Genomic DNA, 115,098 nt, shown 5'->3' with positions numbered 1-115,098 from the left:
CGTCAGCCCCTCAGGGTGCATCAGAACGCCAGGCCTGACGTCGGCGCGGTTGATCAGCCGGGCGTAATCCATCGGCGTCCCATGGGCCAGACGTTGCTGGGCATGACGCAGTGCGCCCGCCAGTGCCCGCTGGCCTGAGTGGTTTAACCTGGCCAGGCCATAGGCCGTCAGGCGCACCAACGATGGCACCGCCTCCAGTGGGTTGAGCAACTCATTGATAAAGGTGGCGCTGAGTCTGGTCAGTTGCAGCAGTTTCAAGTAGGCCGGTGCGGGCTTGATCAGGCGGCCCCAGCCGCTGGTAATGAAGCCTTTGGTCGGCATGATCAGGCCAAGCATGTCGAAGAAACAGCCCAGTGTGCCATCGAGCACGCGTTTGATTTCCCCGGAGGCGAGGTCATGGCCGCAGGTCCAGAAGGGTATGAAGCCCAGCAGCGCCTCTAACAACTGCTCGCTGTTTTTTTTTCGCTCTTCAAGGGTGGTCAAGCCTTTGGCCTGGGCCACCCAGGTATCGATATCGATGAAAAAGTGGTGATTGACGATGGTGCTCGCCAATGTGAGGTTTCTTGGCGAGTCGAACACCAGCGGACTAGCAATGGCCGGGAGCCCCTCGAAATGCCAGAGTTGATCCACGATAACGGTGCAATACCTTCCAGGTGTGGGTGGGCTGCCTTTGAAGTAGGCATCCTCATCAATGGCCAGGCGACTGCCCTCATGCAAATACGCGATCGGTCGTGTGCTGTGGGGGGAGCCGGTGGTGACTTTGAGCGGGCGGCCTCCTAGTTCCAGGATGGCGGGAAGGCGGGTGTTTTGTTGCACTTGATTGAGCAGGGGAAACAGTTCGTAGTCATGGACGGTGTTGACTGCCGTACTACGCAGGATGAAGCCGAACCGGCCGGTACGGGCCATTTTCTCTCCGGGCCCTTCCTCGATCTGCGGCTTGCTGGCTGCTTGCCTCACCACGAGCAGTTGTACCGCCCCCTCGTGCAAGCGCTTGCGGTCGGCCAGTGGTAACTGCGACAGCAGGTAACTGATCGCTCGGATAAACGCCTCCTTGAGTCTTTGCGTGTAAGCACCAGCGGCCTCGCTGAACAGCGCGTTGACATCGCGCAACTGGCCAAAGTTTTTTTTCAGCAGGGCGAGGTCGAGTTCGGGGTCGGTTGAGCGCCATTTATCGTCAATGGGTTGCAGGTGGCCGCCCATATGCAGATCCGCCAACGACTGAAGCTTTACGCCCGTGGTCGGTCTGTAGGAGGGGAGCCGAAAGGGGCCTTGTCCTTCTTGCAGGCATTTTTTCTTCAGCCAGCGGTGGTTGGGGAAGACGCGTTTAAGGTCCCTCAAGGCCAGGCTGCGGCGCGTGATGAGCCTGCTGCGCAAGGTTTCGGCTGCGTCGTGCAAAGTCTTTATACGGGCCTTCAGGCGCTCTTTGATGGCGTCGAGTTCATCGGTTCGATAGGTCTGTGCAGGTCGCAGTTCGCCGTGGACGATTGCCCAGTCGATCAGAGTGGCGGTGGCGTAATGCTCGCGCCACAAGCGTTCCTGGTCCGTCGCCGGCTCCTGGATGGCAAGCGCGATGATGTCGCTGAACGCCAGCTGTCGTGTTGACCCGCAGGCGAGCTCTTCTGCCAGCATCACGCCTTGTTTGAACAGCATCCAGGCGTGGGAAGTCATGAAGTACAGCGAATCAGGGATGCCTTGCACCAAAACCTCCGGTGCGACACCCGCCAGCAACAGGTGTGCGGCCAACCCCGTGGTTTGAGGAGTAGCAACACCGGCCGCAATCAGGTGCAGCTCAAGTGAGCGGCGCAGGTCTGCATAACGATGCCCATGGTAATCGCTGTGGTTCAGGTTCAGGCCGGCGAGGGTGTATCGCGATTGTGCGGCCTGCGGGTCGAGACTGAGGATCAGCGCGGCAAGGACCAATGCGTCTCGACTGGTGTTGTTGGTCGTTTCACCGGGGGCGTGTCCAAACCAGCCCACGGCGCCGAGCAATGAGTCGGCCAGCTTCTGCGCACGGGGAGCGGCAAGCAGTTGTTGCAGTTGTTCATCCGGTGGCCCGGGCGGCAGACCGGCGGCCAGCAGGTTGAACAAACCGGAGCTGGGTTGTGGGACAAACGTGGCGCTGATATGGATCACCTTGGCGCGTTGTTCGGTTGAAAGGGTCAGCGCACCCGGTAGTGGCATACCCAAGGCTTCCCAGTAATTGCCCTGCTGGGGGCTAGCGAGCCGGGTGGTTTCGAGGCGTTGTCGATACTGGCGCAAGGCGACGTCGGAATGCGCCAGATCACTCACGGGCGGCACCGGCACCGGTTCGCTACGCTGCAGTTGTTCCATCAGCTCCCAGGCCGCCTCGCGATTATCCGGCAACGGCAGGTCGTGCAAGCTGAGCAACTGGGCGAGGCTGAATTGGCCGTCCTGATGGACGAACAGGTTCATGGCCGCAGCGCAGGCTTGCAAGCGTTCAAGGCGATCGCCCAGCGGCAGCTGCGACAGTTGTTCATGGCTGATGTCTACCCGTTGACCCCAGGGGCCGGCGCCTCTGATCGAGTGTTGCTGGTGGTCAAATTCGTACAGGCCTTGGGTCAGTGCATCGGGGCGAGTCAAGGCGAGAAACTGCGGATGCTCAGTGATCTCCCCGAGTAACGTTGCGGCGGTCTGCATGGTCACGGCCCAGAACGAGCCGCCAGCCAGCGGGAAACGGCAGCGGTACACACTCAACAGGTTGAATGTGTGTTCGTTCAGGTCGTCTTCGATGATCTGTGCATGCAGTGCATTGGCTGCCGCGTGCAGATCCTGATTCAGTCGCTCGAACGCGTCCGCGAGCGCAGGTTCGGTCCTACCCAGTGCGTCAATCAGCACGCCGCGTTGGGCAAGCGTAGTCGGTTGGGGGTAGCCGTGGAACCGCAGCACCTGACGGGCGCTCAGTGACAGGTTTGCGGCAGGGTAGGCCAGGCCGATGGCATCCGGGTCGATGATCAGGGCGATGGCCCGAATGGGCGGCGCGAGCTGCTGCCAGCCGCTGGCGTCCTCATAGGTGAAGGTGGCACCGTTGGCATACAGAGTGCCGTTGCGCACGTTCACTTCCATCGGGTTGAAACGCCGCTGCCCGGCCCAGGCCACGAAAGAGGGGTGGCCGAGGGCTTGGCGATAGAGCACAAGCCAGCAGCCGAGTGCACAGTGGGTCGGCACCGGGAGTGAGTCTGCGGCAGCGTAGGGTTCGGTCTTGAGGTGTGCAATTAGGGTGTCCAGCATTTGCCGATCGCCGTCCTGACGCTGGGATGGAGTCGGCTGCTCATGCCGGGTGGTCAATTCAGTCATCCATGAAGTCTCGTTGAAGGTAATGACAGAGCGTGCCGGTTGCGGGCGCAGTCTTCACCGGGACCTTTCGCCTTTTTCCATGGTTTGTATCGCTATGGCGTGAAAGCCTTGAGATAGAGCCCCTCGCAGTGACCATTGGGCGATGGTAGGGGCATGACGATGCACCCTGGCTGTGCAATACTCGCCGCCGTTTCGCCCCGTGGCCTTTCACGCGGGATCAGCTAATGCCCCTCCATAAACCGGCTTTTTCCCGCGAGGTACCGCTGAAATTGGCGTGTTTTATAGTGAAAGGCCCTGTGTCGAGGTTTTTATACTGCACGGCCCGCTGATCTTGCCCGGCAAGAAGGGTCCGTCCATGAGGCGGCCCCGGTTTCGACAAGGGCACAGGCTTACCGGCCTGCACCCCGCAAACTCGACGGACAATCCAATAACAAAATGAGGTTGTACCTTTATGCCAGTCGGCAACCCACTGCCCCATGGCGAGACCGCTCAAGGCGGCCCGCTCAAACGCGAACTCGGTGAACGGCATATTCGCCTGATGGCCCTTGGCGCCTGTATCGGTGTCGGCCTGTTCCTTGGTTCGGCCAAGGCCATTGAAATGGCCGGCCCGGCGATCATGCTTTCGTACATCATTGGCGGCCTGGCGATCCTGGTGATCATGCGCGCCCTCGGCGAAATGGCGGTGCACAACCCTGTCGCCGGCTCGTTCAGTCGTTACGCCCAAGACTATCTCGGTCCCTTGGCGGGCTTTCTCACCGGCTGGAACTATTGGTTCCTGTGGCTGGTGACCTGCGTGGCGGAAATCACCGCCGTGGCCGTGTACATGGGCGTCTGGTTTCCCGACACCCCACGCTGGATCTGGGCCCTGGCGGCGTTGATCAGCATGGGCACGATCAACCTGATCGCGGTCAAGGCGTTCGGTGAGTTCGAGTTCTGGTTCGCGCTGATCAAGATCGTCACCATCATTGCCATGGTCATCGGCGGCGTCGGCATCATCGCGTTTGGTTTTGGCAATGACGGCGTGGCGCTGGGCATTTCCAACCTGTGGGCCCACGGCGGCTTTATGCCCAATGGCATCACGGGAGTGTTGATGTCCTTGCAGATGGTGATGTTCGCCTACCTGGGCGTGGAGATGATCGGCCTGACCGCTGGTGAAGCGAAGAACCCGCAGAAGACCATTCCCAGTGCCATCGGCTCGGTGTTCTGGCGCATCCTGCTGTTCTACGTGGGGGCGTTGTTTGTGATCCTGTCGATCTACCCATGGAATGAAATCGGCACCCAGGGCAGCCCATTCGTGATGACCTTCGAGCGTCTGGGTGTCAAGACCGCTGCGGGCATCATCAACTTCGTGGTGATCACCGCCGCGCTGTCGTCCTGCAACGGCGGCATCTTCAGCACCGGGCGTATGCTCTACAGCCTGGCGCAGAACGGCCAGGCACCTGCCACCTTCGGCACCACGTCGAGCAACGGCGTACCGCGCAAGGCGTTGCTGTTGTCGATCTTCGTACTGTTGCTGGGTGTGCTGCTCAATTACATGGTCCCGGAAAAAGTCTTTGTGTGGGTCACTTCCATTGCCACGTTCGGCGCGATCTGGACCTGGCTGATGATCCTGCTGGCCCAGCTCAAGTTCCGCAAAAGCCTGAGCCCGGCCGAGGCGGCCGGCCTCAAGTACCGCATGTGGTTGTACCCGGTCAGTTCCTACCTGGCGCTGGCGTTCCTGGTGATGGTGGTGGGGCTGATGGCGTACTTTCCCGATACCCGTGTGGCACTGTATGTGGGCCCGGTGTTCCTGATGGTGTTGACCGTGCTGTTCTACGTGTTCAGGTTGCAGCCAAAGACCGTCGCTCAAGGGACGGTGCGTTCCGCGTCCTGATGTGTGTCTTGTGACAAAAAGCCCCACCCCGCTCTACCGCGGGGTGGGGCTTCTGACCGCCGTATTTTCTGCACGATCCTCTATTTGCGGTGAGGCGCCTGCCGCCCCTGGGGCCTGATATCGCGAGCACTGTGGCTGTGTATAACGCGGGGCATCCGGTTACGCGCGTATCGCTTTGCCCTTATCTATCTATCTATCCCTCCAACGATAATTCATTCCCTAGGCTGGCTGCTTCGACAGCAACCTTTGAAGAGTGACTTCATGCCTGAAATAAACCCCCTGCTACTGCCCTACGACTTGCCACCATTCTCTGCCATCAGAGCAGAACACTTGGTTCCCGCCATTGAGCAAATCATCGCTGATAGCCGCAACACCACCGCCACGATCATTGCCAGCCAGTCGTTATTCCCCACGTGGGACGACCTGGTGCAAGCAGTGGAAGAGCTGGAGGCACGCCTGGACGGCTTTCTCAAAATCATTGAGTTGCTTGACTCCGTTCCCCAGGGGCCGACATGGAAGCTGGCATCACATCGCAGTTATGAGCTTGCAAGGCAGTACTGCGCCGAGCTGGCCGCGAACAATGATCTGTACCAGCTTCACCGACAACTTGCCGATAGCCCGCCCGCAGCCCTTTTCAATCAACAGCGCCACAGTGCATTGCATAAAATACTGCGCAAGTACCAGTTGGCGGGTCTTGATCTTTCGCCTGAGAATCAACGACGGCTCAAAACGTTGAACCTGCAAATCGAGGAGTTCAGCCAAGAGTTCCTGCGGCGTGTGAAAGACTCCGGCGACGCATGGCGTAAGCACATTCAAGATAAGGCGATGCTCAGTGGGTTGCCTGGCGCGACCCTGGCACGCATGGAGGCCGCGGCTCGGGACGCAGGCCTGGATGGCTGGTTATTAACCCTTTCCGAGCAGTCCTTTCAGGAGGTGATGAGCTACGCCGACCATCGAGCCTTGCGCCAGGAAATGATGGTGGCTTACTACAGCCGTGCCGTGGGCACCGGTCCCGACGACATTGCCACCGACAATGAACCGGTTCTGACAGTGTTGCTCGACAGCCGTCACCAGAAAGCACAATTGCTCGGCTATGCCAACTTCGCCGAACTGGCGTTGGTGGAGCAAATGGCGCAGACGACCGATGAGGTCACTGCATTTCTTTATCAGCAGATTGATCGGGCACGCACGACATTTGCCCATGAGGCACAACAACTGCAACGCTATGCCGCGCAACGTGGGGTCGATGCGCTCGAACCCTGGGATTACAACTATTATGCGGAAAAGATTCGCCAGGACGTGGCGGGTGTCTCCCAAGACGCCGTGCGCAAATACTTCCCGTTGGAAACGGTGCTGCAACGCTTGTGCGCGTTCACCAAAACGCTGTTCGGCGTTGAGCTGATTGAACAAACCACCGTCGATACCTGGCACCCGGATGTGCGGGTATTTGAACTCAGGGAGTACGCCGAGCCCATTGGGTATTTGTTCATTGACCCTTATCGTCGCCTGGCGGGCGGCGAGATTGGCGCCGCCTCAGGTTTGCGCGATCACCGGATGACCGCCGAGGGGCGTCCACAACGGCCTATAGCCGTGCTGCGCAGCCAGTTGCCGCGACCGACAGCGACCCAGCCTTGCTTGCTGGATCACTTGCAATTGAGGGTCTTATTGCATGAATTCGGCCACTGCCTGCAGCACCTGTTGACCGCCGCCCCCTACCGGGCGATTTCCGGTATGGGCCAATTAGGCCATGATACGACGGAGTTTTTCGGCCAGGTGCTGGAGCAATTCTGCTTTACTGCGTCGTTCCTGGTCTGGCTATCCGGCGATTTCCAGACAGGAGATCCCTTGCCTGACGATATGGCCACTCAAATGAGCCGATTTGCTCACACCCAGACCAGTCAGGAAACCGCCAGTATTTTGCTCACGGGTCTCGTCGACTTTGAGCTGCACCGTACCTACGGCGACGGGCGTACACCTCATGAGGTTTTCACCCATGCCAACAGTGAAATCGGGCATTTGCAGTGGCCTGATGGCATCCGCCCGATCAACAGTTTCGAACAACCGATGGGTAGCTATGGGGCCAAGATGTATTCCTACAAGTGGTCTGGTGTCTTGGCCCGCCAGGCTTTTGAACGGTTTGAGCGTGATGGCCTGTTCAACCCGGAGACCGGGAAAGCCTTCCGGGACGCGTTCATTACTGAGGGCGATACCGGTACGCTGTCGAGCGCACTTGCGCTTTTTCGGGGGGACGGCGTGGGATGTGTCGGGCATTCCACCGGGGCATGAAGCGCTGGTGCATATGTAGCCCCTCGGCTGAAACTTGAAACGCCAGAGTGATCTTCAGCAGCCAATCCGGCACGGAGAGCACTCGATGAGCACTGACACCCCACCGTATTTTTTCAGCGAAACCCAAACAGATCGCACGCAGCTAAGCGAGCGCCAACGCTCACGCAACTTTACCCTCAAGGACCTTGACTGGTTCGACTCGGTCTATCTGGCCACCGATGCTTTGCGGCGGGCGCACAAAGCGCCGATGCACGTCCAAACCCTGCAACTGAATGTGCTTGGTCAACCGGCTATTGAATTGGCGGGTGCATTCGTCATGAGCCCCGCCCCAGAAGGCGGGGTTGTTCTCTATACACCCGCTCGTGGTCTGGAAAAGCTGGAAAGCCATGAAATCCTCAAGACGCAACTGAAGTCGTGGCTCAAAGACTCGTCGCAGCGCCAAGCGTTGCTTGATTACCTTTCCATCTCCCAGCAAGTCACCCTGACGCCTACTGCAACCCTGACGATTACCGCACATACCGTGGCTGGCGCTGTCTTCGAAGCACAACATGCGACCCTCTCCAATAACCTGCTCGAAAATGCTCGTTTGATGCGCGAGGAGCTGCTCAAGCTGCCCAGTTTCACTTCTCTGCTGGATGAATACATTTCCTCCAAGTTGGCGCAGTCTTTTACGGGGGGCGATCAGCGCCAAATCCAAGTGCAGAGTTATGTCATCGACGCATCCAGCGAATCAGGCAATTCTGATTCGCCAACGTCCCGACACACGACCACCCGCTCCTTGAGCGAAACTGTCCTCAGGTATTTTGTCGCCAATGGCTGGCCTGTGGGTGAAACCCGGCGCTACCACAACCCCCAGCAGCCTACTCAGGAAGCTGATGATCAGTTGCGTTGGGACGTATCAGTCCAGGGATTGGCCCAGGGCTTGAAAGCATATATGAAGCAACAGCCCAAGACATTTTGGACGCTGCCGGCCGCCGCTGGGTTCTCACGGCTACAACTTTTTACCAACGCCATGGCCAATGCCTTTTTCACGGTGGCGCTGGAGCAACAACAGCAAACTACGATTACGGTTGAGCAGCGTCTGCAACTACAGGCCTTGCCGCTCAAGGCTGCGCTGCCTGCGACAACGCTTGCTCCTGCGATCGATGTTGAAAAGGCACTGCTGAGTGAGCCCGAACAGACCCCCGCCGAGCTGGCAGGCACACTTATCATCAGCAGTAACAAAAGCGACAATGGCTCGCCCTGGCTGCTCTATACCCCCCTCCAGGGCCTGCGATCGTTTACCGATCTGAGCGCCCTGAAAACCCACCTTCTCGATAGTCTCAACCCCCGGCAGCATGCCGATGCCTGGAGAAAGCATCTGTCCAGGCCGGAACGCTATAACGAAGTCGACCTGCTGGCCTGCGAAGTCACCAAAGGCCCCATCACCGGGGTTATTTTCCAACGCATCATGGAGGGCATCATTGAAAAACAAGGTCGCAACCTTGAATACGCCCTCGATCAGTATCGCCTGAGCCAGGGCACGATGGACCTCGATGCCCTGGTTGATCATGTGCTGGATGTACGTGGAATGATTGATCCAACATTACTGACCTTCGAACCCATGGGGCGTTGGAGTACCCAGTTGACAGAGACCTGGACGGCGACGGTGACTGAACCCAGGATTCCACCAACGCTTGCTGCAATGCGCACAACGGTGCATTTACTCGAAAACGTCACTGCCGAAATCGAACAACACCTATCGTTTCGCCCCTCGCTGGAGCGTTCCGTTATCACCTATCTCAATACCAAACTGTACGCTATCAAGCAGCAAGAGTTGCAGGCCGCGTGCCTCTCGGTACGCCAATACAGCAACCCTTCAAATGGCACTGACAAACCTCAACTGCTCTCATCGAGCAGTATGGTCGACTATTTTCTGGCGCGCTTATGTGGCGAAGTGGGTCCACTCATCGATCCGCTTAACACTCACGTCTATTCAACCCCTCCTGGCAAACCCGCCACCAAGGTCTCAGGTATGGACGCCGCTACGTTCAATACGCTGATCAACAGTGCAGTCGGTGGGTTTAAACAGTACCTGCGTAGAACCCACAGCGTGTCCCCCAACATGCAGCCCTTGCTGAGAAAGGCAATGGAGATGGGCTTGAAAGGGGAAGTGCAAGTCAGGCTTTGGAACAACGCTTTATTGCCCCTCGACTACGAAGTGCTTTTGACCGTGTTAGGTATTTACGCCAGAGACTTACGCCCTGGCGTCAATGGGTTCCGCCCTGATGCGTTCTCTTTGCAGGTCGTACCGACTGGGCAGAATACCCCGCTGGTACTCAATAACTGTTTCGTGCTGACCGAGCGCGGCGGGCTTGATCTTCGATATTCGGGCCGCACGCTGCTGTGGACGCCCGCGTTGGGCCTGGAAAGCTTCTGCTCATTGAATGACTTCAAAGCAGAGATGGATCGACGCCTGGCAATCCCGAACGAGCGACAGGCTTTCCTGGCGAACCTGGCGCCACCGGACTGGGAGGCACAACCGAGCTATGCATTCAGTTCCCTTGAACTGATCGAAGACAACCTCGTTGAGCACTTGCAACGAACCTACGCTCAACAAAAAGACCGTGAACTGGCGCAAATCCTGTCCATGCAGCTATCGGTCGATCAGTTGCGTAAGCTCTGGCAGGTTCAAGCCACACAAAGCCTGGCGCCCACCAACGTGCAGCGTGCCAAGGACATGGTCCAGGCCATGATCCAGCAACAGGGTTTGCAATGGTTGGGCAAAGCCCATGCTGTGGATCAACAGCTGTACGTCGAATTGCTGGAGCAGTATCGAAACAACGTCACCGACCATCAGGATTACCTGCACGGGGTCGACTCACTGGCTCAGTTCACGCTCAAAAAACTCAGCACGTTACTCAAGGACCTTGACGTTCAGGACAGCGTCACACCTGATGAAGTCGAAGTCGGGCTACCGGCGCAGGGCAGTACACCTGCCCGCAACCAGTCGCTGCTGGACTATGCCTTGAGTCATCAGTCGTACTGGAAGGATGAGGTGCCCCTCTTCGCCAGCACCGGTACAACGCCGTTGCCATCCACCCTGGATGCGCAGACGCTGAAAACGCGGATACAGGCGTTGAACATCAACGCGGCTTACCAAACGTACATCAAGTCCTTCCTGGGCCCTGCCAGCCCGGACTTTGAGCAACGCTATACGCGATTCGCCAAGCAACTGCCGTGGCAATTGATGCAATACGCTCACGGCATGAGGTTGCAAGACCAGCTTTCACCGACGGCCTTCGGGCTCATTCAACAGATCATGGATATGCCCGATGCGATCGCTCGTGCGACAGTAGTGAATGCCAACGCCATGATCCGCCCTCTGGAACTGCTGGTGGATGACGGGAAGAAAACCATCAAGATTCCCGGGGCTTATTTGATCGGCTCCGCCTCCGGTGACGAGGGGTCTCAAATCCTTTATGCCCCCTATAGTCCAGGCTACACCCTCAAAGAATATACCGTTGAGGCCGCACTCCGTGCTGAGTTGACAGCCGCCGGCGCCTTACAGCGTTGGGTTCGGCTGGGGGTCTCGACCGTTGACCAAGCGGCACTGACGAGCGCACTGGAGCAACCCCTGGCCAGCACCACCCTGCAGCTGGCAAGCAACCCCATCAACACGCCGCTGTTCAAACAGCTGTTCACCGACAATGTCGAGCTGCTGACAACGCTGCTGGGCTGCCAAAAAGCCGCTGATGCAGGCACTGCCTGGGATACGGCCAAGGCCGTGTTCTCTGAGGGCGTGCAGGCGGCCACTGTATTTTTTGCCGGCAAACTGGCCTACCCCCTGGTGGTCTGGCAGAGCTATAAACTGTTCAAGGCTTCTGCCGAGGAGCTGCAAAGCCACCAATGGCATGAGGCACTGGGTCATTTCATCGGTGGTGTCGCCGCGCTGGCCGATTTGAGCGATTCCATGCCTCCCGTATCAGAGGGCGGCATGCCCCCGGCACCCGAGCCGATCCCGCCGCTTTCCACACCTGCGACCTCTGTGGTGTCCTGGCCCGCGCTGGACATTACCGCTGCTTCCCGCACCCGGCTCCAGCGTTTCGAAGTCCTTGAGCCGAGCTTGGCCAGCCTGATCAAAGACACCTCACTCAACCTTTACCGATCGACCTCCAACCATTACTACGCGGCGGTGGCAGGGAAGGTGTTCGAAGTCATCAAGCATGGCCAGGGTTGGCGCATCATCGGTGATGGCGAAGTCGGTCCTGAGGTACAGCGCAACCCTCGACAACAGCGGATGCTCAGTAGCGCTGGCCCAGTGCTGACGGGGCGACGGACAATTGCGCGATTGCTTAATCGCTTCTACTCCGAGCCATTTGCGCGCTCGAGTATGAATGTATTGGCCAGCGGGATGCGCGAGATACGAGCGCTTTACGCTCGGGAATCCTGGCTTATCATCGATGCACTTGCCTTGGCGACGTTTTATGCAAAGAACGCCCAGGAAAATTTGCGCCTGATCACACAAACTCCCCTTGCTGCCCCTGAGCTGGTCAAACAGATCAAAACGTTTTTCGGCTTGCAGACGCTCGAGGTCGAACACCTTGAAAAAATTCAGGAGATCGTCGATACGGTCTGCACTGCGTTGATGGAGCCCTCACTGACCTCCTCGGACTCAACGCGATTTGTCATTGGCCGATCGCGGTTGCCGGCTCCTCAGGGTGGACACACGTTGATGGCCTTTACGATTGTCCCCGACCCCCTTCAACTGGTGTACTTGACCGAGACGTTTTTCAACCCGGGTCTGAAATACAGTCATTTGTTGACCAAGCCGTTCTATGTCAGCGCTCACGCCCGTGCGACCACCCTCATTCACGAAGTCACTCATCATGTCTGTGCGACGTTGGACTTGGCTTACGTGCATTCAGGCCATCCGTTTGATGACCTGATTGATCCGCAAACCCCTGAGGGCAGTAACACAAAAGCAGCCCTGGAAAAGCGCCATATTTCAAGACTGTCGCTCAATACTCCGACCCATGAGTTGTTCCAGGTTGTCGATGTTGCAACCGGCCTCAAATCAGACCCTACCCAGGGCACGTCAACACAGCATGTGCTTGACAGGCTGCTCAGCGTCACAGGCACCCAGACCCTCGTCGATGCCCGGCGAGTTTTCCGTACCGATCCGCTTAAACGCATCCTTACGGTGCTTAACAACGCCGACTCCGTCGCCTACCTGATTGCACAATTGGGGCGTCGAAAAGAGAAACCTGTTGGCTTATGACTACAACGTCAGATCATCGCCCGGGCCGTTTGCTCCTGCGCAGCGAGGCGGGCATTAACTATTTGGCTTGTCTCGCTTCAAGGGGCGTGGCGTCTGGTTGAGGTGTTTGTTGAACTCCATCCAGGCCGCGAGGGCTGACATCAGCACCACACCGAGCAAGGCGGTGAGTAGTTGCATGAACACGGCGTCATCCGCCTGGGCATTGAGCATGTCCGCCAGTGGCGCCAGCACCACGCCCAGGCAGAACACTTCCAGGGAATAACGGCCCATCTGGCAAATCCGTTCAGCCAGACGGTTTTGCGTCCATTGCGGGTTTGGTAACAGCTTGGCGGTGACATAGGCCAGCGCCAGAAAGTGCACGAGACGCACCGGTGACAGGTTGGTCTTGCTGATGGGGTACAGCAGGTTGCTGAGCGTGGTGGGCATCACCGCATCATGGATTTCAGGCCAGAGCCACGACAGCGTGATCACGCCGGCTACCACCACATACAGCGCCGCCGCGACGAACAGCGGCTGGCGCTGTAAGGGGCGTGTCTCGGGCGCGCTGGGCCGCTGGCTGTAAATCGCCGCGGCGCCCCCCAGCACAAACAGCAATTGCCAGGTAACAGGGTTGAAATACCACACGCCATCGGCAATGGCGCGCAGGTTCCAGCCCATCCACGGCGCCATCAGGTATACCACCAGCGAGACACTCACCACGGCCCAGGGCGCGCGCACCATCAGCGGCAGCACCACGGACAAACCAGCCAGCAAGACGATGTACAACGGCAACGGATCCATCAGGTTGGGCTTGAAGCGCAACAGCAGTTCGTCGGTCAGTGCCTGTTGCGGGTGGGTGACGAAGTGCGTCAGGCCCATCTCCGCCACCAGGTCGCGGGTTTCTACATGGTTGTTGGCGAAGAACACGATACCCATCAGCATGGCCAGCAGGAAAATATGCACCACATACAACACCCAGGTGCGGCGCAGGATTTTCAGGCAGGCCATCCAATAACCTTCTCGCTGCATGACCTTGCCGTAGGCCAGCACCGAGGCGAACCCGGCGAGAAACACGAAGACCTCCGCCGCGTCGCTGAAGCCGAAGTTGCGCAGAGTGATCAGGCCAAGAGGGTTGTGGGGGACGTGATCCCAGAAAATGAAGATCAACGCCAGGCCCCGAAAAAAATCGATGCGCGGGTCGCGTCCGTTCAGCATGGCAGCGGGCTCTTGAACAAGTAGTTGAATGACGATAGGTGAGCGCGCGCGTTGTCGTACGCGGCACGTCGAGCGGGCGCAGGTTGGCGGTATTTGTAAGCAATTGCAAAGGTTGGATATTACTGAATGTCTCTAGACATCAATGATCACCAGAATGCCCCGGCTGCCGGTGAGCACACCGTGGGCAGTGCCGGCCTCCACGAGGTACATCTGGCCGGCGTCCACCCTGATGACTTGATCACCGATGCACAGGTGCAAGTACCCACTGATCACCAACAACCCTTCGTTGTAGTCGTGGGTTTCTTCCTCGTACGCCTGCTCATCCATGCGCAATACTTTGATCCGCGCCGGGCCAACCTGACCCAAGCGTGTGGATTTCCAACTGTCGGGCAATTGCGCGGCGATTGCAGCGAAGTCCAGTAACGGCATGTGAATCTCCTTGTTTCAACGATGCCGTCGGTGGTCCGGTTCAGCAGGCGGTAGGTCTTGTCAGAAAGCATCCATCAACAAGACCCGGCACGGCTTGGCTTGAAGCTCATTGATCTGCGGCACCAACCGTTTGAAGTGCTCGGTCTGGCAGTGCGCATCCAGCGCCGCCTGATCAGGCCATTGTTCGATAAAGATAAAATGCCCTGGGTCTTTTTGATCGACAAACAGATCGTAGGCAACGCACAGCGGTTCCTGGCGGGTTTTTTCCACCAGTTCGGCGTACCACGGGCGCACGGTTTCCAGGTGCTCTGGCTTGATAAAGTCTTCAGCGATGACTTTCAACATGGTAAGCGTCCGTCAGGCAGCAGCGGTTTCATGGGGCTCAAAACTGTCTGCTCGCGCCATCTGCCACATGCGCGAATAGAACTCGCCGTTCACGTCTCCCGTGAGCAATTCGCCGGGCTTCAAGAACACATGCAGCTGCGAGAACAGTTTGATCTCTGTTGCCGACATGCGTCGCACCAAGTGCTTGGCCGACAACTGCGACGGATGATCCAGGCCCGCGGCGGCAAGCATTTCGGCCAGGGCGTGCAGCGTGTTGCGGTGGAAGTTGAACACACGCTGGGCCTTGTCCGGCACGACCAAGGCACGTTGGCGCAGTGGGTCTTGCGTGGCCACGCCGGTCGGGCATTTGTTGGTGTGGCATGACTGGGACTGGATGCAGCCAATGGCGAACATGAAGCCACGTGCCGAGTTGGCCCAGTCGGCGCCGATGGCCAGGACGCTGGCGATATCGAACGCACTGACAATCTTGCCGCTGGCGCCGAGTTTGATTTTGTCGCGCAGGTTCAGGCCCACCAGGGTGTTGTGCACAAACAGCAAACCCTCACGCAGCGGCACGCCGATATGGTCGGTGAACTCCACGGGGGCTGCGCCGGTGCCACCTTCCTTGCCATCGACCACGATAAAGTCGGGGAGGATGCCGGTTTCGAGCATGGCTTTGGCGATGCCCATGAATTCCCACGGGTGGCCCAGACAGAACTTGAAACCCACGGGTTTGCCGCCGGACAGTTCACGCAATTGGGCGATGAAGTGCATCAGTTCTATGGGCGTGGAAAACGCACTGTGGCGTGACGGCGAGATGCAGTCTTCGCCCATCATGATGCCGCGGGTGTCGGCGATTTCCTGGGTGACCTTGTGCTTGGGCAGGATCCCGCCATGGCCGGGCTTGGCACCCTGGCTCATCTTGATTTCAATCATGCGCACCTGCGGGTTTTGCGCCTGCGTGGCGAAGCGCTCCGGGTCGAAACGGCCGTCGCTGGTGCGGCAGCCGAAGTAGCCGCTGCCCAGTTCCCAGGTCAGGTCGCCACCGTTTTCACGGTGGTAGGGGCTGATGCTGCCTTCACCGGTGTCGTGGGCAAAGTTGCCGAGCTTGGCGCCTTGGTTGAGCGCGCGAATCGCGTTGGCGCTCAACGAGCCGAAGCTCATGGCCGAGATGTTGAACACCGACGCCGAGTACGGTTGTGTGCACTGCGGGCCGCCGACCATCACGCGAAATGCGCTGGGGTCGCTCAACGGTGCCGGGCGCATGGAGTGGCCGATAAATTCGAAGCCCGACTGGTATACATCGATCAAGGTGCCGAAGGGCTTGTCTGCGGTTTCGTTCTTGGCGCGCGAATACACCAGCGAACGCTGGGCCCGAGAGAAGGGCAGGGCGTCGCTGTCGGATTCGAGCAGGTATTGGCGGATTTCCGGGCGGATGCCTTCCACCAGGTAACGGATATTGCCCAGGATCGGGTAGTTGCGGCGCACCGCGTGGGGGCTTTGCAGCAGGTCGAAAATGCCGATCAGGCTGAGGATGCCGGTGACCAGAGTAATGGGCCACAACCATTCGTGTTCGATAAAGGGCAGGCTGGCGAGGGTGAAAATGACGCACACAGCAAAGAAGGCGTAGCGGCTTAACAAGGACAGGCTCATACGGTTTCCTTGGGTTCGGACTCTTCAGGTCGATCACCCATTCTGCACCTCTGGATTAAGCACGGACAAGGATTGATCGCTCAGTCGCGTATTTGTGCGTCTATGCATCAGTCCAGACAAAAAAAGCTATCAGCCTCATAGAGGAACTTATGACTGCCCAATCACCATTCATCGAATGTAAGACTAAGGACGCTGTTACTCAGAAGGAATGTATAACCACAGAGCAAGAGACTTACCTATGTCTATATCGATATCGGCATCGAACAATACTCATCATGCCTCGATTTATATCCCGATCATTCCCAACTGGGATAAGAGCCAATTAACCGGCTCCCAACGAGAGCAAGTCGCCCAAGAACATCAACGAATGGAAGGTATCGAGAAACCTGAGCGGAATGTGAGTCGCAAGCCGGAAATCTCCACTGGCCGTCCTCCGGGTGATACCCGCACTGCGGACGAAATCATCAACGACAATCCGATCCTCAAAAACCTCGGCCATCAAAAAGATATTAATCGTCCATTGGCTTACAAACTTCTGGGTGATTGGACGAGTAACAATAAAGACCCTGAGTCACGAGCGGATGCCGCATTCAACGCTGCGCGGGTGCTTAACTATATCGATACGTCTTTATCGACTACAGGCGAACACCGAGGCAAAGCCCATGACAATGGCGACCTTGAAGGCATCACCCGTAGCGGTGATGCGCGGCACGGCACGCCGGCAGGCATGTGGAAGGACTTTACCGAGCAAGGTTATTCAGCCCTACGGCACCATCACCGCTTGGACAGTACCAACGACCGCCATGTCACCCAGGGCGGCGCCAACAAAGATAACCTGCAGCATGTTTCCGGTAAGATCGGCAAGAGAACCTGGTTTATCCCGGGGCTGAGCAATATTCTCCTGGGCATCAGCGACTCAAATGCGGGGTTGGCGGAGGCTGTGAAGGGGGCCAAGAAGGGGTTCGATAAAACTCGGGCTGATGGTTTTGACCAGGCACTTTTCAGTGCTGCGAGGGGGAATTTGGTGGGGGTCGTTCAAGGCTATGTCAACGCAGTGAAGCACAACGAAGCCACGCCTGATTTGGTTAAGTCAAAACTCGGGGCGACCGGCAGTTGAGTCGGATTGGTTTGAACCGATGAGCTCAATCATGGATTAGCTCGATTTCCTGGAAAGGGACCTCCAGGAAACGGCTAGAACTTTTCCTGCTGGTATTATTGCAATCGGTTCTCGTTTGCAGGTGTTTTTAGTGTTACTGTATAACATGTCTAATGCACCCAAACGCCCCGGAGGCCTTATGAAAGCTGGTATCCACCCCGACTACCGCACCGTACTGTTCCACGACACCGCCGCCGACGTGTACTTCCTCATCGGCTCCACTGCCGACAGCGACCGCACCCACACACACAGCGACGGCAACACCTATCCCTATATCCCGTTGGATGTTTCAAGTGCTTCGCACCCGGTCTACACCGGCCAACAGCGCAAGACCCAAGCCGAAGGCCGCATTGCCGGCTTCAACAAGCGCTTTGCCTCGTTTGGGTCGACCCCGAAAGCCGACGCGTGAGGATGATTCGGCGGCGTGCCCTACGCCGCCTTCTGGCGAATCGGCAACACCACGCGAAATGTCGTGCCCCTGCCCAGTTCGCTGCTGACGGAGATATCCCCGCCGTGTTTCTTGATGATGCCGTAGGACAGTGACAATCCCAGTCCAGTCCCTTCGCCCACAGGCTTGGTGGTAAAGAACGGGTCGAAAATCTTCTGTAAGCTTTCAGGGGCAATTCCGCAGCCGTTATCGGCCACTTCCAGCCAGATATTCTCGCCTTCCACGCCGTTGCTGATGGTAATGGTGCCACGCTGGGGTCCCATGGCCTGGGCCGCATTGATCACCAGGTTCATCACTACCTGATTGAGCTGCGAGGCCAGGCATTCGATGTCCGGCAGGGGCGTGTAGTGCTTGACCACGTCGGCCTTGTACTTGAGTTCGCTGGCGACGATGTTCAGGGTCGAATCGATGCCTTGCTGCAGGTCAGCCAATTGCCAGGTCTGGTCGTTATCCACGCGTGAGAAGTTCTTCAGGTCTTTGACGATCTGCACGACACGGCCAATCCCTTCCTTGGATTCGCGGATCAGGATCGGTATGTCTTCCTTGAGGAAATCCAGTTCCAGGTCGGTGCGCAAAACCTTTAGCTGATCCCGCTGTTCTGGCGCCGCGAGGTGTTCCTCGCTGCGTTGATAGGCGTCGAGCATCTGTTGCAGCTGCGTGAAGTAGCTGTCGAGCGTGCTGAGGTTGGAGGAAATAAACCCCACCGGGTTGTTGATTTCATGGGCGACGCCGGCGGCGAGCTGCCCAAGGGAGGCGAGCTTTTCCGACTGCACCAGTTGGCTTTCCAGATGCTTGCGCTCGTTGATTTCCAATTGCAGCGCCTGGGTGCGTTCTTCAACCAGTTGTTCCAGCAGAGATGTTTGCAGCGACGCACGCCGGGCCATGTCCCATTTATTAGCCAGGGTATTGGCCATCTGTTGCACTTCAATATTGTCGAACGGTTTTTTCAGGATCAGCAAACGGTCATGGGCCTGCAGGCGCAACAGCAGGTCTTCCCAGGAGTAATCCGAGTACGCGGTGCATACCACCACTTGCAACTCGGGTGCGACCTGCCATAACGCCTCGATCGTCTTCGCGCCGTCCCAGCCTTGGGGCATGCGCATGTCAACGAACGCCAGTGCATAAGGACGCTGCTGCGCCATGGCGCTGGTGAGCAAGCCCAGGCCCTCTTCGCCGCCATAGGCCGAATGCAGTTCGAACGCCTGGGCCTGGGGCTTGGCCGCGTCACCAAACAGTGCCGACTCCATGTCATCCAGCGCCTGGTTGGGCGCAGTATCCGGCATCAGGATCTTGCGAAAATCCTCATGAATGGACGGTGTGTCATCGATCAGCAGGACGCGCCGGTTGGGAGGTTGGTTCATGAGCTGCTTCCGGCAAGGGTCAGGGGAATGGTCAAGGTGAATACCGCGCCGAGGCCCGGCCCGTCGCTGTGAGCACTGAGCTGGCCGTGCATTTGCACCGCGGCCAGGGCGCAGCTGTGCAGGCCGAAGCCATGGCCTTCTTTGCGCGTGGTAAAACCATGGGTGAAGATCCGTGTCATGTTCTCGGGTGGTATGCCTTCGCCATCGTCCTTCACACTGATCTTCAAGGTATCTTCACCCTGGGCCTCGACCTTCAGCGTGATTTGCCGTGGCCTCTCGGAAAGGTTGGACATGGCGTACTTGGCGTTGCTGATCAGGTTGACCATGATCAGCAGCAGGCGATGCTTGTCGCCGAGGATCTGCGGTACCTGTGCGTATTCCTTGACCACAGTGACGTGGTGACGGCTCAGCGCGCCGGCGTTCATGCGCAGGGCATCGTCCATCAAGGCGCCGATATTGATCGGCTCCAGCAATGTGGCGGCGCCGGCATAGGATTGCTGGGTCGAGACGATGTCCTTGATGTGATCGATGCTTTTGCTCAGTTGCGCCAGCTCATCGCTCATGCCCTGTTGCTCCACGGCGATTGCTTCCACCAGTTGGTTGAGGTAGCCGGGCAGCAATTTGCCCTTTGCATCTTCGGTGAGAAAGGTGCCCAGGTCGCCCTGGTGTGCGTTGATCAATTGCATCGCTTTGCCCAGGCCCAGCGCTTTGCTGCCGCGCAGTTTACGGCTGACCAGCTCGGCAGAAATATTCACGCTGTTGAGCACGTTGCCGACGTTGTGCAGCACGTTGGTGGCGATCTCTGCCATGCCTGCCTGGCGGGCGCTGTCCAGCAGTTCGCTCTGGGCATCCTTGAGTTGTTGGGTGCGCCGTTCCACCCGTTGCTCCAGGGTTTCGTTGGCCGATTGCAAGGCGCGATTGACGCGGTTGATCTCGGCGAAACTGCGCAGCAGACGCACCGCCAGGTAGAGCAACAGCACCACCAGCAGCGTCGAGAAGATCAGCAGGTAGCGATGATATTGATGGTCAACGAGGTCCGCGGTCTGCTGGTCCTGATTGAGGTGGGTGGTCAGGTCATCGAGGCGCTCGGCCACCGGCACGGCGGCAATGCGTTCGAGGAGGCTGTTGACCAGCGGCTGCTCGCGCAGGATCAGCGAAATATGGTTGCTGAGGATCTCCACCGGCGCCTGGAACTCACTGGGCAGGCTCTGTTTGTTGATCGCCAGTTTGCCCAGGCCCACCAGGATATCGGCGGCGCGTTCATCGCTGGTGACCTGGGCAAACTCCAGGCTGCTGAGCAGCAGGTCGTAAGTGTCGGTGGCCACGCCTTGCACTTGCAGCCGGCCTTGATCGTCAATCTGGTTGAATTGGGCTTGAATGTCGTCTTCGGCGGTCGGCAAAAACGCCAGCGAGTTGCGCAATACGGCGTTGTGGGACTTGAACTGATCCACCAGCCGGGCTTTTTCCTGGATAGCGGCCACATACGCTGCCTGGCTGGCTTGCCAACTCGGCAGGTCGGCAGGGTTGTGGTAGGTGTCGCGGCCTTGTAGTTCAGACCAGATACGGGTCATGTCCGAGAGGGGCGTGACCAGCGGATCGTAGTTGTGGGTAATCGCGATCCGGGCCTTGAGCACTTCACTGTCCCATTGGGCATTGAGTTGCTGAAGCTGGCGGATCAGGTCCCGGGACTGGGTATAAGTGGCTGTTTGGTCGCGGGAAGATTTGAGGTACAAAAACACCAGTGTAGAGGCCAATAACAAGGCTATCAGGCCCAGCAGCATCTGGCTGGCACGACGGCGCGAAAAACGTCTCATAGCGGCTTGCCCGCCCATTCGCCGGTCAAGGTTCTGAGAAACTGGATAATCAGCTCCTTGTCTTCCTGAGAAGGATTGCGCCCCAACTGATACTTGAACATCACGTCAACCGCCTCTTCAAGCGTCTTGGCCGAGGCGTCGTGGAAGTAAGGTGCGGTGACGGCCACATTGCGCAGGCTGGGCACCTTGAACACGTGGCGGTCCTCTTCATCGCCGGTCAGCAGGTAGCGGCCCAGGTCCGATTCGACCGGGTTGCCTCGTGCCTTGAAGTAATCGTCCATCACGCCGAATTTCTGCAACATATTGCCGCCGATATTCACGCCCTGATGGCAGGCAATACAGCCGTACTCCTTGAAACGCTGGTAGCCGTATTTTTCCTTGATCGTCAGTATCTCGGTGTTGCCCAGCAGGTACTGGTCGAAGCGCGAGTTGGGCGTCAGCAGCGTGCGCTCGTAACTCGCCAGCGCATCCTGCACGTTGGCGGCACTGACGCCATCGGCATACACCTGCGCGAAGGCGCGCTGGTAATCAGGGTGGGCGGACAGGTTGTATTCCACAGCTTTCCAGTCGCTGCCCATTTCCACCGGGCTGATGACCGCGTGCTCGATCTGCGCTTGAAGGGTGTCGACCCGGCCATTCCAGAACTGCTTGAAGTTCAGGCTGGCGTTGAACACGGTGGGCGTATTGAGTGGCACCGGCTTGCCATCCAGGCCAAGGGAGAAAGGTTTGTTGTCGGCGCCGCCGGTTTCCAGGTGATGGCAGCTGGCGCAGGACAAGCTGTTATTGGCCGATAAGCGTGGCTCATTGAACAGCCGACGGCCCAGCTCAACCTTGGCCGGATCCTGTAGGGGAACACTCGGCAACGGCTTTAGGGCTTCGTCCAGCGGTGCGGCCGCGAGTACTGCGCCGGTGCACAGGCCCAACGCGAGCACAAGGCTGAATCGGGTAGTTGAAACGTTGCTCAAGCGAGCACTCCTTGCAGGCCTAGGGCTATGGATGGGGCATCAGTGTCGCGCAACCCACTTGCAGCAACTGCACGAAATCCTTGGGGGGCAACGCCTTGCTGAAGAGAAAACCCTGGCCCTCTTCACACTTGTGGGCCTTGAGGAAATTGAGTTGCTCGACGGTTTCCACGCCTTCGGCAATGATGTTCAGCTCCAGGCTCTTGCCCATGCCGATGATAGCGCTGATCAGTTGTTCGTCCTGGTTATTTACGCTGAGGCCGCGCACGAAGGACTGGTCTATTTTCAGCACATCGATGGGAAAGCGCCGCAGGTAGCTCAGACTCGAATAGCCGGTGCCGAAATCGTCCAGCGCCAGACGCACGCCTATGGCCTTGATTCTGCGCAGGGTATCTACGGTCTCGTCGACATTCTGCATCAGCACGCTTTCGGTGATTTCCAGCTCCAGCTGGGCGGGCGGCAGGCCGGTTTGCTTGAGGATGGCGGCCAGGTTGTCGACGAAGTCCCGTTGGCGAAAGTCGATCGCCGAGATGTTCACCGACATGCGCAGCGGCGCCAGGCCCAGATCCCGCCAGGCTTGGGCTTGCTCGCAGGCCTGGCGCAACACCCACTGGGTCAGGCGCACGATCAGCCCGCTGTCTTCGGCCACCGGAATGAACTGCGCCGGGCTGATCCAGCCTGACTGCGGTTCAAACCAGCGGGTCAACGCCTCGGCGCCGACGATCCGCCCGGACGCCAGATCCAGCTTGGGTTGGTAATGCAGGACGAACTCATGGCGTTCCAGGGCCTGGCGCATCGCGCTCTCCAGGTTTTGCTGGTGCTGGGCGCGGCGGTTCATGTCTTCGGTGTAAAAGCTGAAGTCGTTGGGGCCACGTTCCTTGCTGGTGCGCATGGCGGTTTCGGCGTGCTTGATCAGTTGCACCGCATTGGTACTGTCATTGGGGTAAATGCTGATACCCAGGCTTGCGGTGACGTTCAGGTCGTGCCCCGCAATATGACGCGTTGCGCTGACGGCGCTGAGCAGTTTTTGCGCAATGTGTTGGGTTTGCTGAGGGTGTTGGATATCGTTGAGCAGGATCACGAACTCATCGGCGCCGTAGCGAAACGTTGAATCCGAAGCGCGTACCGTCGCCACCAGGCTGCGACTGACGTGCTGCAGCACTTCATCGCCCACCGGATAGCCGAGGGCGTTGTTGATGCGTTTGAAGCGGTCCAGCCCGATAAACATCACCGCCAGTTGCGAGTCATGCCGCCGGCCCAGGGCGATGGCCTGGGTCAGCCGGTCGCCGAGTAACGTGCTGTTGGGCAACTCGGTGAGGGCATCGTATTGCAACAGGTGCGAGACCTTGAGTAGTTCCTGCACGCGTTCTTCAATGATGCGTTCCAGGCCGAGCACCTTGTGGGCCACGTCCTGGGCCAGTTGCCATTTCCAGGTCAGTGCGCTGGCCATCTGGCGGATTTCCAAGGGGTCGAAAGGTTTTTTCAGGATCAGCAACTGATCGCTGTATTTCAGTCGCGCTTCGATGGCCTCAAAGGAATAGTCGGAGTAGGCGGTGCACAGGGCGATTTGCAGGTTGGGGTCGACGTTCCATAGCTGTTCGATGGTTTGCAGCCCGTCCCAGCCGGGCGGCATGCGCATGTCGATAAACACCATGGCGTAGGGGGCGTTGTCCGCCAGCGCCTTGTTCACCAGCGCCAGCGCTTCCTGACCCTGGTAGGCGGAATCCAGCTCGAACGCTTGGCGCAACGGTGCAGTGGTGCCGAACAGGGTCGACTCCAGGGTATCGAGGGAGGGCTTGCCGTCTTCATCGGCGCAGAGGATCTTGCGAAAGTCCTGATGGATCGAGGCGGTGTCATCGACGATGAGGATGCGACGGTTGGCACGTTCACCTTGGGTGTTCATGGCGCGTCTGGCCTAGGCAAAAGACTTGATGGCATAGCGATTCCTTCCCTGGCTGGACTGCGTAGCTCGGTGCCCACTGGCAGTGACAGCATAGTCGAGCTCCTTGATATCGACGGCCACTTGGCGTCAAATCAACAGCGCTGTGCGCCGGGAGCCGGTACGGGCACGTCCCCCCTCGTCAATCTAGCTTAACTTCGTTCAATTTGAAGGCAGAGTCACCATGGATGAACAACTCGCTACGAAGTCTGCCGTTTTGCTGGTTGACGATGAGGAATCGATCCTCAATAGCCTGCGCCGCTTGCTGCGCGGCCAGCCTTACGAGGTGTTATTGGCCACCAGCGGCACCCAGGCGCTGGAGATCATGGCCAGTCGGCCCGTGGATTTGGTGATGAGCGATGCGCGTATGCCCGGTATGGACGGGGCCACGCTTCTGGCGCAGGTTCACCGCCTGTATCCCGCCACCGGCCGCATCCTGCTCACCGGTTACGCAGACCATGACACCATCATCAAGGCAATCAATGACGGGCAGATCCACCGTTACATCAGCAAGCCCTGGAATGACGCAGAGCTGATACTGGTGCTGCAGCAGTGCCTCGAACACCAGCGGCTCCAACAACTGACCCGCGAGCAGAACGAGCAGCTCAAAGCGCTCAACGCCACCCTGGAAAAACGCGTGACCGCGCGCACCGCCGAGTTGCAGCAGACCGCCGATATGCTCGACCTGGCCTATGACGAGCTCAAGCGCAGCTACGTGACCGGCACTGAAGTGTTTTCGCTGTTGGCCAACCTGCGCTTGCCCAAGAACAAGCAGACCAACCGCGCGTTGATCGAGCTGATCCGCGTGTGCTGCGCCGCCCAGTCCCTGGACGAAGCCAGCACCCGCGACCTGACCATGGCCGCCGCGCTGTACAACATCGGCAAGCTGAGCTGGAGCGACAGCATGATGGTGTCGCCGGCGGACAAGCTGCACAGCACCGACCGCGCGCAGTATCGCGAGTACCCGACGCAAAGCGAATCACTGTTGATGACCCTGGAGCCGATGAAGGATGCAGCGCGGATCATTCGTCATCATCAGGAACGGTGGGACGGCTCGGGGTTTCCCGACCACCTCAAGGGCGAGGTCATTCCGGCGGGGGCGCGGTTGTTGAAGCTGGCGGTGGATTTCATCGAGCTGCAAAAGGGCTTGATCCTGGAGCGGCACCTGAACAGCGACGAAGCGCTGCTGTATATCCGCAAATACGCCGGGCGTTTGTATGACCCGACGCTGGTGGAAGACTTTGTGCTGGCCTGCGCGACTTTCCTCAGTGACGTGACCCTGGGCGACCCCACGGTCAAAGTCCTCACTACCCGCGAACTTGAAGCCGGGATGGTGCTTGCCCGCAACCTCAATGCCGACAACGGCATGTTGCTGCTCAACGCCGGCAAGGTGTTGAACCTGCCGCTGGTAGACAAGCTGATTGCCTTCGAAGCCATGGAGGGTGCCAAATACAGCATATTCATCAAACAACCGGACGAGACCTCGATTCCTTCATGAGCCATTCAACTATCCGCATCGCCGCCGCCGTCCTGATCGATAAAGACGGCCAAACCCTGCTGGTACGCAAGCGCGGCACCCGGGCCTTCATGCAGCCTGGCGGCAAGATCGACGCTGACGAAACCCCGCTCCAGGCGTTGGCTCGTGAGCTGCACGAAGAGCTGAACCTGCACATCAATCCGCAAGAAGCCGTGTACCTCGGCCAATTCTCGAGCCGGGCCGCAAACGAGCCGGGTTTTATGGTGCAGGCCGATATGTACCAGCTGCATATCGACGTGGCGGTCGAACCGGCGGCTGAAATAGAAGAAATATGCTGGATCGACCCCATGGGCGACGGTGGCCTGGAGTTGGCGCCGCTGACGCGTGAGTTCATCCTGCCGCATTATCGTGCTTCCTTGTTCAGCGCATGATGATTCGCCCGCTGCAGGCTAGCGATGCCCTGGCGTATCGGGCGTTGATGCTTGAGGCTTATGGCGCTTATCCCCAGGCGTTTACCTCCAGTGTTGCCGAGCGCGCCGCGATGCCCCTGAGCTGGTGGGAAAAACGCGTGAGCAGCGCGCTGGATCATCTGCTTGGCGCATTCGAGGGCGACCAATTGGCGGGTATCGTCGGTCTGGCGTTCGAACCGCGGGAGAAGGCGTGGCACAAGGCAACATTATTCGGCATGTATGTGAGTGCGGCTTATCAACAGCGAGGCTTGGGCCGGCAACTGGTAGAGGCCGCTCTGGAGGAGGCCCGTAGGCACCCGCGGCTGGAGCTGATCCAACTGACTGTCACTGCCGGGAATGAGGCAGCGTTTGCGCTGTACCAGCGTTGCGGCTTCATTCAGTACGGCTTGGAGCCGTTGGCGGTGCGGGTAGGTGAGGAGTATTTCGACAAGATCCACATGTGGCGTGAGTTAAAAGATCAGTGATATCCAATGTGGGAGGGGGCTTGCTCCCGATGGCGGCCTGAAAGCCGACGACGATCTAACTGATGCCACACGATTCAAATGTGGGAGGGGGCTTGCCCCCGATGGCGGCCTCAGGGTTGGTTGGGATGCTGAATCAGACCGAGTACATATCCGTTATTTGGGGCACGGCTGCTATTGGTTCCGCTTTTACAGCGGGTCACTTTCGAAAAGCGCGAAAGTAACCAAAGCGCTCTTGCCCCACCACTCGGCACCTCGCTTAGGCTCGGTGTGCCCTCACTCCGGCTTGAATCCGTGGGCCGCCGTCATGGGTCATCCTTGGCCCAGGACGGCTAACCCGGCGTCCTGCCGGGTTACCCACGGATTCAAGCCTGCGTTCGGCCAGCGTGGTTTGACGGGGCGCTTAAAATCAAAAGCAGATCAGGATCAAGAGCGGCTCGCTTCGCATCGTGGTTACCGTTGGCGGCTGCGAAGTCGCTTAACGCACTGCGCTGACCCCATCCAGGGTGGAAAACGACGTGTCCTTGGCCGTCAGCAAGAAGTCGCGCATGTACGGCGCATCCAGCATGTCCGCCCGAATGCCCGCGTACAGCGTGGCGAACAGACCTTTCTCGCCCAGGCGCTTGGCCTTCACATACCCGCGTGAGCTGTACTCATGCAGCGCCCAGTGGGGCATACCGCAGACGCCTCGGCCGCTGGCCACCAGTTGCATCATCATCACCGTCAGCTCCGAGGTGCGTACCAGGGCGGGTTCCACGTCGGCCGGTTCCAGGAAGCGGGTGAAGATGTCCAGGCGGTCTCTTTCCACCGGGTAGGTGATCAGGGTTTCCGTCAGCAGATCTTCCGGCACAATGTATGACTTGTTCGCCAGCGGGTGCTGGTTGGCCACGGCCAACATGGCTTCGTAGGTGAACAGCGGCACATAGGTGATACCCGGCAGCTCCAGCGGGTCGGAAGTCACCACCAGGTCCAGGTCGCCACGGGCCAGGGCCGGTAGGGGGGCGAAGGCAAAGCCGGAGGCCAGGTCGAGCTCGACCTCCGGCCACGCATCGCGGAACTGGTCGATAGTGGGCATCAGCCACTGGAAGCAGCTGTGGCATTCGATGGCCATGTGCAGGCGCCCGGCGGTGCCGCCTGCCAGCCGTGCGATGTCGCGTTCGGCGCCACGCAGCAAGGGCAGGGTGGCGTCCGCCAGTTGCAGCAGACGCAGTCCTGCGCTGGTGAAGCGCACAGGCTTGGTCTTGCGCGCGAACAGCGGCATGCCCAGGCGCTCTTCCAGTTCCTTGAACTGGTGGGACAAGGCGGACTGTGTCAGGTGCAGGCGCTCGGCTGCCTCTACCAGGCTGTCGGCTTCACGCAGGGCATGCAGTGTTTTTAGATGACGGATTTCCAGCACTGTCGCCTCCATGAATAGTATTTGCGCACAATAATAATTCATTGAAAGCTCTTCATGTTGGCCGCCCACCTATTGGGCTTACTTCAGCGCCTGGAAGTGCATTCTGGCGAAGGGCTTTTCGATAGACCCACGCCAGATTTTAGTGTCTGCAAATGCCAGTCCCTCTGCTGCGGCTTGCCATTTCATTCCCAGGTAGCGTTGTTCAAAGCGCTTTAAATGCGCCTTGGGGAAACTGTCGAACGAGGACTGCAGCGCGTCATAGTGAAAGTGCGCGTACCAGATCGGTTGGTCAGCCTTAGCCTGCCGGTTCGAGTCGTAGATCTCGTATTCCTGCAGGTAGTCGTCTTTGCCGTCAGGGCGTTTGTCCCTGAGCTTTTTACGCGCGCCGATTTTTCGAATCACCACTCGGCCTTTACCGGCCAGATAGTCCAGGTAGCCTTCAGTCGGCGTTGGGCTTTCCAGGCTGCGTTGGATCCGTAAGGCTTCGCCTGCCTGTTCAAGCGCAGTTGCACGAGTGCGTAATTGATCGACAATCGGGTTGCCCGCGTCCAGGCTTTGCACGTTGTTGGCGCGAATCCTGAGTTGTTTGGCTTCGGTGACCAGCCTGTGTTCGAGGTTGATCGGCTCCATGGTTTTGTACCCTCGCACCTGCTTTTCAAAAGCATCCACTGCGTCCAGGCGGGTACGGGCATCCGCAAGCGTGGCGCGGCGGTCGGTGGGCAGCGCAGGCGGGGCGGCGGCAGGTTGGCTCTGGGTCGGGTTCAAACGGTAGGTGTTGCTGTCGCCAACCCTATCCCATACCTCAGTGGGATTGCCGTCGGCGTCGCTGATGATGAATTGTCGCGGTGATTGTTGCCCGGCGGGTTTTTCGGTGCCTATCAATAGTTGCCCGTCCTCGGTTTCAAAGGCCTTCCGAGTAGCGTTTGGATTGGGCTCGGAGGCGGGTTTCTTGATGGCCCGTTCGGCTTTTCGAATCAAGCGGTCAAGGTCTTTTTGCATGAGTTGGAAAAAGTTCGGATCGAAATGATCTGGTGACCTCTCGTTCCAGGCACTCAGATCACGTGAGAATTCTTCATAGACCTTGATGCAGTTCTGCAATATTCGATTGCGTTCGACCCGGCTGATATTGGCTTCGGGTAGGGTCATGTGCGCGGTTAGAGCGCGGCTGACGTTGTGCCTGGCCTGATTCACCGCAGTTTCCTGGTAGATCCAGTCAATGCCCACGGTTTGCTGTCGGCGGGTGATGGGGTGCAACAGTTGGCCGCTGCGCATACTGGTAATGCGCAGGTCGGTAAATTTCTGCTTCCAATGAGCCAGGTTGGCCGCGACCTCAGTGCGCGCCGTTCTGGCGGTAATGCGTTTGCTCCAGGTGCCCATGTCCTTCATCGAGCGCTCTATCACGTTAAGATCATCAAGTATGTTCAGGCGGCATTGCCTCACTTCATTGAGCAGTGTTTGAGTGATGGGGGAGGCTGGAGACAGGTTATCCAGTTGCTGGGTGATCGCGATGGATCGGTCAAGTGACGCCACGGAACGGTTGCTGGCATGGTGAATCAGGTGATTGAGTCGGTCCGACACAATGTGGGCTGTTTTACTCAGTTCTGCTGCATAGTTGAAGTCGGGTAGGCGGACTTGCTGTTGCTGGGCCAGTTCGAGCGACGTATACATCTTCTTGGCGCTTTCGATGTCCCTGGCCAGGTCGACATCCAGGGCTTTGCTGTCTGTTGTTCTTTGAGTGGACGTGGTTGAGGGGGTTGGATAGTCGCTTGCGTATTTTCTTAACTTTGCGGTGCTGGCATCGACTTGGGTCTTAAGGTTGTTGTATTGGGTTGTCACATCGTTACCGAGCGTAGCGCGCTGCGTATTGACCTCCAGCGCGGGTGCCGGGAGTTGCCGATTGACCGCCGGTGGAACGCTGCCCGGCTGGGCTTCCCCACGCCCTCTGCGCCGGCTGCCACCGCCATAAACGGTGTTGCGACCACCATGCAGCGCTCCGTAAGTGTCCCATTGCAGGGCAGGGTCCAGTTCAACGACCACACTGTCGTACCTGTTTCTGGCAATCAGGCGCATTTCTCCGGTGCCGGCGTCGTACCTGACTCTGTAATAACGCCCTTCACTGAAGATGAAGTAATCGCCGGACACGTTATGGCGCAAGGTGTGGCGATAGGGCCCGGTCAACACCGGTTGCAGGCTGCCGCTTGCAAGGGGGTCGGGGTGTTCGAAGCCAGCGAAGCGCTGGCGAGTGGTGGTGCCCTGGCGGCGTTTCAAGGATCGCCAGAAGCTTGGGCTTGGTGCCTGTTTGCCTTGGCGTGCTGCGCTCAGTTGGCGGGCGGTGCTGGCGCGTGCGCTGGGCACCGCGGCCATGGCCAGGGCATCCATGGCCGCATACAACAGGCTTTCGAACACCGAGGCCAGCAGGTCGATGCCATCGCCGATATCACCGCGCCGGAACGCAGCAACCGCCTGATATAGGCTGATGCCAGCGTCTACCAGGGAGACGGCGGTGCCAACCACCGGGACAATACTGAGGGCAATTTTGATGCCGTTGAACACCCTGGCGCTTTGAAGATGGTACCTCTCATTGGCCAGATCATCGTTGGAGCGCGAGTCATTACGATGGGCTTCGAGCAGGCGGCCCCTATGGGCATTCAACTGATGGACAGCCAGCGAAGTGGTGGCCGGCCAAGCAAAGCCTGACTGGATCATCGCGTTTTGGTCTTTGTCGATGGCCTGGCCGATGCGGCTGATGTGTGCCCGTACGTCCCCCTTGATTGCACGGCCCGCGACATACTCCAACATGCTGTCGAGCCGGCACAGTTCAAACAGAGCAAGGCGCGCCTTTTCAAGGCTGGCATAACCGCGCAGGTAGCGTTGGTCGGGGGCGTCGGGTAGGTAGAGCACGATGCTCCCGCTGTTCTGTTCCTCAATGAATGTGATACCCGATAGTGTGATCGGGCTTTCCTGGTTTGTGTCCTTGCCGCCTATGCTCAGGTGGGCCGGCAACAGGCGGATGCGCTTGCCATCGACATCCCAGGCGCTCTGGGTATCGGCATCGATCGCTGTATTGAGGGTACTCAGTTCGTCGCTGTTGATATGGTTTTGCATGACCGCCAGCAGGCCTTGGGCCTTGAGCATCAGACGCAGGGGTTCGACCAGGCATTCGCGGCGGTACTGTTTTTGGAATGTAGACTCCTCCGGTGAACCATCGAAGGCCCTGATAATCCGCGTTTCATAGCGTTGCGCCAGATTGAGGTCCTTGACCATGGCCGCCAGATAGTGGCTGGTGACACCCGCCTTCAGGGTGTTGCCTTCGAGGGGATCATCGGCCGTCACTTCGACGCTCACGAACCCCAGGCGCAGACTTATATCAGCGCCGATGTTGAGTAAGGCCAGGGTGTCCAGGGTCATCTTGCTGCGTTTAGCGCTGGGGACATCGATCATTTTGATTGGCGAGCCCGGCGCGGCACCGGCAACGATATCGCGCTTTTGCGCCACCGAGTCGGGCAGCTCCAGCTCCAGGGTAAAACCTTTTTTAATGCCGAAATCCTTGCGCAAGCGTGCATCCAGCTGTTGGCTGACAAACACGTCACGTGCTGGCAGCGAGCGTCCAAACAAGGCCTGTGAACGGGTCAGCGCGGGGATATAGGCGCTCAGCAGTTTCTTTAGGGTTTCGTGTTTTTCTGTGGACGGTAGGCGCATCCACGGTTGCATGTCGTTGGCCAGCACCTGGGCATTGTATTGCTCGATGAGTTGCAGGTACGCGGCTTCGCGTGCCGCGTTATCCGGGATCAGCAAGCTCGGCAGCGTTTGTGCACGCAGTCTTTCCAACTCACCGGCTAGCGTTGCGGCGTCTTCCGGGGCGGACCAGGTTTGGCGCAGTCTCGCGGCTTTTTCTTCGAAGGCGGTTTGTTGACTGCTCAGGCTGTACTCGAAGGGATCTTGGGCCAATGGCTTGAACTGCAGGGCCAGTACCTCATCTTGGGGATGGATGGCGAACAAAGCTTCTTCCAGCGCCTGTCGGGAGGCGAAGCGTTGCAAGCCGCCGTCGTTACCGGGCCAGTAGACGAAATGCGTGCCGCTGCCGGTGGTTGGGGTTTGCGGGTCCTGGGGGGGAAGCAAGACCAGCGGCCCGTTGAGTTCGGTGTGTGTCGGCTGGAGATCGCCGGGCCGCTTGACCGACAACACCAACGTCATGACGTCAGGCTCAAGCGTATCCAGGGCACTGGTGATCTGTAGCAGTTCGGCTTCGGTGATCTGGTCCAGGGCCCGCTGAATGTTCGCCTCGATCCGCAGCCCCTGCAGGCGCGCCTGGTAGAGCGCGGAGTAGTGGGTGTTGAGTGCGGCGAAATCCAAGTGTCTACGGTTCAGCATGGCGCGTGCCGCGTCTTCAGCGGCGCGTTGCTGCACTTTCAGGTTGTCCAGTTGCTGTTTGAACGATTGCCAGGCTGGGCTCGTCGGCGTGTTGCTGCCGAACAGTTTTTCCAGGGCGCGGCGGTGCTGTCTTATCAGGACCTTGCGTTGGCTGGCGTGCATGCCGTTATGCAGCAGGCCGAACTGTGGCAGGTTACTGTCGACCTGTGCATCGACGGTCGTCCCCGGTTGGTCGGGCGCTTGCGCAAAGAGTGCCTGGGCCCGGCGCTGAACATCGCGTTGGTCAATATGCTGGCTGGCCTGGTAGGCATTGTGGATCTTGACGTGGGCCAACGGCTTGATCGCGTCCTGGTACTGCTGGTTGGCCAACTGCTTGAGCCAAAGGTTGAGGCCGGCTTCCAGCGGGTTGTTGTTGATCTTGTACTCGATACTGGCCAGGGGATCGATATTGCTGGCTGCGAACAATGTGGTTTGCCGGTCGAGCAACCAACGCTCCAGGTCCAGGCGCCGGCTAAAGGTATGCCAGGCAGGCGCCTGTGTCGGCAGGTACACCAGTTGGCTGACCGGTTGTTCTGTATCCAGGGTCAGGACCCAGGCGCCGGGCAGCGCGATGGCATTGGCCCCGGTGCGCTTGAGCAACAGCTGCTCGACGCAGAATTTTGGCGCGTCGGCCGTGGGCGCTACCGGGTTGATCAGCGAGAACAACGGTGTGAGCACTTCGGGATGGATCTTTTTTTCGGCCAGCAAGTGTTCACCACTGGCTTCGAAGTGGATCCGGTAGAGTTCGATCGCCCGGTTGAGGCAGGTCAGAGGCGTATTGGGGGCCCGCTCCGTGCGCCAATAGCGCAACCAGTTGTCCTCGATCGCTTGCTCCAGATCCAGGGTTTTAAGCTCATCGAGCAGTTGGGCAACGGTGTGTTGCGCCAGGGGCGGTTGCGCCGGCAGGTAAAGCAGGTTGCATTCCGGTATTTGCGTCGTGTCCAGGTTTGGGTGTTGTTGCAGGTAGAGGCAGGCATCGGTCAGGCTGATCAGGCTGCGGCCGCGTTGTTCGGTAGCGGGGAATTGCAGCATCACGCGCTCGCCGTCCAGTTGCAGATCGGTTTGGAGCAGGCGGTTGATCGAACTGCGAACCGTCGGAATGCCGGCCATCAGCGTGAGCATATCGCGGCGGCAGTCTTGCCAGCGTTGGGTGGCGTCGACCAACAGGTCTTCGTCAATGCTCGGTAGCGGCAGTGGAGACCAGACGCCGAAATCGGTGGGGCCTGTAGTGTGGGTCATGGTTTCAATCCTTGAAGTAGGGCGTTGGAGCGCACAGGCCGCTACGTTGCGGACTGTGCTGAAGTGAACAAGCTTTATTCGCTGGCGACCCAAAGGGGACGGTGCTCACGAAAAAAGAGAGCCTCATTAACGTTGAGCAAGAGGAAGGTTGTGGCCTACATAGTTAGAGGCCGATGACCGCTCGGCGTCATTCATCAAATTGTCACGCAACTGTGGCAGCGCGCTTGAAAAAACTTCATCAGACTCGCGCTCTACTGGGGTTCTGCGTTTCGGTGTTTTTCATGCGTGTGTTGCTTTTACTGGCCGCTCTGCTATTCGGCCTGCCGTCCTTTGCGGCTTCTCGATGTGATGTCAATGTCCCGACCCAAACCGTCGACCTGGAACAGGTGAGCATCGCCTACCAAAGTATCGGGCGGGCGTCGGACCCTGCCTTGCTGCTGGTGATGGGCCTGGGTGGGCAGTTGATCCATTGGCCGGATGAAGTGGTGGTCGCCCTGTGCGAGCAAGGGTTTCGGGTGATCCGTTACGACAACCGTGACGTCGGCCTGTCCACCTGGCGGCAAGCGCCGGCCAGTGCCAACCTGACCTTCGAGGTGCTGCGCTACAAGCTCGGTTTGCCGGTGGCTGCGCCGTATACATTGACCGACATGGCCGACGACGCGCTGGGCTTGATGGATGCGTTGCAGGTGCAGCAATTCCATGTCCTTGGCGCAAGCATGGGCGGCATGATCGCCCAGCACCTGGCGGCAATGGCGCCGCAGCGGGTGGAAAGCCTCACGTTGATCATGACCAGCTCCGGCGCCGAGGGCCTGCCCGCCCCGAACGCGGCGCTGGTGCAATTATTGTCACGGCGCAGCGCGCCCAATCGTGAGGTGGCCCTGGAGCAGCAAGCCGATTTGCTTGCGGCGCTGGGCAGCCCGAATGTGAAGGATGATCGTCAGGCGTTGCTGCATCAGGCGGCGCTGTCCTACGACCGTGCGTTCAACCCCGAGGGCGTCAAGCGCCAGATCATGGCGATCCTCGCCGAGCCCAGCCGCGTGCCGTTGCTCAACCAACTGCGCGTGCCGACCCTGGTGGTGCACGGCACGGCCGATCCGTTGTTGCCGGTGATGCACGGCGTGCACCTGGCCGCGCATATCCAGGGTAGCCAGTTGAAACTGATACCCGGCCTGGCCCACCGTTTCCAGGAAGCGTTCAAGGCGCCGTTGCTGGCGGCTGTGTTGCCCTACCTGCAGTCTCATCGTGAAGATACCGCGCACTGGGCGCAGATCGACTTGGGCGAGCCTTCGAAGGTGTTGTGAAGTTGGTGTATCGTGCAACCTTTGCGGCGCATTCAAGCCAGCGAGGTTGCCTACCATGAGTACTCCCCTGAAAATCGATTTCGTCAGCGACGTGTCCTGCCCCTGGTGCATCATCGGCCTGCGCGGCCTGACCGAAGCCCTCGACCAGCTTGGTGCCGAGGTGCAGGCCGAGATTCATTTCCAGCCGTTCGAGCTGAACCCGAACATGCCCGCCGAAGGTCAGAACATCGTCGAGCACATCACTGAAAAATACGGCTCCACCGCCGAAGAATCCCATGCCAACCGTGCGCGCATCCGCGACATGGGCGCAGCGTTGGGCTTCGCTTTTCGCACCGACGGCCAGAGCCGCATCTACAACACCTTCGATGCGCATCGCCTGTTGCATTGGGCCGGGTTGGAAGGCTTGCAGTACAACCTCAAGGAAGCACTCTTCAAGGCGTACTTCAGCGATGGCCAGGACCCGTCCGACCACGCGACCCTGGCGATCATTGCCGAAAGCGTCGGCCTGGATTTGAAGCGCGCCGCCGAAATTCTCGCCTCTGATGAATATGCCGCCGAAGTGCGCGAGCAGGAAAAACTGTGGATCACCCGCGGAGTGAACTCGGTGCCGACCATTGTGTTCAACGACCAGTACGCTGTCAGCGGCGGCCAGCCGGCTGAAGCCTTTGTGGGCGCGATTCGCCAGATCATTGCCGAAGCGCGATCCTGACGCCGCTCTAATGTGGGAGCTGGCTTGCCAGCTCCCACACTTGATACTCATTGTTTTCAAAAACGGCGCTCATCCAAACGCTGGCCCATCCCTTGCATTACCCCCCTAAAGCCCGGCCGGCCTGCGGTTGGGCGCTGCCATTAGGGGTGAAACACTACCTTGAACATACTTGACCTCGACCACAGCCTTACCGGCCAGGCACCCATTGCCCGACGGTTGGCCAACGGCCGGGCCACGCGTCTGGACCTGCTCGATCTGGGGCCGAAACTGCGCCTGTGGTCCACAGAAAAAACCTGGAAACGATTCACCGAACGCCTGGCCCAACGGCCTCGGCCCAGGGATGCGCGCCCGGAAATCCTGTTTGTCGGCTCCGGTGACTATCACCACCTTACGCCGGCCTTTTTGGCTGATTTGAAAGAGCCCGTCAGCCTGATCCACTTCGACAACCACCCCGACTGGGTACGCTTTGCGCCCAAGCGCCACTGTGGTTCTTGGGTCAACCGCGCACTGAAGATGCCGGCGATCAAGCGCATCGTCACCCTCGGCCCGTGCAGCGATGACCTGCATAACCCACAACTGCGTGGCGGCAACCTTGGCGCGCTCAAGCGCGGGCAATTGCAGCTGTTTCCCTGGCAGCACCCGCCGTCGAAGGTCTGGGGTCGGGTCGGTGATGGAGCGGGTCACCAGCAGCAGGAAAACCACCTGCACTGGCGCAACCTGGCAGAGCTCGATTGGGCGAAATTCCTCGACCAGATGATCGCCAGCCTGCCCACCGAAGCGATCTGGATCACCATCGACAAGGATGTGCTGGCCAGCGAAGACGCCGCCACCAATTGGGATCAGGGCGGTATGCGCCTGACCCATCTGCTCCAGGCCCTGCGGGCGTTGGCGGCGCACAAACGCATCATTGGCATCGACGTGTGCGGTGAGTTCGCCACGCCGGTGTTCAGCAACGCGTTCAAGCGCTGGGAAGCCAAGTCCGACCAGCCGCCGCCGCAGCGCTGGAGCGTGCAAGATTTGCAGCGCAATGCCGCGACCAATGAGGCCTTGATCAACCTGTTTGAGGAGCTGTTCCCGTGACCCTGACCGTGGTGTTGCTGCTGGCGTTTTCCATTGTTCTCGATGTGATTGGCCAGCTGTGTTTCAAACTGGGCGTGGACCGCTTACCGCAACTCGATGGCGGGTTCAGCCTGCGCGCATTCTGGGGCCAGGTGTTCAATGCACCGTTGCTCTGGGCCGGTGTGGGCGCCTATGTCATCGAGTTTTTCGTCTGGCTCGAAGCCCTGTCCCGTGCGCCATTGAGTCTGCTGTTTCCGTTGGCGGCTTTGGCCTATTGCCTGGTGGTTCTGGCGGGCAGGGTGGTGCTCAAGGAAAGGGTCAGCCCAAGGCGTTGGCTGGGTACGCTGGTGATTACCTTGGGTGTGATGTTGGTCGCGATTGCGGGGAGCCAGGCATGACGACGCAGACAGTCGATAGCGGTTGGTTACATGGGCGCCTGGGCACCCTGGTGCTGTGGGCGCTGCTGATTGCCACCGAAAGCGCCGGGCAATTGTTTACCAAGGTGGCCGGTGATCAATTGGGGCAGATGGATTTCACTTGGCAGTGGCTGGCCGACGTGGCGCGTAACCCGGGGATCCTGGCGGCGATTGCCAGTTACCTGGGGGCGTTTTTTGTGTGGATGCTGATCTTGCGGCGCAGCAGTTTGTCGCTGGCGTTTCCCCTGAGTTCACTGGTGTTTGTGGCGGTGCTGCTGGGGTCGTGGTTGGGGTTGGGTGAGCACATCAGCCTGTTGCATTGGGTGGGGGTGGGGGTGATTATCGGTGGTATCGCGCTTTTGGCTGAGGGCGAAGAGCACTGAAAACTGTGCTGCGAATCACAGGCAAAATGTGGGAGGGGCGGTGCGACGATGCGACTTGCCCCTCCCACATTTGGATGTGCTTACCTAAGGCAGAACTGCATCGGGTTCTAATCGAAGGTGTAGCTGATCGCCGTCTGCACCTGCCCCTGATTCACCTCGCCGGCCTGCTTGACGATGCTGCTTCGGGCCGCCGAGCCAACCAGATGCACCCAGCTTGCGCTGGTCAGCAGCGACCAGTGGGGCGCCAGGGGAAAGGCGAAGCTTTGGCTCAACGTCACGTTCTGGAAGCCGCCGCTGGCGTTGTAGGGCCGAAAGCCGGTGGCGGCGGCTTCGTTGTTGTCTACGCCAAAGAAGGTATTGGCCTGGCGTGCATCGGCAAAATGCGCCACCAGCCCACTGCTGCCGATAATCCCGCCGCCCAACGGGTAGCCCAGTTCGCCGCCGATCTTACCCAGGGTGCCGCTCTGGGAATGCCCGCCGCCCACGGCCTGGCCCAGTTGCGCGTAGACCCGCCAGAAGTTGGCCGGGGCGTACTGGATGAAACCGCCGACCTCAGCCATGTCCGACACATTGCGCAAGCCCTGCAACTCACCGTTGGAGGTACGCCCTGCCAGGTAATTGATATAGGGGCCGGCGGTGATGCCGTGGGTGTTCAGCGCGCTCCAGGTCAAGCCGTCGTCGGTGCTCAGGCTGACGTCGCCCCAATCCAGGTCCAGGTAGGGCACGGGCCGGGTTTCGTAGCGGCTGCCGGTGGGGTCATGGGGCTGATAGCTCAGGCCCGCGCCCACGTCGCCGCTGATGCCGTCTGCCCAGGCGGCACTGGAGCAGCCCCATAGGCCGAGCAAACCTGCGAATACGGCAGAAGTGATGTTGGTCATGGTGTACGTTCCTGAGGTGACAGGCGCGCATGAACGCGCAAACCCTCGCGCCTGCGCAAGCACTCATGTTGTTTGTAGCAAGCTACAAAAATTGTAGCTTGCAGCACGCCTATCACTGCGAATCTGCCGGCAAACCCCCAGCCCCACTGGGTTTTGACTAGTTGGCACACTCCCTGCTCTATCCCTGTTGCAAGCGCATACAGCGCGCTCTCTCAGGTACAGGTAGATGATCCACTGGCATATCGTGTGTGACTTCGATGGGACCATTACCCCCACGGATGTCATCGACAACGTCCTCCAACGCTTCGCCGGCCCCGAGTGGGAAACCATTGAACAGCAATGGCTGGACGGGCATATCGGTTCACGCGAATGCCTGAGCCGCCAACTGGCGCTGATCAAGGCCACCCCAAGCGAACTGCTGGCGTATTTCGACAGCGTCGAGATCGACCCGGACTTCCCGGATTTCGTTGATCACGTCATGGACCTGGGCGCCTCTATCGAGGTGGTCAGCGACGGCATCGAGCAGGGCATCGCGCGCATCCTGTCGCGCAATTACGTGACCTTGTTGCCGATCCTCGCCAACCGCCTGCGCCAGGTCGACCAGAACAGCTGGCGTATCGACTTCCCCTACGCCAGCGATGCTTGCCGCGCCGCTTCCGGCAACTGCAAGTGCAAATCCACCCCGCGCAACAAGCGCGTACTGGTGATCGGTGACGGCAAGTCCGACATGTGCGTGGCTTCCACCGCCGACTTCGTGTTCGCCAAGGGCAGCCTCGCCGAGTACTGCGTCGCCAACCAGATTCCTCACGCGCGCTTCGACACCTTTGCGCAAGTGACCGCACTGCTGGCCAAGCTGCCCCAAGGCATCGCCGCCAACGCCACCACCTTCAACACCTCTTCTGACACTCAGGAACTCTTCCATCATGTCTGATATCCGTATCGCTACCGCCGAAGACCAGATCCTTCTGGATAAAGAAGCCAAGTATTGCTCCTACGGCGACACCGTTCACTACATCGAGCCTCCGCGTATTTTCAGCCGTTGCGAAGGCTCCTACGTGTGGGACACCGAAGACCAGGCTTACCTCGACCTGCAAATGTGGTACTCGGCGGTCAACTTCGGCTACGCCAACCCGCGTCTGAACAATGCGCTGAAACAACAGATCGACACCCTGCCGCAAATTGCCAGCCAGTACCTGCACAAAGGCAAGATCGAGCTCTCGGAAATGATCGCGGTCGATGCCAAGAAGAAGTTCGGTCTCGACGGCCGCGTGCACTTCAACGTCGGCGGTTCGCAGTCCATCGAAGACTCGTTGAAGGTGGTACGCAACGCCAGCAACGGCAAAAGCCTGATGTTCGCCTTTGAAGGCGGCTACCACGGCCGCACCCTCGGCGCCTCGTCGATCACCTCCAGCTTCCGCTATCGTCGTCGCTACGGCCACTTTGGTGAACGCGCCAACTTCATCCCATTCCCTTACCACTTCCGTGGCCCGAAGGGCATGACCAAGGAAGAATATGGCAGCCATTGCGTGCAGCAGTTCGCCCGTTTGTTCGAGACCGAATACAACGGCGTCTGGGACCCCAAAACCAACCAGTGCGAATACGCAGCTTTCTATGTCGAGCCGATCCAGGGCACCGGCGGCTACGTGATCCCACCGATGAACTTCTACCGCGAGCTCAAGCACGTCCTGGACCAGCACGGCATCCTGATGGTGTCCGACGAAATCCAGATGGGTTTCTACCGCACCGGCAAGCTCTGGTCGATCGAGCACTTCGATGTGCAGCCGGACGTGATCGTGTTCGGCAAGGCCCTGACCAATGGCCTCAACCCATTGGGCGGTATCTGGGCCCGTGAAGAGTTGATCAACCCGAAGGTGTTCCCGCCAGGTTCGACTCACTCCACCTTCGCCTCCAACCCGTTGGGCACCGCCGTCGGCCTGGAAATGTTCAAGATGACCAACGAAGTCGATTACGGCGCGATGGTCATGGCCAAGGGCAAGTTCTTCCTGGAAGGCTTGCAGGACCTGCAAAAACGCTTCCCGATCATCGGCGATGTCGACGGCCTGGGCCTGGCGCTGCGCTGCGAAATCTGCGGCCCGGACGGCTTCACCCCAGACAAGGCGACCCTGGACTACATGGTCGAGGAAGGCATGAAAGGCGACATGGTGGTGGACGGCCAGAAGCTGGGTCTGATCCTCGACGTGGGCGGTTACTACAAGAACGTGATCACCCTGGCACCGTCCCTGGAAATCAGCTACCCGGAAATCGAATTGGGTCTCAAGCTGCTTGAGCAACTGCTGGTGCGAGCGACCAATCGGTGAATGCGCAAGGGATCGACCTCGGTGAAGGTACCGCCGGCTTCGTTCTCGGTGAAGGTCCGGTCGGGATCCTGTTGATCCACGGCCTGACCGGCACACCGACCGAGTTGCGCCAGGTCGCCAAGGGCCTGGCCAAGACAGGCAATTGCACGGTGTATGTGCCCACGTTGGCCGGGCACTGCGGCGATAACAGCGACTTGCAGGCTACCGGCTGGCGTGACTGGTACGAAGGCGTGCGCAAGACCTTCCTGCAGGTCAAGCAACGCCACGGGCAGGTGTTTGTCGGCGGCTTGTCCATGGGCGCGGTGATGTCCATGTATGTGGCCGCCGAACACCCAGGCCAGGTCGCCGGGCTGCTGATGTACTCCACCACCCTGAAGTACGACGGCTGGAGCATCAACAAGCTGGCGTTCCTCACGCCGTTGCTGATGAAGATTCCATTCGGCGTGCACGTTTGCAGCTTCGAAGAAAAGCCGCCCTACGGCATCAAGAATGAGCGCCTGCGGGCCATCGTCGAGCGACAGATGAAGGAAGGCGAAAGCAGCGAGGCCGGTTTGCTGACCATGGAAGGCATTACCGTGCGCGAATTGCACCGCATGAACGCGGTGGTCAAAAAGCGCATGCCCGACATCAAGGTGCCGGCGCTGGTGCTGCATTCGATCGAAGACGACATCACCAGCCGCTGGAACGCCGACTACGTGGAACGCCACCTCGGCGGCCCGGTGACCAAGATTTTGCTGGATAACTGCTACCACATGATCACCGTCGACCTGCAATACCGACGGGTAATCGAGCTGAGTGCCGAGTTTGTCGAGCAGCACACAGCCTTCAGGTCAACGCCGGTCAAGGTGGGAGCTGGCTTGCCGGCCATGGCATCACTGCGGTCTGCCTGACGCACCGAGGCCAGCTCTCACATTTGATCGGCGTTCGCCATAGAAATAAGGGCAATCTGTGATAACCACCCAAGCCTTCCCGACCATCCGGGCGATCCAGCGCGATGCCTGGAATGATTGTTTTCCCGGTGCCCTGGAGGATTGGGACTATTACCTGGCTGTAGAAAACGCCGCTATCGATGATTTTCAGTGGCGTTACCTGGCGGTCTACGAAGATGAAACGTTAGTGGCTGTGGCTGTTGCGTTCATTACCCATTATCGCCTCGACACCACGGTGTCGGGGGCGGGCAAGCGCGTGACCGAACGCCTGGCTCGCCTGTGGCCGCAGGCTTTGCAATTGGCGCTGTACGCCATTGGTTCGCCGGTGGCTGAGCGTTGTGATGCGGGGGTCGCCAGCCATGTGCCCGAGGCCCGCCGCGCGTTGTTGTTGCGCCAGTTACTGGCGGCTGCGCGTCGGGATGCCGACCACTTCGGTATTGGGTTGGTGGCGGTCAAGGACGCGCCGACCAACGACCCGCATTGGGCCGACAGTTGTCGTGCGGCCGGCTTTCAGACCATGCCGAGCTTGCCGACCGGGGTGTTGCCGTTGCCCTATGGGTCGGTGGATGCGTACCTGGGCTCGCTGGGCAAATCCACGCGCAAGGACCTGCGTCGCAAGCTACGGGCACCCGGGCCGCGCATCGAGTGGCGGCACAACGTCGATGATGTGCTGCCCCAGATCATGCGCCTGTACGAGGCCACGCTTGCGCGCGCAGATCTACAGTTCGAGCGCCTGCCTGCCGCTTACTTCACCGGCGTGCTTGAACACCTTCACGAACGGGCGGTCTGTGTTCTTTACTGGGTGGACGAACGCCTGGTGGCGTTCAACCTGATCCTGCTGGATGAGCAGCGGCTGGTGGATAAGTTCTTTTGCCACGACATCGAATTCAGCCGTGAGTACAACCTGTACTTTCGCAGTTGGCTGACCAATGTCGACTATTGTATTGAGCACAATATCCCGGTGTACGAGTGCGGCCAGGCCGGGTATGCCAGTAAACTGCGGCTGGGGTGCGAGTTCGAGGGCAACAGCCTGTTCTTTCGCCATCGCAACTGGCTGGTCAACGGCCTGCTCAAGCTTGTAAAACTGTTTATTCGACCGGATCGTTCCGACCCTGCCATGGCTGCTGCGATAAGCGAAACCTGATGATCACCAAGACCCGCCAGAAAGCCCGCCCCTTTGCCATTTCGCGTTGGAGCGTCCAGCGCAAGCTGGTGCTGGCGTTCTGGCTGGTCAGCGTTATTCCGACCATGATCGCCGCTGAGCTGGCCGCCACCACGCTGTCGCAGATTTTCGACAGCAACGTGCGTATCTGGCTGCAAGAATCGACCAAGATCGTCAAGGATGAGATCGGTGACATCCTTCATGACAACGCGCGCATGGCCAAGCTGTTCTTGCGCTATACCAGCCCACCGTCGTCCAAACAGGCGGCCAAGCATGACCGGCTGACCGCCGACATTGCCGATGCCACCGATATCGACGTGGTCGCGCTGATTCGCACCAGCGACCACAAAGTGGTGTTCAGCACAGCCGCCGATGACATCGTCAGGCAGATCAACCTGACCAGCAATGCCGTGCTGCAGACCGTGCAAGTCGCGGGGGTGAGCACGGGGCTGGTGGTGTCAACCTTCGAGACCAGCCGCGATGGCGTTGATTACCTGTTGTTGGTGGCGACCTACCTGGACAGCAGTTTCCTCACCAGCGTGGCCGATGTGCACTCCCTGGACCTGCGTTTGTACCTGGCCAACCCGGCGGGTTTTTCCGAGATATTTTCCACCCAGCGTTTCGAGAATCACCCTTCGCGCATCCCGAAGAACGTCGAGGCCGCGCTGCGCAGCACCAAGCAGCCCAGCGAGCAATTCACTAACCAGTACAGCGGTTTGTACTGGCCGATCTTCAATGATGCCGGCGAACTGCAAGGCGTTATATTCAGCGGCCTGTTGCGTCACACCAGCCTGGTAGGGCTGGTGAACCAGAGCAACCTGTTCGTGCTGATCTTCCTGCTCAGCTCGGCGCTGTCACTGGCGGCCGGGGTGCTGGTGTCGCAGCGCCTGACCAAACCGCTGCGCGACTTGTCCCAAGGTGTGAACGCGGTGATTTCCGGTAGTTACGCGCATCGCGTGGTGGTCAGTGGTGGTGATGAACTGGCGCAGTTGAGCAGCACCTTCAACCACATGACCGAGCGCCTCGGCGAACTGCACCACCTGGAAGCCCAACTGCGTCGGCGTGATCGGCTGCATGCCCTGGGTGAAGTCGCCATGGGCCTGGCCCATGAAATCCGCAACCCGCTGGGCATCATCAAGACCGCCACCCAATTGTTGCATCGGCGGGCCGACCTCGCGGAAACCGATAAGCGTCACCTGGAGTACGTCATCAGCGAGGTCAGCCGCATCAACGAGCTGATTACCGAGTTCCTCGATTTCGCCAAGCCCAATCCACCGATACGCGTGCTGCAGCCGGCACGTGCCCTGGTGGAAGAAATCCTCGGTTTCTGCGGCCCGGAGCTGAGCACTCACAATATTGATGCACAGATTGACGATCAGGCGCCCGACGCCACGATCTATGCCGATGCCAAGCAGCTCAAGCAGGCTTGCCTCAATCTGATACTCAACGCCATCGACGCGATGCCCGAAGGCGGGCGCCTGACCCTGGGCATCCGCAACGTGGGCGACAACACGGTGATCAGCATCGCCGATACGGGCCAGGGTATCCCGGCGGATATGGTCGAGCGTATCTTCACGCCGTTTGTCACCACCAAGGCATCGGGCACCGGACTGGGCCTGGCCAAAGTCTATTCGATCATGGAAAGTCACGACGGCAGCATCGAATGCGCCAGTGAGAAAGATGCCGGCGCCACCTTCAGCCTGTACATTCCGGCTAACGGTGAAGACGACGGCGAGGATGAGGACGGGCATGACGCATAACGTATTGGTGGTGGACGACGAGCCCAAGCTCTGTGATTTGCTGACCCAGGCCCTGAGCCAGAACGGTATCCAGGTGTTCAGCGCGGGCAACGGCCTGCATGCGCTCAAGGTGCTGGGCGAGGAGGACATCGACCTGGTGATCAGCGACTGGCGTATGCCGGGCATGGACGGGCCGGCATTGCTGGCCGAGATCAAGGTGCGCTATCCACAGGTGCCGGTGATTGTGATGACCGCCTACAGCACGGTAAAAAATGCCGTGCAGTCGATGCGCAACGGTGCCTATGACTACATCGCCAAGCCGTTCGATATCGACGAGCTGGACATCACCGTGGCCAAGGCCCTGCAATTTCGCGACATCATGCGCGATAACGCGCGGATGCGCGCCGAGCTGGATGAACATGCGCAGTTCGACAGCCTGGTGGGCGACAGCCCGGCGTTTCGCAAGGTGCTGCAAGCCGTGGATTCGGTGCGTGACAGCAGCGCAACCATCCTGCTGACCGGCGAAAGCGGCACCGGCAAGGAAATGGTCGCCCGCGCCATCCACAAGCATGGCAGCCGCGCCGACAAACCCTTTGTGGCTGTCAACTGCGCGGCGATTCCCGAAGGTTTGCTGGAAAGCGAGATGTTCGGCCATCGCAAAGGCGCCTTCACCGGCGCCGTGGCCGACCGGGTAGGGCGCTTCATGCAGGCCGACAAGGGCACGCTGTTCCTCGATGAAGTGGGGGACATGCCCCTGGCGTTGCAGGCCAAGATTTTGCGCGCCTTGCAAGAGCGGGTCATCGAGCCGGTGGGCGACCCACGCGAGCGCAAGGTGGATGTGCGGGTCATTGCCGCCACCAACAAGAACCTGCTGGACGCAGTGGCGAACAAAGAGTTTCGCGAAGACCTCTACTACCGCCTCAACGTCTTCCCGATTCCATTGCCGGCCCTGCGTGAGCGCGTGGAAGATATCGCGCCCCTGGCCCGGCATTTCGCCCAGACCTTGAGCGCCACCGCCGGTAAGCGTATTACCGGCTTCAGCCCCGAGGCATTGCAGGCGATGGCGGCGTATCACTGGCCGGGCAATATTCGCGAGCTGCAAAACTGCGTGGAGCGCGCGACCATCGTGGCAGCGTCGCCGGTGATCGAGGATATTGATTTGCCAGGGTATCTGTTTGCTTCAAAACCGAGCGAGGGCGATGTGACGGCGATCCTCAGCGACGGCCCGGGCGTGCCGCAGGATCTGGATGCGGCGCTGGCCGAGGTGGAGAAAGCCTACATTCTGGCGGCGTTGCAGGAGAGCAACGGGGTGCAGGCCGCGGCGGCGCAGCGGATCGGGATTTCCGAGCGCAGTTTCTGGTATCGACTGAAGAAACTGGGCATTCAGGTCGACAAAATAGTCCGCTGATGCTGCGTAGCTAAAAAATGTGGGAGGGGGCTTGCTCCCGATAACGGTGTGTCAGTCAGTACATATTTCCCTGATCCACCGCTATCGGGAGCAAGCCCCCTCCCACATTTCTTACCGAGTTGAGTCAGGAGTGGAGGCGAACCCAGATGCTGACAAGGATCGAGGCGGCCATCAACCAGGCCACGGCAGCCACTGCCAGTGATGCCTCCAGCCGCATCCGATCGACCATCACATACAAGGTCGCCAGGTACACGAAGTACGGAATGATCGACCACATCCCGAACACGATGGTGGTCTTCAAATCCTCCACCGAACGCCCTTTGCCGACGATGTAGTGGGCGATCAGCGCGAAGGTCGGAAACAGTGGCACCAAGCCTGCGATGTAATAGTTTTTGGTCTTGGCCAGTGCCGCCAGGATCAGCACCACCGCCGCGCCAAGTGCGGCCTTCAAGAACAGATCCATCAGTGGCTCAACCCGTATTTCTTGACCTTGTCGAACAGCGTTGTCTTGGCCATGCCCAATTCCTGGCTGGCCTGGGTCAGGTTGCCGCCGCTACGCTGCAGGGCGTCCACCAGCAGGTTGCGCTCAAAGGCTTCTACCGCTTCGGTAAAGGCCAGGCCATGGTTGCCGCTGCTGGCGCCGCTTTTCTTGAAGGCGGGCAGCCCCAGGGCAAAACGTTCGGCGACGTTGCGCAGTTCACGCACGTTGCCCGGCCAGTCGTGGCTCATCAGGCTCGACAAGGTCTGGTTGTCCAGCTCCGGCACCGCCCGGTCGAAGCGCAGCGACGATTGCTGCAGGAAGTGTTCGAACAGTTGCAGGATGTCTTCGCGCCGCTCGCGCAAAGGCGGCAGTTCCAGGGTGACCACGTTGAGGCGGTAGTACAGGTCGCTGCGGAACTGGTTGGCGCGGCTCAGTTCGTCGAGGTCGGACTTGGTGGCAGCGATTACCCGGCAATCCACTGCCACGCTCTGGTTCGAACCCAGGCGCTCCAGGGTGCGTTCCTGCAGCACCCGCAGCAGTTTGATCTGCAGGTTGATCGGCATACTTTCCACTTCATCGAGGAACAGCGTGCCTTGGTGGGCGTGTTCGATCTTGCCGATGCGGCGTTTGCCGGCGCCGGTGAAGGCATTGGCCTCGTGGCCGAAAATTTCGCTTTCGAACAGGTTTTCCGGCAGGCCCCCGCAGTTCAAGGCGACGAACTGATGGGAGTGGCGTCGGCTGAAATCATGCAGGCAACGGGCAACCAGCTCCTTGCCAGTGCCAGTCTCACCTTCGATCAGCACGTTGGCCGACGTGTCGGCGACGTTGGCGATCAGCTCGCGCAGGTTCTGCATCGCCGGCGAGCGGCCAATGATGCGGCCTTCCAGCGAATCACGCTCGGCCAACTGGCGGCGCAGTGACCAGACCTCTCGCGCCAGCCCACGCTGCTCCAGGGCGCGACGGGCAACGTCGACCAGGCGCTCGGGAGAGAAGGGTTTTTCCATGAAATCGTAGGCGCCGTTGCGCATGGCGCCGACGGCCATGGAAATATCGCCATGCCCGGTAATCAGGACCACCGGCAGGCTTTTATCCAACGCCTTGAGGCGGGTCAGCAGCTCCAGACCATCGATGCCCGGCAGGCGAATATCGCTGATGACGATGCCGGCAAAGTTTTCGCCGATACGTTTGAGCGCTTCTTCGGCGCTGCCCACGCCGACGCTGTGGATGTCTTCCAGCGCCAGGGCCTGTTGGCAACCGAGCAGCACGTGGGGATCATCTTCGACGATCAGCACGGTCAGGTCTTGAGGATCAGTATTCATGTCGACTCAACTTTTTTAGCGCCCGCCAGCGGCAGGTTAAGGACAAAGGCAGTACCACCACCGGCCGGGTGTTCCACGGCCAGGCTGCCACCGGTCGCGGCTGCGAGGCTCGCGGACAGGGTCAGGCCCAGGCCCAGGCCTTGTTCGCCGGGCTTGGTGGTGAAGAAGGGTTCGAACAAATGCTTGCGTGCCTCAGGGGCGATGCCGTGACCATTGTCGCGTACCAGCAGGCGGTATTTGCCCTCGGTACTCTGGCCCTCCAACCACAATTGCGGCGCCGGTTGCGTCTGCATCGCGTCCAGAGCATTACCGATCAGGTTGACCAGAATCTGTTCCAGGCGTGTCTGGTCGATCTGCAACTGGGCGGGTGCGAAGTCGCGGTGCAAGGTCAGTGGCAAACCGTCCAGGCGTGCGCCCAGCACCTGGAACGCAGCGTCCACGGCCTTGCCCAGGCTGGCTTCGCCCTGGTCATCGCCGCGCCGGGCGAACGAGCGCAGGCTGGCGGTGATACGGCCCATGCGGTCGATCAGTTCGTTGATGGTCTTGAGGTTGGTGCTGGCGGTGTCCAGGGCGCCGCGCTCAAGGAAGCGCACGGTATTGCCGGACAGGGTGCGCAGCGCGGCCAGCGGCTGGTTCAACTCGTGGGCGATGCTGGTGGACATCTGGCCGATGGCGGCGAGTTTGCCGGCCTGCACCAGTTCGTCCTGGGCGCGGCGCAGGGTCTCTTCGGCCTGGCGCCGTTCGCGGATCTGGCCCTTGAGCCGTTCGTTACTGGCGCGCAGGTCGGCGGTGCGTTCGGCGATCCGCCGCTCCAGTTGGCTGTTGGCTTCCTGCAGGGCTTCCCGAGCGGCGAGGCGGGTGGCGATGACCTTGCGTCGCTCGTTCCAGGCAATCAGCAGGAAGGCGACAAGGCCGAAGGCAACTGCCACCAGGATGCCCTGATTGATCGCGGCACGACGCAGATCATTGAGCGGGGTGAGCAGGGTGAAATTCCACGGCGTGTCGTTGAGCGGTCGGGTTTGCGCCAGGTAGCTGACGGCGTGCTGGTCGTTGACCACTTCCGAATTGGCCGGGAAGGTCAGTTTCTCGGTGCCTTCGTTCAGGCGCTCGCGGGCCAGGGGTTGCAGTTCATTGAGCGTCGCCCAGTAATATTGCAGGCTGTGGGCCAGGCGATCCTTGGTGTCATCGCTCAGCGGGCGTACAGCCTTGAGGCGGCGCGCCGGGTCACTGGACAGAATGATGATGCCGTTCTCGTCGCTCACGAACGCCTCGAGACGGGCGCGCTGCCAGCGTTCTTCGAGGGCTTCGAGGCGCACCTTGACCACGGCGACGCCGATGATCTTGCCGTGCTCTTCCAGGCCATGGGCCAGGTAATAGCCGGGTTCGCCGTTGGTGCTGCCGATACCGTAGAAACGGCCGGGCTGGCCGCGTACGGCATTCTGGAAATAGGCGCGAAAAGACAGGTCCTCACCCTGGTAACTGTCGGCATCGCGCCAGTTACTGGTGGCCAGCACGCGGCCGGTGGTGTCCATCACGTAGATGGCTCGGCTGCGACTGCGACGATTCAGGCCCTCAAGGTAGTCGTTGACCGTTTTGCGGGTTTCCTGGTTCGGCTCGGCCAGCAATTGCGACACGCTGGACTCCAGCTCCAGCAGGCTGGGCAGATAGGTGTATTTGCTCAGTTCACTTTCGACGGTGCGGGCGTGCAACTCCAACTGGCGTTCGCCGTTGTCGCTGAGGGTGCGGATGCCATAGTACTCGCTGACCCAAAAGCCGATATAACCCAGGCCGATCATCAGGGCGATGATCAACGGCGGAAGGAACAGTTGGCGTATCAGACGAGGCTTCACGGCAAGTGATGGCGGCGCGGCGCGATATTGATTGGGGTCGCATTTCATCACAGATGCCTTGGGTCAACCAGAGCTGCCAGCCTGTGCGATCCAGTGTGGGAGGGGGCTTGCCCCCGATAGCAGTGTGTCAGTCGATACATCTGTCACTGATCCACCGCTATCGGGGGCAAGCCCCCTCCCACATTGGCCATATTCCTACAGTGGGAGCTGTTTAGTACTTAGTGCTGCAGGATTTTCTCAAGGAAGTGCTGTGCGCGTTCGGAGCGTGCGCTGATGTCGCCGAAGAACTCTTCTTTCGGGCAGTCTTCGATGATCTTGCCGGCGTCCATGAAGATCACGCGGTCGGCCACTTTGCGGGCGAAGCCCATTTCGTGGGTCACGCACATCATGGTCATGCCTTCATGGGCCAGTTGCACCATCACGTCGAGCACTTCGTTGACCATTTCCGGGTCCAGCGCCGAGGTCGGTTCGTCGAACAGCATGACGATCGGGTCCATGGCCAGGGCGCGGGCAATCGCCACACGTTGCTGCTGGCCGCCGGAGAGCTGGCCAGGGTGCTTGTGGGCGTGTGCCGACAAGCCCACGCGGTCGAGCAGTTGCAGGCCCTTCTTGGTGGCTTCTTCCTTGCTGCGGCCCAGCACCTTGATCTGCGCGATGGTCAGGTTTTCAGTGATAGTCAGGTGCGGGAACAGCTCGAAGTGCTGGAACACCATGCCAACGCGTGAACGCAGTTTTGGCAGGTTGGTCTTCGGGTCGGCGATGGAGGTGCCATCGACCACAATGTCGCCCTTCTGGAACGGTTCCAGCGCGTTGACGCACTTGATCAGGGTGGACTTGCCCGAGCCGGAGGGCCCGCACACCACGATCACTTCGCCTTTTTTAACCTCGGTGCTGCAATCGGTCAGCACCTGGAAGTCGCCATACCACTTGTTGATGTTCTTGATAGAGATCATACGGCAAACCTTTTTTGCAGACGCTTGACCAGCAGCGAGGCGGAAAAGCTGATGATGAAGTAGACGACACCGGCAAAGATCAGGAACTCATTGGAGCGGCCGATGATGTCGCCGTTGGAGCGGGCGGAGTTGAGGAAGTCCACCAGGCCCACGGTGTAGACCAGGGAGGTGTCCTGGAACAGGATGATCGACTGTTGCAGCAGCAACGGCGTCATCTTGCGGAACGCCTGGGGCAGGATGATCAGGCGCATGGTCTGGCCGTAGGTCATGCCCATCGCTTGTGCCGCTGCCATCTGGCCCTTGGGGATCGACTGCACGCCGGCCCGCACGATTTCGCAGAAGTACGCAGCCTCGAACATCATGAATGCCACGACGCAGGAAGTGAACGCACCGATCGGCGTGTCTTCGCCGGTGATCCAGCGCAGTACGAACGGCACCGCCAGGTAGAACCAGGTGATCACCAGCAGCAGCGGGATCGAGCGGAAGTAGTTCACATAGGCGCCGGCCACACGCGACAGCAGTTTATTGGACGACAAGCGCATCAGGGCCAGGATGGTCCCGATGATGATGCCGCCGACCACGCCCATGACCATCAGCTTCAAGGTCATGACCATGCCGTTCCACAGGCCCGGGATGGCGGGGATGATGCCGCTGAAATCGAAGTCCATTATTTACCCCCCACGGAGATCAGGCCGGGCACTGCGACTTTCTTCTCCACTACGCGCATCAGCAGCATCAGGCTCATGTTCAGGGTGAAGTAGATCAGCGTGGCCAGGGTGAAGGCTTCAAACAGGTTGGCCGAAAACTCGGCGGTCTGTTTGGTTTGCGCCAGCAGTTCCATCAAGCCGATCAAGGACGCCACGGAGGAGTTCTTGAACACGTTGAGGAATTCGGAGGTAAGCGGTGGAATGATGATGCGATACGCCTGGGGCAGCAGCACGTTCCAGTAGATCTGCGGCAGCTTGAAGCCCATGGCGCGCGCGGCGGATTCCTGGCCACGTGGCAGCGCCTGGATGCCTGTACGTACTTGCTCACACACACGGGCGGCGGTGAACAGGCCCAGGCACACCACAACGCTCAGGTAGGCCGAGGTGGTCGGGTTCAGGTCTTGTTTGTACCAGTCCTGCAGGTTTTGCGGCAGCATGTCCGGTACCAGGAAGTACCAGATGAACAGCTGAACCAGCAGCGGCACGTTACGAAACAGTTCTACGTAGCAGGTCGCAATGCCCGACACGAGGCGGTTTGGCACCGTGCGCATGACCCCCAGAATGGAGCCCAGCAGCAAGGCGATAATCCATGCCACGATGGCGATGGCGATGGTCCAGCCCAGCCCGGAGATGTACCAGTCGAGATAAGTCTCGCTGCCCACGCCGGTGGACTTGAAGAACACGCCCCAGTCCCAGTTGTAATTCATTAGGGTCTCCCCTCGAGATCGATCGATGTACAAGCACCCGCTTGGGAAGATCCTTTTCCGCCCGACAATGAATGCCAGGCACACGCGATCGGCTCGAAAACCGCCAGGTCGAGTGTTCCAAGTTGAAGCTAGCAGGTAATTACAGACGCCTGAGGGAGGGTTGGCTCCCTCAGGAGATAAGCTTAGTCAGGTATCAGATTTTTACTTCTGGCGCTGGTTTGTCGCTTGGGTTGGCGATCAGCTCCTTGACCTTGTCGCTCATCGGGAAGTTCAGGTTCAGGCCCTTCGGTGGGATTGGGCTTTCGAACCATTTGGCGTAGATCTTGTTGATCTCGCCGGACTTGTACAGGGCGACAATGGCGTCATCCACGGCTTTCTTGAAGTCCGGGTCGCCTTTGCGAACCATGCAAGCATAGGCTTCGAAGGACTGCGGGGTGCCTGTGATAACCCAGTCATCCGGCTTCTTGGCCTTGGCTTCTTCGCCGGCCAGCAGCGCGTCGTCCATCATGAACGCAACGGCACGGCCGCTTTCGAGCATCTGGAAGGATTCGCCGTGGTCTTTGGCGGAGATAACGTTCATGCCCATCTGCTTGTCGGCGTTCATCGCCTTGATGATGCGCTCGGACGTGGTGCCGGCGGTGGTCACGACGTTCTTGCCTTTGAGGTCGGCAAAGTCAGCGTAGGACGGCTTGCCTTCCTTGTCTTTCTTGACCAGCAGGCGGGTGCCGATTTCGAAGATGTTGACGGTGAAGTCGACTTGCTGGGCGCGTTCGGCGTTGTTGGTGGTGGAGCCGCACTCCAGATCCGCGGTGCCGTTCTGGATCAACGGGATACGGGTTTGCGAGGTCACCAGGTTGTATTTGGCTTTCAGGTCGGGTTTGTTCAGGTCTTTTTTCAGTTGTTCAACGACGGCCAACTGAATGTCGTGGGAGTAGCCCACGGGTTTGCCCGAACCATCCGCAATGTAGGAAAACGGAATAGAGCTGTCGCGGTGAGCGAGAGTGATGGTGCCGGAGTCGTTGATTTTCTTCAGCGTGCCGGTGAGTTCTGCGGCGAAAACTGGAGTGCTGATCAGAGCAGCAGCGATAGCTGCGCCCAGGATATGGGGAACGATACGCATCAATACTTCCTCGACATTTGTTTTTTTTATGAAGCCAGGTGAACGGCTCTCTTGTATAGCGAATGCCCGTGACGGCTCCTAAGGCGCCTCAGGTAATCGTCAGAGAGTGTAGAGCATGAGTCGTGCCATACCGAAAATAAAAGGGTAACTACATGATTTATATGGAGATTAACTTTTTGTTTCGGCGATATTTTCAGGCGGAGGTCCGGCAAACCGAATAGGGTGGAGGGGTGTGTTCGGAAAACCGAATAGTCCGTAGGGGCGAGCTTGCTCGCGAAAAACGCAAAAACGCCGCGTTTATGCTGAATAAACGCGGCGCTCTCAGGTTTTTCGCGAGCAAGCTCGCTCCTACAATTGGGCGGTCAGGCAGCTTCGATCTTGCTGCGGCTCTGCTCGACCTTGGACAGGTAACGCTGCAGGTTTTCCTGCTCCTGAGGTGTGGTGAACAGGCCAAGCTTGGTACGGCGCCACAGCACGTCCTGCGGTTGGGTCACCCACTCTTCGGCGCACAGGTAGTCGACTTCGCGGGTATACAGGCCGCCACCCAGGTGGTCACCGAGGTCGGCCAGCGATTGCACGCCTTCCAATAGGCGCCAGGTGCGGCTGCCATAAGTGGTGGACCAGCGACGGGCGATCTCGCTCGGCACCCAGTCGAACTTGTTGCGGATGGCTTCGGCCAGCGCTTCAGGCGTGCTCATGTTTTCGCCGCCGGGCAGGCTGGCGGTGGCGGTCCAGCTTGGGCGCATCTGGGTAAAGTACGGCGCCAGTTGGGCCATGGCCGATTCGGCCAGCTTGCGATAGGTGGTCAGCTTGCCGCCGAATACCGACAGGATCGGCGCTTCGCCGGAGCCGCCGGACAGCGACAGGGTGTAGTCACGCGTAATGGCCGATGGGTTGTCCGACTCGTCATTGCACAGTGGGCGCACGCCGGAATACGTGTGGACGATATCCTCGCGGCTCAGCTGCTTCTTGAAGTGCGCGTTGACCACTTTGAGCATGTAGTCGGTTTCACCTTCGGTAATCGCAACTGCGGCCGGGTCGCCCGTGTATTCGCGGTCGGTGGTGCCGATGATGGTCAGGTGGTTCAGGTACGGAATGGTGAAGACGATGCGTTGGTCTTCGTTCTGCAGGATATGCGCGTGGGCGCCCTCGTACAGTCTTGGCACGATCAGGTGGCTGCCCTGGATCAAGCGGATGCCGTAAGGCGAATCCAGCTTCAGGTCGTCCCTGATGAATTTGGCTACCCACGGGCCGGCGGCATTCACCAGCGCGCGTGCGCGGATCGAGAACAGGCTGCCGTCGGCACGTTCCATGTTCATTTCCCACATGCCGTTGCTGCGCTTGGCGCTGACGCAACGGGTCTGCGTGTGGATGTGCGCGCCTTTTTCGCGGGCAGCCATGGCGTTGAGTACCACCAGGCGGGCGTCGTCGACCCAGCAGTCGGAGTATTCAAAGCCCTTGGTGATTTCGCTTTTGAGCGGGCTGTCGGCGCCGAACTTGAGGCTTTTGGAACCTGCCAGCTTTTCGCGCTTGCCCAAGTGGTCATAAAGGAACAGACCGGCACGAATCATCCACGCCGGGCGCAGGTGCGGGCGGTGTGGCAGTACGAAGCGCATTTGCTTGACGATGTGCGGGGCCTTGGCCAGCAGTACTTCACGCTCGGCGAGGGCTTCACGCACCAGGCGGAATTCGTAATGTTCCAGATAACGCAGACCACCGTGGATCAGCTTGCTGCTGGCCGAAGACGTGTGGCTGGCCAAGTCATCCTTTTCGCAAAGGAATACCGACAAACCGCGCCCGGCTGCGTCTGCTGCAATGCCGACGCCGTTGATCCCGCCGCCAATCACGGCAACGTCATAGACTTCGGCAAGCGGTGGAGCAGGCAAGGTGGAAGGGTTCATCGGCTAGCCTCGCGATCTTTTCGTCTTGGAATTCGAACATTAATGTTCATTTGCGAAAATGGTAGCTGATAAATGCGGGCACAGCCAGCTGACTTCGATTGAAAAAACTCATCGAAGGGCAGGAAAAGGAAAATTTGTGAACATGAGTCGGGGGAAGACTCAAGAGGTTGAGTGCTGGATAGATCGCCATCGGGAGCAAGCCCCCTCCCACTTTGGTATGTGTTCACAGCTCAAAATGTGGGAGGGGGCTTGCTCCCGATGGCGGCAGTGCAGGCGCTACACGACCTCGAGCCGCACCTTATGCTCATTCAACACTTGCACCAATGCTGGCACTGGCTGTTGATCAGTCACCAGGCAATCCACAAGGCTGATCGGCCCCAGGCGAATCATGGCATTGCGCCCGAATTTGCTGGAGTCCGCCGCCAGGATCACCTGCCGCGCATTGGCGATGATGGCCTGGGAAACCCGTACCTCCTGGTAATCGAAGTCCAGCAGGCTGCCGTCCTCGTCGATCCCGCTGATACCGACCAGGGCAAAGTCGACCTTGAACTGATTGATGAAATCGACACTGGCCTGGCCCACCACGCCGCCATCGCGGCGCACGTTGCCGCCGGTCAGCAACACATCGAAGTCGTCCTTGGCACTGAGCATGGTGGCGACGTTGAGGTTATTGGTGATGATTTTCAGGTGGCTGTGATTGAGCAGCGCACGAGCGATGGATTCGGTGGTGGTGCCGATGTTGATGAACAGCGAGGCATGATCGGGAATCTGAGCGGCGATGGCTTCGCCGATGCGTTGCTTCTCGTCACGCATCTGATCGGCCCGCATGGCGTACGCGGTGTTCTCGACACTGGAGTCATAGGCCGCGCCGCCGTGGTAGCGGCGCAGCAGATTGGCGTCCGCCAGTTGGTTGATATCGCGGCGGATGGTTTGCGGGGTGACAACGAATAGCTGCGCCATTTCCTCGATACTAACGTAGCCGCGTTCGCGGACCAGTTCGAGGATTTGTTGTTGGCGGGGAGGCAGATTCATGGGGCGTCCTTTGGGCTGCCATACAAAAGTGGCCCATGATGACGCAGGAATCCGCTCCCTGCCAGTTACAACCTTATTCAGCGCCTTCGTGCGGTTCCCAGTCACGGGTGCGGCTCACCGCTTTTTGCCAGCCGGCGTAGAGTTTCTCTTTGGCCGCTTCATCCAGCTGTGGTTCGAACTCGCGCTCGATCACCGCCTTGCCACGCAACTCCTCCAGGCTGCCCCAGAAGCCACACGCCAGGCCCGCCAGGTAGGCGGCGCCGAGGGCAGTGGTCTCGCGCATTTGTGGGCGTTCGACCTGAGTGCCGAGGATGTCGGCCTGAAATTGCATCAGGAAGTTGTTGGCGACCGCACCACCGTCCACGCGCAGGGCCTTGAGGCGTTCGCCCGAGTCCTGTTGCATGGCATCGAGTACATCGCGGGTCTGGTAGGCAATCGACTCCAGCGCCGCACGAATGATGTGGTCTACGCGTACGCCTCGTGTCAGGCCGAACAGCGCGCCACGGGCATACGGGTCCCAGTACGGTGCGCCCAGGCCGGTAAAGGCGGGTACCAGATACACGCCGTTGCTGTCCTTGACCTTGCCGGCGAAGTATTCGGTGTCGTGGGCGTCGTTGATGATTTTCAGCTCGTCACGCAGCCATTGCACGGTGGAGCCGCCATTGAATACCGCACCTTCCAGGGCGTAGGCCACTTCACCGCGGGGGCCGCAGGCGATGGTGGTGAGCATGCCGTGCTTGGATTTCACCGCCTTGTCGCCGGTGTTCATCAGCAGGAAGCAACCGGTGCCATAGGTGTTCTTGGCCTGGCCGGCTTCGACGCACATCTGGCCGAACAGCGCGGCCTGCTGGTCACCGGCAATACCGCCAATGGCGATGCCACTTTTGGTGCGGCCGTAGATTTCGGAGGACGACTTCACTTCGGGAAGCATTTCCCGCGGGATGTCGAGAATCTCCAGCATCTTCGCATCCCACTCCAGCGTGTGGATGTTAAAGAGCATGGTGCGCGACGCGTTGGTGTAGTCGGTGACGTGGGTCTTGCCGCCGGTAAATTTCCAGATCAGCCAGCTGTCGACGGTGCCGAACAACAGCTCGCCATTGCGCGCACGTTCGCGGCTGCCTTCGACGTTGTCGAGGATCCACTTGAGCTTGGTGCCGGAGAAGTACGGGTCGGTAACCAGACCGGTAGTGTCGCTGATGTACTGCTCATGGCCGTCGCGCTTGAGTTGCTGGCAAATTTCGGTGCTGCGTCGGCACTGCCAGACGATGGCGTTGTAGATCGGGCGACCGGTGATTTTATCCCAGACCACGGTGGTTTCACGCTGGTTGGTGATACCGATGGCGGCAACCTGATCATGGTGCAAGCCGGCCTGGGCCAGCGCCTCTACCATCACCGCGCTTTGGGTGGCGAAGATTTCCATCGGGTCATGCTCAACCCAGCCGGCCTGCGGGTAGTGTTGGACGAATTCACGTTGCGCGGTGCACACCACGTTGGCGTCGCGATCGAAGATGATCGCCCGCGAACTGGTGGTGCCCTGATCGAGGGCAATGATGTAGTTCTTATTCTGAAGGTCGGTCATGTCAATTGCCTTGAACGAAATAAGGAAGTCAGAAATCAGCCTGGGCCGTGAAGGGCAGGGGACCAGGCTGGCGCTTTCAGGAAATACGAGTCTTGCCGTCGACAGCCGTGTCAGGTGTTTCAGCTATAGCAGGTGCTGCACTCGGCAGGTGGCGAGCGATCAGCCCGCGATAGGCGGCAGCACCGAGGCAAGCACCGACAATCGGGGCGAATATCGGTACCAGGAAGTAAGGAATATCGCGACCGCCAGTAAAGGCCATTTCACCCCAGCCGGCGAAAAAGGTCATCAGCTTGGGCCCGAAGTCCCGTGCCGGGTTCATCGCAAAGCCGGTCAGCGGGCCCATGGCGCTACCAATCACGGCGATCAATAAACCGATCAGCAGCGGGGCCAGTGGGCCGCGAGGCAGGCCGTTGTTGTCGTCGGTGAGGGCCATGATCACGCCCATCAATATTGCGGTGATGACCATTTCCACCAGGAATGCCTGGGCCGTGCTCAGCAATGCATGGGGGTAGGTGGAGAACACCGACGCCAGTTCCAGGCTGGCCTGGGAGCCACGGACCATCTGGTGGGTTTGTTCGTAATCGAAAAAAAGATTGCTGTAGAGCGTGTACACCAGTGCGGCGGAGCAGAATGCGCCGGCGACCTGGGCGAGAATATAGAAGGGCAGTTTGCGTTTTTCGAAGTCGGCAAAAAGGCACAGGGCGATACTTACCGCCGGGTTGAGGTGAGCCCCGGATATACCGGCACTCAGGTAGATCGCCATGCTGACACCGATCCCCCAGATGATGCTGATTTCCCATAACCCAAAGCTAGCACCCGCGACCTTGAGCGCAGCGACGCAACCGGTACCGAAGAAGATCAGCAGCGCAGTGCCCAGGAACTCGGCCATGCATTGGCTCGAAAGTGAAGGCTGTTGAAGAGCAGTTGTCATGGAAAACCTCAGTTGTTGTTCTTGTCTGGCGCACTGCCTCAACGGGCGGTTGCGCGATTTTCACCGTGACGAGGATCCCCATCCTTAGCCGCGGCTTACTGCTGGAGCACTGATGGACTATTCCTACAGTATTCGGAAACGAAAAAATATAGACAAGAATGACCGCTGTCAAAGGTCGAAAGTGAACCATTGGTCACTTTCGAACTATTGGTCTGGTGAATGATCACGCCCTTTATACCGAGCTTGTGACCCAGCAGTGCTTGGACTAGAGCGTTTTGCCGGCGCTTGGCCTAGAATTGGGCACCTGTTTTCCCTGCCGGAGACGCCATGACGCCCGCACTGGATTTGTTGAAAAAAGTTCGCGCCGAACATCGCATTCACAGTTATGAACATGACCCCAAGGCGGCGTCGTATGGTCTGGAAGCTGCGGAGAAATTGGGCCTCGACCCGGCGCAGGTGTTCAAGACGTTATTGGCGAGCAGCGAGAAGGGAGAATTGTTGGTGGCGGTGGTGCCGGTCGTCGGAAGTCTGGACTTGAAGGCGCTTGCCCATGCGGCTGGCGTAAAAAAGGTCGAAATGGCAGACCCGGCGGCAGCGCAGCGGTCTACTGGCTATCTGTTGGGCGGTATCAGCCCGCTGGGGCAGAAGAAGCGCTTGCGCACGTTTATCGACGAAACTGCGCAACCCTTTGCAACGATTTTTGTCAGTGCCGGGAGGCGAGGGCTGGAGGTGGAATTGCCCGCCGCGGTGCTGGCTGAACATACCCAAGCCAAATTCGCGGCCATCGGCCGGGCCTGATGATCAGCCCTGTGGAGATCTAATGGGGGAGGGGGCTTGCCCACTCCCCATGTATAACCGCTTACGCCTGGAACAGCACCAGATGCTCGGCCGCCACTCGAATCCCCACGTCCGTCCCCATCTGTTGATCAACATGGCTGGGGAAAATCGATTCCAGCTGAGCGCCCGTTGGCAGTTGCAACCGGTACAAGGTCGAGGCGCCCTGGAACGTCTTGCCGACGATCCGGGCTTTCAATGCGCTGTCCGGCGCGTAGACGATGTCGTCCGGGCGTAGCAATACATCCACCGCGCTACCTGTGGGCCAAGTATAGGCGCGATTGCCGCGCAGGTCTCCCAGTTCGGTGCTCACTGACTCCGGTGAGTTCAAGCGACCTCGAATGAAGTAACCCTGCCCGATAAAGCTGGCGACATAGGGCGTCTGCGGTTCGTGGTAAAGGTTGTAGGGCGTGTCCCATTGCTCCAGACGACCTTCCTTGAACACGCCGACATGGTCGCTGACCGCAAAGGCTTCTTCCTGGTCGTGGGTCACCAGGATCGCACTGGTGCCGCGTGCCTTGAGGATGTCGCGCACTTCATGGCTGAGCTTGCGGCGCAATTCGCCATCGAGGTTGGAAAAGGGTTCATCCAATAGCAACAGTTGCGGCTCTGGCGCCAGGGCGCGGGCGAGCGCGACGCGTTGTTGCTGGCCACCGGAAAGCTCATGAGGGAAGCGCTTGCCCAGATTCTTGAGGTTGACCAGTTCCAGCAGCTCGGCGACCACACGATCCTTTTGCGGATGTTTGCGAATACCAAAGACGATGTTGTCTGCCACGCTCAAATGCGGGAACAGTGCGTAGTCCTGGAACACCATGCCAATACGCCGTTTCTCCGGTGCCAGGGTAAAACCTGCACTGGAGATGACTTCGCCCGCCAAGCTGATTTCGCCTTCGTGTACCGGTTCAAAGCCGGCAATGGCGCGCAAGGTGGTGGTCTTGCCGCAACCGGACGAGCCAAGCAGGCAACCGATGTCGCCGGCATTGAGGTGCAGGTTGAGGTTCTGCACCACCCGTTGATCTTGATAGCCGCATGCCAGATTGCGCAGGTTCAGCAGTAATGGCTGGCTCATGCGTGGTGGTACGACGGTGGGACGAGAAACTCGAGCAAGGCTTTTTGCGCATGCAGGCGGTTTTCGGCCTGGTCCCAGGCGACAGAGCGTGGGTCATCGAGCAGGTCGAGGCTGATTTCCTCACCTCGGTGAGCAGGCAGGCAGTGCATGAACAGTACGTCCGGCGCTGCGGTATCGAGCAGGGCACGTGTCACCTGGAAAGGTGCGAACTGGGCCAGGCGCTTGGCCGTTTCGTCTTCCTGGCCCATAGAGGTCCAGACGTCGGTGCTGACCAGGTGTGCGCCGACCACCGCATCCTTCGGATCACGCAGCAACTGCACGCGGCCATCGGCCTTGGCCATGAACTCGGCGCTCGGCTCGTAGCCTTCAGGGCAAGCGATACGCAGGTGGAAGTCGAACTGGATCGCCGCTTCTATATAGCTGTTGCACATGTTGTTGCCGTCACCGATCCAGGCCACGGTCTTGCCCTGGATCGAACCGCGGTGTTCAAGGAAGGTTTGCATGTCGGCCAGCAACTGGCAGGGGTGCAGGTCGTCGGACAGCCCGTTGATCACCGGCACGCGCGAGTTGGCGGCAAATTCGGTCAGGGTGCTGTGGGCGAAGGTACGGATCATTACGGCATCGAGCATCCGCGACATGACGATGGCGCAATCGCTGATCGGCTCGCCACGGCCCAGTTGGGTATCACGCGGGGACAGGAAGATCGCCTGGCCACCCAGCTGGATCATGCCGGCTTCGAAAGACAGGCGTGTACGAGTCGAGGACTTCTCGAAGATCATCCCCAGTACACGGTTTTTCAAGGGCTCAAACAGTACGCCGCGGTTACGCAGGTCTTTAAGCTCAATGCCTCGACGGATCACGCTGACCAGCTCTTCGGGCGTGCAATCCATCAGGGAGAGAAAGTGCCTTGCGCTCATCATTAACTACCTTTTTGCAACAGACCGCAGATACTCAAAGCCTTGTTTATTGTGACAACGGGCGAGACCTGCGGCGAAAGCCGCACGGGGCGACGAAATAGGGGAAGGCGCGATATTGACATTAAATGTCGCGTCTTACCAATAGGGCTACGGTTTTTAAGAGTGTTCAAGCAGGGCGCTGACGCGCGTTTGAAGACGATTTCCTGACAGCAGCGGGCCATTTGTACACTGGCGCCGAGACCTTTTGCAATGCGCGGGGGCGGGCCCAGGCCAGGTTGTGTCGGTTTTAGTCGGTGCGCGGGAGGCTTCTGAAACATTTGCTCATGGTTAGCCATGCCTTTGCCTATGCCCGTCGATTCACAGCGCGAAGGTTGCTGGCGCCCTGGGCGGTCGCGGGCCATAGTTGGGCCAAAGCCCTTATAAAGAGACTGGCCATGACCAAGACTCTCCATCACCGTGCCTGCCATCTGTGCGAAGCCATCTGCGGCCTGACCCTGGAAACGACTCAAGCCGAAGACGGTCGCCTGGCGATCACCTCGATCAAGGGCGACCCCCTGGACAGCTTCAGCCGCGGACACATCTGCCCCAAGGCCGTAGCGCTGCAGGATATCCAGAATGACCCGGACCGCTTGCACCAGCCCATGCTGCGGGTTGGCAACGAATGGCAGCCGATCTCATGGGAAAGTGCCTTTGCGCTTGTAGCCGAACGCCTTGCGGGTATCCAGGCCCGGCATGGCCAGAACGCGGTGGCGGTTTACCAAGGCAACCCCAGCGTGCACAACTATGGGCTGATGACGCACAGCAATTATTTTCTTGGCCTTTTGAAGACGCGCAACCGGTTCTCTGCAACCTCCGTCGACCAGTTGCCCCACCATCTGACCAGTCACCTGATGTACGGCCATGGCTTGCTGCTGCCGATCCCGGACATCGACCACACCGACTTCATGCTGATTCTGGGTGGCAACCCGCTGGCGTCCAATGGCAGCATCATGACCGTGCCCGATGTGGAGAAACGCCTCAAAGCCATCCAGGCACGGGGCGGTAAAGTGGTGGTGGTCGACCCTCGACGCAGCGAGACGGCGGCGATTGCCGATCAGCATTTGTTCGTACGCCCCGGCGGTGATGCGGCGTTGTTGTTCGGGGTGCTCAACACCCTGTTTGCTGAAGGGCTGACCCGCGCCAGCCATTTGCCGGTTGAAGGCCTGGACGACGTACGCCGGGAGATCGCCAACTTTAGCGCCGAGGCCATGAGCCGCCAATGTGCAGTGCCTGCCGAGCAGATCCGTCAATTGGCGCGAGATTTTGCGGCCGCCGATAAAGCGGTGTGCTACGGACGCATGGGCGTCTCGACCCAGGCGTTCGGCACGTTGTGTCATTGGCTGGTGCAGTTGATCAACCTGGTGACCGGCAACCTGGATCGGGTGGGAGGTGCGTTGTGCACCACACCAGCGGTGGACCTGGTGGCGTCGACTGGCGGTGGGCATTTCAATCGCTGGCAGAGCCGCGTGTCCGGGCGTCCCGAGTACGGCGGGGAACTGCCGGTGTCAGCCTTGGCCGAAGAAATGCTCACCGAAGGTGAAGGGCAAATCCGTGCCCTGGTGACGGTGGCCGGCAACCCGGTCCTGTCGACGCCCAATGGCCGTCAACTGGAGCAGGCGCTGGATGGGTTGGAGTTCATGGTCAGTGTCGATCTCTACATCAACGAAACCACGCGTTATGCCGACCTGATCCTGCCGTCCACATCGGCATTGGAAAATGACCACTACGACACCACCTTCAACATGTTCGCGGTGCGCAACGTCACGCGCTTCAACCGCGCGATCCTGCCCAAACCCGCAGGCGCGCTGCACGATTGGGAAATTTTCGTCGGCTTGGCCAAAGCCTTTGCGGCGCAGACCGGCGTGTCACTCAAACCCACAATGCCGCCCGCGCAAATGATCGATTTCGGGCTGCGCGCCGGCATTTATGGTGATGCGTCTGTACATAAGCTGTCGGTGGCGATGCTGGCCGATCACCCCCACGGCGTAGACCTGGGCCCGCTCCAGCCAAACCTGGGCGCGCGGCTGAAAACCGCCGATGGCAAGGTGCAGGCGGCACCGCCGGTGATCCTGGCGGACCTGTCGCGTTTTGCCGCGCAACCGGTGCCTGCGGTGGACGAACTGCTGCTGATTGGTCGCCGTCATGTGCGCAGCAATAATTCGTGGATGCATAACTATCACCGACTGGTGAAGGGCAAGCCGCGCCATCAACTGTTGATGCACCCCGACGATCTGGCCAGTCGGCAGTTGAGCGATGGTCAGCGAGTGCGAGTGAGTTCGCGCATCGGCATGATCGAAGTGGAAGTCGTGGCCAGCACGGACATGATGCCGGGTGTGGTCAGCCTGCCTCACGGTTGGGGTCATGATCGTCCGGGCGTGCAGATGAGCATCGCAAGCGGCCAGCCGGGTGCGAGTGCGAATGACTTGACCGACGAGCGGCAACTGGATGAGTTATCGGGTAATGCGGCGCTCAATGGGGTGCCGGTGCAAGTGGCGGCTGCGTGAGGTGCCCGAGCACTGCGCTGGGATTTTGCGTTACAATGCGCCACCGTGCCGACCTGTGAGTCGCAAAGTTCCAGCCGAGGTGTTCCATGGATATCATCGAAACGATCAAAGACCAGATTGCCAACAACACCATTCTGCTCTACATGAAGGGCGCGCCTAACGCTCCTCAGTGCGGTTTTTCCGCAAAAGCCTCCCAGGCCATCATGGCGTGTGGCGAGAAGTTCGCCTACGTGGATATCCTGCAGAATCCGGAAATTCGCGCCAACCTGCCTAAATACGCTAACTGGCCGACTTTCCCGCAACTGTGGGTAGCCGGTGAGCTGGTTGGCGGCAGCGATATCATCACTGAAATGGCAGCCGATGGTTCGCTGCAAGCGCTGATCAAAGACGCAGCGGAAAAAGCGGCAGCCAAGACTGAAGCTTGATTGACCTGCAATAAAAAGCCCCGCTTCTCTGACGAGAGCGGGGCTTTTTTGTATGTAGGGGTTATTCACCCATCTGCGATTGCAGGTAGTTCTCCAGGCTGACCTTGTCTATCAGGCCCAACTGGGTTTCCAGCCAGTCGATATGCTCTTCCTGGTCTTCCAGGATGTCTTCCAGCAGCTCACGGCTGCCGAAATCGCCTTTGGTCTCACAGTGGGCAATCGCTGCCTTGATGTCGCTGTGGCTTTTGCGCTCAAAGCCCAGGTCACTGCCGATCATTTCCTGAGTGTGCTCGCCGATGTTCAGCTTGCCCAGGTCCTGCACGTTCGGCAGACCTTCCAGGAACAGGATGCGCTTGATCAGCGCGTCGGCGTCCTTCATGGCCTTGATCGATTCTTTGTATTCACGCTTGCCGAGCTTTTCCAGGCCCCAATCGTCGTACATGCGCGCATGCAGGAAGTACTGATTGATCGCGACCAGTTCATTGGCAAGGATTTTGTTGAGTTGCTGGATGACTGAGATGTCGCCTTTCATGACTGGGGTCCTGCCCTGTAATAGCTGTGTATAAGGGGGAGTCTGAGCGGTGAAAATCCCAGTGTCAAACCTAAGTTATTGAATAATAAATGAAAATTAATCGGAATAAGAATGTTTGTGTTCCGCGTCTTGGCGCTAACTAATTGAATTACAGGCATAAAAAAACCGGACACAAGGTCCGGCTCTTTAAAACATGCCTATCAGGCGTGTGTAAATTCTGTCGAGTAGGGGATCGCGGCCTGGGCTGTTTGCAGCTGCGTCAGGGTTTCCCGTACCACTTGCTTGGCGAGGCAGGCGCATTTGCCGCACTGGCTGGCAACGCCCGTGGTTTCACGCACTTCTTTGTAGCTGCAGCAACCTTCGTAGATCGCTTCGCGGATTTGTCCGTCGGTGACGCCAGTGCAGAGGCAGACATACATAAGTGAGAACCGTCGCGGGTTTATGGCTTAAGTGCGATGGATCTTAATGTTAACGAGAATGATTGTCAAAATAGTTTCAGCAGCAATCCGAGAGGAATTGCCCGTGCGCTGACGAACGGTTTTTTCGGTGTATGATGGTCGGTCTTCACGAAGCGTGATTGCGTCATATTTCTGTCTGCTTCCACAGGCAGACTCGACCGGTCCTTTTACTTCAATCGTCACCCCCTATATCAGGAGATATCCAATGAGCGTACTCGTCGGTAAACAAGCCCCGGATTTTGACGTTCCAGCCGTCCTCGGCAATGGCGAAATCGTAGACAGCTTCAAACTGTCTGAAGCCATCAAAGGCAAATACGGCCTGGTATTCTTCTACCCGCTGGACTTCACTTTCGTCTGCCCTTCGGAGCTGATCGCCCTGGACCACCGCATGGACGATTTCAAGGCGCGCAACGTAGAAGTGGTTGCCGTGTCCATCGACTCCCATTTCACCCACAACGCCTGGCGCAACACCGCCATCAACGACGGCGGCATCGGCAAAGTCAAATACACCATGGCTGCCGACATGAAGCACGACATCGCCAAGGCCTACGACGTTGAGTCTGAAGGCGGCGTCGCTTTCCGTGGCGCGTTCCTGATCGACGACAAGGGCGTCGTGCGTTCGCAGATCATCAACGACCTGCCGCTGGGCCGTAACATGGAAGAGCTGATCCGCCTGGTTGACGCCCTGCAATTCCACGAAGAGCACGGTGAAGTCTGCCCTGCCAACTGGAAAAAAGGCGACAAAGGCATGAACGCTTCGCCAGAAGGCGTTGCCGCTTACCTGACCGAGAACGCCGGCAAGCTGTAAGCCTGCGTCGAGGTACAAAAAAACCGGCCTGAAAAGGCCGGTTTTTTTATGGGAGGGGCGGTGCAGGCTCAGTCGTTGAAGTCTTCCCAGCCACCCATCTGTTTCCAGCGGTTGACGATGCCACAGAACAGGTCGGCGGTCTTTTCGGTATCGTAGCGGGCCGAGTGGGCTTCACGACCATCAAAGTCGATACCCGCTGCCTGGCAGGCTTTGGCCAGTACGGTCTGGCCATACGCCAGGCCTGCAAGGGTGGCAGTGTCGAAGCTTGAGAACGGGTGAAACGGGTTGCGCTTCATGTCCAGGCGCGCCACGGCGGCATTCAGGAAGCCCAGGTCGAAGCTGCTGTTATGGCCGACCAGGATCGCGCGTTTGCAGCCATTGGCCTTCAGCGCCTTGCGCACGCCACGGAAGATATCGGTCAGTGCTGCTTCTTCACTGACGGCCATGCGCAGCGGGTGGTCGAGCTTGATCCCGGTGAACTCCAGGGCCGCGGCTTCGATATTGGCGCCTTCGAACGGCTCGACACGGAAGAAGTGGGTGTGTTCCGGGAACACGAAACCCTGTTCGTCCATGCCGATGGTGGTTGCGGCGATTTCCAGCAGGGCGTCGGTGGCGCAGTTGAAGCCACCGGTTTCTACGTCGATGACAACCGGCAGATAACCGCGAAAACGCTCGGCCATCGGGTGGCGCGAGCCGCCGCCACTGTGCTCTTGTTCGTCATCGTAATGGTCTTCACTCACTTGCTTTCCTCCAGCAGGCGCCAGCGCAGTGTTTCACCGGCGCGCAGCGGGATAACGGTCAGCTCGCCAAACGGCAGGCTGGCGGGGGCGGTCCAATCTTCACGGACCAGGGTAATGCGGTCGGTATTCGCCGGCAGGCCGTAGAAACGCGGACCATTGAGGCTGGCAAAACCTTCGAGTTTGTCCAGGGCATTGCGCTGTTCGAATGCTTCGGCATACAGCTCGATGGCGGCAAACGCCGTGTAGCATCCGGCACAACCGCATGCGGCTTCCTTGGCGTGCTGGGCGTGGGGCGCCGAGTCGGTGCCCAGGAAGAACTTCGGGCTGCCGCTGGTGGCGGCATCCAGCAGTGCCACCTGGTGAGTGTTGCGCTTGAGGATCGGCAGGCAATAGAAGTGCGGCCGAATTCCGCCCACCAACATGTGGTTGCGGTTGTAGAGCAGGTGGTGAGCGGTGATGGTCGCGCCAACGTTAGCCGAAGCTTCGGTGACGAACTGCACGGCATCGGCGGTGGTGATGTGCTCGAACACTACCTTTAAAGTCGGGAACAACTCGACCACACGACGCATGTGTTCGTCGATGAAGATTTTCTCGCGATCGAAAACATCCACATCGCCACGGGTCACTTCCCCATGGATCAGCAACGGCATACCAACTTCGGCCATGGCTTCGATCGCCGGCAGGATCTTGTCGATACTGGTCACGCCGGAATCAGAGTTGGTGGTCGCGCCGGCCGGATAGAGCTTGGCAGCGTGGACGAAGCCGCTAGCCTTGGCCTGGCGAATCTCTTCAGGCTGGGTGCGGTCGGTCAGGTAGAGCACCATCAACGGTTCAAAGCGGCTGCCGGCCGGTCGTGCAGCGAGAATACGCTGGCGATAGGCGTCGGCTTCTGCGGCATTGCGCACCGGAGGTACCAGGTTAGGCATGATGATGGCACGGCCAAACGTGCGCGCCACATCGGCCACGGTTTGGGGTAACGCAGCACCATCGCGAAGATGAATATGCCAGTCGTCGGGACGCAGCAGGGTCAGGCGGTCGGACATTGGGGATTCCAGGCGGGTCAATCTGGTGGGAATGCTACCGGAAAAGACTCTTGCAGGCACTCGCTATCAAGTTTTGCCGGATGCGACCGATATCCCCGGGTATGCCCTAACGATGTATGACGCTTTGAAGTGTTGTAGAAACCAGTGGAGCCTCCCGTGCGCCAGCATTATCTAGCCCTGCTCAGTGTGTTCGCCAGCCTGCCCGCTATGGCCCTCACGTTCCAGACCCGTCTGGAGAATATTGAGTGGAAGGTAGAGGGCGACCAGTTCGAGTGCCGCCTGACGCAGCCGATCACCGACTTTGGTTCCGGGGAGTTCGTGCGCCGGGCCGGCGAGCAGGCGACGTTTCGCCTGAAAGCCTATAACGGTGCGTTTGGCGCAGGCTCGGCAACCTTGTTGGCCGCCGCTGCGCCCTGGCAGCCGGGCCGAGGCGATATCAACCTCGGGGCGGTACGTGTCGGCAGTGGCGACGTACTGTTCAATAGCTCCCAGGCCCAGGCCGGGCGCCTGTTCACTGGATTGCTTGAGGGGCGCAGCCCGACCGTACGGCATTACGCGCGCGAGGGCGGGTACTCGGAGGTGCGTCTGCTGCCGGTGAGGTTCAGCAAGGCTTACAGCGACTATCAGTCGTGCACTGCCAAGCTGTTGCCCATGAATTACGATCAGGTCAAGCAGACTGAAGTCGGATTCCCCGGTGGCGGCATTGAGCTGGACGCTGCCGCCAGGAAGAAGCTGTCTGTGATTCTTGCGTTCATGAAGGCCGACCCTACCGTCAATCATGTCGAGTTGAACGGCCACTCGGATAACAGTGGCAATCGCCTGACCAATCGCGACGTCTCGCGCCGCCGCGCCCTGGCGGTGATGGATTACTTCAAGGCCAATGGCATTCAGGAATCGCAGATCACCCTGCGTTTCCACGGCGAGAGCTACCCTCTGGCACCCAACACCAGTGCCGCCAACCGCGCCCGCAACCGCCGTGTGAATATCCAGCTTGAGCGGGTCGCTGCCCCCGAGAAACCGGCATCCCAAGCCACGGTACCGAGCAACCCGGCGGCTACCTCGTAGGTGCGACCATCGGTCGCCCACTCGACATAATCTGTCGCTTTATCTTCATTTGCTGTCGCGCCCCTGTAATTTCGCGGTTTTGATCGGTAGAATCGTTGCCTTTCCGTACAACCCCGTGGAGTGATGGCATGGCCGACGTAAACAAGGTCGTTCTCGCGTATTCCGGCGGCCTGGACACTTCGGTGATCCTCAAGTGGCTGCAGGATACTTATAACTGTGAGGTGGTGACCTTCACCGCTGACCTGGGTCAGGGCGAAGAGGTCGAACCTGCACGTGCCAAGGCGCAAGCCATGGGCGTGAAAGAGATCTACATTGACGACCTGCGCGAAGAGTTCGTCCGCGATTTCGTATTCCCGATGTTTCGCGCCAACACTGTCTACGAAGGTGAGTACCTGCTGGGTACCTCCATCGCACGTCCGCTGATCGCCAAACGTCTGATCGAGATCGCCAACGAAACCGGCGCTGATGCCATTTCCCACGGCGCCACTGGCAAGGGCAACGACCAGGTGCGTTTCGAACTGGGTGCCTATGCACTCAAGCCAGGGGTAAAAGTGATCGCCCCTTGGCGTGAATGGGACCTGCTCTCCCGTGAAAAGCTGATGGATTACGCTGAAAAGCACGCGATCCCGATCGAGCGTCATGGCAAGAAGAAGTCGCCGTACTCGATGGACGCCAACCTGCTGCACATCTCCTATGAGGGCGGCGTGCTGGAAGACACCTGGACTGAGCACGAAGAAGACATGTGGAAATGGACCGTCTCCCCGGAGAACGCTCCAGACAAGCCACAGTATCTGGAACTGACTTACCGCAACGGCGACATCGTCGCGTTGGACGGCGTTGAAATGTCTCCGGCCACCGTGCTGGCGACCCTCAACCGTATCGGTGGCCAGCATGGTATCGGCCGTCTCGACATCGTCGAGAACCGCTATGTGGGCATGAAGTCCCGCGGCTGCTATGAAACCCCGGGCGGCACCATCATGCTGCGTGCTCACCGTGCCATCGAATCCATTACCCTGGACCGTGAAGTCGCCCACCTTAAAGACGAGCTGATGCCCAAGTACGCCAGCCTGATCTACACCGGTTACTGGTGGAGCCCTGAGCGTCTGATGCTGCAACAGATGATCGACGCCTCCCAGGCCCACGTGAACGGCGTTGTGCGCCTGAAACTCTACAAGGGCAACGTGATCGTCACGGGTCGTAAATCCGATGAGTCGCTGTTCGACTCCAACATTGCGACGTTTGAAGAAGACGGTGGCGCCTATAACCAGGCGGATGCGGCGGGCTTCATCAAGCTGAACGCCCTGCGTATGCGGATTGCTGCCAACAAGGGGCGCTCGTTGTTCTGAGTGTTGCCTCGGTTGTGAAAAATGGCCCCTTATCCAAGGGGCCATTTTTTTTGCTTGTTTATTATTGGATGAACATAAATAGGGCAATGATGTTTATCAGTGTTTAGCGGGTGCTTGAGTGTGTTTTTTCTGAAACTTTACTGGTTGTTTTACTTTTTTGCGTTTTGTTTTTAACGCTGAATGATTTTTTACATCTGCTGAGGAACTATGTCTGACAGAAAATTCACTCATGTAACTGCAATAGCGAGGTTATTCGTTGAATTTTCTGTAGGAATTATGGAAATCTATAAATATGTTAAATGGAACTAATACAGACGGGCTTTCCTTGTCGTTCTGCGTGCAGACAGGCTCCAGGCAAGGGGTATTTCCTGAAAGTCTTGTGCGGTGCGTTTACCTTCATAGGCTTATGCCAAGGACATTTCACTCAAAATATGTGCGCGTCGAGAAAAGTCTGAAAGCATCCATAAAGCCCTATACATCTAAGTTTGCGATTTTTTGTAGGCTAATTCCTATCTTCCTGTGGGTTGGGTCTCTCCCTGCCGTTGCTCGGGGTGGAATGCTATGCCAACTAGTAATCGACTAGGCTATTGTGTTTGCTCTAAATAATTCGAACAGCGAAATTGGACTTTCTCATGAATAAAGTGCTGATCGTGGATGATCATCCCGTCATTCGTCTTGCTGTGCGCATGCTAATGGAGCGTCATGGTTATGAGGTCGTTGCCGAGACCGATAACGGTGTCGATGCGTTGCAACTTGCACGGGAACACATGCCGGATATTGTGATACTGGATATCGGAATCCCCAAGCTCGACGGCCTGGAGGTGATTTGCCGGTTGGCTTCAACCAAGCAAGCCATATCGTTCAAGGTGCTGGTGCTGACGTCCCAGGCCCCTGGCCATTTTTCCATGCGCTGCATGCAGGCAGGGGCGGCCGGCTATGTCTGCAAGCAGCAGGATCTTACCGAGTTGTTGAGCGCCATCAAGGCGGTGCTCTCCGGCTACAGCTACTTCCCGAACCAGGCGCTCAATTCAGTGCGTTCAACCATGGGCAACGCCAGCGAAGCTGAAATGGTTGAACGCTTGTCGGGGCGAGAGATGATGGTGCTGCAGCAACTGGCACGTGGCAAAACCAACAAGGAGATTGCCGACGGCATGTTCCTCAGTAACAAAACCGTCAGTACCTACAAGACTCGCCTGCTACTCAAGCTCAATGCCCGCTCCCTTGTGGACCTGATCGAGTTGGCCCAGCGCAACGGCTTGGTGTAGGAGGACGTTGCACCGCTCAAAACCCGTGTATCCGGCAGAAAAAAGCCTCCGTCAGGGAGGCTTCCGGTCGTTCACGCATCGATCACAGATCGAAGTCGTAATCGGCCAGCTGTTTTTGCAAGCGTCGCTCTTCCAGAAGATTGTCGATAGTGCGACGTTTGCTCAAATTGGTCTTGGCTACCTCTACAGGTGTCTCTACCGCGTCCTCATCCGACTCAGCGAGGTCGTCTTCCACTTCCAGTTGTTCTTTGCCAGCGCTCATAAGATTAACTCCGGGCTAAGACTGCCATTGGGGCTCCTTATAGCGATAATCTGCGAACGGGTAAAAAAGATTTTTTCAATCGACTGATCAAAAAAATCAATGGTCGCTCAATCGTCGGACGTCTTGTCCTTGTATTCACACAGATCTTCGATGCGACAGCTGCCGCAGCGGGGCTTGCGAGCCTGGCAAACGTAGCGCCCATGCAGGATCAGCCAATGATGGGAGTCGAGCAAATACGGCTTGGGCACGAACTTCATCAGTTGCTTTTCCACCTCGACCACATTTTTGCCCCGCGCAATGCCGGTTCGGTTACTGACCCGGAAGATGTGCGTATCCACAGCCATGGTCAACTGCCGGAATGCGGTATTGAGTACCACGTTGGCCGTTTTGCGGCCCACCCCTGGCAAGGCTTCCAGGGCTTCGCGCGTTTTCGGGACTTCACCACCATGCAGCTCTACCAGCAGGCGGCACGTTTCGATCACATTCTTGGCCTTGCTGTTATACAGGCCGATGGTCTTGATGTACTCGGACAAACCTTCCACACCCAGGGCGTAAATCGCGGCCGGGGTATTGGCCACGGGATACAGCTTCGCCGTGGCCTTGTTGACACCGACGTCCGTGGATTGGGCTGACAGGATCACCGCAATCAGTAATTCGAAAGGGGAGGAGTAGGCCAGTTCGGTTTTCGGTTCCGGATTGTCTTCATGAAACCTGCGGAAGATTTCCAGGCGTTTTGCGGCATTCATAGGGGCGGACGTTTCCTTGCTGACGGTCGACGTGATGTTAGCAATGCAAAGCGCAGGTTCAGGCGTCGGTGTTGGCCTCGGCATCCTGCAGCGTCTGCTCGGCGGCGTTCAACGCAGCGCTCAAGGCTGCCAGTTGCTGCTCGCCAGCCTGCTCGGCCTGGGCCTTTTTCAACTCGGCTCGGCGCATGGCCAGTTGGATCTTTGCACGCTTGAGGTCAACGCTCTTGGGGGGCGTTGTCGGCGGCGCACTGTTGGCCTCCAGCGCGGCAAGCGCCTGTTCGCAAGCCTCGAACTGCCGTTGCAGCATAATCAATTGCGACTGTTGCTCAAAGGTCGGGGGATGCCCAAACGCCTTCAACGATTTGTGCAATTGAGCGCGACTCATGGTGACGCTGATTTTGGCCTGCTTGATCGCGGCGTCCTGAGCGGCCTGATGATTATTGACCTGTGTCGTTTCCACCGCAGCTGCGCTTTTGGCCCGTGTCAGGCGCTCGGCGAGCTTGCAGGCTTCCTCACGTTGCAGGCGGGCGTTGCGTTGTTCGAAACGCCGTCGCGCCCGATCACGTTTGAGGTCGCGTTCACGCCGCTCGTCATCGGTGCCTGCCAAGCCGCCCACGATAGGCAGTACGTCAGCGAGCGCACGCATCTCGATACAGTCGACGGGGCAGGGGGCGACACAGAGGTCGCAACCGGTGCACTCGTCGGTAATCACGGTGTGCATCAGCTTGGCGGCGCCCACAATGGCGTCCACCGGGCAAGCCTGGATGCATTTGGTACAACCGATGCATTCGGCCTCACGGATATAGGCAATCTGCGCGGGCGCTTCCCCGCGGCTGGTGTCCAGGTCCAGCACTGGCAGGTGCAGCAGTTGCGCAAGCCCGGCGATAGTTTCCTGCCCACCGGGCGGGCACTTGTTGATGGCCTCGCCCCTGGCGATGCCTTCTGCATAAGGCTTGCAACCCGGGTGCCCGCACTTGCCGCATTGAGTCTGCGGCAGCAGCGCGTCGATACGTTGAATGAGGTTCATGCTGTGATCATAGCGTTGACGCCCGGCCCAGGGAGGTGGGCAAGCTGAAAAGCCCCGCCGTGGCAATAGCGGGGCATTTTGCAGGGATTACTTGATGCGTTGGCCCGGCTTGGCGCCGCTGTCGGGGCTCAGCAGGTAGATTTCTTCGCCGCCAGGGCCCGCCGCCATCACCATGCCTTCGGAAATGCCAAACTTCATTTTCCGTGGCTTGAGGTTGGCGATCATCATGGTCAGGCGCCCATCGAGCTTGGACGGGTCCGGGTAAGCGCTCTTGATCCCGGAGAACACGTTGCGCTGTTCGTCACCGATATCCAATGTCAGGCGCAGCAACTTGTCGGCGCCCTCCACGGCTTCGGCCTTGATAATCAGTGCTACGCGCAGGTCCACGGCGGCAAAGGCGTCGAAATCGATTTCCGGAGAAATCGGGTCCTTGGCCAGTTCGCCATTGCCCGCAGGCGCAGATTGGCCGGTATCGGTCTGGCTGGCGACCAGGTCTTCCTTCGAAGCATCGGTCATGGCCTGGACTTTCACCGGGTCAATGCGGGTCATCAAGGGCTTGAACGCGTTCAACTGATGATTACCGAGCAAGGTGGCGTGATCGTTCCAGGTCAGCGGCGCCACATTCAGGAACGCCTCGGCATCGGCGGCCAGCAATGGCAGCACCGGCTTGAGGAAGATCACCAACTGGCGGAACAGATTGACGCCGGTGGCGCAGATAGCCTGAACCTCAGCTTCCTTGCCTTCCTGCTTGTTCAGCGACCACGGGGCCTTGTCGGCGATCCAGGCGTTGGCACGGTCGGCCAGGCCCATGATTTCGCGCATGGCGCGGGCGAAGTCGCGGGCCTCATAGGCGTCGGCGATGCTTGGTGCGGCGGCCAGGAAGGCGTCGGTCAGTTCCGGTGCGGCGTTCTCGGCTACCAGTACACCGGCGTTGCCCTTGTGGATAAAACCGGCGCAACGGCTGGCGATGTTGACGACTTTACCCACCAGATCCGAGTTGACCTTCTGTACGAAGTCTTCCAGGTTCAGGTCCAGGTCGTCGACACCCCGGCCCAGCTTGGATGCGTAGTAGTAGCGCAGGTATTCAGGCGACAGGTGGTCCAGGTAGGTGCGCGCCTTGATAAAGGTGCCACGGGACTTGGACATTTTCTGCCCGTTCACCGTCAGGTAGCCGTGCACGGCAATGCCGGTCGGCTTGCGGTAGCCCGAGCCTTCAAGCATCGCCGGCCAGAACAGCGCGTGGAAGTTGACGATGTCCTTGCCGATGAAGTGGTACAGCTCGGCAGTGGAGTCCTTGCCCCAGAACGCGTCGAAGTCCAGCTCCGGGGTGCGGTCGCACAGGTTCTTGAAGCTGGCCATGTAGCCGATCGGCGCGTCCAGCCATACATAGAAGTACTTGCCCGGCTCGCCCGGGATCTCGAAGCCGAAGTATGGCGCGTCGCGGGAGATGTCCCACTGCTGCAGGCCACTGTCGAGCCATTCGGAGAGTTTGTTGGCCACGGCGTCCTGCAAGGTACCGCTGCGCGTCCAGGTTTGCAGCATTTGCTGGAAATCCGGGAGCTTGAAGAAGAAGTGCTGCGAGTCCTTGAGCACCGGAGTGGCACCGGAGATCGCCGACTTGGGATCCTTCAGGTCGGTCGGTGCGTAGGTCGCGCCGCATTTTTCGCAGTTGTCGCCGTACTGGTCTTCGGTGCCGCATTTGGGGCAGGTGCCCTTGATGAAGCGGTCGGCCAGGAACATCTTCTTTTCCGGGTCGAAATACTGGGTCACCGAACGTTGGTCGATGTGCCCGGCTTCCTTCAACCGCAGGTAGATCTGGCTCGACAACTCGCGGTTTTCGTCGGAGTGGGTCGAATGGAAGTTGTCGAAGTCCACCAGGAACTCGGCAAAGTCGGCGCTGTGTTCAGCCTGCACGTTGGCGATCAGTTGTTCCGGGGTGATACCTTCCTTTTCGGCGCGCAACATGATGGCCGAACCGTGGGCGTCGTCCGCGCAGACATAAATGCATTGATTGCCGCGATGCTTCTGGAAGCGCACCCACATATCGGTCTGGATGTACTCAAGCATATGGCCAAGATGGATGGAACCATTGGCATAGGGCAGGGCGCTGGTGACGAGGATCTTGCGTGGCTCGGACATGGGGCTCGGCTACTTGATGAAACGGAGGTCGGCCACTATAAAGCGCCGGGAAATTTATTTCACCCCGTGACGCTGTTTCAGAATCTTCCGGAACCTCGAAAGCGTGCCGTTCAACCGCCGGAACGGTTAGGATAGCCGCCTGTTTCAGTCAGTCTTTTTTCGGGAGTAGCCCATGAGCGCCGTCAATCGCGCAGCGGTGGAAGCCGTTCTTCGCCAGTACACCGATCCTTATTTGAACCAGGACCCGGTCAGTGCCGGTTGTGTGCGCAGCATCGAGGTCCAGGGCGACCAGGTGTCGGTACAGATGCAACTGGGCTATGCCGCAGGCTTGTTCAAACGCGGCTGGGCGCAGATGCTCCAAATGGCCATTGAGGGCATCGACGGCGTGGGTTCGGCCAAGGTCGATATCCAATGCGTGATCGCCCCGCACAAGGCCCAGGCGCAGATCCCGGGCCTGGCCAACGTCAAGAACGTGGTGGCGGTGGCCTCCGGCAAGGGTGGCGTGGGCAAATCCACCACCGCGGCCAACCTGGCCCTGGCCCTGGCCCGCGAAGGCGCGCGGGTGGGGATTCTCGACGCCGATATCTACGGCCCAAGCCAAGGCGTGATGTTCGGCATCGCCGAAGGCACGCGGCCGAAGGTCAAGGATCAGAAATGGTTTGTACCCATCGAGTCGCTCGGTGTGGAAGTGATGTCCATGGCCTTTCTTACCGATGACAACACGCCGATGGTCTGGCGCGGGCCGATGGTTTCCGGGGCGTTGCTGCAATTGGTCACACAGACCGCCTGGGGCGACCTCGATTACCTGGTGATCGACATGCCGCCAGGCACCGGCGACATCCAGCTGACCCTGGCGCAAAAAGTGCCGGTGGCCGGTGCGGTGATCGTCACCACGCCTCAGGACCTCGCGCTGCTGGACGCCAGGAAAGGCGTCGAGATGTTCCGCAAAGTCAATATCCCTGTGCTCGGCGTCGTGGAAAACATGGCGGTGCACATCTGCTCCAACTGCGGTCATGCCGAGCATCTGTTCGGTGAAGGTGGGGGCGAAAAGCTCGCGACCCAATACGGTGTCGAGCTGCTCGCTTCGTTGCCGCTGGCGATGGGCATTCGTGAACAGGCAGATGGTGGCAAACCAACCGTGGCGTCCGAACCGGACGGGCAGGTCGCGATGATCTACCAGGAACTGGCCCGGCATGTCGGCGCGAGAATTGTCTTGCAGGAAGCTGCTGCGCCGGCGATGCCGACCATTACTGTCAGTGACGACTGATGCCTTTCAACAGTAAGCGGTGGGGGCAATGAGGCTTATTGCCCTTTTCCGCAATTGTGCGTGTAAGCATTTGCTTACCTTTGCGTAAGCGATCGGTTTTTTTATCATGCATGGACGTCTCGATTTTTTTGAGACTTTTTTCATCTCATTGAAAAACAAGACTTATTTATCTGTGTTTAGGTGTCAGAGCGTGCCAGTCGATCGAACCGGGTCGCGTTGAACTTATCTTCGAACCCTCTAACATCAGCCCTGTGTCCACGGATTGACACAGCCATCAAGGAACGATGGTTTGAAGGAACGTCGCAGGATGCGATTCATCAGGATGATGAAAAGGAATACAGGGACTAGGGAAAAAATGTGGGCGGGTCATACCGCCCCTTTTTTCGCCTGTAGAAAAGTAAAAACGCTCCCATCAGAAACGCAAAAAGGCCCGCAAGGGGCCTTTTGGGGGCGGCGACGCTATCAGCGTTCGAGGTCTGCAATCTTACCTTTTTTGCCATCCCACTCCGCTGCATCGGGCATCGGGTCTTTGCGCTCGGTGATATTCGGCCAGATTTCCGCCAACTCGACGTTCAGCTGAATAAACTCCTGCATCTCCGCAGGCACTTCGTCCTCGGAGAAAATCGCGACGGCCGGGCATTCTGGTTCACACAGGGCGCAGTCGATGCACTCATCCGGGTGAATAACCAGGAAGTTCGGGCCTTCGTAGAAGCAGTCCACCGGACACACTTCTACGCAGTCGGTGTACTTGCACTTGATGCAGTTGTCGGTGACGACGAAGGTCATTTCTAATTTTCTCCTCAGGCGGCGGCAGCGAAACCCCTTGTGGTGGGGTTCGCGAGGTTTGAGAGCGATAGTCTGCGGACCAGGCTAAAAGCCCGCAGCATCCCAAACCGCGCGAGATTCTATCAGCTTGCAAGCGTCTGCGTTATATCCGAGTCTTCAGTGCATATAACATTTCGAGCGCTTTACGCGGCGTCAAGTCATCCAGATCAAGCTTTGCCAACTCATCCAGCACCGGATGGGGCAGGCTGGCGAACATATCGCTCTGGTGCGGCGCGGCGGGTTTCTTGCTGGCCTTGGCAGGGCTGGCGACCACGGTTTCATGGGGCAGGGCTGTGGTTTCCAGGCGGCTGAGGTGTTCGCGGGCGCGAGTAATCACGTCATTCGGCACGCCGGCCAACTGTGCTACGGCCAAGCCATAGCTCTGGCTCGCCGGCCCTGGCAGCACATGGTGCAGGAACACGATGCGCTCATTGTGCTCGGTGGCATTGAGATGCACGTTGGCCACCAGTGGCTCGCTTTCCGGCAACACCGTGAGTTCGAAGTAGTGCGTGGCAAACAGTGTATAAGCGCGCAAATGCGCCAGGCGTTCGGCCGCCGCCCAAGCCAGGGACAGGCCGTCGAAGGTGCTGGTGCCGCGACCCACTTCGTCCATCAGCACCAGACTGCGCTCGGTAGCGTTGTGCAGGATGTTGGCGGTCTCGCTCATTTCCACCATAAAGGTCGAACGGCCACCCGCAAGGTCATCACTGGAGCCGATCCGCGTGAAGATGCGGTCCACCAGGGACAGCTCGCAACTGGCCGCCGGCACAAAGCTGCCGATATGGGCCAACAACACGATCAACGCGGTCTGGCGCATATAGGTGGATTTACCACCCATGTTCGGACCGGTGATCACCAACATGCGGGTATCGTCGTCCAGCGACAGGTCGTTGGCGACGAACGGCGTGGTCAATACCTGCTCCACCACCGGGTGGCGACCTTGCACAATGCGCATGCATGGCTCGCTGACAAACCGTGGGCAGTTCAGGTCAAGGTTCAGCGCTCGTTCGGCGAGGTTGCTCAGTACATCCAGCTCCGCCAGGGCGGCCGCAGTGTCCTGCAATGGCGCCAAACGGCTGATCAAATCCTCGAGCAAGGCTTCGTAAAGCATCTTTTCCCGGGCCAGGGCGCGGCTTTTGGCTGACAGCGCCTTGTCTTCGAACTCCTTGAGCTCTGGGGTGATAAAACGCTCGGCACCCTTGAGCGTCTGGCGGCGTTGATAATCGATAGGCGCCGACTCCGCTTGCTTGCTCGGCAACTCAATAAAGTAGCCATGCACGCGGTTGTAGCCCACCTTCAGGTTAGCCAGACCGGTGCGGGCTTTTTCGCGGGCTTCCAGGTCGATCAGGAACTGGCCGGCGTTTTCGCTCAGGGACTGCAGCTCATCCAGCTCGCTGTCGTAGCCGGTTTTCAACACGCCGCCATCACGGATGATCGCGGGCGGGTTGTCGATGATGGCTTTTTCCAGCAGCGCCGCGAGGTCCGGGTAAGTGCCGGCAGTCACCGCCAGCTGTTGCAAGTGAGGCGTATCCAACTCAGTCATTGCCAGTTGCAACTGCGGCAGGGCGCTCAAGGCATCACGAAGGCGCGCCAGGTCGCGGGGTCGTGCATTGCGCAGGCCGATCCGCGCCAGGATACGCTCGATATCACCGATTTCTTTGAGTTGCGGCTGCAGCTTTTCAAAGCGATAGCCATCGAGCAGGCAGGTAATAGAGGTTTGACGCGCTTGCAGCACGGTCAAGTCCCGCAGCGGACGGTTCAGCCAACGGGTCAGCAAGCGACTGCCCATCGCGGTCTGGCAGCGGTCGACCACCGATTGCAGGGTGTTATCGCGCCCGCCGGCCAGGTTGGTATCCAATTCCAGGTTGCGACGGCTGGCGCCATCGAGCACCACGGTATCGTCCAGGCGTTCATGACGCAGGCTGCGCAAGTGGGGCAGGGCGGTGCGCTGGGTTTCCTTCGCGTAGCTGAGCAGGCAGCCAGCAGCGCCGATGGCCAGGGTCAGCGTTTCACAGCCAAAACCTTTAAGGTCTTGCACCGAAAACTGCTGGCACAGACTTTTCAGCGCCGAATCACGCTCGAAATCCCACGGTGCACGACGCTTGGTCCCACGACGTTTCTCCGCCGGCAAGTCCTTGGGCCAATCATCCGGGATCAACAACTCCACCGGGTTGATACGCTCCAGCTCCGCCAGCAGGTTCTCCCAGCCCTTGATCTCCAGCACGCTGAAGTTGCCGCTGGTGATATCCAGCACCGACAGGCCGAACAGACGCTCATCGCCCAACACCGCAGCGATCAGGTTATCGCGACGCTCATCCAGCAACGCTTCATCACTCACCGTACCCGGCGTAATAATGCGCACCACTTGACGTTCCACCGGCCCTTTACTGGTAGCCGGGTCGCCGATCTGCTCACAGATCACCACCGATTCGCCCAGCTTCACCAGCTTGACCAGGTAGCCTTCCAACGAGTGATAAGGAATGCCACACATCGGAATCGACTGCCCCGCCGACTGCCCGCGCGCGGTCAGGGTAATGTCCAGCAGCTTGGCGGCCTTCTTCGCGTCTTCGTAGAAGATCTCGTAGAAGTCGCCCATGCGATAGAACATCAACTGATCAGGGTGCTGGTTTTTCAGGCGCCAGTACTGCTGCATCATCGGGGTGTGGGAGGACAGGTCTGAAGTGTTTTTACTCATTGGGTAGTAGGCAAATTCGTTGAAAGTGATGGGGCAAAGGGGGCGCTTGGCCCAGCATTTTTTGCGATGGAGGCAAGGTTAACACGCGAGGTCGGCCCTTCGCAGGTCGCAAACGGCCAGGTAAAACGCGAAAGCGGCGTCGCCTCAAGAAGCTCCCTCGCCACAGGTTAGCGGTTTAATCAGGCATTGCAGCAGCGTTAAACAATCCGGTCAGTGCCTGGAAGATGATGAGCTGACTTTTCATATCTCAATGCAGGATGCAGATCGTGAATACGACCAAACTATTTGGACCTACGCCCACTGGCCGGAAACAACCCTCTGATCACCCCAAGAAACGCCGCAAACAAGTTGATTGAAGTCGCCGTAGTGATGGCAATCAATACATTGTCCGAGAACGGCGCTTTACCCGAGTAATACGTCGACCAGCCATTCCACACCAGCAGGACCGCCCAGAAGATCACGCCGCAGGCAGCAAACCAAAACGCACGCCCCGCATACTTCTTGCGCAGTTGCCGCTCGGCTTTCTGGTCTTTGAGGTTCTGGCTTCTTTCATCGTCGGTGCCTATGGCTTGCTCGCCACCGGCCTGGGAGTCCTGGTCAGGCCCTGCCACGGGGGGCAGGGTGAGTTCCAGGTTGTCGAGTTCTTCACTCACGGATACGGCTCTTTGGGTGAATGAGTGCTGCCATGTCTTCCCAGTCTATGGCGGAGCCGTCGGCGCCCTTGAGGGCCCAGGCTGTGCCGTCCTCGTGGGACAGGTTGGACAGTTGGGTGCCGGACCATTTGCCGTATTTGTTAATGATCCGGTCAATCAAACGATGGGTATAGGTATCGCTCTCCGGAACCCTCGGTGTAACGAAGACAATGTCTTCGGCGTCGGGCTTCAGGTTGCTGAGCAGTGAGGTCACCGGGCGATTACCGTAGGATTTCAGCTCATGGTAAAGCGACGGAATGACCGGGCCATATTGCCAGCGGGCGAAGTGGTCATCCATCAGGGGCTGGTCTCGCTCGCGCAAATGCCAGGACTGTGTATAGAACAGCAGTTTCTGCAGCTTCATCGGGGTCAGGCCCGAAACCTTGCCTTCCTTCGCGCGTTCAATGAAGGCGTTAGCGACAGCTAGCGCTGAATAAGCCATGAGCACCTCCGTCGTTGCTGGCTAGGTGATTGACGAGTTTTATACATAGCCCCTGAATTGTCGATAAGCAAGGGAGGCTGTTCATTTGCCGCGTCTTACCTCAGGCGCTCGGAATAATAGTAAGTATTTAACTGTCTGGATATACAGTATTTTGTTTCAGGCTAAACACAATTGGATGTTTAATGCATAAATATGCAAATTAGCATTTGCCAACCTTAAAAACTCCCGTCACTATCCGCGTTATGCAAAAACGCAATGTTTCTATCGTCTTAAGAGAGCTGCTGGATCGCGACCGGATCTCCCCCACGGAGCTTCATCGGCGCACCGGCGTGCCTCAATCCACACTGTCCCGGATCCTCAGCGGCAAGATCGTTGATCCGTCGGATAAACACATCTCCCGTATCGCCGAGTATTTTCGCGTGAGCACCGACCAACTGCGCGGGCGCGCTGCGGTGGGAGCCTTGCGCGATGACGGGCGCGACCCGATGCATTCGGAACTCAAGGACATAAGCCTGTGGGACGACGACACCCCCGTCAATGATGACGAGGTGTCGATCCCCTTTCTGCGCGAGGTTGAATTGGCTGCTGGATCAGGAAGATTCGTCATCGAGGAAAGCGAGAAGGCCAGCCTGCGGTTCGGCAAGCGCAGTCTGCGGCATAACGGCGTGCAGTTCGACCAGGCCAAGTGCGTGACGGTACGCGGCAACAGCATGTTGCCGGTACTGCGCGACGGCGCCACGGTTGGCGTGAACGCCGGTAAAAGCGGCATTGGCGATATCGTCGATGGTGATCTGTATGCCATCAATCACAACGGCCAGCTGCGGGTTAAACAGCTCTACCGCCTGCCTTCGGGGATTCGCCTGCGCAGCTTCAACCGTGATGAGCATCCGGATGAGGACTACAGCTTCCAGGATATCCAGGACGAGCAGATCAGCATCCTCGGTCATGTTTTCTGGTGGGGCATGTACGCCCGCTAACCTCCACGCGTAAGAAGAAGCCCGCCCATGTGCGGGTTTTTTTTCGCCTCTAGAAAACCGGCCAAGCCCAAGCCCGTAAGGCTTCCAATGCATCCATGCATTTCCACGACAAAAATAAATGCATTTGTGCATTGACTGTATATGCATACATGCATATTCTCCATCTCAAGCCAGCCAACAAGGCCTGGTGGAGGCGGCAAGGATGCTGCCAAGGAAGACAAGGAAGGCACGCAACATCGGCAAGGACGCCATCGAAGCGATGGCAGGGATGCCAGGCAACACCGGCAAGGATGCCGACGCTCTTTAGTTTCAACGCTTCAACAAAACAGGCAGCGATGAACCGGCCTTAACGGTTCAGAGGGTTGGCAACTGACCCGGGTGTGCAGCGTAAAGCACCAGAAGCAGTTATCCGGCAGACAGGGATCGTGGTCGGAAAAACATCGAGGAAAGGACCGTACCGCGCCAGTAGCGCCGAAAGTCCGAGGACAGCATTACTGAAAAGCCCGGGCAACCGGGCTTTTTGGAATGCCTACCTATCGAAGCATCTGTAAATGAAATATGGATTATTAAATGCTCAGCCAGGAGGCGTGACATGACAAATGAACAGCAAGCGTTAGCGGAAATGCCTATCTGGCTGGTCATCGTATTGGCCGTGATCGGCGGGGTGTCAGGAGAAATGTGGCGCGCCGATAAAGAAGGCGCACGTGGCTGGTCGCTGATCCGCCGATTGGCCCTGCGTTCCGGGGCGTGCATGGTCTGCGGGGTGTCGGCCCTGATGCTGTGCTACGCCGCCGGGATGTCGATCTGGACCGCCGGCGCCATTGGTTGCCTGACCGCCATGGCCGGTGCCGACGTGGCTATCGGCCTTTATGAGCGGTGGGCGGCCAAGCGCATCGGGATCAACCAAGGCTCCCGCCAGGACCCGCAGTAATCGTTGCAAGGACGCTACATAAAATGACGCTTATCGAAAAGCCATCCCAACTGCCCCAGGCCGTGGGCGCTGCGCTGCATGCAGCTTTCCCGGACCTCAAGGTCGGCAGTCATCAGGACTTCCAGGACGACACTGAAAAAACCGGTGTGCAGGTCACAGTCGAAGGCAATGGCCCGGGCATTCGCTCTCGCGAAGGGCGCAAGGCTCACGTGCTGAGCATTTCACTCAGGGCCATGGTCGCCCCCGGGGCATTGCCGTTCGATGCCTGCGACCTGGCCAGCCAACTCATGGACCTTGTGCTGGATAACCGTTGGGACCTGCCCCAGGCACAGTGCGATTTGCCCGCAAATATCGTCGCCGCTCCGGCTGTGCGCAGCACCCTTGATGCGGACTACGACACCTGGACGGTTTCCTTCACTCAAACCCTCTATCTGGGGCCGCCGTTACTTGAAGATCCTACAGGTCAGCCGCTGTTTGCCTGCACCTGGGATGTCTCCAACATCGACGACCCGGCCCAATACAAACCACTGGCGGAGTAGGCCATGTTCGACGCGCTGTTACGCATGCAATTGGGACCGATCGTCGAACGCTTGGCAGAGATGGAGACCCAACTCGAAGACCTTTACCGCCGCGCTGAAAGCTTCTGCCGGATTGGCATTTGCCAGCAGGTCGATGCGGCTAGCAACACTTGCAAGGTCAGCCACGGTGATTTGCTGACCCCGGCGATCCGCTTTTTCAACCCCAGCGCCGGTGCGCAAACGGAAACCCGCATCCCCACGGTGGGCGAGCAATGCCTGTTGCTTAACTACGGTGGCGGGGAGGGCGGCGTGCAGTCAGTGGCGCTGTTCGGCCTCAACAGTGATCGCTTTCCGCCGGTCTCCAGCGTCGCGACGCTGACCAGGCGTCGCCATCAAGACGGCACCCAAAGCGACTACGACGACGCCAGCCATACCTTCAACTGGGTCAACGGCCCAACCATCGTCAGCGGCTCCCGTGAACAGGTCGACATTAAAGTCGGCGCTGCCAGCCTGACCATGAATGCCCAGAGCATCACTTTGCAAATCGGCGGCACCAGCCTGTTGCTGGATGCTGGCGGAGCTCACTTCAGCGGCCCGGTAGTGGACCATCAAGGACGCGTCATCAGCCCGCGATAAGGACATCCCATGCTCGGAATCGAGAGGAACACCGGCGCAGCCGTCGATGACTGGCTGCAATTTGTGCAGCGCGCCACCCGAGCGCTGACCACCCCCGTGGGCACCCGGCAAAAGCGTCCGTTGTATGGCTCGCTGATCCCGCAGTTGCTCGGGCAAAACCTCGGCGACGACCTGCTGATTCTCGCCCAGAGCCATGCCGCCCAGGCGTTCTACAACACCCATAACGGCATCAGCGATTTTGACCCCCAGGTCATCGTCGCCACTCGCCAAGGCGCCGGCCTGCTGCTGCGGTTTGCCGGTACCTGGAAAAACCGCCAACAAACCTTCGAGGTCGTGACATGAGCATGTTGATCCCCGGCCAGAACCAACTGGCGGAACCGACCATCATCAAGGTGGATGAGTTCGAACCGTTGCTGGCCGAGTTCAAGACGTTTGTCATCGACTACGTCGCCACCCGCGCGCCGCAAAGTGCGGTCAAACTCAAGGCCAGCCTCGACAACGAAAGCGAACTGCTGACCCTGGCCCTGGAAGCGTTTTGCGTGCGCCTGCAAACCCACGAGCGCAAATACAACGCCCGTATCAAGCAGATGCTGGCGTGGTGGGCTACCGGCAGCAACCTGGATGCGCGCCTGGCCGACATGGGCCTGGAACGCCAAGTGCTCGACCCTGGCGACCCGGCGGCTTTCCCTCCCGTGCCGCCCACCCTGGAAAGCGACGACGACGCTCGCCTGCGTTACTACCTGGCGCCCCATGCTCCGGCGGCCGGCTCGCGGATGCAGTATCGCCGCGAAGTGTTCACCCTTGGCGAGCGCCCGGCGGTGAAAGTGCAAAGCGCGACGCCGGGAGTGGTGAGCGTCATCTACACCTTCGATCCGGATGGCTATGCAGCCCAGGTCAAGGACGGCAACGCCCGACGCACCGCACCGGGTGAAGTCATGGTCACTGTGCTTTCCCGCGAGGGCGACGGCACGCCGTCCGCGGACTTGCTTGACGGTGTACGTCGACATTTCGCACGGCCGGATGTAAGGCCGGAGACCGATCTTGTCAGCGTCCAAGGTGCACAGATTCAACCCTACAAAATTCGCGTGGTGGCCAAGATCAACGCCGGCCCGGACTCGGGGCTGACCCAAGTGGCGGCGCAGAAACTGCTGCAAGACTACGCAGAGTCCTGCCATCGGCTGGAAGGGCGGGTCGACCCCAGCTGGATCGACTACGCCATCCACAGTGCCGGAGCTGCGCAACTGCAGATCCTGGAACCGCTGGCGCCGATTGTCAGCACCGCGTTCCAGGCCCCGTATTGCACGGGTGTCGAGGTGGAGGTGCGCACGCTATGAGTGAACCCAACGCGAGTCTGTTGCCGGCCAACAGTTCACCGCTGGAAAGGGCCCTGGACCTGGGCTTCGGCACATTGCTTGAGCGCGTCACGCCGCCGTTTCCAGCGCTGATGAACCCACTTCAAACCCCCAGCGAATTCCTCCCGTACCTGGCCGCCGACCGCGGCGTCAGCGAATGGGATGCCGAGGCCAGCGAGGCGGAAAAGCGCCTGACCGTGGCCTTGTCCTGGCAAATCCAGCGCCAGGCCGGTACGCCCAAGGCGCTGAGTCATGCGGTGGAGTCATTGGGCTTCACTCCCAACATCAGCGCCTGGTATCAGCAGCGCCCCTTGGGTGTGCCTTACACCTTCGACGTACAGGCGATCATCGGGCGCAGTTGGTCCAGCGGCGATCACAACCGGCTGATCCGGCGTATCAATGCGGCCAAGAGTGAGCGCGATCAGGCGACGATCACCATCGTGCATGAAACCGAAGGTCAGCTTGCATTCACGCAAGTGCTCGACGCCCCTTTAAGCGACGGCGAGTTTTATCTAAACGGCGCGTTGCCGGAATTGGCGCTGGTTGCTCGGCTTAACAGTGCCGGGGTTGCCCAGCACTACACCATTAACGACTACGACCTCAGGGCGCAGCCATGACAGATGAAATCACGCGCCTGGTGCGCTTCACTTCCAAAGGTTTGGATGAAGTGCTGCAGGCAAAGAACCAGGGCCTCAAAGGCGAAATCACCCACATCGGCGCCGGCACCAGCCGCTACAACCCCGACGGCACGGAAGTGGCCTTGCGTGACGAGCGCCAACGGGTGGCCATCGTCGATTACGAGGACCTGGGCGAGCGCCAACTCAGGATGGCCGCGCTGTTTGATGGCGACGGCGAGTATGAGATTGGCGAGTTCGGTTTTTACCTCGCAAGCGGGACTTTGCTGGCGGTGTATTCCGTGGCGGGGAAGTTGCTGACATATAAAGCAGCGGCGGCTCGGGTGCTGCAGAAGTTTACGTTGGATGTTTCGCCGTTGCCGGCGGATAGCGTGACGATTGTGGTGGGGAGTGAAAACCTGAACGTATTGTTGGCTGAAGAAATCGCGATCATGGCGGCGGCTTCGGTTGGCAATATGTCCCGCCACCTTGATCTGATGTTTCGGGTCATGCATCTCGAAACGAAGTAATTGCACTGACAAAAGTGCTGGAAAGATTAATTGACAGGGAGTTGATGATGGGACTTGAAACGACTATCACGAAAGTTGTGGATGCATGTAATAAACTGACGGAGACGGTTACCAACCAAATTGGGAAGATTGATGCTCGGGTAGAGGTCGCTTCGAGTCAGTTTACTGCTTGGCGTAATAGTGTGCAGGCTAAGGATATTAATGGTCGTGCTTCTTATACACAAACAATTGATCTTACAGGACTGTCTACTAATATTTTTTATCCGGTCTGGTGGCGTATGCCAGGTAACGAGAGAGGTATGTCGGAAATCATAATTTCCAGAAACTATGGCTTGGACGCAGGCCTCAATCCATTCAACAACAATTTCGAGCCACATGTCGCCGGTCTAAATCTGCAAATGGAGGGTTGTGGGATCCCATGGAATGGGGATGCTAATTTTTTGACTATCAAGCGCATCTCTCAAACCTACCGAGAAACCGTCCGTCGTGCTCAATTCGGGATGTGGTCGTACGTCCGTCCGGTCACTGGCTTGAAGCCCATTTGGCTAAACCAGACACCAGGCACATTGGTCTCGTCCCCGCAGGAATCTGGCTGCTATTTGCGTGGCGGGCTGACGTATATCGTCACCAAGAGCTTTGAGGAGCCTGTGAAGTACAGTCGCTCAGATGCTGAAGTGGAATTGAGTCAAGCAGTGACCCCTGAATATGAAATTTCCTGGAAGGTGAAACCGTTTGCGATAACCGCCACCGAACTTGGAGAAATTTATCCGGAAAGCCGATTGGCTTACACGTTGGATAACGATCTGCGCTACACAGCAAAAGGGGTGTGAAGATGGTTGGATATATCAAAAAACTACTGCTGCCCTCGGGTGAGACGCTGATCAATGTTCCTGCGGACCGCCCAACGCTGATGGCATTGGGGTTTGACGAGGTTCGCGCAGATGAACTCGTCATGCAGGCGGAAAACAGTGCCAAGTTGGAAAGTGTTATCTCTGCGCGTCGTACGTTGTACGTAACTGAAGCTGATCCTTTGTTTCTGGAATGGCAATACGACGACACTCCAGAAAAAGAAAAGGCCTGGCGTGACAAAGTCGCCGAAATCAAGGCGCTCTACCCCCTGCCTGACCGCACCTGATACCCACCGCGAAAGCGGTTTTTTTCGCCTCCCCAAAGCCCCTCATCGCAGGGGCTTTGCCGTTCTACACCCGGAGAATTCCACATATGTCTGATCGCCAAACCTACACCGTCCTCATCCCATTCCCCATCGGTAACGGCCATTGGTCTACCGCCGGCGAGGAGCTGGAACTGCTGGACGTCGAAGCATCCGCCCTGCGCACCGCTGGCCGCCTGGAACTGACCAGCGTCCTCAACTCCACCCCCAAGAAGGCTGAATAATCATGGCTGAGGTTTTGAACTTCGAGCACAACGGCATCACTGTGAATGCCACTGAATCCCCCGAGGCCATGGGTGGCCTTGGCGATAACGTGATCGGCCTGGTCGGCACTGCGCCGAATGCCCATGCTTCGATTCCCAAAAACGCGCCGTTTCGCATCAACAGCTTCACCACCCAGGCGCTGCTGGACCCCACCGGCACCGAGTCGGGCACCTTGTTCCAGGCGGTGTACCAGATCCTCAAAGTGGTCAAGGTGCCGGTCTATGTGGTCATCGTCGAAGAAGGCGCCACCCCGGCCGATACGATCAACAATGTGATCGGCGGCAACGACCCGGTCACCGGCCGCAAGCTGGGCCTAGCGGCCCTGAGCAGCGTGCCTGAAGACCTGACCATCATCGGCGCTCCAGGCTTTACCGGCACCAAGGCCGTGGCCGGTGAGTTTGCCTCCTTCGGCAAGCGCATCAAGGCCCGTGTGGTACTGGATGGCAAAGACGCTTCGGTCGCCGACCAAGTGACCTACAGTGGCGAGCTGGGCGGGGCTGACCTCGGTTTCGACCGTTGCCTGCTGGTGCACAACATGCCGTCGGTGTACTCCAAGGTCGCGAAGAAAAACGTGTTCCTGTCGCCATCCTCGTTGGCCATCGCCGCGCTGGCCAAGGTCAAGCAGTGGGAAAGCCCAGGCAACCAGGTGACCTTCGCCGAAGACGTTTCCCGCGTGGTCGAGTACAACATCCTCGATACCTCCACCGAAGGGGACCTGCTCAACCGCTACGGCGTGAGCTACTACGCCCGCACCATCCTCGGCGGTTTCTCGCTGCTGGGTAACCGCTCCATCACCGGCAAGTTCATCAGCTACGTCGGCCTGGAAGATGCTATCAGCCGCAAGCTGGTCAAGGCCGGCCAGAAAGCCATGGCCAAGAACCTCACCAAGTCCTTCATGGACCAGGAGGTCAAGCGCATCAACGACTGGCTGCAAACCCTGGTGGCCGACGAGACCATCCCTGGCGGCAGCGTATACCTGCACCCGGAATTGAACAGCGTCGAGAAGTACAAGAACGGCACCTGGTTCATCGTTATCGACTACGGCCGCTACGCGCCGAACGAACACATGGTTTATCAACTCAACGCCCGCGATGAAATCATCGAGCAGTTCCTGGAGGACGTTCTCTAATGTTTACCAACCGAGTCAGACAGGCCATTGCGGCCACCCTTCAAGGCCTGCCGTTGTCCGCAACCGTGGAAGAGTTCACCCCGCCGAAGATCGAGTTCGACATGGAGCCCATGTCCGGAGGTCGCTTTATCGCCGAGGAAATGGCCAAGAGCGGCAAGGTGCTCAATGCCAAGCTGGTGCTGCAAGGTGCCGGTCCGGAAATCATGCTGGCCCTGGGCGTGCGCATGGGCGACGACATCCTGCTGAACGTGCGTGAAGCCGGCCAGGACCAGGACGGGAAGACCTACTTCACCTACCACACCGTCGGCGGCAAGCTCAAATCCCTGGAGGAGGCGAAGCTGAAAATGGGCGACAAGGCTACCACCACGCTGGAACTGTCCTGCCGTACCTACAACCGTCTGGAAAATGGCGTTTCGGTGATCGACATCGACGTGCGCACCCAGAAGTTCGTGCTCAACGGCGTCGACATTCTGGGCGATGCGCGCCGCGCCGTGCTGATGCCGTAAGGATAACTGCAATCGAAGCGGGCACGGTCAATGTGGGAGCCGGGCTTGCCCGCGATGCAGGCGACTCGGTGCGTCTGGAGCACCGAGTTGATGCTATCGCAGGCAAGCCAGCTCCCACAGAGACCGCGCTCAGATTGGGATTCCCGTGCTTTTCAATACCGTTCTACAAGGAATTGCCCCATGGCCTGGATGCCACCGTTGCACATCCTGCTGGCTCCGATCACCGCCGACACCGGCGCGACGATCCAGCAGGTTCAGCTCAAACCGTTGTTCTACGCCGCGCAAAAAGACGCGCTGGCCCGGGCCGGTGATGACGAGGACGATCAGTTTTTCGAACTGGCGAAACTCGCCACCGGCCTGTCGGAAAAAGAGCTCGACCAGCTCAAGCGCCCTGACTACGTGAGCATTGCCCAGTACGTACACGAGATGTCGACGCGCCCGACGTCGTTCTTCCTGAATGCGGATGAAGCGACACCCCACGACCAACCCGTCCAGTTGCTATTGCCCCTGGACGCAGCCGGCCGAACCCTGACCGAACTGTCGCTGGAAATGCCTGCCCTGCGTGCCACCAAGGTGATGAAAAAACTCGCCACCAACAAAGAGCGCGCCGAGTTCATCACCGCCCATTGCACCGGCCTGATGATCCCTGACCTGGCCGGCTTGACCGTGCCCGACTGGACGGAACTGCAGGAGCGTATCGACGATTTTTTAAATCAACCGGCGGACTTCTTTCGCAGCGCGACATCGAAGTAATCCTCGATGTGGTGCCGCTGATCTACTCGGTCAATGAGGCGGAGATCCTCGACTGGGACGCCGGAAAAGCATTGCGCCGCTACGACATAGCGATCACTCGCCTTGGCGTTAAACAGGAGTAAGCGGGATGCAAGAAACTCAATTTGGGACCAGGCTCGTCCAGGAGGACAAGCGTTGGCTGCTTGGCGATGCGGACCTGGGCAATGTGCTGGCGCCGTTTTCCGCAGACCTCGCCGCGCCTGTCAGCCTTGAATCGGTACCACAGTCGGCGCCGTTATTGTTGCCGCAGCCGCAGCCGCAGCCGCAACCGCAACCGCAACCGCAACCGCAACCGCTGCCGGAGCTGACCTCGGCGCTGATCACCGTCAGTGTGGACATCAACGCTCTGGCCCAAGAGCAAATTCGGTTGCGCGAAACACTGGAAACGCTCACCAGCACGCTGTTCATTAGCGCCAATTCGCTGTCAACCAAGACGGCAGAGGTCCGCGCGGGAGTCGCAGAAAGCAAGCAGGACAAGCCTGCGTCTGCTACCCCGTCCTGGGGGGAAAAAAGTGTTGAACTGGCCACGGATGCCGTCAAGTTCGTCGGCAAGGAAGTGTTCACCGGTTTGTGGGATAAAGCCAAAGACCGTCTTTCAGGCAAGGCGATTGATGCGGTGGCTGCCAGGTATCCGAAGGGTGCCAAGTGGCTCAAGGACGATAACGGCAAGGGCGCTGAAAAAGGCAAGGACTGTTGCTGCACCGGAGCAGTGCCTGTGCAGATTCGCGGCCCGCTTGATAGCGCTGCCGCACAGTTGCCAGAGAGTGTCGGTGAGACCGCCAGGAAAGAAGAGAAGGCACGCCCCAAAGATAATCCCAGGAGGCCGCGCGGCAAGCGTAACAAGGCCCGTCAAATAAAATCGCGCGAGGTCAAAATCCCAGAGGTCAGAGGGCGGACCGATCTCAAATCGCAGCCTACTGTCACGCCAGCCCCTGCTGCGCCGCCAGTCAATATCATGGGCCAGCCGCAGCTAGCGTTCGACAGCAAACGGGTGAGCGAGACTACACGCAGTATTTCCGGCAACTCATTGACCTCTTACGCAGCCGCTTCGGCAGACCGAGTCGCAGCACAGGGTGGGCCCAAGGGTTTGGCCCCTGGACTGTCGGGGACGCTCGCAAAGCTTGAATCGTCCGCCGTACGCCGCCTTGGCCCGCTGAAGTATGTCGACACCGCCGTGGATGTGATCCAGGGCGTACGCAATGGCGACGCCAAGGCCGTCGGTGCTGGCCTTAGCACCGCTGGCGGCGCCTGGGCGGGAGCATCCGCCGGCGCCGCGCTCGGCACTCTGGTTTTCCCTGGCATTGGCACCGCAGTCGGTGGCGTCATCGGTGGCTTGCTGGGCAGCGAAGCAGGCAGTTGGCTCGGTGACAAACTGTTCAGCGCAAGTGATCGCCTGCCCGCGCCCAACGCGCTGAGCAAGGAACTCAACAGCGCCCGCACCGACAACGTCCAGGTCACGCTTGCACCGAGTATCCAGATCACCGGCGTCAACCCCGCCGATGCCCAGCAGGTCGTCAACCAGGTGATCCAGGCCCTGCAATTTCAATGCGTGCCGATGGTCACCGATTCCCTGGGCATCCGGCGCAACGCGGCACTGGCCGATCCTTCAGGAGGTGATTGATGCGACAACAAATGGTGCTGGGCGACTTTATTTTTGGCTTATCCCGAGGGTTCGCCTATTCCACACTGGCCCGCAACAGCGACGGCGGCTGGAGTGACCTGGCGATTATTGCCAGCAAACCCCAGTCGCGGCAGAACGGCCAGAAGCTGGAAAAACTCACCTTCAGCGGCACGGCCATGTACGCCGTTGGCATGCAGCGCCTGGACGAATTGCGCGCTCTGCAAAATGCGCGGGCGCCGTTGCCGCTGGTCGACGGTATCGGCCGTAACTGGGGCCTGTGGCGGATCAATTCGGTGGTGGAAGCCCAAAGCAATGTGATCGATGACGGCACTGCCATGGTCATGACCTGGACCCTTGAGCTGGAGGAGTTCGTCAATGCGTAGAGTGCGAAGTATTGCCGGTGATTCGGTCAACCTGCTGCTCTACCGTGAGCTGAAGCGTTGCGATGACGCGGCGGAAGAAACCCTCTGGCGCTTGAACCCTGAACTGGCTGAATACGGCCCTGTACTGCCGGCAGGCGTATGGGTGGTCGTGCCTGAGATGCAAGCCCGGCCGGCTGCTGTACGGCCCGTTCTGGCCTGGGATTGAGGAGGTTGCATGGCACACGGATTTACCCCGATCGTAGAGTTCTACGGCGCCAACGCGGCGCTGCTCAATCAACGCCTGATGCACTGGAGCCACACCGACGCCGCGGGCATCCAGACTGACCGCCTGGAACTGACCCTTAACATAGAAGGGCTGGAGGGCTTGCCCAGCCTCAGTGGCAAGATCGGCCTGCGTGTCGGTTACCAGGAAACCGGCTTGGTGGAAAAAGGCGAGTTTGTCGTCACCCAACGCACCCCAGTGTTGTTTCCGATGCGCCTGATGATCGTGGCCACCGCCGCGCCCTTCAGCGAGGCGGATAAAAGCGGCTATCGCCAGCGCCGCTCCGCCAGCCATGGGCCGACTACCTTGGGGGCGTTGTTTCGTCAACTGGTCAGCCGCCATGGTTTTTCACCGCGAGTGGCACCCGCGTTGGACGGCATTGCGATTGCGCACATCGACCAGTCCAACGAAAGCGACATGGCCTTCATCACCCGCTTGGCCAAACGCTACAACGCGGTCACCAAGCCGTTCAACGAACTCTATGTGCTGGCCGAAGCGGGGCAAGCCAAATCACTCTCCGGCCAGCTATTACCGCAAGTGAAATTGTCGGTGACCGAGGACAACCGGCCCGGTGAGCAGGCCTTTATCACCGCCAAGCTCGACGAAAAATCGCGCTCCAAGTACATGGGCAGCCGCGTCAGCTGGTGGGATTCCGGAGCTGGCAAGCAGCGCATGGTCCAGGTCGGGATTGCCCCGTTCAAGACCCTGCGCCAGCGCTGCCAGAACGAAGCCGAAGCCCGCGCCGTGGCCGAAGGCGAACTGCGCCGGGTGGGCCGTGAAGGTTTGAAGCTGCAGATCGATTGCCCCGGTAACCCGTTGCTCGCTGCCGAAGGCTTGCTGGTGCTGGATGAAACCTGGCCTTCGTATATGCAGGGGCGCTGGTCGATTACTCAAGTGACCCACGTTGGCGACCCGGCGACGGGGTATCGCAGTTCGATCATGGCCAGTGGATTGGCGTCTTAGGCGCGGGCAGAAGAGGGAGCTTGAGTTCGTGTATCACTGAAAGCTCGAGCTCAAGAAGGAGGGATGCATGGTTCTATCTGAGCAACAGCTGGTTAAAGTACTACCAAACTCCCGCCTTAAAGCGGGAGTTTTCATTTCGGCGTTAAACACGGCGATGTCCCATCACCAAATCACCACACCTGAACGCACTGCGGCATTCCTCGCCCAAATCGGCCACGAATCTGCTCAGTTGCTCTATGTGCGAGAACTGGGTAGCGATCACTACCTGAGCAAATACGACACCGGTACCCTGGCCGCCCGGCTGGGCAACACGCCCGAGGCGGATGGCGATGGCCAGAAGTATCGGGGCAGGGGGCTTATCCAGATCACGGGGCGTCGCAACTACCTGGCCTGCAGCCGAGCGCTGTTCGGCGATGATCGCCTGCTGCTGCAACCGCAATTGCTGGAGCAACCGCAATGGGCTTGCGAATCGGCAGCCTGGTTTTGGCAGAGCAACGGTTTGAATGAACTGGCCGACAGGGACCAATTCACCGCTATCACTCGGCGTATCAACGGCGGTCTCAATGGCCTGGATGAGCGTTTGCGCTTGTGGGCGCGGGCCAAGGCGGTGTTATGCATCTCCTAAGTGCGTTGCGTTTGATCGGCGTGTGTCTGCTCATGGCGTTTGTTTGGCAGGTCCAGGCTTGGCGATATGGTGCGCAGCTTGAGCTGCAATCAAGCACCCATGCTCAAGCGCTGAACCAGCAAAGGCTGGCAGCACAAAACCAACGCCGGGCTCTGGAGCAACAGCTCAACGTCAACGACCACCAACACACCCAGGAGTTGAGCGATGCCCAACGCAACCAAGCTGCTCTGCGTGACCGTCTGGCCACTGCTGATGTGCGGTTGTCAGTCCTTCTCGACGCCGCCGATTCCGCCACTGGCTGTACAGTGCCTGCCTCCACCACCGCCGGCAGCCTGGTTCATGCAGCCCCGCGAGCCCGACTTGACCCGGCGCATGCTCAGCGAATTATCCGCATCACCGACGACGGCGACAGCGCCCTGATCGCCTTGCGCGCTTGCCAGGCCTATGTGCAGGCCGTCGCGCGTTAGCCTCTTGATGCACTCTGTATCTTGCATGGCCGATAGGCTCCTGTAGGGTAGGCGAACCCCCGCCCACTCCTGGAGACGACCGTGAAGGAAATCACTCAACTGGCCGCTGAACTGGGTCGCCGTTTGCAGGTGCTCAGTGCCCACGTCACCACTGCCGAGTCCTGTACCGGCGGCGGCATTGCCGAAGCCATCACGCGGATCCCGGGCAGTTCGGCCTGGTTCGAGGCGGGCTATGTCACCTATTCCAATCGCCAGAAGACCCGGCAGTTGAACGTGCCGGAAAAACTCTTTTCCAAAGTAGGCGCCGTCAGCCAGGAAGTGGTGGAGGCGATGGCCCGCGGCGCTCAGGAAAAAAGCCTGGCGCGGTTTGCCGTGGCGGTCAGCGGTGTGGCCGGCCCCGATGGCGGCTCGCCAGACAAGCCGGTGGGCACCGTTTGGCTGGCCTTTGCAGTGGGCGACGAGGTGACAGCCGAGCTTGCGCACTTCCCCGGCAACCGCGACGAGGTGCGCCGACAAACGGTAAAAGCCGCACTGGAGGGCTTGTTGCGACGAGCTGCAGCAGAAATCGAGAAACAGGGGTAGGCGATCACCGATCTTTGTGGAACAATACTGTCTACTTATACAGGTGTTGGCCGTCAGGCCTTATTGATTACGTGAGGACTTTAATGGACGACAACAAGAAGAAAGCCTTGGCTGCGGCCCTGGGTCAGATCGAACGTCAATTCGGCAAGGGTGCCGTAATGCGTATGGGCGATCACGACCGTCAGGCGATCCCGGCTATTTCCACTGGCTCTCTGGGTCTGGACATCGCGCTCGGCATTGGCGGCCTGCCAAAAGGCCGTATCGTTGAAATCTACGGTCCTGAATCTTCCGGTAAAACCACCCTGACCCTGTCGGTGATTGCCCAGGCGCAAAAGATGGGCGCCACCTGCGCGTTCGTCGACGCCGAGCACGCCCTGGATCCTGAGTACGCCGGCAAGCTGGGCGTCAACGTCGATGACCTGCTGGTTTCCCAGCCGGACACCGGCGAGCAAGCCCTGGAAATCACCGACATGCTGGTGCGCTCCAACGCCATTGACGTGATCGTGGTCGACTCCGTGGCTGCCCTGGTACCCAAGGCTGAAATCGAAGGCGAAATGGGCGACATGCACGTGGGCCTGCAAGCCCGCCTGATGTCCCAGGCGCTGCGTAAAATCACCGGTAACATCAAGAACGCCAACTGCCTGGTGATCTTCATCAACCAGATCCGCATGAAGATCGGCGTGATGTTCGGCAGCCCGGAAACCACCACCGGTGGTAACGCGCTGAAGTTCTACGCTTCGGTCCGTCTGGATATCCGCCGTACTGGCGCGGTGAAGGAAGGTGACGAGGTTGTCGGTAGCGAAACTCGCGTCAAGGTTGTGAAGAACAAAGTGGCCCCGCCATTCCGTCAGGCTGAGTTCCAGATTCTCTACGGCAAGGGTATCTACCTGAACGGCGAGATGATCGACCTGGGTGTACTGCACGGTTTCGTCGAGAAGTCCGGTGCCTGGTATGCCTACAACGGCAGCAAGATCGGTCAGGGCAAGGCCAACTCGGCCAAGTTCCTGGCGGACAACCCGGATATCGCTGCCACGCTTGAGAAGCAGATTCGCGACAAGCTGCTGACCCCGGCGCCGGACGTGAAAGCTGCCGCTAACCGCGAGCCGGTTGACGAGATGGAAGAAGCCGACACTGACATCTGAAGCAAACGATGACTGTTGTACTGGATACACTCGTCGCCGTTCGGCGCACTGCAATGGACCTGCTCGCTCGCCGCGAGCATGGCCGAGTCGAGCTGACGCGTAAATTGCGTCAGCGCGGCGCAGAGCCTGAGATGATCGAAGCAGCCCTCGACCGTTTGACAGAAGAAGGGCTGTTGTCGGAAGCCCGTTACCTTGAAAGTTTTGTGTCCTATCGAGCGCGCTCCGGTTACGGCCCTGCGCGGATTCGTGAAGAGCTGAGCCAGCGTGGTCTGCAACGTGCCGATATCGACCTTGCCCTGCGTGAGTGCGGTATCAACTGGCTGTCGCAGTTGGAAGACACTTGGCGCCGCAAGTTTGCGGGGCACCTTCCGATTGACGCCAGGGAGCGTGCGAAGCAAGGGCGCTTTCTGAGCTATCGCGGGTTTTCGATGGACATGATCAGCCGCTTGTTGAGCGGCCGCGATATGGACGACTGAACGCCCCAAAACGAAAAGGCCCACTATGAAAATAGTGGGCCTTTTTTTTCGCCTGCAAAAAACTACGCCGGCAGTGACGTCACACGTTGCTGCGTCTTGCCTTGGGCCTGTGCCCAGTTTTCCGGCAGGTTGATGTAATCCACCAATTCACGCAGTCGCCCCTGGTCGCGGCCATTGAAGTTGAACATCAGGCGGGTCAAGTGACTGAACCTTGGTTCGTCATGGTCTTCGCCTGTATAGGCGAGCTGTTGAAACTCGCCACTGAGCCGCAGGCTGGCAAACTCTTGCTGCAAATGGGCCAGAGCACGCTCACTGAGAGGATGGTTCATGCGCACCACAAACTCGCGTTTCAACCAACGGGTGGAGTGGAAGTTGGCATAGAACTGGTTGATTTCATCCACTGCTTCTTCGGCGCTGTAGACCAGGCGTATCAGCTTGAGGTCAGTAGGCAGAATGTAGCGGTTGGCTTCCAACTGGCTGCGGATAAAGTCCAGGGCACCTTGCCAGAACCCACCGCCTGGCGCATCCAGCAACACTACTGGCACCAGCGGGCTCTTGCCAGTCTGGATCAGGGTCAGTACTTCCAAAGCCTCGTCCAGGGTGCCGAAACCGCCTGGGCACAACACCAGCGCATCGGCTTCCTTGACGAAGAACAACTTGCGGGTAAAGAAGAAGTGGAATGACAGCAGGTTTTCGGTGCCATCGATGGTGGGGTTGGCGTGCTGTTCAAAGGGTAGCGTGATATTGAACCCCAGGCTGTGCGCCAGGCCCGCGCCTTCGTGGGCTGCCGCCATGATGCCGCCGCCACCGCCGGTGATCACCATCAGGTCGGAGCGCGCCAATGCTGCACCCACCTCTCGGGCCAGTGCATACAGTGGGCTTTCCACAGGTGTACGTGCCGAGCCGAACACCGTCACCTTGCGCCGGTCCTTGAATTGTTCGAGTAAGCGAAATGCATGGTCCAATTCACGAATGGCGCGCAGGGTGATCTTGGCATTCCAGCGATCCCGGTCGTCCTGGGCCATGCGCAGAACGGTAAGGATCATGTCGCGATAAAGGGGGATATTCGGGCTGTTGGGGGCGATCAACTGGATTTGCGCGTCGACCTGCTGCGTGAGGTCGGTCCCGTTTTCTTCAAAATGACGAAGCAACTGATCATTGGATTCATAAGGCATTCAACTTCTCCTTCTTTACAGGGCCTGGATAGTCGACGAGAGCGTCGTCGGGGCCACGACACTGCATGTGTCGTTGCATGCCACAGGAGGGCAGGCCGCGTATGCCCTGAAAGTGTTACAGAACAGCATTGAAGTAGCTGTGGGCGGGCGTATGGGATGGCTTGATCATGGGCCGAAAAACCCTTGGCTGGCAACCGCTTATTGGTTACTCATCGCGTAGTTTAGTCGTTGGCAGGAGCTGGAGCGGGGGAGTGCGCGCCGCTGGACAGCCGCGCGCGAGGGTTTAGCAGTGGTTACTTTTTCTTCTTCGCCGGAGCCGGGCAATCCGCTTCTACGAACTTGACCGATGCCACAGGGCGGTTGCTTTTGTTCTCGGTGATTTCATAGCGCATCACTGCGCCCTTGGCCATCAGCTCGCGGTAGCCTGGGTTGGTGCAGACGCTGCGGCCGAGCTGGAAATACACAGCCTTGGGGTTGGCACGCATCTGTTCGGCACGATCAGGCTGAACGCTGAGGTGATCAATCAGCTGCATACCTTCAACGGTGTAGGCCACTTCCAGGGTCTTTTCATCAATTTCCCGGGGCAGGTCCTTGTTGCTTTCGGCCGCGACGCTTTGCAGTTTCCTGTTCATTTGAGCCTCCAGCAGCGAGGCCGCGTGGGCGCCCATAGGCAAGACCAACGCTATGGCGAGGGATGGGGCAACAAGGCGCAGCATGGAACGCAGCATGAAACTCTCCTGATTCGGTTACTGGTGCATAGACCAGCCACTGCGCTGTGCGTTCAGTGGCGCGCAATTATAGGTGAGCCCTTGCCACTACAGCCAGGCGTATCGCTGGTAAACTGCGGGACTTCTGCTTTTCACGAGTTTCTTCCGTGCCGATTCCCTTTTCTTCGCCGCGTGCCCGATGAGCCACGCCGTTTCCCGTTTGCGTGCTCAGCGTCTGGCGCGTGCCGTCAGGCCGTTTCTTAATCGTGGTTCCCGAGCTGAGCGTTGCCCCGGCTGTCGGGTAATTCCCGAGTACTGCTTATGTGCCTGGCGGCCCCAGGTACAAGCCAAGTCGGCCATGTGCCTGTTGATGCATGACGTTGAGCCGATGAAACCCAGCAACACGGGTTGGCTGATCGCTGATGTCATACACGACACCACTGCATTCGCATGGTCGCGCACCGAAGTCGACCCCGATTTGCTCAGATTGTTGGCCGATCCGCAGTGGCAGCCATATATTGTCTTCCCCGGTGAATTCGTGGCACCAGAACGGGTGGTCAGTGAAGTGCGCATGGAGGAGGGCAAGCGCCCGCTGTTTATCTTGCTGGACGGCACCTGGAGCGAAGCGCGCAAGATGTTTCGCAAAAGCCCCTACTTGGAGCACTTGCCGGTACTGAGCCTGGCGCCAGAGCAGTTGTCACGCTACAAACTGCGGCGTTCCAAGCGTGATGACCATTTCTGCACCGCCGAGGTGGCGGCACTTTGTCTGGAGTTGGCCGAAGACGTGGCCGCCAGCGAAGTGTTGGATGCCTATCTCGATGTATTCAGCACCCATTACCTGGCTGCCAAGTTCCAAATGCCGCTGGACCCGATGGACGCTGTGCATACTCGCCTTGCACCCTACATCCCGGCGGTATAACCAGACGACGTTTGCATGATGGCACCGTAAACCTGCAACCCGCTAAAATGCCCGCGGGCGTAGTGCTTGACCCTCCAGGCTACGCTGGTCATGCTGGGCGCCGATTGGGGCGCAACCGTGAATGCCTGACGTCGTTTCAAGTGCTTTTGACGTTGAGCAGGCCCTGTGGCGATAGCTGCCAGGCCGTCGCCTTGTGTATTGGTGAGCCCTGAACCATCAGGGCTGCCATAAAAAACAGGATCATTTAACCAATGGCCACATACGAAATCCTGATAGCCGATGACCATCCGCTGTTTCGCAGCGCTCTGCATCAGGCAGTCACCCTGGGGCTTGGCCCTGATGTTCGCCTGGTCGAAGTGGCCAGCATCGCCGAACTGGAAGCTCGCCTCACCGAAAAATCCGACTGGGACCTGGTGCTGCTTGACCTGAACATGCCCGGTGCCTACGGCTTTTCCGGGCTGGTGCTGCTGCGCGGGCAATACCCGCAGATCCCCGTGGTGATGGTCTCGGCCCAGGAGGAAGCCGACGTGGTGGTGCGCTCCAAGGAGTTTGGCGCCAGTGGCTTCATTCCCAAGTCCAGCGCGATGGAAGATATCCAGAAAGCCGTGCGCGCGGTATTGGACGGCGATGTGTCCTGGCCGCCCCAGGCGTTTGAACAAATCAACGTGTCCGACGAAGCCAAGGCCGCCCGTGATGGCCTGGCCAGTCTCACACCCCAGCAGTTTCGGGTGCTGACCATGGTCTGCGAGGGTTTGCTGAACAAGCAGATTGCCTACGAATTGAGCGTGTCGGAAGCGACCATCAAGGCCCATGTAACGGCGATTTTCCGTAAGCTGGGAGTGCGTACCCGGACCCAGGCGGCGTTGCTCTTGCAACAACTTGAGTCAATCTCGCAACATTAAGTTACAGCCGCTTCACGCTTTTTTGACTTTGCGTGATCTAGCTTCCCCACTTCTTTGGTTCAGTTGCCTACATCTATGTCGCCTTTCAAGGGTCAAACCGGTATCAAACGTATCTTCAATGCAGGGGGCTATTCCCTGGATGGTCTGCGCGCAGCTTTCACCGGCGAGGCGGCGTTCCGTCAGTTGGTGTTGTTGAACGTCATCCTGATCCCTTTGAGCTTTTTCCTGCAGGTCAGCCGGGTCGAGCGAGCACTGCTGATTGCGGTGTGCCTGCTGGCGTTGATTGTCGAATTACTCAACTCTGCGGTAGAAGCGGCCATTGACCGTATTTCCCTGGACCGCCATCCGCTGTCGAAGAACGCCAAGGACATGGGCAGCGCCGCGCAATTTGTGGCACTGACCATGATCACCCTGGTGTGGGCGGTGATCCTGATCTAACGATCAGGCAATACTCGGCAGTACGATCTCGTCGCTGCGCTGCACCCCGGCGGTGAAAGCGCGGCACAGTTCGAGAAACTCGCGCATCGCCGAGGTCTGGTATTTCTGCTTATGCCAGATGAAGTAGAACTGCCGGGCCAGGTCCAGATCCGGGGTTTCCACCGGTACCAGGCTGCCGCGGCGGAACGCGTCGCGCAGCGCCAGCCGCGAAATGCAGCCGATCCCCAACCCCGACTCCACTGCCCGCTTGATCGCCTCGGTGTGTTCCAATTCCAGACGGATATTCAGCGCGCTGCGATGATGGCGCATGGCCTGGTCAAACGTCAGGCGCGTGCCCGAGCCTTGTTCGCGCAGGATCCACGCCTCGTGGGTCAACTCATCCATGCTGGCCACGCCACGTTTGGCCAGATGATGCTGGGGCGCACAAAACACCACGAGCTCGTCTTCTACCCAGGTTTGCACCTCGATATCCGGGTGGCTGCAGTCACCTTCGATTAGACCCAGGTCAATTTCGTAGTGCGCTACCTGATGCACGATATGTGCAGTGTTCTGCACATGGAGTTTCACCTGGCTTTCGGGATGCTGCTGCATAAAGCTGCCAATCAGCAGCGTCGCCAAGTAATTGCCGATGGTCAGGGTCGCGCCGACCGCCAAGGAGCCGAAGCCGGACTTGCCGTTGAGCAGGTCCTCGATCTCTTTGGCCTGGTCCAGCAGTGCAACCGCCTGGGGCAATAGCTGGTGACCGAGGGCGTTGAGACTCAGGCGTTTGCCGGCGCGGTCGAACAATTGGCAGCTGGATTGACGCTCCAGCTCGGTGATCGACGTGCTGGCGGCGGATTGAGATAAGGCCAGAAGGCCAGCAGCGCGCGAGACGCTTTCCTGCTGGGCGACGGCGACGAAAACTTGCAGTTGACGGAGAGTAAATCGCATATCGATATAACCGATAACCCTTATCTTAATAATCCAGTTAACAGATATTGTCGCCGCCATTAGAATGCTGTGCAATTGCGCATCCTTACCTTTGGCGCAGACCCATTTCCAGGAGTCCCCCGTACATGAGCAACATGAACCACGAGCGTGTCCTCAGTGTTCATCACTGGAACGACACTCTGTTCAGCTTCAAGTGCACCCGCGATCCGGGCCTGCGCTTCGAGAACGGTCAGTTCGTGATGATCGGCCTGCAACAGCCCAACGGCCGCCCGCTCATGCGCGCTTACTCGATTGCCAGCCCGAACTGGGAAGAGCATCTGGAATTCTTCAGCATCAAGGTGCCGGATGGCCCGCTGACTTCCCAATTGCAGCACTTGAAGGAAGGCGACGAGATCATCATCAGCAAAAAACCGACGGGCACCCTGGTGCTTGACGATTTGAAGCCGGGCAAACACCTGTACCTGCTCAGCACCGGCACTGGCCTCGCGCCGTTCATGAGCGTGATCCAGGACCCGGAGACCTACGAGCGTTTCGAAAAAGTCATCCTGTGCCACGGCGTGCGCTACGTCAACGAAGTCGCCTACCGCGAATTCATCACCGAGCACCTGCCGCAGAACGAATTCTTCGGCGAGGCCCTGCGTGACAAGTTGATCTACTACCCGACCGTGACCCGCGAGCCGTTCGAAAACGAAGGCCGCCTGACCGACCTGATGCGCAGTGGCAAGCTGTTCAGCGACATCGGCCTGCCACCGATCAACCCCGAAGACGACCGCGCCATGCTGTGCGGCAGCCCAAGCATGTTGGATGAGACCAGCGAAGTGCTGAACAGCTTCGGCCTGAAGGTTTCGCCACGGATGCGTGAGCCGGGCGATTACCTGATCGAGCGTGCGTTCGTCGAGAAGTAATACCGCGTCAGTAAGCAGATCAAAATGTGGGAGGGGGCAAGCCCCCGATGGCGGAGTGTCAGTCACTGCATCTGGTGACTGACCCACTGCTATCGGGAGCAAGCCCCCTCCCACATTCGGTCTCCGGTTTATCCGGCGGGAACCACTTCCAGCACACAAATCATCCCGGGTTCCGGGTAGTGCCAGCGCACATCCACATCCCAGAATTGCGCACCGTATTCCCGTTCCGACGTAGGAACCTGATACGCCGGCCGCGGATCCTGCGCCAAACACTGCTCAATCAGTTCCACCAACGGCTCGCCGAGGCGTTGAGCGTGGCCTTGCGCCTGTTGCAGCGCCGTCTTCAGCCACTGCACCGCAATCAGTTGCGGCGCGCTGCTGGCAATGGTGTTGGTAGCGCTGTCGACAATGTCGGCATAGGGCACATATGGCTTGATATCCAGCACCGGCGTGCCATCGAGCAAGTCGATCCCGGAAATCCACAGTCGCCCCGGTTCCACCTTGTCCAGCTTGACCACCGATTGGCCAATGCCATTAGGTCGGTGGGTGGCACGGGTGGCAAACACGCCCATGGACGTATTGCCGCCCAGGCGTGGCGGGCGCACTTTCAGGCGTGGCTTGTCTTCAAGGGCCTGATGAAACAGGAACAGCAACCACACATGGCTGACCTGTTCCAGCCCCTGCACCGCCTCGCCCTGGTCGAACGGCGCCACCAACTCCAGCACGCCACGGGCAGCCGGTGCCAGTTGCGGTTGGCGCGGGATGGCGAACTTCTCCTTGAAGCAGGAGCGTACGAAACCGACGGGCGAGACCTGGTAACTCATGGCTTAGGCACGGACCCGCAAGGTCAGGCCCTTGAGGAAGTTACGCAGCAACTGATCACCACAGGTGCGGTAGTTGGTATGGCCGAACTTGCGGAACAGCGCGCTCAGCTCTGGCTTGGACACCGGGAACTCCGCTGCCTTGAGGATGGCATGCATGTCGTCTTCCTTCAGTTCGAAGGCCACGCGCAGCTTTTTCAGGATGATGTTGTTGGTCACCGGCGTTTCGATCGGCTGCGGTGGACGGCTTTCGTCCTTGCCGCGCTTGAAGATGACCAAGCCATCGAGGAAGTGAGCCATGACTTCATCCGGGCAGAACACGAAGCCTTCTTCCTCATCTTTCTTGAGGTAGGTCAGCAGGTCTTCCTTGGTCACGTCCATGCCGCCGAGCTTGATGATCTCGACCATCTTGTTGTCGCTGATGTCGAGCATGTAGCGCACGCTGCGCAGTACGTCGTTGTGAATCATGGTGAGCAATCCTGCTATTGAACTGATGACGCCGCCCAATCAGGCGGTGTCGGGAAAAGGGGAACGGCTTAGAACTTCTCTTTGCCGGACAGGTAGCGCCATTGGCCCACTGGCACCTTGCCAATGGACACGCCGCCGATGCGGATACGGCGGATGGCGATGACTTTCAGGCCAACAGCTTCGCAGAACAGCGCGATAACGCCGGGTTGCGGGTTTTTCATCGCAAAGCGCAGGCGGTTTTCGTTCTGCCAGCTGGCTTTCACGGCGGGCAGTTCCTTACCTTTGTAGGTCAGGCCGTGGTTCAGGCGGTTGAGGCCGTGGGCAACCATGTCGCCTTCGACTTCTACTACGTACTCCTGCTCGATCTTGGCGGCATCGGCGGTCAACTTGCGCAGAATCTTCCAGTCCTGGGTGAACACCAGCAAGCCGCTGGCCTTGGCTTGCAAGTCGGCGCTGGCGGTCAGGCGCAGGAAATGTCCCTTGAGCGGGCGCTTGCTGAAGCGGTGTTCTTCAGACAAGGTCTCGGCGCTGATCGTGGCCATGGCGGTTTCAGCGTCCATGCCTGCCGGCGCGTGCAACAGAATGGTCACCGGCTCTGGTGGGGTGGCTTTGGCCTCTGGGTCCAGCTCGACTTTTTCGGTTGTGACCTTGAACTGCGGCTCGTCGATCACTTCGCCGTCCACCGAGACCCAGCCGCCTTCGATAAACAGCTCAGCCTCCCGACGGGAGCAACCGACCAGTTCGATAAGGCGTTTGGAGAGGCGTATGGGGTCAGTCATGACAAGGGCCGTAACAAAAGGGGGCGGCTATTGTACCTGCCTGGCGCCGGTTAATCCCGAGCCCATTTCATTTAGCCCTGGCGCGCCTGTTGTTGCAGCTGGCGCAAACGCATATGCAGCAACGGGTAAGGCTGCCCAAGGCCATCATGCTCCGTGCGTCCGATCACCTCGAAGCCCTGCTTGAGGTAAAAGCCCAGCGCCTGGGGGTTCTGCTCGTTGACGTCCAGTTCCTCGGCGTTCAGGTGTTCGATGGCATAGCCCAGCAATTGCCGGCCCAGGCCCTGGCCACGGTGTTGCGGGTCGATAAACAGCATTTCCACCTTGCCGGCCACCACCCCGGCGAACCCGGTGATGCGCTGGCGCGAGTCCTTGGTGCAGATCAGCATCACCGCATCCAGGTAGCGGGTCAGCACCAGGTTTTTCAACCGGTCGATATAGCTGTCCGGCAGGAAGTTGTGGGTGGCGCGTACTGAGGCTTCCCAGATCTGCGCCAGGCGCGGGTAGTCGCTGGATTTAGGCGTATAGATGACCGAATGCTGTCGCATGACCGCTGCCTCTTGGCGTTATTTGCGCTGATGAGCAAAACGATAGACCTAAAAAAGCCCCGCATCTTGTCAGAGGCGGGGCTTTTTCAAAATATTACGCAAACACGCTTCAGTCGCGCTTTTCAGCCCACAAGTCGTACTCGTCGGCGTCGGTCACGGTGCACCAGACCTTGTCGCCCGGCTTCAAGCCGCTGGCATCGTCAATAAACACGTTGCCGTCGATTTCCGGCGCATCGAAGAAGCAGCGGCCAACGGCGCCTTGCTCGTCGACTTCGTCGATCAGCACTTCGATTTCCTTGCCGATGCGCAGTTGCAGACGCGCCGAGCTGATCGCCTGCTGGTGCGCCATGAAGCGCTCCCAACGATCTTGCTTGACGTCGTCCGGCACCACGGCCAGGTCCAGCAGGTTGGCCGGAGCGCCTTCCACCGGCGAGTACTGGAAGCAGCCGACGCGGTCCAGCTGCGCTTCGGTCAGCCAGTCGAGCAGGTACTGGAAGTCTTCTTCGGTCTCGCCGGGGAAACCGACGATGAAGGTGGAGCGGATGATCAGCTCCGGGCAGATCTCGCGCCAGTTCTTGATACGCGCCAGGGTCTTGTCTTCGAACGCCGGGCGTTTCATTGCCTTGAGCACTTTGGGGCTGGCGTGTTGGAACGGGATGTCCAGGTACGGCAGGATCTTGCCGGCGGCCATCAACGGGATCAGCTCGTCCACGTGCGGGTACGGGTAAACGTAGTGCAGGCGCACCCATACGCCCAGGCTGCTGAGGGCTTCGCAGAGTTCGGTCATGCGGGTTTTCACCGGCGCGCCGTTCCAGAAGCCAGTGCGGTATTTCACGTCGACGCCGTAGGCGCTGGTGTCCTGGGAGATCACCAGCAGCTCCTTGACGCCGGATTTGACCAGGCGCTGGGCCTCGTCAAGCACATCACCCACCGGGCGGCTCACCAGTTTGCCGCGCATCGACGGGATGATGCAGAAGCTGCAGCTGTGGTTGCAGCCCTCGGATATCTTCAGGTACGCGTAGTGGCGTGGGGTCAGTTTGATACCTTGAGGCGGCACCAGGTCGATCAGCGGGTTGTGGTCCTGGCGTGGCGGCACCACTTCGTGCACGGCGTTGACCACCTGCTCGTACTGCTGCGGGCCGGTCACCGCCAGCACACTCGGGTGCACGTTACGGATATTGCCTTCTTCCACGCCCATGCAGCCGGTGACGATGACCTTGCCGTTTTCCTTGATGGCTTCGCCGATCACTTCCAAAGACTCGGCCTTGGCCGAATCAATGAAGCCGCAGGTGTTGACCACCACCACATCGGCGTCCTGGTAAGTGGACACGACGTCATAGCCTTCCATACGCAGTTGCGTGAGGATGCGCTCGGAGTCGACCAGAGCCTTCGGGCAACCCAGGGAAACAAAGCCAACCTTGGGGTTGGCTTTTGCGATGGTGGTGGACATGTCTAACCTCGGTATTGAATGACGCTGCCGGTCGTGCACGACAAGGCAACGGATGGGCGCTTGGTGCGCCTCTGATCAAAAAGTGCGCAATTCTATCGGCGGGCAGCGCACTTGACCAGCTTTATGCAGGGAAATGCGACGAGTGCTGCGCTGGATAATTCGCAGAGTGCTTACAACGCTTTCAAGCGCGTACGTCTTGTTCTGTACGGTGCGAGACGACTTTAGACATGCCCACACCTAATGCCTGAAGTACTTTCAGGAGGGTGGAGAGCTTTGGATCGCCGCCCACAGCGATGGACCTGTAGAGATTAGCCCTATTGAGCCCTGTGTTTTGCGACAAGCTAAGCATTCCGCCACGGGCTTCCGCGACTCGGCGGACAGCAACAAGGAAGGCGTCCTCACCACCCGCTTCATCGATTTCCTCAAGAGCTACAGAGAGATACTCGAGAGCAAACGCCTCGTCGTCTTGGAGCATTTCAAGAACGCTATCTTCATGAGAGCGAGTCCGACTGGTCATTTTTGCTGCCCCTTATAAGACGTCCAGAGAGCCTTGGCCTGATTGATGTCGTTTTGCTGTCTGGCCTTTGAGCCTCCGCCTAGCAGAAACACAATTTTTCGATCCTGGATTGCGTAATAGACGCGAAATCCAGGCCCGAAGTCGAGCTTCATCTCAAAGACTCCATCACCTACTGGCTCGGTAACGCCAAAGTGACCCAACGAAGCGCGGTCCACTCTGGCAGTGATTCTTGCTTTTGAACGTGTGTCTTGCACGGTGTCTAGCCAAGCTTGGTAGATATCCACGCCATTGACTGACAGCACATGTTTCACTTCGTACATGAGCAATGTACCTTAAAAGAGACAGGGCGATGATTGAGTTTTTATATGGACTGAAGGTGACATGCCGGATCGTAATTTATTGATCGGCCAAGCTGATCAAGTAGTTTCTGAGGCAACCCTGCTGAGCCGGGCCAACATATACGGTTGGCCGCGATGTCATCAATGCAGGCAAAAAGGCGCCAAAATGCCGCCTCAGTCATTGCTGACTACATAAAGCGACGTCTCAGCTACTGGAACAGCGAAATGCGACGAGTGCTGCGCTATGCTTCGCGCCGTTGCGCACGGGTAATGCCCTTGGGTCAATAAAACGTCTGTTTCGAGAAGTAAAACAGCGCATGCTAGGGTCAGCTTAGTCGTGCTGTTTATAAAAGACCTTGGGTCAAAGGGCAGGAGTGGTTGATGGGTCAGGCAAGTAGTCAGGCAGCAGGTGCCGAGCATTCAAACGCCAAGCCGATTGGCATGCTGGTGGCGGCAGTCGGGGTGGTTTATGGCGATATCGGGACCAGCCCGCTCTACACCCTTAAAGAGGTGTTCAACGGCGGTTACGGAGTACAGGTCAACCATGACGGCGTCTTGGGGATACTGGCGCTGATCTTCTGGTCTCTGATCTGGGTGGTGTCGATCAAGTACATGTTGTTCGTGCTACGTGCCGACAACCAGGGCGAGGGCGGCATCATGGCGCTCACGGCGTTGGCGCGGCGGGCTGCTGGGGAGCGCGCTAAATTGCGCAGTTTCCTGGTGGTGTGCGGCCTGTGTGGCGCGGCACTCTTTTATGGCGACAGCATGATCACCCCGGCGATTTCGGTATTGTCGGCCATTGAAGGCCTGGAGCTGGCGTTCGACGGCCTGGAAAAATGGGTGGTGCCCATTGCGTTGATCGTGCTGGTGGCGCTGTTTCTGATCCAGAAACACGGCACCGATCGTATCGGCAAGCTGTTCGGTCCGGTGATGGTCACCTGGTTCCTGGTGCTGGGCGGTCTCGGGGTGTACGGCATTCTGCAGCAGCCTGAAGTATTGAATGCGCTGAACCCTGCATGGGGCGTGCGCTTCTTTATGGTTCACCCCGGCATCGGCGTGGCGATTCTTGGCGCGGTGGTGCTGGCCTTGACCGGCGCCGAAGCGTTGTACGCCGACATGGGCCACTTCGGGCGCAAGCCCATCGCCCGTGCCTGGTTCATCCTGGTGCTGCCGGCGCTGGTGCTCAACTATTTCGGCCAGGGCGCGATGCTGCTGGGCGATCCGGAGGCCGCGCGCAACCCGTTTTACCTGCTGGCACCGAGCTGGGCGCTGATCCCGCTGGTGGGCTTGTCCACCCTGGCGACCGTGATCGCGTCCCAGGCAGTCATTTCCGGTGCGTTCTCGTTGACCCGCCAGGCGATCCAGTTGGGTTACATCCCGCGTATGCACATCCAGCACACTTCGAGTGCCGAGCAAGGCCAGATCTACATCGGCGCTGTGAACTGGTCGTTGATGGTGGGCGTGATCCTGCTGGTGCTGGGCTTCGAATCTTCCGGTGCCCTGGCGTCGGCCTACGGCGTAGCGGTGACCGGCACCATGCTGATGACCACCATCCTGGTGTCGGCGGTCATGCTGTTGCTGTGGAAGTGGCCGCCGGTGCTGGCGGTGCCGGTGTTGCTCTGCTGCTTGCTGGTGGACGGTCTGTTTTTCGCCGCCAACGTGCCCAAGGTGATCCAGGGCGGCGCGTTCCCGGTACTGGCGGGGATCGTGTTGTTCGTGTTGATGACCACCTGGAAGCGCGGCAAGCAATTGCTGGTCGAGCGCCTCGACGAGGGTGGGCTGCCATTGCCGATTTTTATCAGCAGCATCCGCGTGCAGCCGCCTCATCGCGTGCAGGGCACGGCGGTGTTCCTGACCGCGCGCCCGGATGCGGTGCCCCACGCGCTGTTGCATAACCTGTTGCACAACCAGGTGCTGCATGAGCAGGTGGTGTTGCTGACGGTGGTCTACGAAGACATTCCACGGGTGCCTGCCGCACGGCGTTTCGAGGTGGACTCCTACGGCGAAGGCTTCTTTCGCGTGATCCTGCATTTCGGGTTCACCGATGAACCGGACGTGCCCGAAGCGCTGAAGCTGTGCCATCTGGATGATCTGGATTTCAGCCCGATGCGCACCACCTATTTCCTCAGCCGCGAGACCGTGATCGCCTCGCGCATCAAGGGCATGGCGCGCTGGCGCGAAACCTTGTTCGCCTTCATGTTGAAGAACGCCAACGGTAACCTGCGCTTCTTCAAGCTGCCGGTAAACCGTGTGATCGAGCTGGGCACCCAGGTCGAAATGTAAGGCGCTGCATAACGGGAGCCGGCAATCGGCTCCCGCTTTCCTTTCTGAACCCTGTGCAATCGGTGGTTGTCGACTAGGCTCTAAACACTGTTGAACAGTGCCCATAGAACCCAGAAGAGGTGCGCCATGAGTCAGCTGCTCGAACCCTATACCCTGCGCCAATTGACCCTGCTCAACCGCATCGCGGTCTCGCCGATGTGCCAATACTCCAGCGACGACGGCCTGGCCAATGACTGGCACCTGGTGCATCTCGGCAGCCGAGCCGTGGGGGGCGCGGGGCTGATTTTCACCGAAGCCACCGCCGTGACGGCCGACGGGCGCATCACCGCCCAGGACCTGGGCCTGTGGAACGACGCCCAGATCGAGCCGCTGCGGCGTATCACGCGCTTTATCGCGGCCCAGGGCGCGGTGGCGGGTATTCAACTGGCCCATGCCGGGCGCAAGGCCAGCACCCATCGGCCCTGGATCGGCAAGCATGGCAGCGTCAAGCCGGAGGAGGGCGGGTGGGTGCCGGTGGGCCCTTCGCCGATTGCCTTCGACCCCAATCACACCCAGCCCAAGCAATTGGACGAAGGGCAGATCCAGCAAGTAATCGCCGACTTTGTCGCTGCCGCCAAACGCGCCTTGACCGCAGGTTTTGAAGTGGTGGAAATCCATGCTGCCCATGGCTACCTGCTGCACCAGTTTCTCTCGCCCATCAGCAACCAGCGTCAGGACCACTACGGCGGCTCGTTCGAAAACCGCATTCGCCTGGTACTGGAGGTGACCAAGGCCGTACGTGCGGCCTGGCCTCAGGAGTTGCCACTGTTTGTGCGGGTATCGGCCACCGATTGGGTGGAGGACGGCTGGAACCCGGATGAAACCGTGGAATTGGCGCGCCGCCTGAAAGACTTGGGTGTTGACCTGATCGATGTGTCCTCCGGCGGCACCGCCGCCAATGCCGAGATCCCCACCGGCCCTGGCTACCAGACGCGCTTCGCCGAGCGCGTGCGCAAGGAGTCGGGCATCGCCACCGGCACGGTTGGCATGATTACCGAACCGGCCCAGGCCGAGCACATCCTGCGCACCTGCCAGGCCGACATCATCTTCCTGGCCCGTGAACTGCTGCGCGACCCGTACTGGCCGCTGCATGCCGACGATGACTTGGGCGGGCGCAAGGCTATCTGGCCGGCGCAGTACCAGCGGGCAACCCATCGGGACCAGCCGATTCATGAGTCGGATCTGCGGGATTGATCCCGCGCACAGTTAGGTCGAACCCACCCTGATACGGTGGGTTTTTTCTTGCGGTTGCCAGAACTCGCGTCCTGTATCGACCACGGCGTAAGCAAGCGCTGTAGGGTTTTATTACCGAGGCCATTTTTTTAAGTGAATACTCTAAAAAAATCCCACGTGCCACGAGATAGTTTCTAAGCTTAGGGTTAGCCTGGTTCCTAGCCCAGGGAGGTAGGCTGCTTGACCACGAAAGCGTTGTGCTTCGGGGGAGTTTGGAAATGGGCACCAGGAGTATTTGACTGATATCAGGAGTAGTGGTCCATGGCCAAATCCTATGGCGTAGCGGGTGCGATGGCGTCTTTTCTGAGCCGCCGTATGTCATTGCGGGGTCGAAGGTTGAGTTCGGATGAAATGGAGTTGCTGGCCCAGTACCGGGCGCTGACTGAGAGTGATCAGATGGCGATGCGGTATCTGATTGGCGCAATGAAAAGCGTATCGCGGTTCTAAGCCACCTGCGATCATTCCCACGCTGCGACGTGGGAATGATCAGGCGGTTAATTTCAGGTGTACTTGCGCTGCTCCGGTGCGGGCGGGAAGTACTGATACAGCCAGGTTTCGCTCAGGGTGCGGTCCTGGGTGCGAATAAACAGGCGCAGCTCCACCGGCTCCACACTGTCGCTGGTGGGGTACCAGTCGAACAGGATGCGATAGCCCTTGATGTTATCCAGCACCAGCACGCTGAAATCCTTCACCTCACCATGGGAGCAGGTCACCACCGGCTCGATGCCGGTGCCCGCTGGCAGGCGATCCAGCCCGCCGCCTTTGAAGTCTACGGCGAAACGCCGCGCCCACACCTTCGGGTAATGCTCGCCGGGCGCCCAGCCTTCGGTGAAACCACCCATGCCTGACCGGGTTGCGTCGACCTGCGCCAGCGGCGTGCTCACCGGTGGCAGTGCGCTCCAGTACAACTTGTAGCCATAGTTGAGCGAATCACCCGCGGCTACGGGCTTTTTCGGGGTCCAGAAGGCGACGATATTGTCCAGGGTTTCGCCGGTGGTGGGGATCTCCAGCAGGTCGATCGAGCCTTCGCCCCACGCGGTGGTAGGTTCAACCCACAGGCTTGGGCGCTTGCTGTACCAGTCGACGGTGTCCTGGTAGCTGGCGAACTCATGGTCGGTCTGCACAAGGCCGAAGCCTTTGGGGTCGGTGTCGGCGAACGCGTTGAATTGCAGCTTGGCCGGGTTGTTCAGCGGGCGGCAGATCCACTCGCCATTGCCGCGCCACATGGCCAAGCGGTCCGAATCGTGGATTTGCGGGTGGATGGTGTCGCACATGCGCCGCTCATGGGTGCCGCAGCTGAACATGCTGGTCATGGGGGCGATGCCCAATTGTTCGATGGCAGTGCGTGCATTGATGTGCGCGTCGATTGCCATCACCACCTGGTTGGCCTGGCAGTCGATATCGAAGCGGTAGGCGCCGGTGGCGCTTGGCGAGTCAAGCAGGGCGTAGACCACAAAGCGGGTGGCATTCTTGTCCGGAGTTTCGAACCAGAACTGCGTGAAGTCGGGGAATTCCTCGCGTTTTTTCGCGTAGGTATCAATCGCCAGGCCGCGGGCCGACAGGCCATATTGGCCGGTGGAGTCCACCGCGCGAAAGTAGCTGGCGCCGAGAAACGACAGCACGTCATGGCGGTCCAGCTCCGGCGCCTTGAACAGCTTGAAGCCGGAAAAACCCAGGTCGCCGGTCAGTTGCTGGGTGTCCACCGTGGTTTTTTCATAGTTGAACAGTGAAGGGCGGAAATGCACTTCGCGGGCTTCACGGGTCTTGGGGTCGACACTGTGCATGCGCACCGGCGTCTTGAAGCCCATGCCGACATGGAAGAATTGCACGTCCAGTTGGCCGTTCAACTCTTTCCACAACGAATGGTTACCGTCGTAGCCAATGGCGTTGAAATTCTGCGGGGTCATGGTGGCCAGGGTTGGCGGCAGCACCTGCTTAGTGTCTTGATAGCCACGGGTGGCCAGTTGCTTGGCTTGCGCCTTGAGCGCTTCGAAATCGAACGCCACGGCTTTGCCGTCGGCGGCACGGTTCCCGGCCCAAGCCTGCGCGGCCAGCAGGCCGCTGGCCGACAAACCGGTGTAAGCCGCAATGGCCATGGATGCTTTGAGCAAATTCCTGCGGTGCATAGAGACAACCTGTCGTGAGCAAATCCCGCGCCGTTCCTGGCACGTAGCGGATCAGAAATAACGGTTCGGACATGCCTTCGGCCAAACGCAACGGACAATAAACAGACGCCGGATAGCTTAAGCGGTTCGATGAACAAGGCAAATTGATTGATGGCGGGATGATGGCGCTGCATATGCAACAAGACATTTCCTGGTCGAATACCCGCGTTACATCTGGAAGCACTCTAGATCGCGGCTTTTTGGCACTTCGTCTTACGCTGGGGGCCTATTGGTCCTATGAACCCAAGTGTCTGGAGGCTACGAATGAATACCCGCGGATTGCTCGATCAGTTGCTCAAGTCTGGCCAGGATATGTTGCAAAACAAGGCTGGCGGCCAACGCAAATCCAGCGACAAAAGCGCCCTTGGCGGTTTACTCGGCGGTAGCGGGCTGGGCAGCATGCTCGGCGGTGCCGGTGGCGGCGCCCTGGCGGCCGGAGCCATGGGCTTGCTGCTGGGCAACAAAAAAGCGCGCAAATTCGGCGGCAAGGCCCTGACCTACGGCGGCCTGGCCGCATTGGGTGTGATTGCCTATAAAGCCTACGGCAACTGGCAAGCCCAGCAAGCCAGCGCCCCCCAAGGCGAACCACAAACCATCGACCGCCTGCCTCCGGCCCAGGTTGAACAACACAGCCAGGGCATTCTCAAGGCACTGGTGGCCGCCGCAAAGGCAGACGGCCATGTGGATGAGCGCGAGCGCGCGTTGATCGAAGGCGAATTCACCAAGCTGGACAACGACCAGGAACTGCAACACTGGCTGCACGCCGAACTCAACAAGCCCCTGGACCCCACCGACGTCGCCCGCGCCGCCAGCACCCCGGAAATGGCCGCCGAAATGTACATCGCCAGCGTAATGCTGGTGGATGAGGAAAATTTCATGGAAAAAGCCTACCTGGATGAACTGGCCCGCCAACTGAAACTTGAACCCGGCTTAAAGCTGGAGTTGGAAAAGCAAGTGCGGCTCAACGCAGCTCTGCCCCGCTAACCACGATGCGAAGCGAGCCGCTCTTGATCTGCTTTTGATCTTGATCTTAGGCGCCCCGTCAAACCACGCC

Annotated in this window: 106 protein-coding genes (1 of these 106 only partly in view); 58 read left to right on the top strand and 48 right to left on the bottom strand. The window is 59.1% G+C overall.

Annotation, left to right across the window (positions count from 1 at the left end; all coding sequences use genetic code 11):
- Positions 1–3,315: the 5' portion of a hypothetical protein gene (locus tag E4P00_RS10395; protein WP_248131355.1), read on the bottom strand. It extends 1,722 nt beyond the left edge of the window; the window shows 3,315 of its 5,037 coding nt (coding positions 1–3,315); its start codon is at positions 3,313–3,315; the stop codon falls past the left edge of the window.
- Positions 3,316–3,766: 451 nt separating this feature from the next.
- On the opposite strand from E4P00_RS10395, the gene E4P00_RS10390 reads away from it, so the two are divergent.
- The 3 genes from E4P00_RS10390 (at position 3,767) to E4P00_RS10380 (ending at position 12,734) form a co-directional block, all read left to right on the top strand.
- Positions 3,767–5,188 (top strand): amino acid permease, encoded by a 1,422-nt coding sequence (locus tag E4P00_RS10390; protein WP_248131353.1) that lies wholly within the window; start codon positions 3,767–3,769, stop codon positions 5,186–5,188.
- 261 nt (positions 5,189–5,449) lie between these two features.
- Entirely contained in the window at positions 5,450–7,474 is a 2,025-nt protein-coding gene (locus tag E4P00_RS10385) for a M3 family metallopeptidase (protein ID WP_248131351.1), read from the top strand.
- 85 nt (positions 7,475–7,559) lie between these two features.
- Positions 7,560–12,734: a DUF6543 domain-containing protein gene (locus E4P00_RS10380; RefSeq protein ID WP_248131349.1), complete on the top strand. Its 5,175-nt coding sequence runs from the start codon at positions 7,560–7,562 to the stop codon at positions 12,732–12,734.
- 54 nt (positions 12,735–12,788) lie between these two features.
- On the opposite strand, the gene E4P00_RS10375 is transcribed toward E4P00_RS10380, so the two are convergent.
- The 4 genes from E4P00_RS10375 to E4P00_RS10360 form a co-directional block, all read right to left on the bottom strand.
- Positions 12,789–13,928 carry an OpgC domain-containing protein gene (locus E4P00_RS10375; protein ID WP_148853368.1) on the bottom strand — a complete coding sequence of 380 codons (1,140 nt, stop codon included), beginning with the start codon at positions 13,926–13,928 and terminating at the stop codon, positions 12,789–12,791.
- A gap of 132 nt (positions 13,929–14,060) precedes the next feature.
- Positions 14,061–14,357, bottom strand: a complete 297-nt coding sequence (locus E4P00_RS10370) for a cupin domain-containing protein (protein WP_078820383.1) — start codon at positions 14,355–14,357, stop codon at positions 14,061–14,063.
- Between the two features lie 60 nt (positions 14,358–14,417).
- On the bottom strand, positions 14,418–14,702 hold the full coding sequence (locus tag E4P00_RS10365) for a putative quinol monooxygenase (protein ID WP_078820384.1): 285 nt from the start codon (positions 14,700–14,702) through the stop codon (positions 14,418–14,420).
- A 12-nt stretch (positions 14,703–14,714) separates the two neighbouring features.
- Positions 14,715–16,334, bottom strand: a complete 1,620-nt coding sequence (locus E4P00_RS10360) for an FMN-binding glutamate synthase family protein (RefSeq protein ID WP_078820385.1) — start codon at positions 16,332–16,334, stop codon at positions 14,715–14,717.
- Between the two features lie 238 nt (positions 16,335–16,572).
- Here E4P00_RS10360 and E4P00_RS10355 point away from each other — a divergent pair, with 238 nt between their 5' ends.
- Positions 16,573–17,451 carry a hypothetical protein gene (locus E4P00_RS10355; RefSeq protein ID WP_228309388.1) on the top strand — a complete coding sequence of 293 codons (879 nt, stop codon included), beginning with the start codon at positions 16,573–16,575 and terminating at the stop codon, positions 17,449–17,451.
- A 178-nt stretch (positions 17,452–17,629) separates the two neighbouring features.
- Entirely contained in the window at positions 17,630–17,899 is a 270-nt protein-coding gene (locus tag E4P00_RS10350) for a type B 50S ribosomal protein L31 (protein ID WP_078820386.1), read from the top strand.
- Positions 17,900–17,919: 20 nt separating this feature from the next.
- On the opposite strand, the gene E4P00_RS10345 is transcribed toward E4P00_RS10350, so the two are convergent.
- Genes E4P00_RS10345 through E4P00_RS10330 form a run of 4 tightly spaced genes read right to left on the bottom strand, consistent with a single transcriptional unit; the run spans position 17,920 to position 23,978 of the window.
- Positions 17,920–19,299: an ATP-binding protein gene (locus E4P00_RS10345; protein WP_032877560.1), complete on the bottom strand. Its 1,380-nt coding sequence runs from the start codon at positions 19,297–19,299 to the stop codon at positions 17,920–17,922.
- Positions 19,296–21,113 carry a DAHL domain-containing protein gene (locus E4P00_RS10340; protein WP_078820403.1) on the bottom strand — a complete coding sequence of 606 codons (1,818 nt, stop codon included), beginning with the start codon at positions 21,111–21,113 and terminating at the stop codon, positions 19,296–19,298. Before E4P00_RS10340 ends, E4P00_RS10345 begins: the two co-directional genes overlap by 4 nt.
- Complete coding sequence (locus E4P00_RS10335; protein ID WP_248129988.1) at positions 21,110–22,045, bottom strand: cytochrome c peroxidase; 936 nt, start codon at positions 22,043–22,045, stop codon at positions 21,110–21,112. Before E4P00_RS10335 ends, E4P00_RS10340 begins: the two co-directional genes overlap by 4 nt.
- A 58-nt stretch (positions 22,046–22,103) precedes the next feature.
- Positions 22,104–23,978 (bottom strand): GGDEF and EAL domain-containing protein, encoded by a 1,875-nt coding sequence (locus tag E4P00_RS10330; RefSeq protein WP_216090809.1) that lies wholly within the window; start codon positions 23,976–23,978, stop codon positions 22,104–22,106.
- Between the two features lie 220 nt (positions 23,979–24,198).
- Between E4P00_RS10330 and E4P00_RS10325 the strand changes: the two genes are divergently transcribed.
- Genes E4P00_RS10325 through E4P00_RS10315 form a run of 3 tightly spaced genes read left to right on the top strand, consistent with a single transcriptional unit; the run spans position 24,199 to position 26,425 of the window.
- Positions 24,199–25,512 carry an HD domain-containing phosphohydrolase gene (locus E4P00_RS10325; protein WP_248131346.1) on the top strand — a complete coding sequence of 438 codons (1,314 nt, stop codon included), beginning with the start codon at positions 24,199–24,201 and terminating at the stop codon, positions 25,510–25,512.
- A complete protein-coding gene (locus tag E4P00_RS10320) occupies positions 25,509–25,922 on the top strand; it encodes an NUDIX domain-containing protein (RefSeq protein ID WP_078820390.1) in 414 nt (137 codons plus the stop codon). Before E4P00_RS10325 ends, E4P00_RS10320 begins: the two co-directional genes overlap by 4 nt.
- A complete protein-coding gene (locus E4P00_RS10315) occupies positions 25,919–26,425 on the top strand; it encodes a GNAT family N-acetyltransferase (protein WP_032877554.1) in 507 nt (168 codons plus the stop codon). Before E4P00_RS10320 ends, E4P00_RS10315 begins: the two co-directional genes overlap by 4 nt.
- 475 nt (positions 26,426–26,900) lie before the next feature.
- Here E4P00_RS10315 and metR read toward each other — a convergent pair whose 3' ends face one another.
- Both metR and E4P00_RS10305 read right to left on the bottom strand, forming a co-directional pair.
- On the bottom strand, positions 26,901–27,818 hold the full coding sequence (gene metR, locus E4P00_RS10310; RefSeq protein ID WP_005785216.1) for a transcriptional regulator MetR: 918 nt from the start codon (positions 27,816–27,818) through the stop codon (positions 26,901–26,903).
- A gap of 78 nt (positions 27,819–27,896) precedes the next feature.
- A complete protein-coding gene (locus E4P00_RS10305; protein WP_248131344.1) occupies positions 27,897–33,467 on the bottom strand; it encodes a DUF6543 domain-containing protein in 5,571 nt (1,856 codons plus the stop codon).
- 281 nt (positions 33,468–33,748) lie between these two features.
- Between E4P00_RS10305 and E4P00_RS10300 the strand changes: the two genes are divergently transcribed.
- The 5 genes from E4P00_RS10300 (at position 33,749) to E4P00_RS10280 (ending at position 37,335) form a co-directional block, all read left to right on the top strand.
- Positions 33,749–34,768 (top strand): alpha/beta hydrolase, encoded by a 1,020-nt coding sequence (locus E4P00_RS10300; protein ID WP_032877553.1) that lies wholly within the window; start codon positions 33,749–33,751, stop codon positions 34,766–34,768.
- Positions 34,769–34,823: 55 nt separating this feature from the next.
- Positions 34,824–35,477 (top strand): DsbA family oxidoreductase, encoded by a 654-nt coding sequence (locus tag E4P00_RS10295; protein ID WP_248131342.1) that lies wholly within the window; start codon positions 34,824–34,826, stop codon positions 35,475–35,477.
- A gap of 159 nt (positions 35,478–35,636) precedes the next feature.
- Entirely contained in the window at positions 35,637–36,557 is a 921-nt protein-coding gene (locus tag E4P00_RS10290; protein ID WP_103733406.1) for an arginase, read from the top strand.
- Positions 36,554–36,934, top strand: a complete 381-nt coding sequence (locus E4P00_RS10285) for an EamA family transporter (RefSeq protein WP_032877549.1) — start codon at positions 36,554–36,556, stop codon at positions 36,932–36,934. The genes E4P00_RS10290 and E4P00_RS10285 overlap by 4 nt, the downstream gene beginning before the upstream one ends.
- Complete coding sequence (locus E4P00_RS10280) at positions 36,931–37,335, top strand: EamA family transporter (RefSeq protein WP_078820405.1); 405 nt, start codon at positions 36,931–36,933, stop codon at positions 37,333–37,335. Before E4P00_RS10285 ends, E4P00_RS10280 begins: the two co-directional genes overlap by 4 nt.
- A gap of 107 nt (positions 37,336–37,442) precedes the next feature.
- On the opposite strand, the gene E4P00_RS10275 is transcribed toward E4P00_RS10280, so the two are convergent.
- Entirely contained in the window at positions 37,443–38,213 is a 771-nt protein-coding gene (locus tag E4P00_RS10275; protein WP_005785228.1) for a MipA/OmpV family protein, read from the bottom strand.
- A 226-nt stretch (positions 38,214–38,439) separates the two neighbouring features.
- Here E4P00_RS10275 and E4P00_RS10270 point away from each other — a divergent pair, with 226 nt between their 5' ends.
- From E4P00_RS10270 to E4P00_RS10245, 6 genes are read left to right on the top strand one after another with little or no spacing between them, the layout of a single operon-like run.
- Complete coding sequence (locus E4P00_RS10270) at positions 38,440–39,144, top strand: MtnX-like HAD-IB family phosphatase (RefSeq protein ID WP_032877547.1); 705 nt, start codon at positions 38,440–38,442, stop codon at positions 39,142–39,144.
- Complete coding sequence (locus E4P00_RS10265; RefSeq protein ID WP_005785231.1) at positions 39,137–40,531, top strand: aminotransferase class III-fold pyridoxal phosphate-dependent enzyme; 1,395 nt, start codon at positions 39,137–39,139, stop codon at positions 40,529–40,531. The genes E4P00_RS10270 and E4P00_RS10265 overlap by 8 nt, the downstream gene beginning before the upstream one ends.
- Entirely contained in the window at positions 40,528–41,421 is an 894-nt protein-coding gene (locus E4P00_RS10260) for an alpha/beta fold hydrolase (RefSeq protein WP_005785233.1), read from the top strand. Before E4P00_RS10265 ends, E4P00_RS10260 begins: the two co-directional genes overlap by 4 nt.
- Before the next feature lie 58 nt (positions 41,422–41,479).
- Positions 41,480–42,604: a GNAT family N-acetyltransferase gene (locus E4P00_RS10255; RefSeq protein WP_248131340.1), complete on the top strand. Its 1,125-nt coding sequence runs from the start codon at positions 41,480–41,482 to the stop codon at positions 42,602–42,604.
- On the top strand, positions 42,604–44,382 hold the full coding sequence (locus tag E4P00_RS10250) for a HAMP domain-containing sensor histidine kinase (protein WP_078820407.1): 1,779 nt from the start codon (positions 42,604–42,606) through the stop codon (positions 44,380–44,382). Before E4P00_RS10255 ends, E4P00_RS10250 begins: the two co-directional genes overlap by 1 nt.
- Positions 44,372–45,769, top strand: a complete 1,398-nt coding sequence (locus tag E4P00_RS10245) for a sigma-54 dependent transcriptional regulator (RefSeq protein WP_005785239.1) — start codon at positions 44,372–44,374, stop codon at positions 45,767–45,769. The genes E4P00_RS10250 and E4P00_RS10245 overlap by 11 nt, the downstream gene beginning before the upstream one ends.
- A 124-nt stretch (positions 45,770–45,893) precedes the next feature.
- Here the strand turns inward: E4P00_RS10245 and E4P00_RS10240 are convergent, their stop codons facing one another.
- The 11 genes from E4P00_RS10240 to E4P00_RS10190 all read right to left on the bottom strand — a co-directional run bounded on the left by E4P00_RS10240 (position 45,894) and on the right by E4P00_RS10190 (position 58,349).
- The gene (locus E4P00_RS10240; RefSeq protein ID WP_034118321.1) at positions 45,894–46,232 is read right to left on the bottom strand and encodes a GlpM family protein; all 339 of its coding nucleotides are present in this window, start codon (positions 46,230–46,232) and stop codon (positions 45,894–45,896) included.
- Entirely contained in the window at positions 46,232–47,569 is a 1,338-nt protein-coding gene (locus E4P00_RS10235) for a sigma-54 dependent transcriptional regulator (protein WP_282443207.1), read from the bottom strand. The genes E4P00_RS10240 and E4P00_RS10235 overlap by 1 nt, the downstream gene beginning before the upstream one ends.
- The gene (locus tag E4P00_RS10230; protein WP_032877539.1) at positions 47,566–49,467 is read right to left on the bottom strand and encodes a sensor histidine kinase; all 1,902 of its coding nucleotides are present in this window, start codon (positions 49,465–49,467) and stop codon (positions 47,566–47,568) included. The genes E4P00_RS10235 and E4P00_RS10230 overlap by 4 nt, the downstream gene beginning before the upstream one ends.
- A gap of 170 nt (positions 49,468–49,637) precedes the next feature.
- Positions 49,638–50,372: an amino acid ABC transporter ATP-binding protein gene (locus E4P00_RS10225; RefSeq protein WP_003188952.1), complete on the bottom strand. Its 735-nt coding sequence runs from the start codon at positions 50,370–50,372 to the stop codon at positions 49,638–49,640.
- Positions 50,369–51,040, bottom strand: a complete 672-nt coding sequence (locus E4P00_RS10220; RefSeq protein WP_003188954.1) for an ABC transporter permease subunit — start codon at positions 51,038–51,040, stop codon at positions 50,369–50,371. The genes E4P00_RS10225 and E4P00_RS10220 overlap by 4 nt, the downstream gene beginning before the upstream one ends.
- Positions 51,040–51,786, bottom strand: a complete 747-nt coding sequence (locus tag E4P00_RS10215) for an amino acid ABC transporter permease (RefSeq protein ID WP_005785247.1) — start codon at positions 51,784–51,786, stop codon at positions 51,040–51,042. The genes E4P00_RS10220 and E4P00_RS10215 overlap by 1 nt, the downstream gene beginning before the upstream one ends.
- 193 nt (positions 51,787–51,979) lie before the next feature.
- On the bottom strand, positions 51,980–52,906 hold the full coding sequence (locus E4P00_RS10210) for a glutamate/aspartate ABC transporter substrate-binding protein (RefSeq protein ID WP_005785249.1): 927 nt from the start codon (positions 52,904–52,906) through the stop codon (positions 51,980–51,982).
- Positions 52,907–53,268: 362 nt separating this feature from the next.
- Positions 53,269–54,807, bottom strand: a complete 1,539-nt coding sequence (gene glpD / locus E4P00_RS10205; protein ID WP_248131338.1) for a glycerol-3-phosphate dehydrogenase — start codon at positions 54,805–54,807, stop codon at positions 53,269–53,271.
- 276 nt (positions 54,808–55,083) lie between these two features.
- The gene (locus tag E4P00_RS10200) at positions 55,084–55,839 is read right to left on the bottom strand and encodes a DeoR/GlpR family transcriptional regulator (protein ID WP_003188962.1); all 756 of its coding nucleotides are present in this window, start codon (positions 55,837–55,839) and stop codon (positions 55,084–55,086) included.
- Between the two features lie 73 nt (positions 55,840–55,912).
- Positions 55,913–57,418, bottom strand: coding sequence for a glycerol kinase GlpK (gene glpK / locus E4P00_RS10195; protein ID WP_005785253.1), 1,506 nt, complete (start codon positions 57,416–57,418; stop codon positions 55,913–55,915).
- 76 nt (positions 57,419–57,494) lie between these two features.
- Complete coding sequence (locus E4P00_RS10190; RefSeq protein ID WP_032877537.1) at positions 57,495–58,349, bottom strand: MIP/aquaporin family protein; 855 nt, start codon at positions 58,347–58,349, stop codon at positions 57,495–57,497.
- 327 nt (positions 58,350–58,676) lie between these two features.
- On the opposite strand from E4P00_RS10190, the gene ybaK reads away from it, so the two are divergent.
- Positions 58,677–59,147, top strand: coding sequence for a Cys-tRNA(Pro) deacylase (gene ybaK, locus E4P00_RS10185; protein ID WP_005785257.1), 471 nt, complete (start codon positions 58,677–58,679; stop codon positions 59,145–59,147).
- Positions 59,148–59,208: 61 nt separating this feature from the next.
- Here the strand turns inward: ybaK and E4P00_RS10180 are convergent, their stop codons facing one another.
- A complete protein-coding gene (locus tag E4P00_RS10180) occupies positions 59,209–60,252 on the bottom strand; it encodes an ABC transporter ATP-binding protein (protein WP_248131336.1) in 1,044 nt (347 codons plus the stop codon).
- Positions 60,249–61,169: an ornithine carbamoyltransferase gene (gene argF, locus E4P00_RS10175; protein ID WP_057701405.1), complete on the bottom strand. Its 921-nt coding sequence runs from the start codon at positions 61,167–61,169 to the stop codon at positions 60,249–60,251. Before argF ends, E4P00_RS10180 begins: the two co-directional genes overlap by 4 nt.
- 434 nt (positions 61,170–61,603) lie before the next feature.
- Here argF and E4P00_RS10170 point away from each other — a divergent pair, with 434 nt between their 5' ends.
- A complete protein-coding gene (locus E4P00_RS10170; RefSeq protein ID WP_248131334.1) occupies positions 61,604–63,712 on the top strand; it encodes a molybdopterin oxidoreductase family protein in 2,109 nt (702 codons plus the stop codon).
- Positions 63,713–63,798: 86 nt separating this feature from the next.
- Positions 63,799–64,137, top strand: coding sequence for a Grx4 family monothiol glutaredoxin (grxD, locus tag E4P00_RS10165; RefSeq protein ID WP_005785264.1), 339 nt, complete (start codon positions 63,799–63,801; stop codon positions 64,135–64,137).
- 61 nt (positions 64,138–64,198) lie between these two features.
- Here the strand turns inward: grxD and bfr are convergent, their stop codons facing one another.
- Together bfr and E4P00_RS10155 are read right to left on the bottom strand one after the other, a co-directional pair.
- On the bottom strand, positions 64,199–64,669 hold the full coding sequence (bfr, locus tag E4P00_RS10160) for a bacterioferritin (RefSeq protein ID WP_005785266.1): 471 nt from the start codon (positions 64,667–64,669) through the stop codon (positions 64,199–64,201).
- A 200-nt stretch (positions 64,670–64,869) separates the two neighbouring features.
- Positions 64,870–65,088 carry a bacterioferritin-associated ferredoxin gene (locus E4P00_RS10155; RefSeq protein WP_005785268.1) on the bottom strand — a complete coding sequence of 73 codons (219 nt, stop codon included), beginning with the start codon at positions 65,086–65,088 and terminating at the stop codon, positions 64,870–64,872.
- Between the two features lie 244 nt (positions 65,089–65,332).
- On the opposite strand from E4P00_RS10155, the gene E4P00_RS10150 reads away from it, so the two are divergent.
- Positions 65,333–65,935 (top strand): peroxiredoxin, encoded by a 603-nt coding sequence (locus E4P00_RS10150; RefSeq protein ID WP_003172097.1) that lies wholly within the window; start codon positions 65,333–65,335, stop codon positions 65,933–65,935.
- A 68-nt stretch (positions 65,936–66,003) separates the two neighbouring features.
- On the opposite strand, the gene rnt is transcribed toward E4P00_RS10150, so the two are convergent.
- Together rnt and pyrC are read right to left on the bottom strand one after the other, a co-directional pair.
- A complete protein-coding gene (rnt, locus tag E4P00_RS10145; RefSeq protein WP_005785271.1) occupies positions 66,004–66,675 on the bottom strand; it encodes a ribonuclease T in 672 nt (223 codons plus the stop codon).
- Positions 66,672–67,718: a dihydroorotase gene (pyrC, locus tag E4P00_RS10140; protein WP_005785273.1), complete on the bottom strand. Its 1,047-nt coding sequence runs from the start codon at positions 67,716–67,718 to the stop codon at positions 66,672–66,674. The genes rnt and pyrC overlap by 4 nt, the downstream gene beginning before the upstream one ends.
- 156 nt (positions 67,719–67,874) lie before the next feature.
- Here pyrC and E4P00_RS10135 point away from each other — a divergent pair, with 156 nt between their 5' ends.
- The 3 genes from E4P00_RS10135 to E4P00_RS10125 all read left to right on the top strand — a co-directional run bounded on the left by E4P00_RS10135 (position 67,875) and on the right by E4P00_RS10125 (position 71,394).
- Entirely contained in the window at positions 67,875–68,783 is a 909-nt protein-coding gene (locus E4P00_RS10135) for an OmpA family protein (RefSeq protein WP_032877528.1), read from the top strand.
- Positions 68,784–68,911: 128 nt separating this feature from the next.
- Positions 68,912–70,129, top strand: a complete 1,218-nt coding sequence (locus E4P00_RS10130) for an argininosuccinate synthase (protein WP_005785276.1) — start codon at positions 68,912–68,914, stop codon at positions 70,127–70,129.
- Between the two features lie 632 nt (positions 70,130–70,761).
- Complete coding sequence (locus E4P00_RS10125; protein WP_005785278.1) at positions 70,762–71,394, top strand: response regulator transcription factor; 633 nt, start codon at positions 70,762–70,764, stop codon at positions 71,392–71,394.
- An 82-nt stretch (positions 71,395–71,476) separates the two neighbouring features.
- Here the strand turns inward: E4P00_RS10125 and E4P00_RS10120 are convergent, their stop codons facing one another.
- From E4P00_RS10120 to metG, 4 genes are all read right to left on the bottom strand, one after another.
- Positions 71,477–71,656, bottom strand: a complete 180-nt coding sequence (locus tag E4P00_RS10120; RefSeq protein ID WP_005785279.1) for a hypothetical protein — start codon at positions 71,654–71,656, stop codon at positions 71,477–71,479.
- Positions 71,657–71,763: 107 nt separating this feature from the next.
- Positions 71,764–72,402 (bottom strand): endonuclease III, encoded by a 639-nt coding sequence (gene nth, locus E4P00_RS10115; RefSeq protein ID WP_032877527.1) that lies wholly within the window; start codon positions 72,400–72,402, stop codon positions 71,764–71,766.
- Between the two features lie 58 nt (positions 72,403–72,460).
- Complete coding sequence (gene rsxB, locus E4P00_RS10110; RefSeq protein WP_248131331.1) at positions 72,461–73,429, bottom strand: electron transport complex subunit RsxB; 969 nt, start codon at positions 73,427–73,429, stop codon at positions 72,461–72,463.
- 87 nt (positions 73,430–73,516) lie between these two features.
- Entirely contained in the window at positions 73,517–75,568 is a 2,052-nt protein-coding gene (gene metG, locus E4P00_RS10105) for a methionine--tRNA ligase (protein WP_078820415.1), read from the bottom strand.
- A gap of 172 nt (positions 75,569–75,740) precedes the next feature.
- On the opposite strand from metG, the gene apbC reads away from it, so the two are divergent.
- Positions 75,741–76,835 (top strand): iron-sulfur cluster carrier protein ApbC, encoded by a 1,095-nt coding sequence (gene apbC, locus E4P00_RS10100; protein ID WP_032877523.1) that lies wholly within the window; start codon positions 75,741–75,743, stop codon positions 76,833–76,835.
- A 462-nt stretch (positions 76,836–77,297) separates the two neighbouring features.
- Here apbC and fdxA read toward each other — a convergent pair whose 3' ends face one another.
- The 4 genes from fdxA to E4P00_RS10080 form a co-directional block, all read right to left on the bottom strand.
- Positions 77,298–77,621, bottom strand: a complete 324-nt coding sequence (fdxA, locus tag E4P00_RS10095) for a ferredoxin FdxA (RefSeq protein ID WP_003208688.1) — start codon at positions 77,619–77,621, stop codon at positions 77,298–77,300.
- Positions 77,622–77,763: 142 nt separating this feature from the next.
- Positions 77,764–80,355, bottom strand: a complete 2,592-nt coding sequence (gene mutS / locus E4P00_RS10090) for a DNA mismatch repair protein MutS (protein ID WP_032877521.1) — start codon at positions 80,353–80,355, stop codon at positions 77,764–77,766.
- A gap of 281 nt (positions 80,356–80,636) precedes the next feature.
- Positions 80,637–81,008 (bottom strand): hypothetical protein, encoded by a 372-nt coding sequence (locus tag E4P00_RS10085; RefSeq protein ID WP_032877520.1) that lies wholly within the window; start codon positions 81,006–81,008, stop codon positions 80,637–80,639.
- Positions 81,001–81,489 carry a type II toxin-antitoxin system antitoxin SocA domain-containing protein gene (locus E4P00_RS10080; RefSeq protein ID WP_032877518.1) on the bottom strand — a complete coding sequence of 163 codons (489 nt, stop codon included), beginning with the start codon at positions 81,487–81,489 and terminating at the stop codon, positions 81,001–81,003. The genes E4P00_RS10085 and E4P00_RS10080 overlap by 8 nt, the downstream gene beginning before the upstream one ends.
- Before the next feature lie 233 nt (positions 81,490–81,722).
- Here E4P00_RS10080 and E4P00_RS10075 point away from each other — a divergent pair, with 233 nt between their 5' ends.
- The 23 genes from E4P00_RS10075 to recX all read left to right on the top strand — a co-directional run bounded on the left by E4P00_RS10075 (position 81,723) and on the right by recX (position 97,430).
- The gene (locus tag E4P00_RS10075) at positions 81,723–82,466 is read left to right on the top strand and encodes an XRE family transcriptional regulator (protein ID WP_177327421.1); all 744 of its coding nucleotides are present in this window, start codon (positions 81,723–81,725) and stop codon (positions 82,464–82,466) included.
- Positions 82,467–83,058: 592 nt separating this feature from the next.
- Complete coding sequence (locus tag E4P00_RS10070) at positions 83,059–83,397, top strand: phage holin family protein (protein WP_005785384.1); 339 nt, start codon at positions 83,059–83,061, stop codon at positions 83,395–83,397.
- Between the two features lie 23 nt (positions 83,398–83,420).
- Positions 83,421–83,936: a hypothetical protein gene (locus E4P00_RS10065; RefSeq protein ID WP_005785385.1), complete on the top strand. Its 516-nt coding sequence runs from the start codon at positions 83,421–83,423 to the stop codon at positions 83,934–83,936.
- Between the two features lie 3 nt (positions 83,937–83,939).
- Entirely contained in the window at positions 83,940–84,551 is a 612-nt protein-coding gene (locus E4P00_RS10060; protein WP_216090816.1) for a phage baseplate assembly protein V, read from the top strand.
- Between the two features lie 9 nt (positions 84,552–84,560).
- Positions 84,561–84,893, top strand: coding sequence for a phage baseplate protein (locus E4P00_RS10055; RefSeq protein ID WP_148852484.1), 333 nt, complete (start codon positions 84,561–84,563; stop codon positions 84,891–84,893).
- Positions 84,890–85,885 carry a baseplate J/gp47 family protein gene (locus tag E4P00_RS10050; protein ID WP_248131329.1) on the top strand — a complete coding sequence of 332 codons (996 nt, stop codon included), beginning with the start codon at positions 84,890–84,892 and terminating at the stop codon, positions 85,883–85,885. The genes E4P00_RS10055 and E4P00_RS10050 overlap by 4 nt, the downstream gene beginning before the upstream one ends.
- A complete protein-coding gene (locus tag E4P00_RS10045; protein WP_248131326.1) occupies positions 85,882–86,520 on the top strand; it encodes a phage tail protein I in 639 nt (212 codons plus the stop codon). Before E4P00_RS10050 ends, E4P00_RS10045 begins: the two co-directional genes overlap by 4 nt.
- On the top strand, positions 86,517–87,047 hold the full coding sequence (locus E4P00_RS10040; protein WP_248131324.1) for a phage tail protein: 531 nt from the start codon (positions 86,517–86,519) through the stop codon (positions 87,045–87,047). Before E4P00_RS10045 ends, E4P00_RS10040 begins: the two co-directional genes overlap by 4 nt.
- A gap of 47 nt (positions 87,048–87,094) precedes the next feature.
- The gene (locus tag E4P00_RS10035; protein ID WP_248131322.1) at positions 87,095–87,877 is read left to right on the top strand and encodes a phage tail protein; all 783 of its coding nucleotides are present in this window, start codon (positions 87,095–87,097) and stop codon (positions 87,875–87,877) included.
- 2 nt (positions 87,878–87,879) lie between these two features.
- The gene (locus E4P00_RS10030; RefSeq protein ID WP_248131320.1) at positions 87,880–88,182 is read left to right on the top strand and encodes a hypothetical protein; all 303 of its coding nucleotides are present in this window, start codon (positions 87,880–87,882) and stop codon (positions 88,180–88,182) included.
- Positions 88,183–88,268: 86 nt separating this feature from the next.
- On the top strand, positions 88,269–88,442 hold the full coding sequence (locus E4P00_RS10025) for a hypothetical protein (RefSeq protein WP_164484409.1): 174 nt from the start codon (positions 88,269–88,271) through the stop codon (positions 88,440–88,442).
- A gap of 2 nt (positions 88,443–88,444) precedes the next feature.
- Positions 88,445–89,611, top strand: coding sequence for a phage tail protein (locus E4P00_RS10020; RefSeq protein ID WP_078820425.1), 1,167 nt, complete (start codon positions 88,445–88,447; stop codon positions 89,609–89,611).
- Positions 89,611–90,117, top strand: a complete 507-nt coding sequence (locus tag E4P00_RS10015) for a phage major tail tube protein (protein WP_005785401.1) — start codon at positions 89,611–89,613, stop codon at positions 90,115–90,117. Before E4P00_RS10020 ends, E4P00_RS10015 begins: the two co-directional genes overlap by 1 nt.
- Before the next feature lie 180 nt (positions 90,118–90,297).
- Positions 90,298–90,870: a phage tail assembly protein gene (locus E4P00_RS10010; protein ID WP_216090819.1), complete on the top strand. Its 573-nt coding sequence runs from the start codon at positions 90,298–90,300 to the stop codon at positions 90,868–90,870.
- A gap of 127 nt (positions 90,871–90,997) precedes the next feature.
- Positions 90,998–92,530, top strand: a complete 1,533-nt coding sequence (locus tag E4P00_RS10005) for a tail tape measure protein (RefSeq protein WP_216090820.1) — start codon at positions 90,998–91,000, stop codon at positions 92,528–92,530.
- Entirely contained in the window at positions 92,530–92,913 is a 384-nt protein-coding gene (locus E4P00_RS10000) for a phage tail protein (protein WP_078820428.1), read from the top strand. The genes E4P00_RS10005 and E4P00_RS10000 overlap by 1 nt, the downstream gene beginning before the upstream one ends.
- On the top strand, positions 92,906–93,118 hold the full coding sequence (locus tag E4P00_RS09995) for a tail protein X (protein WP_078820429.1): 213 nt from the start codon (positions 92,906–92,908) through the stop codon (positions 93,116–93,118). Before E4P00_RS10000 ends, E4P00_RS09995 begins: the two co-directional genes overlap by 8 nt.
- A gap of 9 nt (positions 93,119–93,127) precedes the next feature.
- On the top strand, positions 93,128–94,138 hold the full coding sequence (locus tag E4P00_RS09990) for a contractile injection system protein, VgrG/Pvc8 family (protein ID WP_078820430.1): 1,011 nt from the start codon (positions 93,128–93,130) through the stop codon (positions 94,136–94,138).
- A 67-nt stretch (positions 94,139–94,205) separates the two neighbouring features.
- Positions 94,206–94,763, top strand: a complete 558-nt coding sequence (locus E4P00_RS09985) for a glycoside hydrolase family 19 protein (protein ID WP_032877504.1) — start codon at positions 94,206–94,208, stop codon at positions 94,761–94,763.
- Complete coding sequence (locus tag E4P00_RS09980; RefSeq protein WP_032877503.1) at positions 94,751–95,230, top strand: lysis system i-spanin subunit Rz; 480 nt, start codon at positions 94,751–94,753, stop codon at positions 95,228–95,230. Before E4P00_RS09985 ends, E4P00_RS09980 begins: the two co-directional genes overlap by 13 nt.
- An 81-nt stretch (positions 95,231–95,311) precedes the next feature.
- Positions 95,312–95,812, top strand: coding sequence for a CinA family protein (locus E4P00_RS09975; protein ID WP_005785452.1), 501 nt, complete (start codon positions 95,312–95,314; stop codon positions 95,810–95,812).
- Between the two features lie 83 nt (positions 95,813–95,895).
- On the top strand, positions 95,896–96,954 hold the full coding sequence (gene recA / locus E4P00_RS09970; protein WP_005785454.1) for a recombinase RecA: 1,059 nt from the start codon (positions 95,896–95,898) through the stop codon (positions 96,952–96,954).
- Between the two features lie 8 nt (positions 96,955–96,962).
- Positions 96,963–97,430, top strand: a complete 468-nt coding sequence (recX, locus tag E4P00_RS09965) for a recombination regulator RecX (RefSeq protein ID WP_248131317.1) — start codon at positions 96,963–96,965, stop codon at positions 97,428–97,430.
- 62 nt (positions 97,431–97,492) lie between these two features.
- Here recX and E4P00_RS09960 read toward each other — a convergent pair whose 3' ends face one another.
- Entirely contained in the window at positions 97,493–98,605 is a 1,113-nt protein-coding gene (locus tag E4P00_RS09960) for a TIGR00730 family Rossman fold protein (RefSeq protein WP_248131315.1), read from the bottom strand.
- 293 nt (positions 98,606–98,898) lie between these two features.
- Entirely contained in the window at positions 98,899–99,333 is a 435-nt protein-coding gene (locus E4P00_RS09955) for a PA3611 family quorum-sensing-regulated virulence factor (RefSeq protein WP_216090822.1), read from the bottom strand.
- A gap of 178 nt (positions 99,334–99,511) precedes the next feature.
- Between E4P00_RS09955 and E4P00_RS09950 the strand changes: the two genes are divergently transcribed.
- From E4P00_RS09950 to E4P00_RS09940, 3 genes are all read left to right on the top strand, one after another.
- On the top strand, positions 99,512–100,231 hold the full coding sequence (locus tag E4P00_RS09950) for a tRNA-uridine aminocarboxypropyltransferase (RefSeq protein WP_032877499.1): 720 nt from the start codon (positions 99,512–99,514) through the stop codon (positions 100,229–100,231).
- Positions 100,232–100,482: 251 nt separating this feature from the next.
- A complete protein-coding gene (gene erdR / locus E4P00_RS09945) occupies positions 100,483–101,133 on the top strand; it encodes a response regulator transcription factor ErdR (RefSeq protein WP_032877498.1) in 651 nt (216 codons plus the stop codon).
- 75 nt (positions 101,134–101,208) lie between these two features.
- Complete coding sequence (locus E4P00_RS09940; RefSeq protein WP_003189051.1) at positions 101,209–101,571, top strand: diacylglycerol kinase; 363 nt, start codon at positions 101,209–101,211, stop codon at positions 101,569–101,571.
- A 3-nt stretch (positions 101,572–101,574) separates the two neighbouring features.
- On the opposite strand, the gene E4P00_RS09935 is transcribed toward E4P00_RS09940, so the two are convergent.
- Positions 101,575–102,501 (bottom strand): LysR family transcriptional regulator, encoded by a 927-nt coding sequence (locus E4P00_RS09935; protein WP_010212678.1) that lies wholly within the window; start codon positions 102,499–102,501, stop codon positions 101,575–101,577.
- A gap of 125 nt (positions 102,502–102,626) precedes the next feature.
- Between E4P00_RS09935 and fpr the strand changes: the two genes are divergently transcribed.
- On the top strand, positions 102,627–103,406 hold the full coding sequence (fpr, locus tag E4P00_RS09930) for a ferredoxin-NADP reductase (RefSeq protein WP_003189055.1): 780 nt from the start codon (positions 102,627–102,629) through the stop codon (positions 103,404–103,406).
- Between the two features lie 128 nt (positions 103,407–103,534).
- On the opposite strand, the gene tsaA is transcribed toward fpr, so the two are convergent.
- The 7 genes from tsaA to E4P00_RS09895 all read right to left on the bottom strand — a co-directional run bounded on the left by tsaA (position 103,535) and on the right by E4P00_RS09895 (position 108,306).
- A complete protein-coding gene (gene tsaA / locus E4P00_RS09925) occupies positions 103,535–104,230 on the bottom strand; it encodes a tRNA (N6-threonylcarbamoyladenosine(37)-N6)-methyltransferase TrmO (protein ID WP_103733430.1) in 696 nt (231 codons plus the stop codon).
- Positions 104,231–104,233: 3 nt separating this feature from the next.
- Positions 104,234–104,695 carry a DUF1456 family protein gene (locus tag E4P00_RS09920; RefSeq protein ID WP_005785469.1) on the bottom strand — a complete coding sequence of 154 codons (462 nt, stop codon included), beginning with the start codon at positions 104,693–104,695 and terminating at the stop codon, positions 104,234–104,236.
- A gap of 68 nt (positions 104,696–104,763) precedes the next feature.
- Positions 104,764–105,474 carry an rRNA pseudouridine synthase gene (locus E4P00_RS09915; RefSeq protein ID WP_005785471.1) on the bottom strand — a complete coding sequence of 237 codons (711 nt, stop codon included), beginning with the start codon at positions 105,472–105,474 and terminating at the stop codon, positions 104,764–104,766.
- Between the two features lie 71 nt (positions 105,475–105,545).
- Positions 105,546–106,019, bottom strand: a complete 474-nt coding sequence (locus E4P00_RS09910; protein WP_248131313.1) for a GNAT family N-acetyltransferase — start codon at positions 106,017–106,019, stop codon at positions 105,546–105,548.
- A gap of 109 nt (positions 106,020–106,128) precedes the next feature.
- Entirely contained in the window at positions 106,129–107,457 is a 1,329-nt protein-coding gene (gene rimO, locus E4P00_RS09905; RefSeq protein WP_169855583.1) for a 30S ribosomal protein S12 methylthiotransferase RimO, read from the bottom strand.
- 193 nt (positions 107,458–107,650) lie between these two features.
- Positions 107,651–107,986 carry an addiction module antidote protein gene (locus E4P00_RS09900; protein ID WP_032877495.1) on the bottom strand — a complete coding sequence of 112 codons (336 nt, stop codon included), beginning with the start codon at positions 107,984–107,986 and terminating at the stop codon, positions 107,651–107,653.
- Positions 107,983–108,306 (bottom strand): type II toxin-antitoxin system RelE/ParE family toxin, encoded by a 324-nt coding sequence (locus tag E4P00_RS09895; RefSeq protein WP_032877494.1) that lies wholly within the window; start codon positions 108,304–108,306, stop codon positions 107,983–107,985. Before E4P00_RS09895 ends, E4P00_RS09900 begins: the two co-directional genes overlap by 4 nt.
- Before the next feature lie 399 nt (positions 108,307–108,705).
- Here E4P00_RS09895 and E4P00_RS09890 point away from each other — a divergent pair, with 399 nt between their 5' ends.
- The 3 genes from E4P00_RS09890 (at position 108,706) to E4P00_RS09880 (ending at position 112,326) form a co-directional block, all read left to right on the top strand.
- Positions 108,706–110,607: a potassium transporter Kup gene (locus E4P00_RS09890; RefSeq protein WP_005785476.1), complete on the top strand. Its 1,902-nt coding sequence runs from the start codon at positions 108,706–108,708 to the stop codon at positions 110,605–110,607.
- 126 nt (positions 110,608–110,733) lie between these two features.
- Positions 110,734–111,840, top strand: coding sequence for an NADH:flavin oxidoreductase/NADH oxidase (locus tag E4P00_RS09885; RefSeq protein ID WP_005785478.1), 1,107 nt, complete (start codon positions 110,734–110,736; stop codon positions 111,838–111,840).
- Between the two features lie 300 nt (positions 111,841–112,140).
- On the top strand, positions 112,141–112,326 hold the full coding sequence (locus E4P00_RS09880; protein ID WP_078820443.1) for a hypothetical protein: 186 nt from the start codon (positions 112,141–112,143) through the stop codon (positions 112,324–112,326).
- 53 nt (positions 112,327–112,379) lie between these two features.
- Here E4P00_RS09880 and E4P00_RS09875 read toward each other — a convergent pair whose 3' ends face one another.
- Complete coding sequence (locus E4P00_RS09875; RefSeq protein ID WP_078820444.1) at positions 112,380–114,005, bottom strand: glucan biosynthesis protein D; 1,626 nt, start codon at positions 114,003–114,005, stop codon at positions 112,380–112,382.
- Positions 114,006–114,308: 303 nt separating this feature from the next.
- Between E4P00_RS09875 and E4P00_RS09870 the strand changes: the two genes are divergently transcribed.
- Positions 114,309–115,028: a tellurite resistance TerB family protein gene (locus E4P00_RS09870; RefSeq protein WP_078820445.1), complete on the top strand. Its 720-nt coding sequence runs from the start codon at positions 114,309–114,311 to the stop codon at positions 115,026–115,028.
- Positions 115,029–115,098 lie beyond the last annotated feature (70 nt).

Origin of the sequence: Pseudomonas sp. B329 (assembly GCF_023127835.1) — a bacterium.
Lineage (GTDB): Bacteria > Pseudomonadota > Gammaproteobacteria > Pseudomonadales > Pseudomonadaceae > Aquipseudomonas > Aquipseudomonas synxantha_A.
Note: the sequence above shows the minus strand (reverse complement) of the source record. Positions and strands in the feature narration are given on the sequence as shown.

Coding starts and splice junctions, on each gene's coding strand:
- rsxB (WP_248131331.1), bottom strand. CDS start 73,429: ATGAACCTCATTCAACGTATCGACGCGCTGCTGCCGCAGACTCAATGC.
- E4P00_RS10350 (WP_078820386.1), top strand. CDS start 17,630: ATGAAAGCTGGTATCCACCCCGACTACCGCACCGTACTGTTCCACGAC.
- E4P00_RS10305 (WP_248131344.1), bottom strand. CDS start 33,467: ATGACCCACACTACAGGCCCCACCGATTTCGGCGTCTGGTCTCCACTG.
- E4P00_RS10120 (WP_005785279.1), bottom strand. CDS start 71,656: ATGAGCGCTGGCAAAGAACAACTGGAAGTGGAAGACGACCTCGCTGAG.
- erdR (WP_032877498.1), top strand. CDS start 100,483: ATGGCCACATACGAAATCCTGATAGCCGATGACCATCCGCTGTTTCGC.
- mutS (WP_032877521.1), bottom strand. CDS start 80,355: ATGAGTAAAAACACTTCAGACCTGTCCTCCCACACCCCGATGATGCAG.
- E4P00_RS10365 (WP_078820384.1), bottom strand. CDS start 14,702: ATGTTGAAAGTCATCGCTGAAGACTTTATCAAGCCAGAGCACCTGGAA.
- E4P00_RS10190 (WP_032877537.1), bottom strand. CDS start 58,349: ATGACAACTGCTCTTCAACAGCCTTCACTTTCGAGCCAATGCATGGCC.
- E4P00_RS10180 (WP_248131336.1), bottom strand. CDS start 60,252: ATGAGCCAGCCATTACTGCTGAACCTGCGCAATCTGGCATGCGGCTAT.
- E4P00_RS10070 (WP_005785384.1), top strand. CDS start 83,059: ATGACAAATGAACAGCAAGCGTTAGCGGAAATGCCTATCTGGCTGGTC.
- E4P00_RS10200 (WP_003188962.1), bottom strand. CDS start 55,839: ATGAATCTGCCTCCCCGCCAACAACAAATCCTCGAACTGGTCCGCGAA.
- E4P00_RS09950 (WP_032877499.1), top strand. CDS start 99,512: ATGAGCCACGCCGTTTCCCGTTTGCGTGCTCAGCGTCTGGCGCGTGCC.
- E4P00_RS10065 (WP_005785385.1), top strand. CDS start 83,421: ATGACGCTTATCGAAAAGCCATCCCAACTGCCCCAGGCCGTGGGCGCT.
- E4P00_RS09920 (WP_005785469.1), bottom strand. CDS start 104,695: ATGATTCACAACGACGTACTGCGCAGCGTGCGCTACATGCTCGACATC.
- apbC (WP_032877523.1), top strand. CDS start 75,741: ATGAGCGCCGTCAATCGCGCAGCGGTGGAAGCCGTTCTTCGCCAGTAC.
- E4P00_RS09990 (WP_078820430.1), top strand. CDS start 93,128: ATGGCACACGGATTTACCCCGATCGTAGAGTTCTACGGCGCCAACGCG.
- E4P00_RS10315 (WP_032877554.1), top strand. CDS start 25,919: ATGATGATTCGCCCGCTGCAGGCTAGCGATGCCCTGGCGTATCGGGCG.
- recX (WP_248131317.1), top strand. CDS start 96,963: ATGACTGTTGTACTGGATACACTCGTCGCCGTTCGGCGCACTGCAATG.
- E4P00_RS10030 (WP_248131320.1), top strand. CDS start 87,880: ATGGTTGGATATATCAAAAAACTACTGCTGCCCTCGGGTGAGACGCTG.
- E4P00_RS09940 (WP_003189051.1), top strand. CDS start 101,209: ATGTCGCCTTTCAAGGGTCAAACCGGTATCAAACGTATCTTCAATGCA.
- E4P00_RS10295 (WP_248131342.1), top strand. CDS start 34,824: ATGAGTACTCCCCTGAAAATCGATTTCGTCAGCGACGTGTCCTGCCCC.
- E4P00_RS09880 (WP_078820443.1), top strand. CDS start 112,141: ATGGCCAAATCCTATGGCGTAGCGGGTGCGATGGCGTCTTTTCTGAGC.
- E4P00_RS09985 (WP_032877504.1), top strand. CDS start 94,206: ATGGTTCTATCTGAGCAACAGCTGGTTAAAGTACTACCAAACTCCCGC.
- E4P00_RS10230 (WP_032877539.1), bottom strand. CDS start 49,467: ATGAAATGCGACCCCAATCAATATCGCGCCGCGCCGCCATCACTTGCC.
- glpK (WP_005785253.1), bottom strand. CDS start 57,418: ATGACCGACCTTCAGAATAAGAACTACATCATTGCCCTCGATCAGGGC.
- recA (WP_005785454.1), top strand. CDS start 95,896: ATGGACGACAACAAGAAGAAAGCCTTGGCTGCGGCCCTGGGTCAGATC.
- E4P00_RS09935 (WP_010212678.1), bottom strand. CDS start 102,501: ATGCGATTTACTCTCCGTCAACTGCAAGTTTTCGTCGCCGTCGCCCAG.
- E4P00_RS10245 (WP_005785239.1), top strand. CDS start 44,372: ATGACGCATAACGTATTGGTGGTGGACGACGAGCCCAAGCTCTGTGAT.
- E4P00_RS10015 (WP_005785401.1), top strand. CDS start 89,611: ATGTTTACCAACCGAGTCAGACAGGCCATTGCGGCCACCCTTCAAGGC.
- ybaK (WP_005785257.1), top strand. CDS start 58,677: ATGACGCCCGCACTGGATTTGTTGAAAAAAGTTCGCGCCGAACATCGC.
- E4P00_RS10300 (WP_032877553.1), top strand. CDS start 33,749: ATGCGTGTGTTGCTTTTACTGGCCGCTCTGCTATTCGGCCTGCCGTCC.
- E4P00_RS10330 (WP_216090809.1), bottom strand. CDS start 23,978: ATGAACACCCAAGGTGAACGTGCCAACCGTCGCATCCTCATCGTCGAT.
- E4P00_RS10385 (WP_248131351.1), top strand. CDS start 5,450: ATGCCTGAAATAAACCCCCTGCTACTGCCCTACGACTTGCCACCATTC.
- E4P00_RS09995 (WP_078820429.1), top strand. CDS start 92,906: ATGCGTAGAGTGCGAAGTATTGCCGGTGATTCGGTCAACCTGCTGCTC.
- E4P00_RS09915 (WP_005785471.1), bottom strand. CDS start 105,474: ATGACTGACCCCATACGCCTCTCCAAACGCCTTATCGAACTGGTCGGT.
- E4P00_RS10380 (WP_248131349.1), top strand. CDS start 7,560: ATGAGCACTGACACCCCACCGTATTTTTTCAGCGAAACCCAAACAGAT.
- E4P00_RS10125 (WP_005785278.1), top strand. CDS start 70,762: ATGAATAAAGTGCTGATCGTGGATGATCATCCCGTCATTCGTCTTGCT.
- E4P00_RS10340 (WP_078820403.1), bottom strand. CDS start 21,113: ATGAGACGTTTTTCGCGCCGTCGTGCCAGCCAGATGCTGCTGGGCCTG.
- E4P00_RS10000 (WP_078820428.1), top strand. CDS start 92,530: ATGCGACAACAAATGGTGCTGGGCGACTTTATTTTTGGCTTATCCCGA.
- E4P00_RS09895 (WP_032877494.1), bottom strand. CDS start 108,306: ATGTACGAAGTGAAACATGTGCTGTCAGTCAATGGCGTGGATATCTAC.
- E4P00_RS10355 (WP_228309388.1), top strand. CDS start 16,573: ATGTCTATATCGATATCGGCATCGAACAATACTCATCATGCCTCGATT.
- E4P00_RS10215 (WP_005785247.1), bottom strand. CDS start 51,786: ATGAATTACAACTGGGACTGGGGCGTGTTCTTCAAGTCCACCGGCGTG.
- E4P00_RS10130 (WP_005785276.1), top strand. CDS start 68,912: ATGGCCGACGTAAACAAGGTCGTTCTCGCGTATTCCGGCGGCCTGGAC.
- E4P00_RS09960 (WP_248131315.1), bottom strand. CDS start 98,605: ATGCCTTATGAATCCAATGATCAGTTGCTTCGTCATTTTGAAGAAAAC.
- pyrC (WP_005785273.1), bottom strand. CDS start 67,718: ATGTCCGACCGCCTGACCCTGCTGCGTCCCGACGACTGGCATATTCAT.
- E4P00_RS10265 (WP_005785231.1), top strand. CDS start 39,137: ATGTCTGATATCCGTATCGCTACCGCCGAAGACCAGATCCTTCTGGAT.
- E4P00_RS09885 (WP_005785478.1), top strand. CDS start 110,734: ATGAGTCAGCTGCTCGAACCCTATACCCTGCGCCAATTGACCCTGCTC.
- E4P00_RS09980 (WP_032877503.1), top strand. CDS start 94,751: ATGCATCTCCTAAGTGCGTTGCGTTTGATCGGCGTGTGTCTGCTCATG.
- E4P00_RS10280 (WP_078820405.1), top strand. CDS start 36,931: ATGACGACGCAGACAGTCGATAGCGGTTGGTTACATGGGCGCCTGGGC.
- metG (WP_078820415.1), bottom strand. CDS start 75,568: ATGTCCGAGCCACGCAAGATCCTCGTCACCAGCGCCCTGCCCTATGCC.
- E4P00_RS10250 (WP_078820407.1), top strand. CDS start 42,604: ATGATCACCAAGACCCGCCAGAAAGCCCGCCCCTTTGCCATTTCGCGT.
- E4P00_RS10045 (WP_248131326.1), top strand. CDS start 85,882: ATGAGTGAACCCAACGCGAGTCTGTTGCCGGCCAACAGTTCACCGCTG.
- E4P00_RS10225 (WP_003188952.1), bottom strand. CDS start 50,372: ATGATCTCTATCAAGAACATCAACAAGTGGTATGGCGACTTCCAGGTG.
- glpD (WP_248131338.1), bottom strand. CDS start 54,807: ATGAACCCTTCCACCTTGCCTGCTCCACCGCTTGCCGAAGTCTATGAC.
- nth (WP_032877527.1), bottom strand. CDS start 72,402: ATGAATGCCGCAAAACGCCTGGAAATCTTCCGCAGGTTTCATGAAGAC.
- E4P00_RS09870 (WP_078820445.1), top strand. CDS start 114,309: ATGAATACCCGCGGATTGCTCGATCAGTTGCTCAAGTCTGGCCAGGAT.
- E4P00_RS10275 (WP_005785228.1), bottom strand. CDS start 38,213: ATGACCAACATCACTTCTGCCGTATTCGCAGGTTTGCTCGGCCTATGG.
- E4P00_RS10325 (WP_248131346.1), top strand. CDS start 24,199: ATGGATGAACAACTCGCTACGAAGTCTGCCGTTTTGCTGGTTGACGAT.
- E4P00_RS10370 (WP_078820383.1), bottom strand. CDS start 14,357: ATGCCGTTACTGGACTTCGCTGCAATCGCCGCGCAATTGCCCGACAGT.
- E4P00_RS10155 (WP_005785268.1), bottom strand. CDS start 65,088: ATGTATGTCTGCCTCTGCACTGGCGTCACCGACGGACAAATCCGCGAA.
- E4P00_RS10005 (WP_216090820.1), top strand. CDS start 90,998: ATGCAAGAAACTCAATTTGGGACCAGGCTCGTCCAGGAGGACAAGCGT.
- E4P00_RS10150 (WP_003172097.1), top strand. CDS start 65,333: ATGAGCGTACTCGTCGGTAAACAAGCCCCGGATTTTGACGTTCCAGCC.
- E4P00_RS10345 (WP_032877560.1), bottom strand. CDS start 19,299: ATGAACCAACCTCCCAACCGGCGCGTCCTGCTGATCGATGACACACCG.
- E4P00_RS10040 (WP_248131324.1), top strand. CDS start 86,517: ATGACAGATGAAATCACGCGCCTGGTGCGCTTCACTTCCAAAGGTTTG.
- E4P00_RS10220 (WP_003188954.1), bottom strand. CDS start 51,040: ATGGACTTCGATTTCAGCGGCATCATCCCCGCCATCCCGGGCCTGTGG.
- tsaA (WP_103733430.1), bottom strand. CDS start 104,230: ATGAGTTACCAGGTCTCGCCCGTCGGTTTCGTACGCTCCTGCTTCAAG.
- E4P00_RS10020 (WP_078820425.1), top strand. CDS start 88,445: ATGGCTGAGGTTTTGAACTTCGAGCACAACGGCATCACTGTGAATGCC.
- E4P00_RS09955 (WP_216090822.1), bottom strand. CDS start 99,333: ATGCTGCGTTCCATGCTGCGCCTTGTTGCCCCATCCCTCGCCATAGCG.
- E4P00_RS10235 (WP_282443207.1), bottom strand. CDS start 47,569: ATGAATACTGATCCTCAAGACCTGACCGTGCTGATCGTCGAAGATGAT.
- argF (WP_057701405.1), bottom strand. CDS start 61,169: ATGAGCGCAAGGCACTTTCTCTCCCTGATGGATTGCACGCCCGAAGAG.
- E4P00_RS09890 (WP_005785476.1), top strand. CDS start 108,706: ATGGGTCAGGCAAGTAGTCAGGCAGCAGGTGCCGAGCATTCAAACGCC.
- E4P00_RS10055 (WP_148852484.1), top strand. CDS start 84,561: ATGCTCGGAATCGAGAGGAACACCGGCGCAGCCGTCGATGACTGGCTG.
- E4P00_RS10210 (WP_005785249.1), bottom strand. CDS start 52,906: ATGCGTATCGTTCCCCATATCCTGGGCGCAGCTATCGCTGCTGCTCTG.
- E4P00_RS10060 (WP_216090816.1), top strand. CDS start 83,940: ATGTTCGACGCGCTGTTACGCATGCAATTGGGACCGATCGTCGAACGC.
- E4P00_RS10010 (WP_216090819.1), top strand. CDS start 90,298: ATGGCCTGGATGCCACCGTTGCACATCCTGCTGGCTCCGATCACCGCC.
- E4P00_RS10360 (WP_078820385.1), bottom strand. CDS start 16,334: ATGAGCCTGTCCTTGTTAAGCCGCTACGCCTTCTTTGCTGTGTGCGTC.
- E4P00_RS09900 (WP_032877495.1), bottom strand. CDS start 107,986: ATGACCAGTCGGACTCGCTCTCATGAAGATAGCGTTCTTGAAATGCTC.
- E4P00_RS10240 (WP_034118321.1), bottom strand. CDS start 46,232: ATGGATCTGTTCTTGAAGGCCGCACTTGGCGCGGCGGTGGTGCTGATC.
- fpr (WP_003189055.1), top strand. CDS start 102,627: ATGAGCAACATGAACCACGAGCGTGTCCTCAGTGTTCATCACTGGAAC.
- E4P00_RS10375 (WP_148853368.1), bottom strand. CDS start 13,928: ATGCTGAACGGACGCGACCCGCGCATCGATTTTTTTCGGGGCCTGGCG.
- E4P00_RS10270 (WP_032877547.1), top strand. CDS start 38,440: ATGATCCACTGGCATATCGTGTGTGACTTCGATGGGACCATTACCCCC.
- bfr (WP_005785266.1), bottom strand. CDS start 64,669: ATGAAAGGCGACATCTCAGTCATCCAGCAACTCAACAAAATCCTTGCC.
- E4P00_RS10025 (WP_164484409.1), top strand. CDS start 88,269: ATGTCTGATCGCCAAACCTACACCGTCCTCATCCCATTCCCCATCGGT.
- E4P00_RS10390 (WP_248131353.1), top strand. CDS start 3,767: ATGCCAGTCGGCAACCCACTGCCCCATGGCGAGACCGCTCAAGGCGGC.
- E4P00_RS09875 (WP_078820444.1), bottom strand. CDS start 114,005: ATGCACCGCAGGAATTTGCTCAAAGCATCCATGGCCATTGCGGCTTAC.
- E4P00_RS10170 (WP_248131334.1), top strand. CDS start 61,604: ATGACCAAGACTCTCCATCACCGTGCCTGCCATCTGTGCGAAGCCATC.
- E4P00_RS09910 (WP_248131313.1), bottom strand. CDS start 106,019: ATGCGACAGCATTCGGTCATCTATACGCCTAAATCCAGCGACTACCCG.
- E4P00_RS10050 (WP_248131329.1), top strand. CDS start 84,890: ATGAGCATGTTGATCCCCGGCCAGAACCAACTGGCGGAACCGACCATC.
- fdxA (WP_003208688.1), bottom strand. CDS start 77,621: ATGACCTTCGTCGTCACCGACAACTGCATCAAGTGCAAGTACACCGAC.
- E4P00_RS10035 (WP_248131322.1), top strand. CDS start 87,095: ATGGGACTTGAAACGACTATCACGAAAGTTGTGGATGCATGTAATAAA.
- E4P00_RS10080 (WP_032877518.1), bottom strand. CDS start 81,489: ATGGCTTATTCAGCGCTAGCTGTCGCTAACGCCTTCATTGAACGCGCG.
- E4P00_RS10320 (WP_078820390.1), top strand. CDS start 25,509: ATGAGCCATTCAACTATCCGCATCGCCGCCGCCGTCCTGATCGATAAA.
- grxD (WP_005785264.1), top strand. CDS start 63,799: ATGGATATCATCGAAACGATCAAAGACCAGATTGCCAACAACACCATT.